This window comes from Acinetobacter qingfengensis (assembly GCF_008693185.1).
GTDB lineage: Bacteria > Pseudomonadota > Gammaproteobacteria > Pseudomonadales > Moraxellaceae > Acinetobacter > Acinetobacter qingfengensis.
On record NZ_VXKN01000007.1, the window covers coordinates 1 to 115,343 of the forward strand.

Annotated in this window: 104 protein-coding genes, 5 tRNA genes and 2 riboswitches (1 of these 111 running past the window's edge); of the genes, 58 read left to right on the top strand and 51 right to left on the bottom strand. The window is 38.7% G+C overall.

Features of this window, described 5'->3' with window-relative positions:
- The 16 genes from F4V57_RS09705 to F4V57_RS09780 form a co-directional block, all read right to left on the bottom strand.
- The coding region (locus F4V57_RS09705; RefSeq protein WP_228183273.1) for a GTP-binding protein at positions 1–121 on the bottom strand (121 nt) is incomplete at its 3' end.
- A 163-nt stretch (positions 122–284) separates the two neighbouring features.
- Positions 285–359 (bottom strand) — tRNA-Thr (locus tag F4V57_RS09710).
- 19 nt (positions 360–378) lie between these two features.
- A tRNA-Gly gene (locus F4V57_RS09715) sits at positions 379–454 on the bottom strand.
- 31 nt (positions 455–485) lie between these two features.
- Positions 486–569, bottom strand: a tRNA-Tyr gene (locus tag F4V57_RS09720).
- 39 nt (positions 570–608) lie between these two features.
- Positions 609–684, bottom strand: a tRNA-Thr gene (locus tag F4V57_RS09725).
- A gap of 105 nt (positions 685–789) precedes the next feature.
- Positions 790–2,283: an anthranilate synthase component I gene (gene trpE / locus F4V57_RS09730; protein ID WP_070069401.1), complete on the bottom strand. Its 1,494-nt coding sequence runs from the start codon at positions 2,281–2,283 to the stop codon at positions 790–792.
- Between the two features lie 88 nt (positions 2,284–2,371).
- The gene (locus tag F4V57_RS09735; protein ID WP_070069402.1) at positions 2,372–3,052 is read right to left on the bottom strand and encodes a phosphoglycolate phosphatase; all 681 of its coding nucleotides are present in this window, start codon (positions 3,050–3,052) and stop codon (positions 2,372–2,374) included.
- Between the two features lie 23 nt (positions 3,053–3,075).
- Complete coding sequence (locus F4V57_RS09740) at positions 3,076–3,714, bottom strand: FHA domain-containing protein (protein WP_070069403.1); 639 nt, start codon at positions 3,712–3,714, stop codon at positions 3,076–3,078.
- Positions 3,715–3,957: 243 nt separating this feature from the next.
- Positions 3,958–4,284 carry an H-NS histone family protein gene (locus F4V57_RS09745; RefSeq protein WP_070069404.1) on the bottom strand — a complete coding sequence of 109 codons (327 nt, stop codon included), beginning with the start codon at positions 4,282–4,284 and terminating at the stop codon, positions 3,958–3,960.
- 143 nt (positions 4,285–4,427) lie between these two features.
- A complete protein-coding gene (locus F4V57_RS09750; protein WP_070069435.1) occupies positions 4,428–4,877 on the bottom strand; it encodes an acyl-CoA thioesterase in 450 nt (149 codons plus the stop codon).
- A 20-nt stretch (positions 4,878–4,897) separates the two neighbouring features.
- Positions 4,898–6,094, bottom strand: a complete 1,197-nt coding sequence (locus tag F4V57_RS09755; RefSeq protein ID WP_070069405.1) for a heme biosynthesis HemY N-terminal domain-containing protein — start codon at positions 6,092–6,094, stop codon at positions 4,898–4,900.
- A gap of 1 nt (position 6,095) precedes the next feature.
- Positions 6,096–6,920, bottom strand: a complete 825-nt coding sequence (locus F4V57_RS09760) for a hypothetical protein (protein WP_070069406.1) — start codon at positions 6,918–6,920, stop codon at positions 6,096–6,098.
- A complete protein-coding gene (locus F4V57_RS09765; RefSeq protein ID WP_070069407.1) occupies positions 6,917–7,681 on the bottom strand; it encodes a uroporphyrinogen-III synthase in 765 nt (254 codons plus the stop codon). Before F4V57_RS09765 ends, F4V57_RS09760 begins: the two co-directional genes overlap by 4 nt.
- Before the next feature lie 7 nt (positions 7,682–7,688).
- On the bottom strand, positions 7,689–8,606 hold the full coding sequence (gene hemC, locus F4V57_RS09770; protein WP_070069408.1) for a hydroxymethylbilane synthase: 918 nt from the start codon (positions 8,604–8,606) through the stop codon (positions 7,689–7,691).
- A 106-nt stretch (positions 8,607–8,712) separates the two neighbouring features.
- A complete protein-coding gene (locus tag F4V57_RS09775; RefSeq protein WP_070069409.1) occupies positions 8,713–9,453 on the bottom strand; it encodes a LytR/AlgR family response regulator transcription factor in 741 nt (246 codons plus the stop codon).
- Between the two features lie 43 nt (positions 9,454–9,496).
- Positions 9,497–10,561 (bottom strand): sensor histidine kinase, encoded by a 1,065-nt coding sequence (locus tag F4V57_RS09780; protein ID WP_227515667.1) that lies wholly within the window; start codon positions 10,559–10,561, stop codon positions 9,497–9,499.
- 80 nt (positions 10,562–10,641) lie between these two features.
- Between F4V57_RS09780 and argH the strand changes: the two genes are divergently transcribed.
- The 11 genes from argH to F4V57_RS09835 all read left to right on the top strand — a co-directional run bounded on the left by argH (position 10,642) and on the right by F4V57_RS09835 (position 24,072).
- The gene (argH, locus tag F4V57_RS09785; RefSeq protein ID WP_070069410.1) at positions 10,642–12,066 is read left to right on the top strand and encodes an argininosuccinate lyase; all 1,425 of its coding nucleotides are present in this window, start codon (positions 10,642–10,644) and stop codon (positions 12,064–12,066) included.
- Positions 12,067–12,117: 51 nt separating this feature from the next.
- Entirely contained in the window at positions 12,118–12,402 is a 285-nt protein-coding gene (locus F4V57_RS09790) for an oxidative damage protection protein (RefSeq protein ID WP_070069411.1), read from the top strand.
- 140 nt (positions 12,403–12,542) lie between these two features.
- Positions 12,543–13,067, top strand: a complete 525-nt coding sequence (locus F4V57_RS09795; protein ID WP_070069412.1) for a sigma-70 family RNA polymerase sigma factor — start codon at positions 12,543–12,545, stop codon at positions 13,065–13,067.
- A complete protein-coding gene (locus tag F4V57_RS09800; protein ID WP_070069413.1) occupies positions 13,064–14,017 on the top strand; it encodes a FecR family protein in 954 nt (317 codons plus the stop codon). The genes F4V57_RS09795 and F4V57_RS09800 overlap by 4 nt, the downstream gene beginning before the upstream one ends.
- Positions 14,018–14,102: 85 nt before the next feature.
- Positions 14,103–16,592, top strand: coding sequence for a TonB-dependent siderophore receptor (locus F4V57_RS09805; protein ID WP_081409176.1), 2,490 nt, complete (start codon positions 14,103–14,105; stop codon positions 16,590–16,592).
- A 145-nt stretch (positions 16,593–16,737) separates the two neighbouring features.
- Complete coding sequence (locus tag F4V57_RS09810; protein WP_070069414.1) at positions 16,738–17,256, top strand: sigma-70 family RNA polymerase sigma factor; 519 nt, start codon at positions 16,738–16,740, stop codon at positions 17,254–17,256.
- Between the two features lie 3 nt (positions 17,257–17,259).
- Entirely contained in the window at positions 17,260–18,258 is a 999-nt protein-coding gene (locus F4V57_RS09815) for a FecR family protein (RefSeq protein ID WP_070069415.1), read from the top strand.
- Between the two features lie 80 nt (positions 18,259–18,338).
- Positions 18,339–20,774 carry a TonB-dependent siderophore receptor gene (locus tag F4V57_RS09820; RefSeq protein ID WP_227515668.1) on the top strand — a complete coding sequence of 812 codons (2,436 nt, stop codon included), beginning with the start codon at positions 18,339–18,341 and terminating at the stop codon, positions 20,772–20,774.
- Positions 20,775–21,102: 328 nt separating this feature from the next.
- Positions 21,103–22,242: a tyramine oxidase subunit B gene (locus F4V57_RS09825; protein WP_070069416.1), complete on the top strand. Its 1,140-nt coding sequence runs from the start codon at positions 21,103–21,105 to the stop codon at positions 22,240–22,242.
- A 60-nt stretch (positions 22,243–22,302) separates the two neighbouring features.
- A complete protein-coding gene (locus tag F4V57_RS09830; RefSeq protein WP_070069417.1) occupies positions 22,303–22,725 on the top strand; it encodes a Rid family hydrolase in 423 nt (140 codons plus the stop codon).
- Positions 22,726–22,773: 48 nt separating this feature from the next.
- A complete protein-coding gene (locus tag F4V57_RS09835; protein ID WP_070069418.1) occupies positions 22,774–24,072 on the top strand; it encodes an NAD(P)/FAD-dependent oxidoreductase in 1,299 nt (432 codons plus the stop codon).
- 45 nt (positions 24,073–24,117) lie between these two features.
- Here F4V57_RS09835 and F4V57_RS09840 read toward each other — a convergent pair whose 3' ends face one another.
- Together F4V57_RS09840 and F4V57_RS09845 are read right to left on the bottom strand one after the other, a co-directional pair.
- Positions 24,118–24,783 (bottom strand): LuxR family transcriptional regulator, encoded by a 666-nt coding sequence (locus tag F4V57_RS09840; protein ID WP_227515669.1) that lies wholly within the window; start codon positions 24,781–24,783, stop codon positions 24,118–24,120.
- 133 nt (positions 24,784–24,916) lie between these two features.
- Entirely contained in the window at positions 24,917–26,266 is a 1,350-nt protein-coding gene (locus F4V57_RS09845; protein WP_070069420.1) for an alginate export family protein, read from the bottom strand.
- 303 nt (positions 26,267–26,569) lie between these two features.
- Here F4V57_RS09845 and F4V57_RS09850 point away from each other — a divergent pair, with 303 nt between their 5' ends.
- Together F4V57_RS09850 and F4V57_RS09855 are read left to right on the top strand one after the other, a co-directional pair.
- On the top strand, positions 26,570–27,997 hold the full coding sequence (locus F4V57_RS09850; protein ID WP_070070168.1) for an APC family permease: 1,428 nt from the start codon (positions 26,570–26,572) through the stop codon (positions 27,995–27,997).
- Positions 27,998–28,169: 172 nt separating this feature from the next.
- Positions 28,170–29,135, top strand: coding sequence for a helix-turn-helix domain-containing protein (locus F4V57_RS09855; protein ID WP_070070169.1), 966 nt, complete (start codon positions 28,170–28,172; stop codon positions 29,133–29,135).
- Between the two features lie 329 nt (positions 29,136–29,464).
- Here the strand turns inward: F4V57_RS09855 and guaA are convergent, their stop codons facing one another.
- A complete protein-coding gene (gene guaA / locus F4V57_RS09860; protein WP_070070170.1) occupies positions 29,465–31,033 on the bottom strand; it encodes a glutamine-hydrolyzing GMP synthase in 1,569 nt (522 codons plus the stop codon).
- A 101-nt stretch (positions 31,034–31,134) separates the two neighbouring features.
- Positions 31,135–31,503: a NirD/YgiW/YdeI family stress tolerance protein gene (locus tag F4V57_RS09865; RefSeq protein ID WP_070070171.1), complete on the bottom strand. Its 369-nt coding sequence runs from the start codon at positions 31,501–31,503 to the stop codon at positions 31,135–31,137.
- Between the two features lie 533 nt (positions 31,504–32,036).
- Between F4V57_RS09865 and dapA the strand changes: the two genes are divergently transcribed.
- From dapA to F4V57_RS09885, 4 genes are all read left to right on the top strand, one after another.
- A complete protein-coding gene (dapA, locus tag F4V57_RS09870) occupies positions 32,037–32,933 on the top strand; it encodes a 4-hydroxy-tetrahydrodipicolinate synthase (RefSeq protein WP_070070172.1) in 897 nt (298 codons plus the stop codon).
- A 22-nt stretch (positions 32,934–32,955) separates the two neighbouring features.
- A complete protein-coding gene (locus F4V57_RS09875) occupies positions 32,956–33,552 on the top strand; it encodes a hypothetical protein (RefSeq protein ID WP_070070173.1) in 597 nt (198 codons plus the stop codon).
- A 36-nt stretch (positions 33,553–33,588) separates the two neighbouring features.
- Positions 33,589–34,308, top strand: coding sequence for a phosphoribosylaminoimidazolesuccinocarboxamide synthase (gene purC, locus F4V57_RS09880; protein WP_070070174.1), 720 nt, complete (start codon positions 33,589–33,591; stop codon positions 34,306–34,308).
- 218 nt (positions 34,309–34,526) lie between these two features.
- Entirely contained in the window at positions 34,527–36,938 is a 2,412-nt protein-coding gene (locus F4V57_RS09885; protein ID WP_070070175.1) for a TonB-dependent receptor plug domain-containing protein, read from the top strand.
- 78 nt (positions 36,939–37,016) lie between these two features.
- Here the strand turns inward: F4V57_RS09885 and F4V57_RS09890 are convergent, their stop codons facing one another.
- The 5 genes from F4V57_RS09890 to F4V57_RS09910 form a co-directional block, all read right to left on the bottom strand.
- The gene (locus F4V57_RS09890; RefSeq protein WP_070070176.1) at positions 37,017–39,113 is read right to left on the bottom strand and encodes a TonB-dependent siderophore receptor; all 2,097 of its coding nucleotides are present in this window, start codon (positions 39,111–39,113) and stop codon (positions 37,017–37,019) included.
- Positions 39,114–39,288: 175 nt separating this feature from the next.
- Positions 39,289–39,996 (bottom strand): cache domain-containing protein, encoded by a 708-nt coding sequence (locus F4V57_RS09895; protein ID WP_070070298.1) that lies wholly within the window; start codon positions 39,994–39,996, stop codon positions 39,289–39,291.
- A gap of 55 nt (positions 39,997–40,051) precedes the next feature.
- Positions 40,052–40,777 (bottom strand): FadR/GntR family transcriptional regulator, encoded by a 726-nt coding sequence (locus F4V57_RS09900; RefSeq protein WP_070070177.1) that lies wholly within the window; start codon positions 40,775–40,777, stop codon positions 40,052–40,054.
- A gap of 60 nt (positions 40,778–40,837) precedes the next feature.
- Positions 40,838–41,608, bottom strand: a complete 771-nt coding sequence (locus F4V57_RS09905; RefSeq protein ID WP_070070178.1) for a nuclear transport factor 2 family protein — start codon at positions 41,606–41,608, stop codon at positions 40,838–40,840.
- Between the two features lie 14 nt (positions 41,609–41,622).
- A complete protein-coding gene (locus F4V57_RS09910; RefSeq protein WP_406564525.1) occupies positions 41,623–43,053 on the bottom strand; it encodes a gamma-aminobutyraldehyde dehydrogenase in 1,431 nt (476 codons plus the stop codon).
- Positions 43,054–43,420: 367 nt separating this feature from the next.
- On the opposite strand from F4V57_RS09910, the gene F4V57_RS09915 reads away from it, so the two are divergent.
- Positions 43,421–44,878: a DASS family sodium-coupled anion symporter gene (locus F4V57_RS09915; protein ID WP_070070180.1), complete on the top strand. Its 1,458-nt coding sequence runs from the start codon at positions 43,421–43,423 to the stop codon at positions 44,876–44,878.
- Positions 44,879–44,933: 55 nt separating this feature from the next.
- On the opposite strand, the gene F4V57_RS09920 is transcribed toward F4V57_RS09915, so the two are convergent.
- Both F4V57_RS09920 and F4V57_RS09925 read right to left on the bottom strand, forming a co-directional pair.
- On the bottom strand, positions 44,934–46,208 hold the full coding sequence (locus F4V57_RS09920) for a replication-associated recombination protein A (protein ID WP_070070181.1): 1,275 nt from the start codon (positions 46,206–46,208) through the stop codon (positions 44,934–44,936).
- A gap of 75 nt (positions 46,209–46,283) precedes the next feature.
- On the bottom strand, positions 46,284–47,450 hold the full coding sequence (locus F4V57_RS09925) for a PQQ-dependent sugar dehydrogenase (protein ID WP_070070182.1): 1,167 nt from the start codon (positions 47,448–47,450) through the stop codon (positions 46,284–46,286).
- Between the two features lie 204 nt (positions 47,451–47,654).
- On the opposite strand from F4V57_RS09925, the gene F4V57_RS09930 reads away from it, so the two are divergent.
- Entirely contained in the window at positions 47,655–48,530 is an 876-nt protein-coding gene (locus tag F4V57_RS09930) for an alpha/beta hydrolase (RefSeq protein ID WP_081409235.1), read from the top strand.
- On the opposite strand, the gene F4V57_RS09935 is transcribed toward F4V57_RS09930, so the two are convergent.
- Positions 48,527–48,979, bottom strand: coding sequence for a YcgN family cysteine cluster protein (locus F4V57_RS09935; RefSeq protein WP_070070299.1), 453 nt, complete (start codon positions 48,977–48,979; stop codon positions 48,527–48,529). The genes F4V57_RS09930 and F4V57_RS09935 overlap by 4 nt on opposite strands.
- A gap of 198 nt (positions 48,980–49,177) precedes the next feature.
- On the opposite strand from F4V57_RS09935, the gene F4V57_RS09940 reads away from it, so the two are divergent.
- Both F4V57_RS09940 and F4V57_RS09945 read left to right on the top strand, forming a co-directional pair.
- Positions 49,178–49,333: a DUF1328 domain-containing protein gene (locus F4V57_RS09940; RefSeq protein WP_070070184.1), complete on the top strand. Its 156-nt coding sequence runs from the start codon at positions 49,178–49,180 to the stop codon at positions 49,331–49,333.
- A 155-nt stretch (positions 49,334–49,488) separates the two neighbouring features.
- Positions 49,489–50,226, top strand: a complete 738-nt coding sequence (locus F4V57_RS09945; RefSeq protein WP_070070185.1) for a dienelactone hydrolase family protein — start codon at positions 49,489–49,491, stop codon at positions 50,224–50,226.
- A gap of 46 nt (positions 50,227–50,272) precedes the next feature.
- Here F4V57_RS09945 and F4V57_RS09950 read toward each other — a convergent pair whose 3' ends face one another.
- Positions 50,273–50,812 (bottom strand): DUF924 family protein, encoded by a 540-nt coding sequence (locus F4V57_RS09950; protein WP_070070186.1) that lies wholly within the window; start codon positions 50,810–50,812, stop codon positions 50,273–50,275.
- Positions 50,813–50,991: 179 nt separating this feature from the next.
- On the opposite strand from F4V57_RS09950, the gene gshA reads away from it, so the two are divergent.
- The 8 genes from gshA (at position 50,992) to dtd (ending at position 58,962) form a co-directional block, all read left to right on the top strand.
- Entirely contained in the window at positions 50,992–52,581 is a 1,590-nt protein-coding gene (gshA, locus tag F4V57_RS09955) for a glutamate--cysteine ligase (RefSeq protein WP_070070187.1), read from the top strand.
- 3 nt (positions 52,582–52,584) lie between these two features.
- Positions 52,585–53,076 (top strand): disulfide bond formation protein B, encoded by a 492-nt coding sequence (locus F4V57_RS09960; protein ID WP_070070188.1) that lies wholly within the window; start codon positions 52,585–52,587, stop codon positions 53,074–53,076.
- Between the two features lie 65 nt (positions 53,077–53,141).
- The gene (locus F4V57_RS09965) at positions 53,142–53,801 is read left to right on the top strand and encodes a class I SAM-dependent methyltransferase (RefSeq protein ID WP_070070189.1); all 660 of its coding nucleotides are present in this window, start codon (positions 53,142–53,144) and stop codon (positions 53,799–53,801) included.
- Between the two features lie 126 nt (positions 53,802–53,927).
- Positions 53,928–54,488 carry a CC0125/CC1285 family lipoprotein gene (locus F4V57_RS09970; RefSeq protein ID WP_070070190.1) on the top strand — a complete coding sequence of 187 codons (561 nt, stop codon included), beginning with the start codon at positions 53,928–53,930 and terminating at the stop codon, positions 54,486–54,488.
- Between the two features lie 8 nt (positions 54,489–54,496).
- Positions 54,497–55,798: a DUF445 domain-containing protein gene (locus tag F4V57_RS09975; RefSeq protein WP_070070191.1), complete on the top strand. Its 1,302-nt coding sequence runs from the start codon at positions 54,497–54,499 to the stop codon at positions 55,796–55,798.
- Between the two features lie 104 nt (positions 55,799–55,902).
- Positions 55,903–57,054 carry a methionine aminotransferase gene (locus F4V57_RS09980; RefSeq protein ID WP_070070192.1) on the top strand — a complete coding sequence of 384 codons (1,152 nt, stop codon included), beginning with the start codon at positions 55,903–55,905 and terminating at the stop codon, positions 57,052–57,054.
- 67 nt (positions 57,055–57,121) lie between these two features.
- Positions 57,122–58,489, top strand: coding sequence for an MATE family efflux transporter (locus F4V57_RS09985; RefSeq protein WP_070070193.1), 1,368 nt, complete (start codon positions 57,122–57,124; stop codon positions 58,487–58,489).
- A gap of 32 nt (positions 58,490–58,521) precedes the next feature.
- The gene (dtd, locus tag F4V57_RS09990) at positions 58,522–58,962 is read left to right on the top strand and encodes a D-aminoacyl-tRNA deacylase (protein ID WP_070070194.1); all 441 of its coding nucleotides are present in this window, start codon (positions 58,522–58,524) and stop codon (positions 58,960–58,962) included.
- A 49-nt stretch (positions 58,963–59,011) separates the two neighbouring features.
- Here the strand turns inward: dtd and F4V57_RS09995 are convergent, their stop codons facing one another.
- The 3 genes from F4V57_RS09995 to serB form a co-directional block, all read right to left on the bottom strand.
- Positions 59,012–59,491 carry an SCP-2 sterol transfer family protein gene (locus F4V57_RS09995; protein ID WP_070070195.1) on the bottom strand — a complete coding sequence of 160 codons (480 nt, stop codon included), beginning with the start codon at positions 59,489–59,491 and terminating at the stop codon, positions 59,012–59,014.
- 185 nt (positions 59,492–59,676) lie between these two features.
- Positions 59,677–60,009: an AciT family ciprofloxacin tolerance protein gene (aciT, locus tag F4V57_RS10000; protein ID WP_070070196.1), complete on the bottom strand. Its 333-nt coding sequence runs from the start codon at positions 60,007–60,009 to the stop codon at positions 59,677–59,679.
- 452 nt (positions 60,010–60,461) lie between these two features.
- Positions 60,462–61,679, bottom strand: a complete 1,218-nt coding sequence (serB, locus tag F4V57_RS10005; RefSeq protein ID WP_070070197.1) for a phosphoserine phosphatase SerB — start codon at positions 61,677–61,679, stop codon at positions 60,462–60,464.
- Between the two features lie 87 nt (positions 61,680–61,766).
- Here serB and F4V57_RS10010 point away from each other — a divergent pair, with 87 nt between their 5' ends.
- The 8 genes from F4V57_RS10010 to glmS all read left to right on the top strand — a co-directional run bounded on the left by F4V57_RS10010 (position 61,767) and on the right by glmS (position 70,020).
- Positions 61,767–63,053 carry a hypothetical protein gene (locus F4V57_RS10010; protein ID WP_070070198.1) on the top strand — a complete coding sequence of 429 codons (1,287 nt, stop codon included), beginning with the start codon at positions 61,767–61,769 and terminating at the stop codon, positions 63,051–63,053.
- 170 nt (positions 63,054–63,223) lie between these two features.
- Positions 63,224–64,336 (top strand): bifunctional 3,4-dihydroxy-2-butanone-4-phosphate synthase/GTP cyclohydrolase II, encoded by a 1,113-nt coding sequence (gene ribBA, locus F4V57_RS10015; protein ID WP_070070199.1) that lies wholly within the window; start codon positions 63,224–63,226, stop codon positions 64,334–64,336.
- A 75-nt stretch (positions 64,337–64,411) separates the two neighbouring features.
- Entirely contained in the window at positions 64,412–64,882 is a 471-nt protein-coding gene (gene ribH / locus F4V57_RS10020; protein ID WP_070070200.1) for a 6,7-dimethyl-8-ribityllumazine synthase, read from the top strand.
- A gap of 21 nt (positions 64,883–64,903) precedes the next feature.
- Positions 64,904–65,344 carry a transcription antitermination factor NusB gene (gene nusB, locus F4V57_RS10025; protein ID WP_070070201.1) on the top strand — a complete coding sequence of 147 codons (441 nt, stop codon included), beginning with the start codon at positions 64,904–64,906 and terminating at the stop codon, positions 65,342–65,344.
- A 37-nt stretch (positions 65,345–65,381) separates the two neighbouring features.
- Complete coding sequence (gene thiL / locus F4V57_RS10030) at positions 65,382–66,308, top strand: thiamine-phosphate kinase (RefSeq protein WP_070070202.1); 927 nt, start codon at positions 65,382–65,384, stop codon at positions 66,306–66,308.
- Positions 66,289–66,789, top strand: a complete 501-nt coding sequence (locus F4V57_RS10035) for a phosphatidylglycerophosphatase A family protein (RefSeq protein WP_205634530.1) — start codon at positions 66,289–66,291, stop codon at positions 66,787–66,789. Before thiL ends, F4V57_RS10035 begins: the two co-directional genes overlap by 20 nt.
- A 12-nt stretch (positions 66,790–66,801) precedes the next feature.
- On the top strand, positions 66,802–68,166 hold the full coding sequence (glmU, locus tag F4V57_RS10040; RefSeq protein WP_070070204.1) for a bifunctional UDP-N-acetylglucosamine diphosphorylase/glucosamine-1-phosphate N-acetyltransferase GlmU: 1,365 nt from the start codon (positions 66,802–66,804) through the stop codon (positions 68,164–68,166).
- A gap of 15 nt (positions 68,167–68,181) precedes the next feature.
- Positions 68,182–70,020 carry a glutamine--fructose-6-phosphate transaminase (isomerizing) gene (glmS, locus tag F4V57_RS10045; protein ID WP_070070205.1) on the top strand — a complete coding sequence of 613 codons (1,839 nt, stop codon included), beginning with the start codon at positions 68,182–68,184 and terminating at the stop codon, positions 70,018–70,020.
- A 155-nt stretch (positions 70,021–70,175) separates the two neighbouring features.
- On the opposite strand, the gene F4V57_RS10050 is transcribed toward glmS, so the two are convergent.
- A complete protein-coding gene (locus F4V57_RS10050; RefSeq protein ID WP_070070206.1) occupies positions 70,176–71,567 on the bottom strand; it encodes an amino acid permease in 1,392 nt (463 codons plus the stop codon).
- A 358-nt stretch (positions 71,568–71,925) separates the two neighbouring features.
- A riboswitch (TPP riboswitch) is annotated at positions 71,926–72,061 on the top strand.
- Between the two features lie 85 nt (positions 72,062–72,146).
- Here F4V57_RS10050 and thiC point away from each other — a divergent pair.
- The 5 genes from thiC to gluQRS all read left to right on the top strand — a co-directional run bounded on the left by thiC (position 72,147) and on the right by gluQRS (position 77,260).
- Complete coding sequence (gene thiC / locus F4V57_RS10055; protein ID WP_070070207.1) at positions 72,147–74,030, top strand: phosphomethylpyrimidine synthase ThiC; 1,884 nt, start codon at positions 72,147–72,149, stop codon at positions 74,028–74,030.
- A gap of 73 nt (positions 74,031–74,103) precedes the next feature.
- The gene (locus tag F4V57_RS10060; protein ID WP_081409230.1) at positions 74,104–74,727 is read left to right on the top strand and encodes an NUDIX domain-containing protein; all 624 of its coding nucleotides are present in this window, start codon (positions 74,104–74,106) and stop codon (positions 74,725–74,727) included.
- Positions 74,728–74,736: 9 nt separating this feature from the next.
- Entirely contained in the window at positions 74,737–75,561 is an 825-nt protein-coding gene (cpdA, locus tag F4V57_RS10065; RefSeq protein WP_070070208.1) for a 3',5'-cyclic-AMP phosphodiesterase, read from the top strand.
- Positions 75,562–75,737: 176 nt separating this feature from the next.
- Positions 75,738–76,262, top strand: coding sequence for an RNA polymerase-binding protein DksA (gene dksA / locus F4V57_RS10070; protein WP_070070209.1), 525 nt, complete (start codon positions 75,738–75,740; stop codon positions 76,260–76,262).
- Between the two features lie 50 nt (positions 76,263–76,312).
- Positions 76,313–77,260 carry a tRNA glutamyl-Q(34) synthetase GluQRS gene (gene gluQRS / locus F4V57_RS10075; protein ID WP_081409231.1) on the top strand — a complete coding sequence of 316 codons (948 nt, stop codon included), beginning with the start codon at positions 76,313–76,315 and terminating at the stop codon, positions 77,258–77,260.
- Positions 77,261–77,282: 22 nt separating this feature from the next.
- On the opposite strand, the gene phoU is transcribed toward gluQRS, so the two are convergent.
- Both phoU and F4V57_RS10085 read right to left on the bottom strand, forming a co-directional pair.
- Positions 77,283–78,017, bottom strand: coding sequence for a phosphate signaling complex protein PhoU (phoU, locus tag F4V57_RS10080; RefSeq protein ID WP_141729251.1), 735 nt, complete (start codon positions 78,015–78,017; stop codon positions 77,283–77,285).
- 124 nt (positions 78,018–78,141) lie between these two features.
- Positions 78,142–79,473, bottom strand: a complete 1,332-nt coding sequence (locus F4V57_RS10085; RefSeq protein ID WP_070070211.1) for a TolC family protein — start codon at positions 79,471–79,473, stop codon at positions 78,142–78,144.
- A 160-nt stretch (positions 79,474–79,633) separates the two neighbouring features.
- Between F4V57_RS10085 and F4V57_RS10090 the strand changes: the two genes are divergently transcribed.
- Positions 79,634–80,734, top strand: a complete 1,101-nt coding sequence (locus F4V57_RS10090; protein WP_070070212.1) for a hypothetical protein — start codon at positions 79,634–79,636, stop codon at positions 80,732–80,734.
- 88 nt (positions 80,735–80,822) lie between these two features.
- On the opposite strand, the gene craA is transcribed toward F4V57_RS10090, so the two are convergent.
- From craA to F4V57_RS10120, 6 genes are all read right to left on the bottom strand, one after another.
- Complete coding sequence (gene craA, locus F4V57_RS10095) at positions 80,823–82,052, bottom strand: chloramphenicol efflux MFS transporter CraA (protein ID WP_070070213.1); 1,230 nt, start codon at positions 82,050–82,052, stop codon at positions 80,823–80,825.
- 398 nt (positions 82,053–82,450) lie between these two features.
- Positions 82,451–84,388 (bottom strand): molecular chaperone HtpG, encoded by a 1,938-nt coding sequence (gene htpG / locus F4V57_RS10100; RefSeq protein WP_070070214.1) that lies wholly within the window; start codon positions 84,386–84,388, stop codon positions 82,451–82,453.
- Positions 84,389–84,583: 195 nt separating this feature from the next.
- Positions 84,584–84,934: a lysozyme inhibitor LprI family protein gene (locus F4V57_RS10105; protein WP_070070215.1), complete on the bottom strand. Its 351-nt coding sequence runs from the start codon at positions 84,932–84,934 to the stop codon at positions 84,584–84,586.
- A gap of 137 nt (positions 84,935–85,071) precedes the next feature.
- Positions 85,072–85,668, bottom strand: coding sequence for an OmpW/AlkL family protein (locus tag F4V57_RS10110; RefSeq protein WP_070070216.1), 597 nt, complete (start codon positions 85,666–85,668; stop codon positions 85,072–85,074).
- Positions 85,669–85,918: 250 nt separating this feature from the next.
- Complete coding sequence (locus F4V57_RS10115; RefSeq protein WP_070070217.1) at positions 85,919–87,337, bottom strand: Na+/H+ antiporter family protein; 1,419 nt, start codon at positions 87,335–87,337, stop codon at positions 85,919–85,921.
- Positions 87,338–87,624: 287 nt separating this feature from the next.
- Entirely contained in the window at positions 87,625–87,954 is a 330-nt protein-coding gene (locus F4V57_RS10120) for a DNA transfer protein p32 (RefSeq protein ID WP_227515703.1), read from the bottom strand.
- A gap of 474 nt (positions 87,955–88,428) precedes the next feature.
- Here F4V57_RS10120 and F4V57_RS10125 point away from each other — a divergent pair, with 474 nt between their 5' ends.
- The 6 genes from F4V57_RS10125 to F4V57_RS10150 all read left to right on the top strand — a co-directional run bounded on the left by F4V57_RS10125 (position 88,429) and on the right by F4V57_RS10150 (position 94,225).
- Positions 88,429–88,767 (top strand): hypothetical protein, encoded by a 339-nt coding sequence (locus F4V57_RS10125; protein ID WP_141729252.1) that lies wholly within the window; start codon positions 88,429–88,431, stop codon positions 88,765–88,767.
- A gap of 132 nt (positions 88,768–88,899) precedes the next feature.
- Positions 88,900–90,411 (top strand): glutamate--tRNA ligase, encoded by a 1,512-nt coding sequence (gltX, locus tag F4V57_RS10130; protein WP_070070220.1) that lies wholly within the window; start codon positions 88,900–88,902, stop codon positions 90,409–90,411.
- 69 nt (positions 90,412–90,480) lie between these two features.
- Positions 90,481–90,556: transfer RNA gene (locus F4V57_RS10135), tRNA-Ala, on the top strand.
- Positions 90,557–90,919: 363 nt separating this feature from the next.
- The gene (locus F4V57_RS10140; protein WP_070070221.1) at positions 90,920–92,431 is read left to right on the top strand and encodes a purine-cytosine permease family protein; all 1,512 of its coding nucleotides are present in this window, start codon (positions 90,920–90,922) and stop codon (positions 92,429–92,431) included.
- A complete protein-coding gene (locus F4V57_RS10145) occupies positions 92,391–92,795 on the top strand; it encodes a nuclear transport factor 2 family protein (protein ID WP_070070222.1) in 405 nt (134 codons plus the stop codon). The genes F4V57_RS10140 and F4V57_RS10145 overlap by 41 nt, the downstream gene beginning before the upstream one ends.
- A gap of 2 nt (positions 92,796–92,797) precedes the next feature.
- The gene (locus tag F4V57_RS10150) at positions 92,798–94,225 is read left to right on the top strand and encodes an aldehyde dehydrogenase family protein (RefSeq protein WP_070070223.1); all 1,428 of its coding nucleotides are present in this window, start codon (positions 92,798–92,800) and stop codon (positions 94,223–94,225) included.
- A 448-nt stretch (positions 94,226–94,673) separates the two neighbouring features.
- Here F4V57_RS10150 and F4V57_RS10160 read toward each other — a convergent pair whose 3' ends face one another.
- Positions 94,674–95,372 carry a VIT1/CCC1 transporter family protein gene (locus tag F4V57_RS10160; RefSeq protein WP_070070225.1) on the bottom strand — a complete coding sequence of 233 codons (699 nt, stop codon included), beginning with the start codon at positions 95,370–95,372 and terminating at the stop codon, positions 94,674–94,676.
- 277 nt (positions 95,373–95,649) lie between these two features.
- On the opposite strand from F4V57_RS10160, the gene F4V57_RS10165 reads away from it, so the two are divergent.
- The 4 genes from F4V57_RS10165 to F4V57_RS10180 all read left to right on the top strand — a co-directional run bounded on the left by F4V57_RS10165 (position 95,650) and on the right by F4V57_RS10180 (position 99,526).
- Complete coding sequence (locus F4V57_RS10165; RefSeq protein ID WP_070070226.1) at positions 95,650–96,585, top strand: ABC transporter permease; 936 nt, start codon at positions 95,650–95,652, stop codon at positions 96,583–96,585.
- Positions 96,586–96,587: 2 nt separating this feature from the next.
- A complete protein-coding gene (locus tag F4V57_RS10170; protein WP_070070227.1) occupies positions 96,588–97,466 on the top strand; it encodes an ABC transporter ATP-binding protein in 879 nt (292 codons plus the stop codon).
- A gap of 77 nt (positions 97,467–97,543) precedes the next feature.
- Positions 97,544–98,605, top strand: coding sequence for an isopenicillin N synthase family dioxygenase (locus tag F4V57_RS10175; RefSeq protein ID WP_070070228.1), 1,062 nt, complete (start codon positions 97,544–97,546; stop codon positions 98,603–98,605).
- A gap of 12 nt (positions 98,606–98,617) precedes the next feature.
- Positions 98,618–99,526, top strand: a complete 909-nt coding sequence (locus F4V57_RS10180; protein WP_070070229.1) for an NHL repeat-containing protein — start codon at positions 98,618–98,620, stop codon at positions 99,524–99,526.
- A 131-nt stretch (positions 99,527–99,657) separates the two neighbouring features.
- Here F4V57_RS10180 and F4V57_RS10185 read toward each other — a convergent pair whose 3' ends face one another.
- The 4 genes from F4V57_RS10185 to F4V57_RS10200 are packed head-to-tail and all read right to left on the bottom strand — an operon-like array spanning position 99,658 to position 104,038.
- A complete protein-coding gene (locus F4V57_RS10185) occupies positions 99,658–100,686 on the bottom strand; it encodes an ABC transporter substrate-binding protein (protein ID WP_070070230.1) in 1,029 nt (342 codons plus the stop codon).
- A 58-nt stretch (positions 100,687–100,744) separates the two neighbouring features.
- Positions 100,745–101,776 carry an ABC transporter substrate-binding protein gene (locus tag F4V57_RS10190; protein ID WP_070070231.1) on the bottom strand — a complete coding sequence of 344 codons (1,032 nt, stop codon included), beginning with the start codon at positions 101,774–101,776 and terminating at the stop codon, positions 100,745–100,747.
- A gap of 24 nt (positions 101,777–101,800) precedes the next feature.
- Positions 101,801–103,594 (bottom strand): allophanate hydrolase, encoded by a 1,794-nt coding sequence (gene atzF / locus F4V57_RS10195; RefSeq protein WP_070070232.1) that lies wholly within the window; start codon positions 103,592–103,594, stop codon positions 101,801–101,803.
- A gap of 9 nt (positions 103,595–103,603) precedes the next feature.
- Positions 103,604–104,038 (bottom strand): CopG family ribbon-helix-helix protein, encoded by a 435-nt coding sequence (locus F4V57_RS10200; RefSeq protein WP_070070233.1) that lies wholly within the window; start codon positions 104,036–104,038, stop codon positions 103,604–103,606.
- 350 nt (positions 104,039–104,388) lie between these two features.
- Here F4V57_RS10200 and F4V57_RS10205 point away from each other — a divergent pair, with 350 nt between their 5' ends.
- Complete coding sequence (locus F4V57_RS10205) at positions 104,389–105,012, top strand: glutathione S-transferase family protein (protein WP_070070234.1); 624 nt, start codon at positions 104,389–104,391, stop codon at positions 105,010–105,012.
- Positions 105,013–105,077: 65 nt separating this feature from the next.
- Here F4V57_RS10205 and uca read toward each other — a convergent pair whose 3' ends face one another.
- The 3 genes from uca to F4V57_RS10220 are packed head-to-tail and all read right to left on the bottom strand — an operon-like array spanning position 105,078 to position 110,111.
- Complete coding sequence (gene uca / locus F4V57_RS10210) at positions 105,078–108,689, bottom strand: urea carboxylase (protein WP_070070235.1); 3,612 nt, start codon at positions 108,687–108,689, stop codon at positions 105,078–105,080.
- 11 nt (positions 108,690–108,700) lie between these two features.
- Entirely contained in the window at positions 108,701–109,354 is a 654-nt protein-coding gene (locus tag F4V57_RS10215; protein WP_070070236.1) for an urea amidolyase associated protein UAAP2, read from the bottom strand.
- A 16-nt stretch (positions 109,355–109,370) separates the two neighbouring features.
- Positions 109,371–110,111: an urea amidolyase associated protein UAAP1 gene (locus tag F4V57_RS10220; protein WP_070070237.1), complete on the bottom strand. Its 741-nt coding sequence runs from the start codon at positions 110,109–110,111 to the stop codon at positions 109,371–109,373.
- A 63-nt stretch (positions 110,112–110,174) separates the two neighbouring features.
- Positions 110,175–110,275, bottom strand: a riboswitch (guanidine-I (ykkC/yxkD leader).
- Positions 110,276–110,597: 322 nt separating this feature from the next.
- Between F4V57_RS10220 and F4V57_RS10225 the strand changes: the two genes are divergently transcribed.
- Entirely contained in the window at positions 110,598–110,978 is a 381-nt protein-coding gene (locus F4V57_RS10225) for an RcnB family protein (RefSeq protein WP_070070238.1), read from the top strand.
- Between the two features lie 11 nt (positions 110,979–110,989).
- Here F4V57_RS10225 and F4V57_RS10230 read toward each other — a convergent pair whose 3' ends face one another.
- Positions 110,990–112,135 (bottom strand): GGDEF domain-containing protein, encoded by a 1,146-nt coding sequence (locus F4V57_RS10230; RefSeq protein WP_070070239.1) that lies wholly within the window; start codon positions 112,133–112,135, stop codon positions 110,990–110,992.
- Positions 112,136–112,473: 338 nt separating this feature from the next.
- Here F4V57_RS10230 and F4V57_RS10235 point away from each other — a divergent pair, with 338 nt between their 5' ends.
- Positions 112,474–112,803, top strand: coding sequence for a DMT family transporter (locus F4V57_RS10235; RefSeq protein ID WP_070070240.1), 330 nt, complete (start codon positions 112,474–112,476; stop codon positions 112,801–112,803).
- A 2-nt stretch (positions 112,804–112,805) separates the two neighbouring features.
- On the opposite strand, the gene F4V57_RS10240 is transcribed toward F4V57_RS10235, so the two are convergent.
- Positions 112,806–113,729 (bottom strand): LysR family transcriptional regulator, encoded by a 924-nt coding sequence (locus F4V57_RS10240; protein WP_070070241.1) that lies wholly within the window; start codon positions 113,727–113,729, stop codon positions 112,806–112,808.
- Positions 113,730–113,836: 107 nt separating this feature from the next.
- On the opposite strand from F4V57_RS10240, the gene F4V57_RS10245 reads away from it, so the two are divergent.
- Positions 113,837–114,886 carry a Rieske 2Fe-2S domain-containing protein gene (locus tag F4V57_RS10245; protein WP_070070242.1) on the top strand — a complete coding sequence of 350 codons (1,050 nt, stop codon included), beginning with the start codon at positions 113,837–113,839 and terminating at the stop codon, positions 114,884–114,886.
- A 180-nt stretch (positions 114,887–115,066) separates the two neighbouring features.
- Positions 115,067–115,343, top strand: the 5' end (the start) of a protein-coding gene (locus F4V57_RS10250) for a PDR/VanB family oxidoreductase (protein WP_070070243.1). Its footprint extends 701 nt past the window's final position; 277 of the gene's 978 nt are visible here — the first part of the coding sequence; it begins with the start codon at positions 115,067–115,069; the stop codon falls past the right edge of the window.

Genomic DNA, 115,343 nt, shown 5'->3' on the forward strand with positions numbered 1-115,343 from the left:
CATAAGTTTTTGCACAAATGGTTGCAATAGCAGCTGTTAAAGTTGTTTTACCATGGTCAACGTGACCGATTGTGCCCACGTTAACGTGCGGCTTATTACGTTCAAACTTGGCTTTAGCCATGATGATTGTCCTCGTTTACGTCGAGACGACTCGATCTAAACTCGTCGATCCAAATACTTATCGACTCTTATTACCTGAATAAAATCAGGCGCCCAATACTTTAAAAGCAGACTAAAAAGCCTGCTTCTTTAAAAAATTCTTTCTCTACACTTCTAGCACAATCTGGAGCTCTTATCGAGATTTGAACTCGAGACCTCTCCCTTACCAAGGGAGTGCTCTACCACTGAGCTATAAGAGCGATAGACTACGCTTCGAGATGGAGCGGGAGACGAGGATCGAACTCGCGACATGCAGCTTGGAAGGCTGCCACTCTACCAACTGAGTTACTCCCGCACATGTTGGTACATTTATCGAAGACTTTAGATGGTGGTGAGGGAAGGATTCGAACCTTCGAAACTTTCGTGGCAGAGTTACAGTCTGCTCCCTTTGACCGCTCGGGAACCTCACCAAATCACACGCTCTTCAGTGCGCTCTTCTACTACATAAATGGTGCCGACACTCGGATTCGAACTGAGGACCTACTGATTACAAGTCAGTTGCTCTACCAACTGAGCTATGTCGGCGTTTCTTTATGCTTAACACTTAATGTGTTTCGTATCAGAACGGGGTGCAGTTTAACAAAACTCTCGCACGATGCAAGTACTTTTTATAAAAAAACTGCGAAAAACCTATAAAATCAATCCGTTTGATGATAATTCAACCGCCTTAATCACTGCACGAGCTTTTATCTGGGTTTCATTCCATTCAGATTCAGGATTTGAGTCTGCCACCAATCCGGCACCAGCCTGTACATAAACCTTATTACCACGAATAATGCCTGTACGAATGGCAATCGACATATCCATTTCTCCATGCCAACCCAAATATCCAACTGCCCCACCGAATACACCGCGTTTTACGGGTTCAACTTCATCAATAATTTCCATAGCACGAATTTTTGGTGCCCCAGATAAAGTCCCTGCTGGAAAAGTGGCCTTGAGCACATCCAGTGCATCCGTATTTTCTAATACCTCTCCCTGAACATTAGATACAATATGCATCACGTGAGAATAACGTTCAATGACCATTTGGTCTGTAACTTTTACTTTACCAATTTTCGATACACGCCCTACATCATTACGTCCCAAATCAATCAACATCAGATGTTCCGCAATTTCTTTTTCATCACTCAGCAAATCTTTCTCTAAGGCAAGGTCTTCTTCCGGCGTTTTACCCCTTGGGCGAGTACCCGCCAATGGCCGCACTGTAGCAATACCCTCCTCCAAACGACATAAAATTTCTGGAGAAGAGCCAATAATATGAAACGGTTGATGATCTGCCAACGTATAACCCTGAACCAAGAACAGATAAGGTGACGGATTCAAATGACGCAATGCTCGATAAACCGAAATTGGGTCACCATCAAAATCGGATACCATACGATGCCCCGGAACAACCTGCATGACATCACCAGCACGGATATACTCCTTAACCCGTTCAATCGATTGCAGATAGTTATCTTTGCCTGTTAAAGATTGAAATACAGGTGCCTTATGTTGCTTGGCATTTAATTGCACAGGTTGTTGCAATAAATTTTCCAAATCATCCAAACGTTGCTGTGCCTGTTGATAAGCATCATCTTGCTGGATGTTTGCATGCGTAATCAAAAACATGGTGTCTTTAAGATTATCAAAAACAATGACCGTTTTTGATAGCATCATCCAGATATCTGGAAGATTAACTGGATCTTGTTCTGGTGTATTGGTTAATCTAGGCTCAATATATCGAACAGCATCATAACCGAAATACCCAACCAATCCTCCAGTGAACTGCGGTAAATTCGGAATAAGTTCTCGAGGAGGAACTTTATATTTTGCTTGAGCATCTCGAATAAATTGAAACGGGTCAGAGCAGGCTTGTGTGCTAATTTCTCCCTGCTCATTTTGTAGCGTTAAAATTCCAGCATTACAGGAAAATACCTGACTTTCACCCAATCCAATAATGGAATACCGCGCCCAAGTTTCACCGCCCTCTACTGACTCAAATAAATATGCCAGTTGTTGTTCACGTAATCGCGCAAAAACAGTTAAAGGTGTTTCAGTATCAGCCAAACGCTGCCGGAATACTGGAATAGTGTCAAAGCCAGCTTGTTTTAATTGTTCAAATTGTGCAAAAGAAGTCATACGTATTCTCAATGTCAAAAAATGATTGTGATGGAAGTTGGATCGTTTTTAACGCCATCGAAAATGCATTGAGTAATTCATATTATCCTCAGTTCTGCTCAGGAATTAATTGTTGCAAATTATCTATAACCATTTGTGGATTACAGGCCTGTATCGCTTCTCCATGATTATAACCATAACCCAGCACAATACAATCTATTCCAGAAGCACGTGCTGCCTCAACATCATTTCTAGAATCCCCAATCATCAAAGTATTTTGTTTTTGTTGTGAAAAATATTCAATTGCATGCAAAAGTGGTTCAGGATGTGGTTTACGATTTTCCAAAGAGTCCCCACCTAATACCAAGGAAAAGTATTCCAGCAAATTAATTTGTCTTAGCAATTCCACTGCCGCCTGATAAGGCTTATTGGTAACACAAACCAGTGTTTTATTTTGAGCTTTGCAATATTGCAAAAATTCCAATACACCAGCATAGACGGTGGTATCAACACATAAGTTTTTCTGATAGATCTGCAAAAAATGCTGTAATAATTGCTGATGTGCTTCAGGGTCAAAATATTGATCCTGATGATGAATCACACAGGCACAAAGTTGACTGGCTCCCTTTCCAATCCAAACACGAACTTGAGATTCTGTTACCAGTGGCCGACCCAAATCGGTTAAAGTTAGATTCATGGCACGATATAAATCCCGTGCAGAATCGACTAAGGTGCCATCCAAATCAAATAAAATAAGTTGCCGATGAGTAGTGTCTAGCAATGAATGCATTATCTTATCCTTAGATCTACAATTTATTGTCCTAAAAATATTGCTGCTGCAATAACCGCAATAATAACCAATATAATCATGCTCATTAGACCAACTTTAGCATTTTTCTTTTCCTGTTCAACTTGTTCAATTCGACTTTCAGGTTCAGGAATGGCCATTGGTTTTGGTTCAGATGTGGCTTGCACATCAATATGATCTGGAATAGGTGCTGGTTTCGGCACACTAATATTTTTTGGCATACCATCACGATCCACAACAACGTCCATACCACGCTGTTCAATTGTTGGCATACCCTCATCGGAAGGAATGACTTTTTCAATGGTTATTGCAGCTTTTTGCTCAACATCTGGTGCATTATCTGACTGAGAATTTCCTAGTGTTTCAACAACCTGAAAACGGATATTCTCAAAATGAATCTCGTCATGATCTTGTAATTGTTGTTCGGTCACTCGTTGTCCATTCACAAATGTACCATTTGATGAGCCTAAATCCTGAATCCATAACTGATTTTCCTTGATAATTAAAGCAGCATGGCGGCGTGAAATATGTGCAGCCTGCAATACAATATCTGCCTGCTGATGCCGTCCGATCACCATGTCCCGATCAATATCGAGCGTTTGTCCTGCAATGGGTTCACTTTTTGCAATTAGCTGCCAGCTCATGCGTTATTCCTTATTTTGATCATTTGCCTGATCGTTTAGTTTAACATTAAGTCATTATTTTATTAAGGCTTCAGACAAATCATTATTTTTTTATTTTGCCATTAGAATGAATATCTCTCGTGATTTGCTCATTTATTCTAATATGTATATATTTTATTTGTTTTAGAAAAGTTTTTTAAGTCATAAAATTGAAATAAAAAAAACCAAGTATATTACTTGGTTTTTTTATTTGGCAATACAAAATTAAATTAATAAATCTTCTAATGTTTTACCTGAATTTAATGCTTCAACAACCCAACGAGGTTGTTTACCACGACCTGTCCATGTTTGATTTACATCTGCTGGGTTACGATAGCGTGGTGCAACACTGCGTTTAGTTGTAGGTTTATGGCTTTGTTGACCATATTCAATTAACTCTTGCAAAGACAAACCCACATCTTCCGCAATGGTTAATAATTGTTGATAAGCATCATCTACTTTTTCACGCTTTTTAAGTTCAATCAATTCTTGTGCTTTTTGGGTCAATTCCTGAAGCTGATTAATATCTAAATTTTCAATATTTGTTGACATATTTACTCCTAATTTTGCAAATTCTGTTATATCAATCCCTGAACATTTTATATTATCGATATAGAAAAGCAATCCTATTTGCAAGCAGATTACTTTTTATTTTCTGATATTTTTTTAATCAGGCTCAAAATTCAAGTCATTAACTAAGATTTATTGTTAACCAATATCACTTGATGATTAACTGTTTTTTCTAATTCTATGATGGCTTGTTTAAAATATTCTGGAATTGTAGTTTTTTGTTGTGTTTTAGCATCCATACAAACTACTACTACTTCACCTTGTGCAACTAAAGTTTGTTGTTTTTCACTATATAATTGATAAGTCATACGAAATGCAGATGAACGAATTTCTTCCACATTCACACCAATTGCTAATATATCTGGATAGGTAACTGGTCTTAAATATCGGCAACTACTACTGGAAACCACAGTATAAAATTCTGTTTGTATTTGATTTAAACGCTCAAAATATCCAATACGGGCATTTTCAATATAACGGTAATATTGCACATTATTAACATGATTGAATGCATCCATATCTCCCCAAGAAATATGCTGTTTAAATATAAATGGTACTGCTACGAATTGCTGTATGTTCACTTTGGTCTATTCCTTTATAAATCAAACTTAAAATCCTGTTTTGAGTAATGCAATAACAAATGAATATCCTGCTGTAATGATGTGGTATGTTGCAGCGCATCCTGTATTCTTAAATAAGCCATATAAGCATCATCAGGATATTGTGACAATAAATGTTTTGCCTGCTCATGTTTTGCTTGCCGCTGATAAATATGCCATTGTGCAAAGGTTAAACTGGCTTGTGCAGGATATTGCTGTTGCCAATTCTGTACTTGTTGTTCCAGCACTAAAATGTCTTCCTGACTATGATTTAATGCTTTATCTAACCAAATATATAATACTTGGGGAACAAAACGTTGCTGTAAGATATTTTGTGCCAGTAAATAACTGGATTGGTGTAATGCATCAAATTGATTAATCAATTTTAATAAAAGAATTTGCTGTTCGATATCATAGTTTTGATTAATATCGGATTCAATATGATCATACCAATCAAAGAAAAGTTGTTGCTCTATAGCATCAGCTTGCTCACGTTGTACTAATAATGCCTGAAACCAGATTTGAGTTTGTTGCACATCAAATCTAGGTTGATGTGAGGCTTTAAATAACCACCATGGACATACTCGAGAGAGTTGCAGCCAGTGCTCTTGTAATTCAGCCTGATATGCATCAGAAATCGGATGTAACCACGCAGATAGTGGCTGCACAGTCAAAAATTCCAAACGTTCCAAAGCGACTGCATAATCTCTTTCCAGTAATGCAATTTCGACTTTGAGCAATTCTGTTAATTCAAATAATGGGTTAGGAGTTTGTTGTAACCATATCTTGGCTTGTTCAGGTTGTTGTTGTTTTAATAAAAGTTTAGCGTGAATCAGGGGATTAAGCAAAACTGAGTTCTGATAAGTCTGGAAAATACGATTTTGCTCAACTCGTTCTGCTTTAAGTAACCACAGAACTCCGAGTTGCTCATAAGGGTGAAGCTGCTGAAAGGATTTTGGTATCTGGTATCGCTGCAAGTTGCGGCGTAAAGTATAACGAAGTAAACGCCATAAAAGATAAAAAATTCCTGAGGCAATAAATAGTAAAAATAGCAACAGAAATAAATTGCTTTGAATTTGCCAACCTAGCCACTGAATATAAACATAACCAAACCCCGAATTAAAGCTCAGCACCATAAACAATGCCGCCAACAACAAGCAGATACATAAATAGGTTAATAAGGTAAACCGCATGTTAGCCTCCTTGTAATAACGCCAAAGCTGTTAATTTAGGGGGTGCAATCAAACTGGTATTCGATAGTTTACTCAGACTAACAGCCATATTTTTGGATAAATCATCAGGATAATGGCGAAGGTCTATCACAATTTCCTTAAGCATTGTCTGATAAAATACTGTTTGGCCGGCACTTAATGCCTGCTGTGCCAATAGAAGCTGTAATTTTAAATACTGATAATGCAAGGCTCGACTTTTCAAATCTGGCGTATCGTCTACCTTACTGATACTAAACCAGGATGACCACAGCCATTTTTTCTGAGGCTGATCCAGTGGCTGCGGATGGATTTCACGTTCAATTGCATGTAATTGTTGTTGTAAAATCGTTTGCTGCTCTGTTCTTTGCTGTAAAAAATTCACTAAAGTCATCTGATCTTTTGCCAATGCATCCAGTAAAGCAACATTTAAACTTTCAGAAAGTGGTTGATCCTGACTAATTTTATGCCTTAATGTCTGAATTTGCTCTAAAGCTGCAACAAAATCCTGTTGTTGTAAGGTCAGTTGAATCAACTGTAAATGATCAACAATATAATTTTGTACAGTATAGCGATTATTCTGTAGGACAGATTGTGGTGCAACCTTACTGATACCATGATTCACCACTGGAACTTTCTGATTCTGCAAGGCAATAATTTGGTCATTTAAACGGTCAATACGCTGGGTTTGCTGATCAAAACGGCTGTCCAATACATTGAGCTGATTATTTTGCAGTTGATACATTTCCACACTGAGTTTGATTGTCCATACGGATAATATAATCAATAAAAACCAAAGCAATTTATTCATAAACTCATCTGCTGTATTTTTTGGTGAATCTCTTGTGCGACCAGATGTTCAACAATCGCAACGCTGGTGTTAATCGCCAACTGCTGTAAATCCTGACTCACTTGCTGTCCGACACGCTGACCAAGCACGACATAATGATAATTGTTGAAATTTTGCTGTAAAAATAACGTATTTTGTCGCAATTTCAACCAGTTTTTCCAACTTGCTTCACTACTGATTAATACAATAATTCGACTAAAAGCTTGCTGAAGTAAATTTTGCCACTGAATATCCGGCATGTTTCGAGTATAGAGCAGCATGTTGAGGACTTGACAGCCCTGTTGTTGTAATTGCGTCATCATCAGCGTCCGCCCGCCAATGCCACGCCAAAAGGCAATACGATGTTGTTGGCAATCTTGTAGTAGTTTGAGCTGTAACATTCCTTCTGAATTCTCAATCTCAGGACAAACACTTTCCAGACCAAGTTTTTGCAAGGTACTTTGGGTCGTTGTTCCTACAGCAATCCATTGTTTTTGCTTTAATTCTTCAATGGAAATATGGCATTGCCGAGCATATTGCATACCGATTTCTGCGGCAATTGAACTCACCACCACCACTTTCTCAAAAGAAATAAATTGCTGATATTGCTGCACTAAACTTTCATCCAGAGGTAAAGGTTTAAGCTCAAGTAATGGGCAGCTTATCACCTGATAACCCAGATTTTTTAAATCTTGGCTTAATGCTTGCGCGCGTTCAATAGGCCGTGTATTTAAAATCAGCATAATTTGCTTAATATAATGCTTTTAGCAATTCACCAGCACCTTGTGCAAGTAAATTTTGTGCCAATGCCACACCCAATGCTTCAGCTTGATCCATGTGACCTTGTTGTTGTGCAATCAACAATACTTGTCCATCTGCCTGACCTACACGTCCCTCAATACTCAGTTGTTGCCCTTTAAGTTGGGCAAAGGCTGCAATTGGTACCTGACAGCCACCTTCCAAATAGGCATTGAAGGCACGTTCCGCACGAACACAGGCTGTTGTTTCCTCGTGAACAAGAAAATTAATATGATTCAATATATTTTGGTCACCTGTACGACATTCTATTCCTAAAGCACCTTGTCCCACAGCAGGTAAACTAATATAAGGATCAATACTATGGCGAATACGATCTTGTAATTCCAAACGCTTTAACCCCGCGCTAGCCAAAATAATCGCATCATAAATTCCCTCATCCAGTTTGGATAAGCGTGTACCAACATTACCTCGTAAATCCAGAATATTCAGATCCGGACGTTGTGCCAATAATTGGCTACGGCGGCGTAGGCTTGACGTTCCAACTTTAGCACCTAATGGCAATTCATCAAAAGCATGATAATGATTGGAAACAAATGCATCAAATGGATCAGCACGTTCACAAATTACTGCCAATTCCAGACCGTCAGGTAATTGCATTGGCACATCTTTCATGGAATGCACAGCAATATCTGCACGGCCATCAAGTAATGCAGACTCCAATTCTTTGACAAATAACCCTTTTCCACCGATTTTTGCCAAAGGCGTGTCTAAAATTTTATCTCCCTGCGTCACAAAAGTAACCAGTTCTACGGTTAAATCTGAGTGTTGCTGTTGTAATCGTTGCTGAATATATTCTGCTTGCCAGAGTGCCAATGGGCTTTTTCTGGTCGCAATTTTTAATGTAGACATAGAACTCACAATGGAAGATAAAAAATTATTTTAACATTAATCGTCCACAGTCAAAATGCAAGCAAATACTACAACACTTTTTGTCTATGAATTTTCTGTTGGCGATTTAAAGTACATGCATCCTTTCTTTGATACTTGATAAATGGCGCCGACTGATCAACAATCTATCGTCAATTTCCTTGCATCGGATCTGATATTGTCCACCATCAATCAACTCGATACCGTCCAAATATTTTAAAGACAATAATGCATTACGATGAATACGAATAAATCGTTCGGAAAATTCCTGTTCTAACTCTTTTAACGTTTCGTCAATTAGCACTTGACCTTGTTTGTGTTTCACCATGACATATTTTTGATCGGCCAAAAAATAATAAATATCGTCCAGTGCAATAAGTTCCATGCCTCGATGAGTTCTAGCTGCAATATGTTGCCTACATGATGATGCCCCTGTCATAACCTCTGAATAAGCGATATGTTGTAGTTGTGCCTGATTAATACGCATACTGCGATCCAGTGCCTGCTTTAGATCATCCATCGACACAGGTTTAAGTAGATAATCACACGCAGCCGCTTTAAATGCATCCAGCGCATATTGATCAAATGCCGTACAAAAAATCATTGCCGGTGGCATATTCAATTGATTTAATAATGCAGCACATTCTAATCCGGACATTTCCGGCATACGCATATCCAGTAAAATCACATCAGGCTGATATTGCTTGACCAGATCAATTGCCTGCCGACCATTCGCAGCCTGTGCAAGCACATCATGTCCAAGTTGTGTGAGCATACGTAGCAATCTTTCTCGTGCCAGAGGCTCATCATCACAAATAATTATTTTCATGAACCACCCCATCATGATCAGCAAAAGTAAATAACAGTTTTGATTATTGTCGCCATTGATAACTTAACAGCGTAGTAAAATTACCATGTCGAGCTGACATTTTAAAGTGAACAGATCTGCCATAGTAAGCAAGTAAACGTTGCTTAACATTTTCCATTGCAATGCCATTGCCCTGATGTGTCTGCATATCTTTTTGATAGGGATTGGTCAAAACAATGTTGACACGCTGCTCAATCACTTCAATTAAAATCGTGATCAAACTCGACTGTGCCAGTGTTTCCACACCATGATGGATACAGTTTTCCAATAAAGGTTGTAAAGTTAATAATGGAATTTTGATATTATTTAGATCTTGATCGGCATCAATACGCCATTCAACCTCCAGACGTTCGCCCAGACGAATCATTTCAATTTTCAAATAGCGTCGACACAAATCAATTTCTTCCTTCAAGGACACTTCTTTGAGTTCAGTTAGGCTAGCCCGAAATAAACTGGACAAATCAATCAGCATTTGTTCTGCTTTTAAAGGATCAATACTAATTAAACTCACCACACTGTTTAAGCTATTGAATAAAAAATGTGGATGAATTCTTGACTGCAAGGCCTGCACTCTGGCCATTAACTCAGATTGTCGCCGCATCATCCATTGATCACGAATATAAATATACCTTAAACAAAGTACTGCAATACCGGTTCCAAGCAACATTCGATGCAAGCTATTGGAAAGAAGTATCGAAATGTCAAAAATTCCACCAGAATGAGTAAATTTGAACATCAATGCATTCATGCATATTGTTGTGAGCAAAATTAATGTTTGAAGCAGAATAAAACACAGAAACAAGATTCCAGCCAATGTGTGCAAACGGCTGAATATACGTTGCATTTTGGTCACTAAAACACAAAAACCGATCGCAATCCAACTGGTAAACAGCATATATTGCAACACAATAAGCCACGATAATTCTTCAAGTTGTGTCACGCTGCCAATCGCAATAATCAGCGCCAGCAGATTACAGGCAATCAGTAGTTCGGCAACATAATGCCACTCACCCAAATGTACAAACATGGATACAAAACGTTGTGATGAGGGTGTTCTAACATTTGGCATCATTTGACTCAATTTTTATCAAGCGGTTGATTCTCTGTTATACTTTGAGCAAATTATCCCTTTTATATTCTTGAATGACCATGACAAGCCAATCATCAAACTCTCAAGCAACAGCACCACAAACTTCAGGGATGTGGGGTGGACGTTTTTCTGAAGCAACAGATGCCTTTGTAGCAGAATTTACTGCCTCAGTGCAATTTGACCAACGTTTTTACAAACAGGATATTGCCGGTTCCATTGCTCATGCCACCATGTTGGCCAAAGTTGGCGTATTAACCGCACAGGAACGGGATGACATTATCAATGGCTTAAAAGCAATTCAAGCTGAAATTGAGGCCGGTCAATTTGAATGGCGCATTGATCTTGAAGATGTACACATGAATATTGAGGCACGTTTAACGGATCGTATCGGTATTACCGGGAAAAAATTACATACCGGACGTAGCCGTAATGATCAAGTTGCAACAGATATTCGTCTATATTTACGTGATGAAATTGATGCCATTTTAGCATTATTAAAGCGTTTGCAAACCGGTATCCTGACACTTGCTGCACAAAACACCCAAACCATTATGCCTGGGTTTACCCACCTACAAACAGCACAACCAGTCACTTTTGGTCATCATCTTATGGCATGGTTTGAAATGTTGCTTCGTGATAGCGAACGTTTGATTGATTGTCGTAAACGTGTCAATCGTATGCCCTTGGGCTCTGCCGCACTTGCCGGAACCACCTATCCAATCGAGCGTGCTTATACCGCAGAGTTACTGGGTTTTGAAGCTGTTTGTGAAAATTCGCTAGATGGTGTGTCCGATCGGGATTTTGCCATTGAATTCAATGCCGCAGCGGCATTAATTATGATGCATTTATCCCGTATGTCTGAAGAATTGGTTTTGTGGACATCAGCACAGTTTAAATTTGTACAAATTCCGGATCGCTTCTGTACAGGCTCATCCATCATGCCGCAGAAAAAGAATCCTGATGTCCCAGAATTGGTTCGGGGTAAAACCGGACGTGTTTATGGTGATCTTGTGAGTCTGTTAACTCTGATGAAAGGTCAACCACTTGCTTATAACAAGGATAACCAGGAAGACAAAGAACCTTTATTCGATGCAATCGATACGGTGCGTGGCAGCTTAATGTCTTTTGCAGACATGATTCCCGCATTAGTACCCAATATTGATCATATGCGTGACGCTGCATTACGTGGTTTTTCTACTGCAACCGATCTTGCAGACTATCTTGTCAAAAAAGGTGTGGCTTTCCGTGATGCACATGAAATTGTAGGTAAAGCGGTGGCTTTAGGTGTTCAGGAAGATAAAGATTTATCTGAATTAAGTTTACAACAATTGCAGCAATTTTCTGATTTAATCGAACTAGATGTCTTTGACAAGGCTTTAACACTAGAAGCTTCTGTTTCTGCACGAAATCATATTGGTGGAACTGCGCCAGCTCAGGTTGAAGCTGCCATTGCACGCGCTTATACACGTATCGAACAACTTTAATTTTCTATAAATTCCTCTATTTTTGGAGGAATTTTTTCAGGATGACAATATATGACTAGACAAGTATTTTGCCGTAAATATCAAAAAGACATGGATGGACTAGATTTTGCACCATTTCCTGGTCCCAAAGGTCAGGAATTTTTTGCAACTGTATCTAAACAGGCATGGCAGGAATGGTTACAACATCAAACTACATTGATTAATGAAAAACGCCTGAATGTTTTTGAAGCTGATGCCAAAAAATTTCTGGAAGAACAACGAGAAAAGTTCTTTAGTAATGATGAATCTATTGAAAAAGCTGAAGGCTGGAAAGCACAGGATCAATCAACTCAGTGATAAACAACTTGCTTTTAAAATCCATTTAGCTGTTCAACGAACAGGTATATGGATTTGAATAAAACATGATATTAAGAATTGTACTTTAGCAGATATTTATATGATAATAATTATCAACACTATTATAGATTATCATGAAGATGTCAGCGCCCCATCTTGATCAGCAATTTCTGAATTTATATCAACAACATCACTTGTGGATTTATCACTGGCTGTACAAAAAATTAGGTAATTCCTCTGATGCAGCAGATTTAGCACAAGATACTTTTATACGCGTATTTGCAAAAAAACAAATATTGGAGCTACAACAACCACGAGCTTATCTTACCAAAATTGCCAAGGGTTTGATGATTAACTGGATTCAGCGTAAACAAATTGAACGTGCTTATTTAGAGGTATTGGCAGAACAACCAGAATATCACCACCCATCCCCAGAACATAATCTTATGATTATTGAAGCGCTAACGGAAATTTTTTATCTATTGTCCGAATTACCGGATGTTGTACAACAAGCTTTTTTATTTGCGCAACTTGAAGGCAAAAAACATCAACAAATCGCTGAAGAATTAAATATTTCCGTCAGTACGGTAAAACGATATATTCAACAAGGCTATTTACAATGTTTAACCGTGATGCTTGATGATGAGGACGACATCCATTCATGAAGCGACAGAAGCGACAGAAACAACAGATTTTAGAACAGGCTAGTCAATGGTTAACACGCTTACAGGAAGGTAATTTATCCGATGAAGAAAAAAAACAATTACTAAACTGGCAGAATCAAAGTCCATATCACCAAAAAATATGGAAAACGGCCTTGGATCTGCACCATAAACTTTCTGAATTACCTCAAGACGTGACATTACCTGTTATTCATAAATTACGAAAAGAACAAACAACCTCCTATAAAAAATACGTATGGCTATTGGCTGCTCTGCCTGTATTGTCGGCCATTTACTACGGCAATGAACAGCAACAATGGTTGGCTGATTATCGTAGTCCTGTCGGTCAACAAACTACGGTACACCTGCCTGATGGTGGAAAAATTATTCTAAATGGCTTATCTGCAATTGATGTTGATTATTCACAACAACAACGAACGATCATATTACGCAAGGGTGAAATTTGGATCGAAACGCATCCGGATCAATTAAAACGTCCATTTATCGTACAAACCAAACAAGGTTCTGCACAAGCATTAGGTACTCAATATTTGGTTCGAATGGAAGCACAACAATCTTTTGTCGCAGTGAATAAAGGCGCTGTTAAAATCACCACATTAAATAGCAAACAATCCAAAATTTTACATAGCCATCAACAAACTTATTTTAGCCAGTACACCCTAAATACACCGCAAAATATAGATATGGCAGAAATTGCATGGACCAAAGGTTTTATCATGGTCAATGATTTACCTTTACAGCAGTTTATCCAGCGATTAAAACCATATCAAAAAGGCATTATTCATATTGATCCTGCGATTGCATCCATTAAAATTTCAGGAACATATCCAATTCACGATCTGGATGGTATCTATAGTATGCTGGCACATACCTATGCATTAGACATCCATGATTACGCCAATCATTATTTCATTCATATCAAGGCGAAATAAAAAACTTCGGAGTTGATGAGCTATTTTTGATTTTCAACTGGCATTAGATAGGAAAGCGTTTCATTCTTATTTAGTGAGGATTTTCATGAAAAATAAAATGCTTAAATCAACCTCAAGACCATTGGTTAAAGCACTTCGTGGCATTATGCTCTGTAGCATACTTGGGGCATCCATTCATGCTTTGGCAAACGATCAACAATCACAACATTACCAAATTGCAGCAGGACAACTGGGACAAACTTTATCAAATTTTGCCATGCAATCTGGAATTGCTCTTTCATTTGATCCGACATTAACACAAGGATTAAATTCAAAAGGGTTAAATGGTCAATATAATTTACAACAGGGCTTTAACGAACTACTCAAAGGCACACAATTGCATCTCGTGAAACGTTCAGATGGAAGTTGGACTATTGAGAAAAAAACTCAAATTAAAACCACGACATCAAGTCATCAATCAAATGATATTGCCGTTTTACCCACATTAACCGTAAATAGTCAACAATCTGCCACAACTGAAAATACACAGTCATTTGCAACGCAAAATGCCACTGTATTTCGAGGAATCAGCCGTCTAAAAGATATTCCACAACCTGTTACGGTCATTACTCGTGATTATATGGATACCCGTGGCTTACTTGATCTTCATGCTGTGATGCAAAATACTCCTGGCGTAAATGTCGATTATACAGACAGTGAACGGGTCAACTACTACTCTCGTGGACATCAAATTGATGTATTACAAATTGATGGCCTTACCATGAGTCAGGATGGCTCATTATTTATTCAGCCAGATACTGCTGTATTGGATCGTATTGAAATTTTACGTGGTGCTTCCGGTTCATTACGTGGCGCCGGAAATCCATCGGCTGCCGTCAATATGGTCCGTAAACGCCCCACCAAAGACTTTCAGTCAAATCTAGAATTCTCTGTCGGCTCATGGGATCGAAGACGTGTTAGTGCAGATGTATCCACACCACTAAACAGCTCTGGTTCTGTTCGGGCAAGGGTTATTGGGGTTATTGATGACAAAGAATTCTTCCAAAAAGCCAGAACAGAAAAAAAAGATGTTCTTTATGCTGTCATTGAAGCTGATCTAACAAATAAAACAACTGCGACTTTAAGTTTTCAACATACCGATATTGATGCAACCGGTGCATGGGGGAACTTACCAAGTAATTTTGATGGCTCTTCTTTAAATTTAGCTCGGAATACTTATCTTGGTACAGATTGGAATCAATGGAATAGATATAACCAGCAAACCTACTTTGCACTTGAGCATCACTTTGATAATGACTGGAAAATTAATTTAGATGCAAGTCATATCAAGCAAAGAATGAAACAAGACAATGACTATGGTTTCCTACAAAGCTATTTCACAAGAAGCAGCAGCACTAATCCATATTTGTTTACTGTGACAACATCTGCTTACGATGGTGGGAAACGTGATCAAGATAATATCAATTTATCTGCAAATGGCAGCTATTCATTATTCGGTCGCCAACATGAAGCATTGATTGGTGGTGAATGGCGGCGTATCAAAGAAGTTGGTTCTAAAGGCTATTACAATATTAACAAACTGACCAATGTTGACATTCGTACTTGGGATCCTTCAAATAGCTATCCTCAACCTACGTATGCCGATATTACCTCAGGAACTGCTTATCAAGCTGCCGATAGCCATACCACACAAAAAGCTATTTATGCTAGAACCAGAGTTTCAATCACAGATCCACTCAATCTATTACTAGGTGGTCGTTTAAACTGGTGGGAATATGATAGGCTGGGTTCAACAAACTCAGACTACAAAGTTTCTCAGGAATTTACGCCTTTTGTTGGCTTGACCTATGACATTACACCTGAAGTGACCGCATATACAAGTTACACCAGTATTTTTAGTCCACAACAGGCATATAACTCTTCAGGAGAATTATTAAAACCCGTCCGTGGTAAAGATTATGAACTTGGATTAAAAAGTAGCTGGCTCAATGATCAATTAAATGCATCATTATCATTATTTAATATTGAAAATGAGGGCAAAGCCATTGACGATCTATCCAGTAGTAACCCATGCACACCATATTATACATCGGGATATTGTAAAATTGCCGATGGATTAACCAAGAGCAAAGGTTGGGAAATTGAAGTTGCTGGGAAAATTACAGCAAACTGGCAAATCATGGCAAGTTATACCAACACCCATACCAAATATGTGAAAGATTCAAGTAGTGCAAATCAGGGACAACCGCTAAGAAGCATTGATCCACGTCATATTGGAAACCTGTTTAGCAGTTATAAATTCAGCTCAGGAATTTTCGATGGCTTAACTATTGGTGCAGGACTACAGGCCCGAAGTGATAGCTACGTTACTTCTGGTACAGTTACGGCACGTCAGGGAGGTTACACAGTTTATAATGCTATGCTTGGTTATGAATTTACACCAAATCTGTCTGCTCGCTTTAACTTTAACAATATCTTTGACAAAGTATATTATGCAAAATACGGTGCAACCGGGATCAATGATTATTATGGCGATCCAAGAAACTTAAACTTTACTGTTCAGGTAAAATTCTAGTCTTTTCGAAGATTGATGAATAAAACCAAAAGAAATGGCTAATTTTTATTAGCCATTTCAGTCAATTTGAATAAAGAATGATATACAAATAATTCTCATTACCATAATATATTCAAATTATCCATTCTGTATGTATTTGTCACATATGAATGCCACATTAAATTTTCATCAAAGTCAGTTTATCGCCGCTCTGTATCAGGAAAACTATACATGGCTTTACGCATGGCTAATTAAAAAACTAAAACAACAGGAATATGCTGAAGACATTCTTCAGGATACTTTTTATAGAATTATTAAATTACCACCTTCAACCATTATTCATCACCCCAGATCCTATCTGGCACAAACCGCAACCAGAATTATTATTGATCAGGCACGACGCAAACAAGTGGAACAAGCCTATCTAGACTACCTATCTGCACAAGATGCACAATATAACCTCGAAACACCTGAAAATATTTTATTAGCAGTTGAATTACTGGATCGTATTGCTACCATGCTCGATGGCATGGATGAAAAAATACGTCAGATTTTTCTGTTACGTTATCTGGAAGACTTAAATCAACTGGAAATTGCCGAGCAATTACAATTATCACGCCGCCAGGTGCAATTGGCATTAATTAAAGCCATTCAGCACTGTGATTATATTTTACAAACTGCCTAATATATGACTCATTTAACCTCTTCCACGGATGACGATATTTCTGCTCAAGCAGCAGAATGGCTGGTTTTGCTCGATGATGATCCCAATGAACAAACCCAACAACAATTTGCATTATGGTTAGCACAAGATCCACGTCACGTTGAAGCAATCGAACGGATGCAAAATTTATTGGGCGAGGTCGAACAATTTAAACGGCATTATCAACAACATCAAATCAGTAAAAAAATTCTCAATGACACCCTAAATAATACCCGACACTATCGTCTGCATTTTGCTTATAAAAGCGTTTTGGCATTGTTTATGGTCAGTGCCTTAATTGTTTTCTTCAGTTTGCAATATGCGCCTTTGGATTACTGGACAGCGGATAAACGCAATACCAGTCAGTCATGGCAACAACAACAATTACCGGATCACAGCCAAATTAAAATGAGTGGAAAAACTGCCTACAATATTGATTATGATCAACATCATCGTCAAATTGAATTATTGCAAGGCAACATTTTGGTCGATGTGGCCAAAGATCCATCCCGGCCATTTCTGGTTAAAACAACTCATGGAACAGTCCGTGCATTGGGAACACGTTTTATTGTCACACAGGATGGACAACACACCATTGTAACCATGCTGGAATCCAAAACACTGGTCTGGTCAACCACAGCACAGCAACAGCCTGTATCTCTAATTGCAGGCCAACGCATTGAAATTGGCGCTCAGGGTTTATTATCCCGTAAGCCTATACAAATTAATTCACAATTATTTGAAAATGCATGGCAATCCCAAATGCTGGTTGCCAATGGTGAATCCCTGACTGACGTACTAGATTATCTTGCCATGTATTATCCGGGCAAAATTTTATTTGATCGTCAGAAGTTGGCAAAGATTCAGGTGACTGCCACTTTACCACTTAATCATATTGATCAGGCATTACAGCAATTGGCAAAAGAACTACACTTAAACGTACAAAACGATCTACCCTATCGTATTCAGATCACCCGACAATAATTATTTTATTGAAAAAGGTGCAAAAACAAATTTGCTTCGTCTCTTTTAGGTACCACCAATCATGGATATAGGGTCCTTTTATGACAATTTTAGCAAAATCAAACCGGATGATCGTCAAACCTTTAAGTTTAGCCATTCAAATTAGTCTTTTTGCAGGCAGTACATTTTTGATCTGTCATCCGGCTTATGCACAAAGCAATGCCTCACAATTTTATAATATTCCAGCAGGCCAGCTTAGTGATGCTCTGGTAAGTTTCTCCTTACAATCAGGTACAACACTTACCGTAGATCATCAAAAGCTTAAAGGGTTTAGCAGTCAGGCATTAAAAGGCTCTTATACAATTGAAGATGGTTTCAATCAATTATTACAACAAACACCCTACCAAATTCAGAAGAATGCCGCAGGATACGGACTGGTTGAAAAACCGCGAAAAACCGCCTCACCCCAACATTATGTAGGACAGCTTAAACAACTTGATATCCAAGCCAAAGGCTCAAATCCTTCTGGTGAAGTTGCCCAACTTCCTGCCATTACTGTGAATGCCAGTGACAACACTCCATTAAATCGACAAACCACAATCGGTGTATTAGGCAATAAAAAAGTTCTGGACACACCATATTCAGTCAATGTTAAAACAGCCGAAGAAATCGAAGAACGTCAAACCAATTCTCTGGGAAAAATATTTGTAGGTGATCCAAGTATTGTTACTCAAGTCAACTCTTATAGCAGCGGCTGGAGTACACCGGTATCCATTCGTGGCTTACAACTGGATGTTTCCAATAGTTATAAGGTCAATGGCCATACTGTCAGCGCATGGGGTGGAGAATTTCCTGTTGAAGTCACAGAAAGTGTAACAGCCATAAAAGGTTTATCTGGATTAATGTATGGCTTTGCATCCCCCGGCGGAACGATTGATTATCAAACCAAACAACCAACAGAAAATGATCTTCTTACCACTACTGTGGGTTATCGTAGTGCTGGCATCTTTTCTGCTCACCTAGATGCTGGTGGACGCATTGGAGAAGACAAACAGTTTGGCTATCGCTTCAATATCGCTAAGGAAAAAGGCGAAACCTATAATGGCTCTGATGCTGATAATCTGGTCACTGGTCTGGCTCTGGATTACCGCATTACTCCTGATCTGGTCTGGAAAGGTGAAGTGATTTATCAGGATCGCCATCTGGATAATGAAGCAACCATGTTTATGTTCGGCTCATATACAGGCACGGCTTTGCCAAAAGCCATCAGTGGTAGTAAAAAACATATTGTTAATGGTGCATTTTATACCATACACACTGCCTTGGCAGATACAGGATTATATTGGCAAATTAATGATGACTGGAAAGCTCAATTAAGTTATGCCTATGCCAGACAACGCAATTATGTAAACAAAACCTTTGGCTATATTCTTAATCAGACGGGAGACTACAGCATCAATATGTATGAGTTGGGTGGTGTTGATATTCGTCAACAAACTCAGGCAATATTAACAGGGCAATTTGATACTGGTTTCTTAAAGCACGAACTGGTTACAGGTGCATCTTATCGCAAGAACTCAGGTAGTTACTCGAGTTATGATTGGTATGCAAATGTGGGTTCAGGCAATATCTATCAGGAAAATAGCACTTCCTATGCCAATAAGAACTCGTTTACTTTGACTGACTCAGGAAATCTATATCAAAAAGAACTTTTTGCCAGCGATACCATTCATTTTAATGAACACTGGCAAGCGCTACTTGGTGCAAGATTTACCCAATACAATGACCAAAGCTCAGATTACCGTAAAGATGTTACCACACCAACCTATGCATTAATTTACAAACCAGTAGAAAACCTTGCCATCTATGCCAGTTATGTCGAAGCATTACAAGCAGGTAAAGAAGTAAGTGCCAGTGCCAGTAAACCCTATGCCAATGCAGGACAAACGCTGGATCCAACCATCAGTGAACAGTACGAAATCGGGGCAAAATATGATCATTCCAAATGGAATGCCTCCATCGCTTTTTATCGTCTGGAAAAAGCCGCACAAATTGATGAATATCGTGGTTCATTACTGTACCTGACTCAAAATGGTATTACTCGCTATCAGGGAATTGAGTTAATCGGAGGTTATAAATTTAGTCCAGATCTCAATATTAATGCCGGATTATTACTGGCAGATCCAACACTGGAAAAATTAACTTCTGGGAATGAAGCTTTACAGGGTAATCGCCCAGCAGGTACCTCCAAAATACAGGCTGTTTTACAAACCAACTGGACTGTACCTTATTGGCAAGGGGTGAGCATACACAGTGACATCCGATATTTTGGCAATAATTATTATAATGATAAGAACAGCCTACTTCTTCCAAGTTACACACTGGTTAATCTCGGAGGTGCCTATAAAACCCGGATATCCAACACTCCTGTAACCTTCCGTGCCGATATTAACAACTTGTTCAATAAAAAATACTGGATGAACTCCGGTGTTGGTGAACCTCTAACCTTAGCACTCAGTGCAAAAATAGACTGGTAAAATTTGGGGGCAAATATAAGTATTATATTTGCCCTATTTATTGATAAAAAGTACATATCTAAGAAACCAGAAAAATCTTTAATTCACACATAACCATTAATCAAATAAAAAAATTACCTCGAAAAATAAAACAGCGCTTAATAATTTTCCCAAATCAACCGTTAGGATGATTTTTTTAAAAGATAAATTAAATATTCTAAATTCAGATCGATACTTATGCGTCAAGTGTCTTAAAAATTTTATGTATTCACAGAGATAGATCAATTGATCTATCTCTGTCTGAAGATAACAGCTTGACGTAAGCTCACACTGATTTGAGGTTTTGAACATGCAACACAATACAAAAATTGACTTTCTCTATCTTTCAGAACAAGACATGATTCAGGCTGGAGTCACTGATATGCCGAGCTGCGTTGATACAATGGAAGAAATGTTTGCACTGTTATATCAGGGTGATTATCGTATGGCTGGACCAAATAGCGATTCCCATGGTGCCATGGTTATTTTTCCAGAAAGCTCTCCATTTCCAACCATGCCAAAACCCACTGCCGATCGGCGATTCATGGCTATGCCAGCCTATCTTGGTGGGAGATTTCAGACAGCAGGTGTAAAATGGTATGGATCAAATATTGATAATCGTAATAAAGGCTTACCCCGGTCCATCTTAATGTTTACACTTAATGACGTAGATACTGGTGCACCCCTAGCCTATATGTCTGCAAACCTGTTATCTGCCTATCGTACTGGTGCAATTCCCGGCGTAGGTGCTCGTCATCTGGCACGCAAGGATTCACGTGTCATTGGTCTGGTTGGCCCTGGCGTAATGGGTAAAACTTCTATTTCCGCTTTCGTTGCCGTATGTCCAAAAATTAATACTATCAAAATCAAGGGACGTAGTGCAGCCAGTATTCAGGAATTTATAAACTGGTTAAAAGAAAACCATCCACAAATTAAATCTATTCAAGTTGTAGATTCGATTGAAGAAGTTGTTCGAGATTCGGACATTATCACTTACTGTAATTCAGGAGAAACAGGAAATCCAGACTTGTATCCTCTGGTGAAACATGAATGGATTAAACCAGGTGCCTACCTTGCCATGCCAGCCTATTGCAATATTGATGAGGCCATGCAGCAAAAATCAGTCCGCAAAGTACTGGATAATCCCGGAATGTATGAGGCTTGGTTTGAAGAAGTACCAAAACCAGCACATGTACATATTCCACTGATTGGAGTTAAATTCTTGGACATGATTGCAGAAGGAAAAATGACATATGATGATGTAGAAGATCTAGGAAAAATTGTCTCAGGAAATGCTCCTGGACGTCGAAATGATGAGGAAATCATCATCATGTCTGTAGGTGGTATGCCAGTTGAAGATGTGGCATGGGGAACAGTCATTTATCACAATGCACTTGCCAAAGGAATCGGTACGAAACTGAATCTATGGGAAACTCCGGCATTACGTTAATTATTAATCTAAAAAAATCAATATTTTTCATTACTCATTAGCATAGAAGGTAACGCAATCATGACCAAAATCATCAAGGTAAAAACTGGCTCAAAATTTGAAGAAAAAGGTAGTTATTCACGCATCGTTGCAGTAGATAACTGGATTTTTGTTTCCAATACCGCAGGTCGCCATCCTGAAACTAAAATTATCCCTGAAGATATTGCAGCACAAACACAACAGGTTTTTGCCAATATTGAAAGTGCCTTGCATGCTGTTGAATCAAATTTGGCAGATGTGGTGTTTTCTCGAGTCTTTATTCAGGATCCTACAGATACAGAAATCGTTATGGGAATTGTCGGAGAAAAATTTCGTGGCATTAATCCAGCAACCACAGTGACCTGCCCACCACTTGGCTCTACAGTTTATAAAGTTGAATTGGAAGTTACTGCATTTAGAGGTGCATCAAATGCAGATGTAGAAGAAATTACCCTTAACATTTAACCAATATTTTAAGCGATACAAAGTATTACTTTAAAAGAGGCTTGCACCATGAGACCCACGATTGCTCCCGTACAGACATCTTCATCATTTCCATCCTCTACAACAGTTATTATTATTGGTGGTGGAATTGTAGGTCTAACAGCAGCATTGACACTTGCCGAACGAAATATCCCTGTTGTAGTACTAGAAAAAGGTAAAATTGCCGCCGAACAGTCTTCCAGAAATTTGGGCTGGATTCGTAAAACCAGTCGTCTTGCAGAAGATCTCCCACTTGCCCAGGCATCTGATCGATTATGGGCAAACATGTCCTCACGGGTAGGTGCCGATGTTGGTTATCGGCAGGCAGGAATTCTGTTTGTTGCTCGTACAGAAGCACAAATGGCCATACATGAAAACTGGTTAAAATCTGTAGCGCAACACTCAGTTGATTCGCAATTATTATCGGCAAAAGGCATTCAACAGCGTGTTCCCGGAAGCCAGACTCAATGGCATGGAGGAATTTTTACACCATCTGACGGCCGTGCTGAACCCACTTTGGCATCCAGTGCTATTGCTAAAGCAGCTATGGCAAAAAACGCTATCATTCTTGAAAATTGTGCTGTACGTACACTTAATTTTACCGCTGGTAAAGTCAGCGGTGTTATCACCGAGCATGGCGAAATTCAATGTGACCAAGTGCTACTTGCTGGAGGTCTTTGGTCAAGACGGTTTCTAGGTAATCTTGGCATTAATTTACCCACTTTACCTCTTATTTGCTCAGTATTACGAACTAAACCTATGCAAGGGCCAACGGATATTGCTGTTGGTGCTCCAGATTTTTCTTTTCGCAAACACAAAGATGGTGGTTTTATCATTACTCAACGCGGTGCTTTGGATGCACCAATTACACTGGATCATCTATTGATTGGTACACGATATTTATCACAATTGAAAGGCCAGCGGGATTTTTTACGCATTTCGTTGTTTAGCCAATATGGATTAAATGACCTTAAACTCGCACGTCAATGGTCTGCGGATAAAGTCTCACCTTTTGAACAATGCAGAATTATGGATCCTGATAGTAACCCATTACTCAATCATGAAGCAGTACATCACTTAAAAACTGCATGGCCAGTTTTTTCACATGCTGAAATTGCCAACGCATGGGCAGGCGTGATTGATGTAACACCTGATTCCAATCCCGTTATTGATAACATGCAGAGTATTCCAGGACTTACGCTAGCCACAGGTTTTTCTGGACATGGTTTTGGCACGTCTCCTGCTGCGGGTCAACTGGCTGCAGATCTGATTTCTGGACATACACCAATCGTGGATCCATATCCGTACCGCTTTGCACGATTTCAATAAAAATGAATGAGCAATGTTCAATTATTAAGGAAAACTATTGTGAACCTAGCAGGACAATGTTTTTAAAATTAATTCCTGTTTACTGTTTACCATAGTTTTTTGAAAAATATGCTGAAGATGCGTTTTAACTGTAGCCAAACTAACAAACAATTCATCAGCAATATCTTGATTTTTCTTGCCTTGTAAAATCAAGGTCATCACTTTTTGTTCTCTAGCAGTTAAATGTTCTATATGATTATATACAGGCAATATTTCGGTATCCTGCTGTATCATTTGCATTTGAAATTTTGCCATAGAATAACAACTATCAATAATTGTAATTTCCTGATCAGAAAATACACCTTCATCTGAGGATCGAATCAAACTAATGCCACAAATGGAATTTTGGTCTTTCTTAAAAAATAATTCGATGTTATCGACGACAGAATTTTCATATAAAAAATCCTGATAAGGTTCAGGAATAGATCTATCCTGCAAACGGGCCATTTCCATCGTGTTATGTTTATTATTTTTTACATAAATTGGGTCATAATCACACATATTTTTCAGATAATAGTCGATGGCATTTTCACTGAGATTTTTGGCATGATAAGCGTGAATATTTGCCGTATCCAACGTCACATCATAGGAAAAAAAACGGGTAAAAGGGACAGCCTTGGTAATTGAAAAAATGAAATGATCTACAAAAGTTACCCAGCCTCTACATTCCATCACTATACCTTCAATATAAAAATATTCTGTATGAGATAAAGCAGAAAACATGCCACTATTATAAAAATCTAATAAAAAATAGAATCAAGCAAGCCCACAACCTGATTCTCTGATTAACATTAATTAAATAAATTTAAAAAGAGTAACTCAAAATAATTGAATAATAAAAATTTAATTTATGGTTACCATTTTGCAATCCATTATTAGTATCATCATCTTCAGGTTTATAAAAAGCCAAAACAGGAGATAACATGAGTTTTTCATTAATATTCCACACCCCATAAATATCCAACTCTTTTCCAGATAAATTAGGTGCATCCACCTTATTTAAGGTGTCAAATTTATAGAAAATTGCTCCAAAACTCAGATTTTCTTTAGGAGAAAAATTTAAACCTACTGTAGAAATCTGGGTATTATTATTAAAAGGTCCTGAATAATTATAAGCAACCTCACCTTGAAACCAAGTCCCATACTCTGCTGCGCCTACAAATAAATTATCCCAATTTTCAGAAAATCTTGAATATCTTACAAAAATGGAAGGCTCCCATTTTAGATTAGAAAATATATAACCTGTTTTTATATACCAGGCATTGGCAGTATCGCTATTTTTCTTATTCTGATATGCATATTCAAAAGAGAATAGTGCATTTTGAAGATTTAAATTACTTGTACCATGCAAGCTATAAACTTTCATTTTTTCACGAAATGCATTTGTACCTAAAGTTTCAGGAGTTGCCAGATAATGATCTAAAGAATTATTTTGTAAATAAGTAAATTCTAAATGATGCTTATTATACTGGTAATTAAGATTTGTACCTGTAAAACGTGCATACATTTGAATTGGATTATTAGATTTAAAAGTAAATAGACTCAGGGAGATAGGTTTGTTTTTAGCCAACTTAAGTATTGCAGTATCCTTAAAATTACGATGCCCTGCCAAATAGTATGTTCCACCACCATCATGATGATATTGTTTTGGAAAGGCAGGGGCATTTCCTAAATTAGGCGCGTCTGCACAAATGAGAAAACCATCTCCCAAACATAAATTTTGCCGACCATAAGAAATATCCAAACCATCTTCACCCAGTATAGGAAAAATATTTCCAGATTTCCATCCAATATAGGCATCCTCTATTTTTGTAGCAGATTCTGAACCATCAGTATATCCGCCAGCATCTCCATCACCCAAAGTTACTGCTGTCACTAAACTTGTTTTAGCATATACAGTTCCTTCATTAGCTATTTTTTTATTTATTCCCAAACCATATTGAACATAGCCTTCCTGCCAATTATATTTTTGATTTTCTGTTTCTGGAATATATCCTTTATTACTATGAAACATCCCCAAAGTTCCATTAACGGTTGCATAAATTTCTGTGTTTTTTTGCTGATACAATGAAATTTCTGCATATACAGCAGAAGCACTCAAGGCACTAAAATTAATTAAATTTCCATAAAAAAACCAATATAATTTGTTTTTCATTTACTTTTCCTTTTTAGTTAAAACAGTAATAGATTTTTGAGTAAAATTCACAGTCAAAGTTAAGCTTTTTATAAAATTATTAATTACTTCATTAAAAATAGAAATACATCAAATTTTTCAAGCTTTTCTCAAACCACTAAAATTTCAACAATGTCTATTTTTTATTCTTAATTTATTTTTTGCTATCAAAAAAAGGCAATTTTTTATTTTAAATTTTAATATTTAACGAAATTTGCCCAATTTTGATAACACTTCTCCTTGTGCAATTCCTAAACTGAAATTCAATTAACTATGGAGAACAACATGTCAAATGAAAATCAGCTTAAAAAAGGAAGCCTTGGTCTTCTTGCTATTGTATTTTTTGTAGTTGCAGCGGCTTCTCCATTAACTGGAGCTGTTGGTGGTTTACCGATTGCCTTTTTTATTGGCAATGGTGCTGGTGTACCAGGTGTGTATCTTCTTGCTGGTTTATTACTATTTTTATTTAGTTTTGGTTTTGTGGCCATGAGCCGTTACGTCATTAATTCCGGCGCTTTTTATGCATACATTATTCAGGGACTTGGGATTACCTGTGGTTTGTCTGGTTTAAATCTGGCATTGTTAGGTTATACCTGTATGCAACTCGCTGTCAGCTCAATGTTTGGTTTTTTTACCGATCAATTAATTCAATCATTTGATTTACATTCTCCATTGAGTTGGTGGATGTATGCCATTATTATGCAAGTGATCGTTGTGATCTTGGGCATTGCCAAAGTAGAAATTGGCGGAAAAATTCTAGGTATTTTATTGTTATGCGAAATCGGGATTATTTTTCTACTTGATCTGTTTATTTTAAAACAACCTTTGTCTTTTGAATTTAGTTCATTTACACCTTCAATTTTTTTTGCTGGAAATTTTGGAATTTCCATGGTCTTTGCAATTTGTTCATTTATTGGTTTTGAAGCAACCGCAATTTACGCTGAAGAATGCAAACATCCTCAAACAACCATTCCTCGTGCTACATTTATTGCTGTTACCATAATCACCTTATTTTTTGCGTTCAGCGCTTGGGCTTTAGTACAATTTATTGGTGCACAGAATATTGCTCAAATTGCAGCAGCCGACCCAAACTTATTTATATTTAATATTGCAGAACAACTATTAGGCAGTTGGTCTATTCAAGTCATGTCTATTTTATTGGTGACAAGCTTATTTGCAGCATCGCAAGCTTTTCATAATTCATTATCTCGTTATCTTTTTACAATGGGGAGAGATAAATTATTTTGGTCAAAAATTGCAAAAACACACCCAATACACCAGACACCTTATGTTGCAAGTATAATTCAGGGTGTTTTTATGATCATCATGCTTTTGGTCTTCGGTATTTCACAACTTGATCCAATGACCGATGTATTCGCATGGTCATCTTTACTGGGTAGCATGACCGTATTAATTTTACAAATTGGCGTATCTATTGCAGCAATTCGGTTCTTTCAACGTAATCATCATTTGCCTGTATCATTATGGAGCAGAATGATTGCACCATTTTTGGCAACACTGGGCATGCTCTTTGTTCTATTTAACGTCTTAGAAAATATTAAGGTATTAAGTGGCTCATCTTCTTCAATAATTTTAATTTTGCCATTTTTCATTATCTTATGCTTTGCTGTTGCAGTCCTAACTTCACAATATTTAAAAAGAAAAGATCCTAGCCTCTATGCAAAGTTAGGGCAATTAATTAAGCTCGTTTAATAAAATATGGGTCCACTTTCATAATTAGTGGACTTACTATTATCAAATCATAATAGATAAGGGAAATAAGCTATATAATTTATATATTGGAATTATTTTAAGAACTTTAATTAACCATATTGGTATATATTTTGCTTATACAACATTATTGATTTAATTGCGAAATAATAAAATGCCATGCAATGAATATGATAAATTTTATCGAGCATCTAATATTCAGGAAGCTTCTTATCACACTATGCTGCTTGATAGTTGGGATCTATCATATAATCAAACTACTTCAGGACGATTCCAAAGTTGCTTAAATGAAATTAATTTTGAAGGCATTCAATTATATGAAGAAAGTTTTATTCCTTCTATCTTTCAAAAAGGATCTGCCAAACCGTTATGTATTAGTTTAGGCATGTTCATGCATTTGGACGAACCTGCTGTATGGAAAGGGAAACAAATCAAAGATAAACACATTCTTTCCATAATTTCAGGTGAAGAAATTATGTTACATACTCCGCAAAATAGTACATTTTTTGCATTAAGTGCACCTTTAGAGTTATTTGAAACTCAATATGATGAAATATTACATCATTCTTCTAAAGTTCTGACTAATCTTGAAATTATTCAACAACTACATCCAAAGTTTTGCTCACTTTTTCATGCACTTTTGAATCAACCCATGTTGATTGCAACAAAAAAATCACGCTCTCAAATTAAACTGGAAATGATTGAGTTAATTAAAACTTATCTTGATCATTTAACTGATCATCCAAATAAATTCAAAGTTTCCACAAAAAAAGCGCATCAAATTGTTAAACAAGCCATCGAAGCTGTACAAAACACTGATGAGTACAATTTGTCTATTAATGATTTATGCTCATTGACCTATACATGCCGAAGAACTTTACAAAATTCTTTTGAGCAGGTGACTGGCCTGAGTCCAGCACTATTTTTTAAATATATGCGACTTAATGCTGTAAGAAAAGTTTTAGCTCAATCAGAAGAAATCATTTCAATTAGTGAAGTCGCCATGAATTTTGGATTTTGGCATTTATCTCAATTTTCGTCAGATTATAAACGGCTTTTTGCTGAATCTCCATCAGAAACCCTCAGAATTAACCGTAGAATTAAACATTTATTTCACTAAACATGATATAATACTCAGTCGGCGAACATAGTCACAGCTTCAATAGTTCAAAGTGCTATGTATTAAAAATTTAGATACTTATTTCAATAATTTTCGCTTGTACGAAAGATACTAAAGCAAGGACGAAATTTTGCTCTAGGAGTTCGATACCAGTTTTAATTATTAGAGCTATCAATAAGATATATATAGTGGAAGATGTACAAACTGAGTGCTAAGTGCAACATCTAAAATCGTTGTTGCACTTGACCTTCGAGACTACCCTTTACTAGTGAGAAAAAAATCCAGAAACATTTAATACCATCACGTTCCTATACATGCTAAACACAGGATCATTCCCACTCAATTGTTGCTGGCGGTTTAGACGATACATCATATACAACACGCGACACATCTTTAATCTCATTCATGATTCGAGTTGAGATTTTATCCACCAGCTCATAAGGTAAATGTGCAAAACGTGCTGTCATAAAATCTACAGTTTCAACTGCACGCAAGGCAATCACCCATGCGTAACGGCGACCATCCCCCACAACACCTACAGATTTAACTGGTTGAAAAACAGCAAATGCTTGTGCAGTTTTATTATACCAACCACTGGCATGAAGCTCCTGCATAAAGATATCATCTGCAAGGCGCAGGATATCTGCATATTCTTTTTTCACTTCACCCAAAATACGGACACCTAAACCTGGTCCCGGAAATGGATGACGATAAATCATGCCATGTGGCAAACCTAAGGTTGTGCCTAATTTACGCACCTCATCTTTAAATAAATCACGTAATGGTTCAACCAGATCAAATGCCAGATCCTCAGGTAAGCCACCTACATTATGATGCGACTTAATGACATGTGCCTTGCCTTGTTTACTTGCAGCAGATTCAATCACATCAGGATAAATTGTACCTTGCGCAAGAAAGCGTACACCATCAAGTTTACGGGCTTCTTCTGCAAAAACTTCGATAAATTCACGGCCGATAATTTTCCGTTTGGCTTCAGGATCAGCCACACCAGCAAGTGCAGACAAGAATCGTTGTTCGGCATCAGCACGAATCACACGAATCCCCATGTTTTCTGCAAACATTTGCATCACTTGATCACCTTCATGCAAGCGAAGCAATCCATTGTCTACGAATACACAGGTAAGTTGATCACCAATTGCTTTATGCAATAAGGCAGCAACGACAGAAGAATCAACGCCACCAGATAATCCAAGCAAGACTTTTTCATCACCAATCTGTTGACGCAGTTGTTCTACACGTAGATCAATAATGTTTTCTGATGTCCATAACCCGCCACATTCACAAATTTTATGAACAAAATTAGATAATAATTCTGCACCTTTTGCTGTATGTGTCACTTCCGGGTGGAATTGTACACCATAAAAACTACGAGCTTGGTCAGATGCCGCAGCAAATGGGCAGCTTGATGTGCTGGCAGTGGTACTAAAACCTTCTGGTAAACGACTTACTTTATCGCCATGACTCATCCAGACATGTAACTGGTTATCCTGATCCTGTAAATCAGCAATCAGTTGGTCACGTTGTTGAATGTCCACTTCTGCATAACCAAATTCATGGACATGGCCTGCTTCTACTTTGCCACCAAGCTGTTCTGCCATGGTTTGAAAACCATAACAAATACCCAGTACTGGTACGCCAAGTTCAAATACAATCTGTGGCGCACGTGGACTACCTTCTTCATGCACACTTTCTGGACCACCAGACAAAATAATACCCTTTGGATTAAAGGCGCGAATATCTTCCTCTGATAGATCAAAGGCATACATTTCAGAATATACGCCTGCTTCACGGACGCGGCGTGCAATGAGTTGGCTATATTGGGAACCGAAATCCAAAATCAGGATGCGATCTTCAGTAATTTGAGTATTGGTAGACATGAGCAATTACTATGCAAGGCTAATAAAGAATAAGCGCAGCATTCTAGCATTTTTATTATTCAGGCGCACTTATTCTTCATCAGCATTTTATTGATAAGAGATTATGGCAAAATTTCAACATGTAATACTTCGATATCCGTTGGTTTATAGCGATGTGTATCTACTTCACCCACAATTTTGACTTTGGTATTTGCTTTAAATTCATGTGGATTTAAAAGCTTATCATCAATTTCGACCTTAATACTGCCTGTCTGATCACGAAATTCATATTCTTCATGGTCATCGGCGTATTGGCGAACTAAGGTTCCGGTTAAAGTCACCCGCGTTTCATCCTGTAATTTTGCTACTTGTGCAGCAGTAACTGGATTTTTTTGACCTTGGGCAATTGCCTGTGCATCATTTCCTGCAAATGCAGCGGATGTAGAAAGAACCATAACGGTTGTCAAAAATGCTGGGATCAATTTTTTCATGTTTTACCTCATTTATGATTTTATGGAAAATTATTGGATCAAACGAACTTACAAAAATTTCGGCACTTTTTCTCCATACTAAGAATAAAAATGAAATACTTTATGTTTTCGTAAGATGTTTTTAGTCTAAACCAGTTGTTTCTGTATAAATATTAAGATTTGTTATGAATAGTCATTGTTTACATGAAAAAATGTAGAAGTCATCTTGAAATATAAAGTTTTTTTAATCCTATACCCTTGCAGAATATATGATTTTTGTGCTTATTGCATATTTAGAACAAAGTAAACAAAAATAAAATTGTTGTTGTATAAAATTAACTTTATCCACTTCTATCTGCTTATTTAGCACACTTTATGCAAAGATTAGTTGTTCTTATATCGAGCATAGTTCATAATTTGCTATTGTCATTATTGTATTTTTCTGCTGTGATGACATCTACGCATTTATTTATTCAAGATTAATTCCGTCTATGCCATTTACTATTGATTTGTAGTATCGGGGTTAGATGGCAAATAAAGGATTGTGTTTTAAAATGACTCAGCATGCAACGTCCATTCACGGTTCAATTGTCGCGATTATCACACCTATGTATGAAGATGGCAGCGTAGACTGGGATGGCCTAAAGAAGCTTGTGGAATGGCATATTGAACAAGGAACAAATAGTATTGTTGCCGTTGGTACTACAGGTGAAGCATCTACATTAAGCATGGATGAACATGCCAAAGTCATTGCAGAAATGGTACGCATTGCAGACAAACGTATCCCAATTATCGCTGGTACTGGCGCAAACTCCACAACCGAAGCCATTGAGTTAACACAGGAAGCCAAAGAAATTGGTGCAGATGCTGCCTTGTTGGTCACACCTTATTATAATAAACCGACACAAGAAGGCCTCTATCAACACTACAAAAAGATTGCTGGATCAGTTGATATTCCACAAATTCTTTACAATGTTCCTGGTCGCACGGGTGTAGACATGCTCAATGATACCGTGATTCGTCTGTCCCAGATCGATAACATTGTTGGAATTAAGGACGCAACTGGTAATGTTGCTCGTGGCACAGAATTAATCCAAAACCTTCGTTCACAGGATATGGTGGTGTTTTCTGGAGATGATGCAACCGCATGGAAATTGATCATGGCAGGCGCAAGAGGCAATATCTCTGTCACTGCCAATGTTGCACCAAATGCTATGAGCCAAATTTGTGCTGCAGCGCTTGCAGGTAATCAGTCACTGACTGAACAATTAAATACACAAGTTGCACAATTACATGAAATTTTGTTCTGTGAATCCAACCCAATCCCTGTAAAATGGGCGCTACATGAAATGGGTAAAACCACATCAGGTATCCGTTTACCATTAACGCCACTTGCAGAACAGTTCCGTGCTCCATTACGTGAAGCACTCAAAGCAACAGGCATTATTTAAAACTTAACAAGAGCTATAAAGTATGCAGTTACGTCTAAGTCTAACCCTTGGTATGATCGCATTCAGTTTGGTCGGTTGTGCGCGCTTTAGTATCAGTAATCATTCGTTAGATTATAAAAAGACGCAAGCTGTAGCCCCTCTTAATGTGCCTGCCGATGTACAAATGCGTCCACAACAGGCACTTTATCCTGCCCCGGTTATTAATCCTCAGGCATTGCAACAAGCACCAAACTTTAGTAATGCCAAAGGTAACCGCTTTGAAATGCCTCGCCCTGATGCTAATACTGCACCTGTTTCAAATGCTGCGACTGGCGTTGCAAACACACAACCTCAATTCGTCACTGATGGCAACAACGTACCGCTATTAAAAATTGATGGTAATGCAGAAACTGTTTGGAAATATGTTGTTGCTGCGGCAAGTACAGCAAATTTAAATGCGACAGACGGCAAAACACCTTATCAATTAAGCGTACAATATGAAGGTAAAACTTATATCTTGCGTTTATCACCAACAGGTACAAGTAACGTATTGGGCGTTTATCAAGGTAATAGCAATTTCGCACCTACCGAAACTGCACACGAATTGTTAAATCTGATTGCTCAGAATTGGCCAGCCTAACCGATTTAGGCATATCTCTTCATCGAAGGTTCTCTCATGTTAAAACAAGCCTTGCTCTATACTGGAAAAGCGAAATCTGTTTATGAAACAGATGATCCTGATCACCTAATTCTGGTGTTCCGTGATGATGCATCTGCATTCAACGGTGAAAAAATCGCTCAGCTTGACCGTAAAGGCAAAGTCAATAACCGTTTCAATGCATTTATTATGCAAAAACTTGCTGATGCAGGTATTGAAACGCATTTTGAAAAATTGCTTACACCAACAGAAGTTCTGGTGAAAAAGCTAAAAATGATCCCTGTAGAATGTGTGGTTCGCAATTATGCAGCAGGTTCTTTGTGTCGCCGTCTTGGGGTAGAAGAAGGTAAAGAACTTAATCCACCAACTTTTGAATTGTTCTTTAAAGATGATGCCCTTGGCGATCCAATGGTCAATGAATCCCAAGCAATTGCTTTGGACTGGGCGACTGCGGAACAATTGGCACAAATGAAAGAACTCACTTATAAAGTGAATGATGTTCTTTCTAAAATTTTTGCAGATGGCAATATGATGTTGGTCGACTTCAAACTTGAGTTTGGTGTATTCCATGATCGTATTGTACTTGGCGATGAATTTTCTCCAGATGGCTGCCGTCTATGGGATAAAGACACCAAGAAAAAATTGGATAAAGACCGTTTCCGTCAGGGCTTGGGCGGTGTAGTTGAAGCTTATGAAGAAGTCGCTGCACGCATTGGTGTAGATTTATCTGATATCTGATTATATTAATCAGTACAAAAAATCAGCCGATTTTCTTTAAACCTTTCAGATTTTCTTTTAAAGTCTGAAAGGTTTTTATTTTTTAGCTTAAAATCTTTTTAATTATTCATAAAATATTAAATCACTTTTTAATATAGTCATATCTCACAATATTATTTTTGATTTTCTCCACAAATCATTAACATGAATTAACAAAATTTTAAAACAATGGAGAAAATATGAAACCGGTTGTTAATCTTGCCACGGTTATTATTTTATCAGCACTCTATCAACATGCAAATGCCGACAATTCTAATATAAATGAAAATACACAAGCACCACAAAATACAGAAGTCAAAACACTAGCCCCTTTAATTGTGACCGGAACCAGAACTAAAAATCGCTCTCTCACCGATTCTTTACAACCTATTGATGTAATCAGTGCCGAAGATCTGGTACAGCGTACCGGTAGTCAGGAATTGGCAACCGCATTATCTCGTCTGGTACCCTCTATTAATTTTCCGCGCCCTACGGTGGTCGATGGTACAGAAATTGTCCGGCCTGCTCAGCTTAAAGGCTTATCTCCAGATCAAGTGCTGGTATTGGTGAATGGCAAACGCCGACATAACAGTGCTTTTATTAATCTTGGCGGAACAATTGGTCGTGGTTCTGCGCCAGCAGATCTTAATGCAATTCCTATTTCGGCGATCAATCGTATTGAAGTATTACGTGATGGTGCATCGGCACGTTACGGTTCTGATGCAATTGCCGGTGTTATCAATATCATTTTAAAATCTGACCCATCTCATGGTGAGGTTGGCGTGAAATATGGTCAATATAAAGAAGGAGATGGCGAGCAAAAACAATCTTTTGCTTCCGGTGGATTTGATCTTAATCATGGACAAGGTTTTTTAAATTTTGCTGCGGAATGGCAAGATAGTGCTGCAACCAATCGAGCCGGACAAGATTATCGTAATGCAGCCTCAACCACTTATGGTCAACAAACATTTCGTTTTGGCGATCCAGATTCACAAGACGTTAAACTGGCATTAAATAGCGGATACTATTTGACAGACAGTGCCGAATTATATGGCTTTGCCACATATAGCCATCGAAAAGCAGAAACCGGCGCATTCTATCGTTTAAGTAATGCCAGCAATAATATTCCGGCATTATTTCCAAATGGTTATTTACCTTTAATTAATGCAACTGTAGAAGATATTGCAGCTGTTGCCGGAATTAAAGGACAAATTGGTACTTGGGATTATGATGCCTCTATTAATTTTGGTCAAAATCAATATCAGGTTGATACTCGAACAGTTAACGTAGATTTATATAATGATACAGGTTCCACTCCTTTATATTTCCATAATGGGGAATTATCTTATCAACAGCAATTAGTTAATTTAGATTTTAACCGTGAATTTAATCTGTCTGCACTTCAGCATCCTTTAAATGTTGCTTTTGGCGCGCAATATTTTAACCAGGAATATGAAATCAAGGCTGGTGATCCCGAATCTTATTATAAAGGTGGATCTTCTGGATTAGCCGGTTTTCGGAATGCTGATGCAGGAAAATGGTCACGTGATAGTTATGCAGGTTATCTGGATCTTGAAACCAATTTAACCGATAAATTATCTACCTCTCTGGCTTATCGTTATGAACATTACGATGATTTTGGTGATAGTAATAACGGTTCTCTGGCCTTTCGTTACGCATTTACGCCAAGTGTCGCTTTCAGAGCAAATGCTTCCACAGGTTTTCGGGCGCCTGGACTGGCGCAACTGTATTATACTCAAACCAGTTCTCAATTGATCAATGGTAATCTTGTAGAGGCTGGGACTTTTCCTGCAAGTTCCCGGATCGCACACTTACTTGGTGCTGAAGATTTAAAACCGGAGAAGTCAAAGAGCTTTAGTGCAGGCATCGTCTTCACCCCGAACGATCAATTTTATTTAACGCTAGATGCCTATCAAATTGATATTAAGGATCGCATTAGTTTATCTTCCAGCATCAGCGCCAACAGTGCTGCTGTACAACAATATCTGGCCGAAAATGGGATTACTGATACAAGTTTTTCAACAGTGCGTTACTTTAATAATGCCAGTGATACTCAAACACGTGGTGTAGATCTGGTTGCCAGTTATAAATGGGATCAACTGCCACACGGCAAGCTAAACACCTCACTAGCATATAATTATAATCGCAATAAAGTTACTCATGTAGATGGTAACCCTGAAGTATTAAATGCGCTAGGTTTAACTCTAGCCCGTCTGGATCGCCGTGAACAGTTTGGTCTTTTAGCCGGTAGTATTCCTGAACATAAATTGAGTTTAAATACGGATTATCAACTGGGTAATTTTGGTATTAATACCACATTAACCCGTTATGGCAGTTTCAGAACCTATAGCAATTCAGGCCCAGAAAAAGATCAATACTTTTCTGCAAAATGGCTGCTAGATCTGTCATTATCATATCAATATAACAATTGGAATTTTATTGTCGGTGGTGACAATATTACTGATGTTTATCCTGATAAAGATGTCTATGACATTAATCAGCCAACCGGTGGTAGTTTACAATATAGTCAGTTTTCACCCTTTGGCTTTAATGGTGCATTTTATTATGCAAAAGCCAGTTATCGCTGGTAAACCTCTAATTATTTAAGGCCATAAAAAAGGTTGCTGCTTCTACGCATCGAAGCAGCAACCTTTGTAATAATAATTAAATTAGTATTTAAAGTTTAAAGTCAGACGGAAAGTCCGTGGTTCACCCCAACTGACAAGTTGTGCATTGGGTGTCGTACCAACCAAATATTCCTTATCAAACATATTTTTAATACTAAAGTTTGCTCCCCAATGTTTTGCTTCATATCCTGCTTTTACATCATATAAAGTATAACTAGACAGTGGAACATAATAAGTTGTACGTTGTGCTGTACGTGCGCCCTGATAAGTGATACCCGCACCAATATTCCAGCCTAACTGATCCGGACTAAAGAAATATTGCGTAGATAATGACGCTGCATTTTTAGGTACATGGTTAATACGCTTACCAATATCACTGGCTGTTGTACTTTCCGTTGTTTCTGCTGTAGGAATATAGCTATAGGTCGCAGTTACATTCCATTGCGGTGTTAATGCTGCTGCAAGTTCAGCCTCAAAACCTTTGGTTTTTTGCTCGCCAATCTGGACTGAATATCCTAAAGTAGAGTCGGATTCAGTCACATTTTTACGAGTTAAATCATAATAAGCGAGATAGCCTTGTAGTTTTTGGTTGAAAGCCTGAAATTTTACCCCTGCTTCAAATTGTTTACCTTCTTCAGGATCTAATAAAACCCCGCCTTCACCTGTATCACTTACCGGAAAGAATGATGTTGAATAACTCAAATAAGGTGCAAACATATCATTCATTTGATACATCAATGATGCACTACCGGTAAAGGCACTATCTGAATTTTTAAGCTTGCTATCATTAAACAAATCATCAACTTTGACCTGAGTCCAGTCATGACGACCTGATAATCCAATGATCCAGTGATCATCAATCTTGAAATTATTACGTAAATACAAACCCATATACTGTGTATCAGTAATTTGATGAGCAATTGTCGCTGTTGCAGCTTCAATCGCTGTATATACAGGATTATTCGCATTAAATGCAGTGAGTGTACGTCTACGACGTTCGTAATCACTACGTTCATGCGCCATATCCAAACCAATCATCAAATCATATTGTGTTTTCCCCCAATCAAAATGGCGAGAAACATTGTTATCCCATGTAAAATTTAAATCATCTTTAATTTGCCTTTCTACAGTTCGTTTGATTGTTGGTAGGGTATTATTACTACCAGCCAATACCGGATTATTATCAGCTTCTGTTTTTATGACTGCAAAATTTGATTTAAACGTCCAGTCATGATCAAAATAATGTGTGTAGTTTGCACCAAAACGATAACTATCCACGGTATTACTTAAGTTTGTTGCACCAAAATACAGGCTGTGTGGGTAATTTTTATATGCACCATCACTATATGGAATCCCTTGCTGACGAATAAATTCTCGATGTTGATAACTGGCGATTACCGATAATTCGTCTTTATCACCTAAATCAAAATTATAAGATGGTGCAATATAATAATTTTTAAAGTAAACATAATCAGTGGCATCATTCTGGTCAGAAACATGCCCCACAACTCGGAATGCACCTTTAGCACTGTGATTAGGTGCATAATTGATGTCAAATGTTCCATCTTTGAGCGCATAACTACCATAGCTTAGACTGCCACGATAAAAGGTTTCAGCTTGAGGGCGTTTAGTGGTTAAATTCACTAAACCGCCAGGTAAAGCAAAACCAAAACCTGTCGATGTCGGCCCTTTGACCACTTCAATAGATTGTAAGCCGCTAATATCTTCCGAACGCAATGCATTATCTGAAGTTTGCACTCGTAAACCATCAATATAGGTTTGTGAACTTGCTACCTGCCCACGAATGATAAAATCATCCCAGCCTCGGCGACCATACTGTCCTGATGTTACACCGGCAACCCCTTCAATTGCTTCAGATAAAGTTTTAGCTTGTTTTTGTTGTAATTGTTTTTCGGTAATGACGCTAATAGATTGTGCAGTTTCAAATAATGGTTGATCCGATCGCAAAACTGCGCTGGCTTTTGTTGCCGCATATTTATGCTGATCCGATTCGGCATCCACATTTAAGATTGGCAATACAGTAGGTGTTGTTGTATCTGTGTCAGTATTTGCAAAGACAGCACTGCTTAAAAGAGATAAAATTGAAAAAGAAAGTACTTTAAATTTAAAGTCAGCCATGTGATCAGTACTCATACAAAAAAGGTGAGGTATTTAATAAAACTTTATACCAATTTTCAACAATAATTTAAAATAATATTATAATTGTTTTCATTCTCAACTATATCTAAAGCATGACAAATAAAATTTACTCATCTAGAAATCACTAGATACCTGTAGCGATTAATTTTTTATTTTAAAATACAATAACCTGAAATGGTTGGTCTGGATAATGATAAAGAAGCTTGGAATGTTCAAGATTAATCAACGACCCTGTACGCACATTAAATGCATTCGAAGTCAAAACACGAGAATTATCATTAATAATGACGGCTGTTTCCTTAATTGCTTTTAGACAAGGCAAAAAAAGCTTTTCCAAAGAAGATACCAGTAAGTCTATAGCAATCACCCCAATAAATTGCCCCTGTACAATGACAGGATAAGCAGTAGTGATGGTGTATGCACCATTACAAATATAATCGACATACGGTCCTTGAATATATAATTTTTTATTGATTTCTGGTTGCTGAAACCAGTCAAAATATCGAAAATCCAGAAATCGTTGTGCGTTTTGATAATTTTCTAAATTTGCTTGTTGCAGGATATTATCTTTTTTAAACCACCATTCTAAAGTCCAATAATCCCCTTCCTCATCCATAGCAGGCCGATAACTGGCAAATCCCATACCATAACTGTAATGGCTTTTACAAAGTGACTGCTTAATTTCTAGTTGTAATTCATGTCGTTGTTGATCTGATAGCTTAATACCTGAATATTGTTCAGTACTTTGTTTAGATATAATATGACTTGCTTTCATCGCAAGACTTTGTGCAATCGAGATTGTTTCCTGAAATACCTGTTTGACTAAAAAATCTAATTTTTCGAGATTTAAGTTTTTTATCATCATTTTCTAAACTCCTCATATTGTTTATCTGTACTGGAGTTAACCAGAATCTAAACTATTCATCTTCCATGGACAATTTATATCTTAACATTTGGTCTATGCCAATCGAGATAAGATGTTTCATTTGTTGTTCTGACCGAATAATATCTCTGTGCTTTAAAATATCGATAAGAATATGATATTGTTCAACAATATTTATATGAAACAAAGAATCCTGATATAATCTCGAAATCAATGGTGCCCATTCTGCCTGTATTGCCAACTCCTGATTGGCTAACCGAGCGGACTGCGATAAAGAGCATAAAGACAACAGGCAACGCATATCCATCTGAACACGAAGTTCTGCCGTATCTGCCTGAGTAAATAGCCCAATCAAATCATTTAATTTCATCCAATCCTGTTCTGTTGCCCGTTGTACTGCCAAAACAGCACTATGTCCTAAAATTGCACAGTGAAACTCACCCAAATCTGCCAGATATTCATGACTTGCTTGGTGCAAAGGATGCTGCTTAAAAATGCGCTCAATGGATAATTCACATACAAAACTTCCACCATTACGTCCACGCCGGGTATCAATCAAACCTTTACCACGTAAAGTATTTAATGCATCCCTTACCGTAATGGGAGAAACACCCATCAAACGTGCCAAATCAGTTTCGTTTGGAAGTTGCTCATTATGTTTTAATAAACCTGAAATGATGGCATTTTCAAGCCGTTCCACAACTTGTTCCGAACGTGTTGACTGCTCAATAGGTGAGAAAATAATAGTATGTGCTGTCATTAAAAATCTGATCTCTATGCGGCTGAATCATAAAATATTCAGCCTTTTCCAGCAAACAGGTTAAAAAACACCATAAGCATGAACTGCATTCTGATCTTCTGGTACAGCAGGAATTGCATCCCAGAGCTCTACAATTTGCCCATTCTCTATACGCCATAATTCAAAATAGGCATGTCGGGAATTGGCAATACTGCCTTCAGAATGGGTTAGAACAAATTGCCCTTCTGCTATGATACGATGAATTTTCAAGTATACCAGACCTTCTCCCTGATCACGGATTTTGTTGAGAAAATCAATCACAGCCTGAGCGCCATCTCCAATATCAGGGCTATGTAAATGGAACTGTGCCCCGTTGGTATATTGTTTAAAACCTTCATAATCACCATCAATCAGTGTTTTAGTAAAAAACTCCGTGATGAAATGACGATTTTGAGCTTCCTGTCCTGTAACACCAATATCTGTTGGGCCATCAAGCTGAGTACGTCCACTGGAATTTGCGGATGCTTCTGCAACCAGACCATCCCAGTGTTCAACAATTTTACCCTCTTTGACCCGATAAATATCAAAGCCAACCAGTGGTTGTTCATCCAGCCCTTCAAAGCGTCCATGTATGGCAACCAGATCGCCATCAGCTAATACCCGAACAGCTTCATGTTTAATATCAGGATAATCCTTTACCAGTTGTTTTAAGCCTGCCAAGCCATCCTCAACCAGTGGTGAATGTTCAATGAAATCACTGGAAAAATATCGTTCCAGAGCACTCACATCATGCAAAGTAAATAATTCATGATGCGCCGTGACGACTAAATCTTTTATTTGCTGTTTATTCATCATCATTCTCCAGATCAGTCTTGATTAGAACTCATGACATGCTTGATTCTGGTATATTCTTCAAAACCATAAGCAGATAAATCTTTACCATAACCTGATTTTTTGAAACCACCATGAGGCATTTCTGCGGTTAATGGGATGTGTGTATTAATCCAGACTGTACCAAAATCCAGTTCTCTTGATAATCTCAGGGCACGAGCATGATTCCTTGTCCAGACACTGGAAGCCAGACCATATTCCACATCATTTGCCTTATCTATGGCATCGGCTTCATCTACAAATTTTTGTACTGTGACCACAGGGCCAAAAATTTCATTTTGAATGGCATCATCATGTTGCAACAAACCTGTAATCACGGTAGGTTCAAAATAAAACCCTTCTCTATCTGCCTGCTGTCCGCCTGTTTCAACTTTGGCATGTGCAGGTAAACCCTTAATAAAATTCTGTACATTTCTAAGCTGATTGGCATTATTTAATGGGCCGTATAATGCATCGGTATCATCTGGATCGCCAAAACGGGTATTTTTGGCAGCCTCAACCAGTTTTTCCACAAACTGATCATGAATGGACTCAGCAACTATGACTCGGGTTGCAGCCGTACAATCCTGACCTGCATTAAAATAACCAGTTACAGCAATCATTTCGACAGCTTTATCTAGATCTGCATCATCAAAAACGACAACAGGTGCTTTTCCACCCAATTCAAGGTGAGCTTTTGCCAGATTTGCTGCGGCTGATGCTGCAACCTGTAATCCTGCCCGTACCGAACCTGTAATCGAAACCAGTGCTGGTGTTTTATGGGAAACAACTTTGGCTCCTACATTTGCATTTCCTAATACCACGTTAAATGTCCCTTTTGGAAAGAAAGGGGCAGCCAGTTCTGCCAGTAACAAGGTACTTTCAGGCGTGGTATCACTTGGTTTTAAGACTACGGTATTGCCTGCTGCCAACGCAGGTGCAATTTTCCATACTGCCATCATCAATGGATAATTCCAGGGTGTTACCTGTCCAACCACGCCAAGAGGTTCACGGCGAATACTGGATGTCAGTCCTTCCAGATATTCGCCTGTTGCCTTGCCATCCAAAAATCTGGCAGCTCCTGCAAAAAATCGGATTTGATCTGCGGAAGTACCTATTTCTTCTGATGCAATTAGATGTTTTAGTTGTCCGGTATTACGACTTTGTGCTTCGATTAAACGTTCTGCATTTTCCTCAATAGCATCAGCCAGTTGTAATAATGCCTTCTGACGAACCGATGGTGTAGTTCGACCCCAGATTTTAAATGCTGCTTTGGCTGCTGCATAAGCGGCATCTACATCAGCATCCGTGGCATTCGGTGACTGGGCATAAATCTGTCCAGTAACAGGTGAAACCAGATCAAAAAACTCTGTTCCTGTACCATCAACATATTCACCATTAATAAAATGTTTTAACTTGTTCATCATGATCGTCCTGTGACTTTGAATAAATATAACCTATAACTTTATATGTATTGTTTTTATTTTCTAATGTCAATAATTTTTTAGCTTGAATATTAAAATTTAGCAGCTATTCTCTATCTGAAACTCACGCATAGTTTTGTGTTCTTACTTTCAATTCTTCAGATTAATGTATTAATATTTATACACTTTTTATTTCAAATTTTATTTTTTTATTCCAGCTAAAATTTAGCATCATTTAAATACAATTTTTTAAATTTAACAATAAACACTATACTTAAATATTGATTGTTTTTTTGTCATTAGATTTTCCCAAATTAAAGCTAAAATCGCTACACTGATATATACATAACGATTAAAACAGGGGTGATTTATGGGATTTAAACCAATACCGACCATTATTGCGATATTACTTGCCAGTTTAATCTGGTGGATTGTGCCTATTCCCCAAGGGGTTGAACCTGCTGCATGGCATTTACTGGCAATGTTTGTTGGTGTCATCGCTGCGATTATCGGTAAAGCCATGCCAATTGGAGCGATCGCCATTATTGCCATTATGCTGGTCGGAATTACAGGGGTCACCAATGATAACCCTGCAAAAGCCATGCAAGATGCTTTAAGTAGCTTTTCCAGCCCTTTAATCTGGTTGATCGGTATTTCTATCATGATTTCCAAAGGATTACAAAAAACCGGATTGGGTGCACGACTGGGTTATCTGTTTATTGCAGTATGGGGAAAACGTACCATTGGTATTGGTTACAGTATGGTGTTATCTGAATTATTGCTTGCTCCAGTAACACCAAGTAATACTGCTCGAGGTGGTGGAATCATTCACCCAATCGTCCGTGCGATTTCCAGTAGTTATGATTCCGATCCTGAAAAAGGCACACAAGCACGGATGGGTAAATATCTGTCTTTGGTAAATTATCATTCCAATCCCATTACTTCAGCCATGTTTATTACTGCCACTGCGCCTAATCCTCTCGTGGTGGATTTAATTGCCAAAGCAACAGGTGCAGAAATTTCTTTATCATGGACAACATGGGCGATTGCCATGCTGATTCCAGGGCTAATTGCACTGGTTGTCATGCCTATTATTCTGTACTGGATGTATCCTCCTGAGGTCAAACAAACCCCGAATGCTGCACAATTTGCCAAAGATAAATTAAAAGAAATGGGGAAAGTGTCCCTACACGAACTCATTATGCTGGGAACTTTCGGTGTGTTATTGTTGCTATGGGCAGGCATTCCCGCCATGTTATTAGGTGATGCTTATGCAGTAGATGCCACAACCACAGCGTTTTTGGGATTATGTATTTTGCTGGTGACTGGTGTACTGACATGGGAAGATATTCTTCAACAAAAAAATGCATGGGATACCATTACATGGTTTGCTGCATTGGTAATGATGGCTACTTTTTTAAATAAACTCGGTTTAATCGACTGGTTTTCTGGAGTACTCGAAACTCAAATTGGTCATTTGGGCTGGGGCTGGATTCCATCCTGTTTATTATTAATGTTAGCCTATTTATACACCCATTATATCTTTGCCAGTACCACTGCCCACATTACAGCCATGTTTGCCGCCTTCTACACTGCTGGTTTGGCACTAGGCGCACCACCAATGTTTTTTGCCCTGATCATGGCCGCAGCATCTAGCATCATGATGACACTTACCCATTATGCAACCGGAACCTCACCGATCATTTTTGGTTCAGGTTATACAACTTTAAGCGAATGGTGGAAAGCCGGTTTTATTATGAGTGTGGTTAATATTGTAATTTTTGTAGTCATCGGTGGATTGTGGTGGAAAATGCTAGGCTACTGGTAAAACAACATTTGAATATCATGGCAGTATCACTGACTGCCATGATTTTTCATATTATCTATTGTTGCTGGTTTTGTTGCTGCCAGCGCCGTTGCTGTAACTTTTCTGCCTCTACCTCTCGTTTATTTAAGGCACGTTCATATAAAGTTGTGCCTTTTAATTCAGATGGTAAATAATCCTGCGTTACAAAATGTTCTGGATAATCATGTGGATATAAATAATCTACCCCATAACCCTGTTGCTTCATGAGTTTGGTCGGTGCATTACGTAAATGTAACGGCACAGATAAGTGTGCTGTTTTTTCAGCCAGTGCCATGGCACGATTAATTGCAAGATAAGTACTATTACTTTTTGCGCTAGTGGCCAGATAAACAACACACTGCCCCAAAATAATTCGTGCTTCAGGCATACCGATCACCTGCACAGAACGGAAACATTCACCTGCCAATAACAAGGCATTAGGGTTAGAATTTCCAATATCTTCCGATGCAGCAATCAACATACGTCGTGCAATAAAAATTGGATCTTCTCCACCTTTAAGCATTCGTGCCATCCAGTATAATGCGGCATCAGGATCACTCCCTCGAATCGATTTGATAAAAGCGGACACCAGATCGTAATGCTGCTCGCCAGATTTGTCATAACGGGCAATATTTTGCTGGGCGACTTTGACTACCAATGCATCATTTAAAATATTTTCCTGTTCCGGTTCAAAGGTACTCGCCACCAGATCCAGCAAATTAAGTGCCTTGCGGGCATCACCCGCAGCAAATTGATACAGCGCATCAAATTCTTCCAGCTGAATGTGCCTAGCCTGTAAGAACTTATCACTTTTCACCGCTCTTTTTAACAGGATTTCAATCGCATTTTCATCTAATGCTTTTAAGGTATACACCTGACAACGTGACAACAAAGCACTGTTGACTTCAAAGGAAGGATTTTCCGTAGTTGCACCGATCAAGGTGATTTTACCCTTCTCAACTGCACCCAGTAATGCATCCTGCTGAGATTTATTAAATCGATGAATTTCATCAATAAATACCACAGGTGTTAGTAGATCACCACTTTCGGCAATAACTTCCCGTAATTCTTTTACCCCTGTATTCAATGCAGACAAACTGATAAATGGACGATCCACCGCCTGTGCCAATAATAAAGCAATGGTGGTTTTACCAACTCCCGGAGGTCCCCAAAAAATAATTGAAGGTAAATGCCCCTGATCAATCATTTGCCTTAATGGCGCATCTTCCCCCAGTAAATGATCCTGCCCGATAATTTCGGACAGACTTCTTGGACGTAGACGTTCGGGTAATGGGATTTGTGTTTCACTCATAAGTCTTGATCAGCAGCAGCACGGTTTTATCCTATAATGCCAATTCATATCGTAAAAGTAAAAAACAGAATGCTGTTATTTGGCATGAAGTCTGAGCAAATTGGCTTTTTCTCCATCTTCAAGTACCCAGATGGCACCATCTGGTGCTTCCAATAAGCCACGAATCCGTGCTTTCATATCAATTCTTTGTATTTCACGTGCGGGTTGCTGTTGAATATCTACGACAATAATGGCTTGTGAAGATAAGCCACCAATAATGGCTTTTCCTGTCCAGTACTCAAGCTGGTCTCCCCGATAAATCATCAGACTGGATGGTGAAATTACCGGTGTCCAACTTATTTTTGGTGCCTCAAATTCAGGTCGTGTTGCATGATCTGGAATCAATTGCCCATTGTAATGATCACCATTGGAAACCAACGGATAGCCATAATTTTGCCCTTTTTCAATCAAATTTAATTCATCCCCCCCCTGAGGCCCCATTTCCACCACCCAAAGTTGCCCCTGCTGATCAAAATCCATCCCTAAAGGATTACGATGCCCCAAAGACCAGATTTGTGCAGCAATGCCACCTTGAGAGGCAAAAGGATTACCATCTGCTGCTGTGCCATCATCGTTTAGACGTAAAATTTTTCCTAAATTAGATTGCATATCTTGTGCTGGATCAAATTTTTGTCGCTCGCCGGAACTGATCCACAATTTACCTTGCTGATCAAAACGCATTCGATGTGCGTAATGCCCCTGACCTGAAGTTTTAGGCACTTGTTGCCAGACAACTTTTTGATCCAGCAATTTGGGTTTTGCCGGTAAACTTAAATCCAGTCTGGCACGAATCACTTCTGCACCATAACCACCGTTTCCACGTGTCGCATAACTTAGATAAATCCAGCCATTATGGCTAAAATCAGGATGCAAGATCACATCACCTAAACCACCTTGTCCACCATAAGCAACACTTGGTACAGCAAAAACATCAATGCTTTGTTGGCTGAGTGGATCAAATATTTTCAATACTCCCTTACGCTCTGTAATCAATAATCGTCCATCTGGTAATTGTGTCAAAGCCCATGGCTCATCAAAACTAGCAATTTTATCTATCTGAAAATTTTGTTGAAATTTCGGGACATGGGCTTCTGTAGACGTTGCCATATCATGACTTGCTGCTTCTGGAGTCGATGTACCACAAGCTGTCAATCCAACCAAAATGCCCGATAAGGCTAAAAATAAACATAAATTTTTCAACATGATCCTTGCCTGTTTTTGCTGTTATTAAAATTTAGCCTACCCAATTCTGGTGACCAGATATAGCCAAGATCCATTTTGTTCTTTTCAAGATGTAAATGCTTTTGTTTTTTCTACTCGCCAAAAGATAAATGCTGCTGTATGGTATTTCCCATAATTTTTAAGCTCAAAATGTATAAAATGATCAAAAATCTTTTATTCAGTTGCATGATGTGTACTGTTACTTTTCAGGCTGCAACAACACAAGCCGAGGAAATCAAATTGCAACAGGGCGTGACCTTAGTTGGTGGACATCAAAATCAGCAATTTGAACTCAATTCAAAATTTCATGCTCAAAAATATGTTATTCAGGTATACCAACCTAAAACACCTGCGCCTAAATCTGGTTATCCAGTGATTTATCTGTTAGATGGCAATGCAACTTTTCCCTATGCCTCAATCATGGCTCAGGCGATCGACAACACTGCTTTTCGCTCACATAAAACACCGCCTTTGATTGTTGCCATTGCTTATCCTACTGATCAAAGTTTTGATTTAAAAGCACGTAGCTTCGACTATACGCCGCCTTATCAGGGTAAATTAAAACAACCTGCACACCGAGGCAGTTCAGATTATACTCAAGGTGGTGCAGAACAGTTTTTTCAATTTATTCAACAACAATTAAAACCAGCAATTGCAGCACATTATACAATTAATGCAAAACAACAAATTTTATTTGGGCATTCTTATGGGGGACTGTTTACGTTATATACTTTTTTAAATCATCCGGATTCTTTTCAATTTTATCTGGCTGCCAGTCCATCAATCTGGTGGAATGATTATGCACTTTTAAGACAATTATCAAGTATGCCACAGCAATTCAAGCAACCAACGACTTTATGGCTATCCGTTGGAGAAACAGAAAATAGGGAAAAGCGTCAAGCCCATCCTCTGGTACAGCAGGATTCTGATATTGCACAATTTTCCCATGATTTAATGCAACACAAAAATTTAAATGTAAAAACTTTTGAGCTTGCCAATGCCAGCCATATTGAAGCATTATTTGCTGCATTAAATCTGGTATTTAAAATTAATCAACCTTAACGAACCCAACGAATGATATATTCTTCAATATCATCCTCTTGCACTTGAGTTTCAGAAATACAGCGTTTTGCCGCTGATTTTTTTGCTTTGATGATGCTGTTGCGATCCCCTGTCAATAAATAATGCCAGTTGGGTAATGGCTTACCTTCTGCAACTCTGCGATAAGCACATGACGAAGGTAACCAATGAATTTGTTGTAGTAATTCCGGAGTAAGCTGGATACAGTCAGGGACATATTGGTGTCGATCAGGATAATCTGAACAAGCCGCACTTTGGCAATCCAGTAACTTACACGCCACTTTGGTATAGGCAACTTCCTGTGTTTCATCGTCTTCCAATTTAATGAGACAACATAAACCACAACCATCACATAATGCTTCCCACTCTGCATGTGTCAGGGCATCAATCGAGTAATGTTGCCAAAATTGCGGGCGTAAATCAGAATCCATAACGAATAGATAAAACCGAAGATAAGCTATTTTAACAGCATAAATAACAGGATCCGCAGCTTTTTCTGCATTGCAGTGATACACATTTGGCATAAACCCTACAAAAACTGTGCTTAAATTCACAAAATATTTACACTATAGGCTCAATTTTATGATTACCATGAGCAAATAATAAACAAATATATTGAGGAGAATATTATGTTTCGTTGGGCAATTATTTTTGCAGTGATTGCATTAATTGCAAGTTTTCTGGGTTTTGGTGGCGTTGCAGGGCTTTCAAAAGACTTTGCCGTGATCTTCCTTGTGGTTGCTGTCATTTTGTTTGTGATCGGCTTCCTATCTAGAGGTAAATAGTTGCTTGAAATAGTATTAGGTTGTGAAGCAGTTTTCTCAGCTTCCAGCCATAATATTTTGTGCAAAAAATTATACAAAAGGCAATCCTATGATTGCCTTTTGTCATATTTATTCGCTATAACCAATAGACTTAATGAAATAAAGGATATGATGATATGACTCAGCTCATTCAAACCAAGGAAATTCAATACAAGGACAGTACCGGTCAAACCTTGATTGGCTATCTGGCTTATCCTGAAAATACTTCTCAGGCACCCGGTATACTGGTATGTCCTGAATGGTGGGGGCGTAATGATTATATCGAACGTCGTGCTCGCGAACTTGCCGAACAAGGCTATGTGGCACTGGCGATTGATATGTATGGCGATAAAAAACTTGCGGTAGATGCAGATACTGCAGGCAAATATATGATGTCAACATTTGAAAATCCTGCCACGATCGTTGATCGTGCAACTGCAGCTTATCAAACATTAGTTGCTCAAAATAATGTAAATGCCGATAAGGTTGCTGCCATCGGTTTCTGTTACGGTGGGAAAGTAGCATTAGATTTGGCGCGGTCCGGTGCCAATTTAAAAGTTGTAGCAACTTTTCATGCCAATTTAAGTGCTCAACAACCGGCGCAGGCAGGGAAATTTACCGCAGAAGTTCTTGTCGCTCATGGTGCAGATGACAGTATGGTTTCTCTAAATGATGTCGAAAATTTTAAACAGGAAATGACTGCAGCCCAGGTTAAATATTCTGTAGATATTTATCCAAACACTAAACATGGTTTTACCAATCCTGTAGCGGATGAAAAAGCAGCAAAATACGGGACAGACCTTGCATATAATCCCGAATCAGAAAAACAAGCCATTGCAAAATTATACGACTTGCTTAAGCGTACGTTTGCCTGACTTAACCTCAACACATTTAGACCGGAAGCACTATTCCGGTCTTGTGCTAAAAATGGCTATTGGGCTGGGTTAAAAATTCCTGTTCTTCAGTCGTTGAAATTCGCCCTAAAATATCATTACGATGCGGATAACGTCCAAAACGATCAATAATTCGCTGATGTTTTTTTTCAAAATCTAGTGTGAGTTGATCTCCCAAACGCTGAAATAATTGCAAAGCAATATCATGAATGTAGCCTGACTCACTATGCATAAATGGCATATATAAAAATTTGCGCTGTACAGGATCAAGCTGCTGATCGAGTTTTAGGGAAATCGCTTCCTGCGCCAGTGCCAATGCCATCGAATCCTGTGCAAACGCTTGTGGCTGTTCACGAAATAAATTACGTGAGAACTGATCAAGAATAATAATCTCTGCCAGACGACCTTCCGGTGTCACACGCCATGACCATAATTCACCCTGCTTTGCACGATGATGAATCGTCATAAAATGTGTGACAATTTTCTGATCAAATTCACCAGATTTTTCAAACCAGAAGGGCTGATTCTCTGCTGCAAACCAAAAATTCAAAACAAATGCTGCATCCATAAATTTCTCTGCCTTATTTTTAATTAATTGTATAAAATCACATAATTCTAATGTGTGATCACATGGGTTTGTGTTAAAACACTGTCTGATTTATGCATGATCCAAGCAATACTTGTATCATATATAAATTATTGCTGTTGTTTATAACAGCAAATCAATAACGGATTGAGCAACTTTATATGACAGAATCTTTGAATGCCTCTTCTATTGTTCCTACCTGGTTAACACCAAACCACTTACAGGGAATGTTACGTGGGATAGAACGTGAAAGCCTCCGCATGCAATCCAACGGTTTTCTGTCACAACAGCCACATCCAAAAACTTTAGGTGCTGCACTGACCCATCCATTTATTACGACAGATTATTCTGAAGCATTAATGGAATTCATTACACCACCACAACCCGATATCGCTAAGGCACTGGAATTTCTGGAAAATATCCATGCTTACGCCGCAAAACATTTACCAGAAGGCGAATCACTGTGGCCTTTATCCATGCCGTGTATGCTAGATGAACAGGAAGAAAATATTCCTCTGGCACAATATGGCCATTCTAATATTGGTCGTTTTAAAACCTTATATCGCAGGGGTTTAGGTGTACGTTATGGTCGCAGAATGCAGACCATTTCAGGTGTACATTATAATCTTTCTTTTCCGGATCAACTGTTTGCCTCATTACAACAACAAGAACAAAATCCATTATTAAAAAAACTGAATTTACAGGATTATCGCAGCCACCGTTATTTTGGACTCATTCGTAATTTTCTCCGCTTAATCCCGATGGTCATGTATTTATTAGGTGCTAGTCCAACAGTTTGCCGTTGTTTTGTGACAGGCCGAAAACACCAATTACAACCTTTGGTTGGCGGTACACTTTATTTACCAGATGCGACTGCTTTGCGTATGGGACGTTTGGGTTATCAAAACTCGGCCCAACGCCAACTCGGGATTCATTACAATCATTTACCGGATTATCTGACTGGAATGCGTAAAGCCATTCGCACCCCTTATCCGGCTTTTCAGTCTTTGGGATTGAATGATGCTAATGGTGAACCTATTCAGATCAACGATCATGTTCTACAAATTGAAAATGAATATTACAGTTTGATTCGTCCAAAGCAGACACCGCAAGGGCAAGAAACACCTTCTCAGGCACTTGAAGCACGTGGTGTTGCCTATGTTGAATTACGTGCAGTCGATGTAAATCCATTTAGTCCAATTGGTATAAATACAGATAGTGCTGCATTTCTGGAAATTTTGGCATTATATTGTTTACTTGATGAAAGTCCGAAAATTACCGAAAATGAACAAGATTTACTGGATAAGAATCAGGCAATCACTGTCACCAATGGTCGTGATCCACAACTAGAGCTGCATACTCTTTCTGGTACGGTCAAATTACAACAATGGATGCGACAACACTTTGCACAAATGCAAGGTTTGGCAGAATTACTGGATCAGAATGAACATGATCAGATTTATCAAAATGCATTCAGGTGTATGCAACAACGTTGTGATGATGTGTCACAAACACTTTCATCACAAATACTGGACCAAACTAAAGCCAGCTCAGGTACATGGAGTTTTGGTGCCAATACTGCCAAACAACATCAGACCCATTACCAGCAATACGCCTTGTCTGACCAGCTAGAACAATACTTTAATGAGGTTGCGCTACAATCGATCACACAGCAACAACATCTCGAATCGCAACCACAACCAGACTTTTGCGACTACATCAAACCTTACCGTAATCTGCTGGAGAATTAACTTATGCGGCCAAGCTATCGTATCGTAAATACCTTACTCGTCCTGATCAGCTTTATTGGAATTGGTTTTGCACTTTATCTGGAGCATGTTAAAGGCTTAAATCCTTGTCCTTTATGTATCTTTCAGCGTGTAGGTCTATTGGCAATGGGCTTTTTTGCATTGATCGCACTAATTCATCATCCACGCCAACGCTGGTTACGCCGTTTTTATAGTTTACTCAGTACATTGGCAATTGGCTGGTCTGTTGCTGTTGCTGCCCGTCAAGTTTGGATTCAACATCTGCCACCAGATCAGGTACCTTCTTGTGGTCCGGGTCTAAACTATTTAATGGATGCTCTGCCATTTCAATCGGTTGTGAAAGAAGTATTATCAGGTTCTGGCGAATGTGCGGTGATTGACTGGACATTTCTCGGACAATCGTTAGCTGTCTGGTCACTGGTATTTTTTACCTTCCTGCTTATCCTGAATCTCTGGCAACTATTACGTCGATCATAATAATGTAATGATAGCTTTTTATCCAAACTGAATGCTCAGTAAAGTACTAGAGAGAAAATCATCAGATGGCAGACATTGAAACCCTACAACAGATTGCTGCACAATTAAGACAACCACAAGGGGAAAAAGGGTTGGAAATGGCTGCCATGATGCATCAAAGCAATTGGCCCATGACAAAACATTGCATTGATTTATTGCAACTTGATGCAAAACAGCACATCCTTGAATTAGGACATGGCAATGCTGCACATCTGGATTATTTACTGAAACAGCAAGCACATTTGTATTATGAAGGACTAGAAATTTCCGAATTAATGTATGAAGAAGCGCAGCATCTTAATCATACTGCCATCATGAAACAACAAGCGCATTTCCAATGCTATGACGGCTTCACACTACCTTTTACTAGCGCTACTTTTGATCGTATTTTTAGTGTCAATAGTATTTATTTCTGGCAGCAGCCTAAAGCTTTTTTGCAGGCATTGGGAGATCTGCTTAAACCACAAGGATTGATCAACCTGACCTTTGCCGATAAAACTTTTATGCAAACTCTGCCATTTACTCAGTTTAATTTTGAATTATACGATCTTGAGCAACTCCAGACCCTCGCGGAAAGTAGCAATTTATTTATACAACAACATACCGCGGCACAGGATCAGGTCAAAAGTAAAGCTGGCGATTGGGTAAACCGTCATTTTCTCACCGTGACACTCTACAAAAAATAAGCCGATCAATGCATGATCGATCTACAAAAACTACATACATTTTTCACGAATTGGCGTTATGCTGAAAGTCTGTGTTCATCCAACCAAGCAGACAATATAAAAATAGATCAAACGGGGAGAAATTCCATGAATAACATCGTAATAAGCCTTTTGCTTTGTAGTACGGTTGTATTCACTGGCTGTGCAACTACACAACAACCCAAAACTTTCGATCAACTGGGGCATTACCAGATTATTCCGCTTAATGATTCCACCGCACGAATCAGTTTTAAAGCAGATAACAATAGATCCTATGGTTCTGCCGAGGAAATTACGTTACTTAAATCGGCTCAGATTACAGTCCAACAAGGTTTTGATTTTTTTAAAGTTTTGAATGATCCAAGTAATCAATTAAATCAGCAACAACCTCGTCGTGTTGTGGTATATCCAAATCGACCACTGCATCCTTATGTCGGACCTTACGGTCGGTTTTATGGTCCATTCTGGGACGATCCATTTTATGATATGCCTTATAGCGTTGATGTCGATCCTGTAGAAGTTTCATATAGTATTCAAATGTTTAAAAAAGCCCAGGCACCTGCCGATGCTTTTGATGCGCATCGTATTCTACAAAGCTTAGGCACAAAATATGGACTTCGCCCTGATGGAAGTGTCATTATTCCTCAACCCATCAATAAAACGCCATAAACTGCTCTATGTCTACTGATACAGAAATTTCCAGTCTGCAACACTCCAAACGCCTTGCTGGGATTGCTCTTGCAATTGCCGCAGGTTGTTGGATTGCCTTAATGGTTCTGGCCAAAATTTTTCCACAATATAGCTGGCTTATTCATATTCTCATGCTTTCGGCTGAAGCGGGTGTGGTTGGCGGATTAGCCGATTGGTATGCCATTACTGTACTATTTCGCAACCCCTTTGGAAAATTTCCACTTCCCAAACTTCTACGGGATCACACCGAAATTATTCCACGTAACAAAGCACGTATTGCTGAGTCCATGGGTCGTTTTGTTCAGGAAAATTTTCTTTCACCAACTGTAGTACAAAACACTCTAGCCAAAACAGACATTAGTCTGGCTGCCGGAAACTGGCTAAGACAACCTGAAAATAGTCAGAAAATCGTTGAAGTGATTCAATTTGGTGTTCCCAAGTTTTTTGAATTTTTTGGTCAACAGCAGATCAGCCAATTTATTCAGGATAATAGTGTTCAATGGGTCAAAAATACTCGAATCAACCGTCTGGCCAGTGAAATGCTGCGTGCCATTCTGGACAATGATTTTCATCAGGATGTATTACAACGTGGATTGGATGCAGCACATCACTGGCTACAGACCCACCCTCACGAAACAGAACAATTAACCAAACGTTTATTTGAAGAAATGGGCGTAGCCAAGCTGGCCAAAGGCGTCAGTTTTTTGGGAATTGATGTACAGCAACGCAGTATTAAGGCCTTTATTAAAAAGATTGAACAAATGTTAGCGGATCCAGACCATCCATGGCGTCAACATATTGAAGATTATGGTCGTGAGCTTATGCACGACTTAATGCATGATGGCAGCAAGGCCAGTCTACGTCTTAATCAAACCAAAGATGCTTTTCTGGAAAGCCCACAACTTTTAAATTTTATTAGTAGTGCAGTGACGATTTTATGTCAGGCGATCACCAAGGATTTACAACGCAATGACTCGGGACTTGCCACCAATTTACGTGCAGTCATCATGCAGGTCGGTGAGAGTATTCGTGACAATATCGAAGTACGGGAAGTATTTAATCAGCGTTTTTCAGGGATTGCGACACAATTGAGTGCGCAATATAGCGATAAGGTAATTCGTTTTATCAGCCAGCAAATACATGCATGGGACTCCAGAGAAATGATTGCCAAAATTGAAAATGAGGTTGGTGGTGATCTGCACATGATTCGAGTCAATGGTGTTGTGGTCGGTGGATTTATCGGTTTATTGCTGGGAATTTTTCGTGCCGGATTCGATTATTTATTTTGAAAAATAGTGTAGAAACCAAATGGGTCTTTGCTTAAATCCTCACTTGTATTTTATGACAGTGCAGTCCATGATAATGCCTTTTTGATCAGCACAGATAAATTGCCATGATTCAGATTGACAGCAAATTTCCTCAGGCAGGCACAACCATTTTCACTGTCATGTCAGAACTTGCAGAACGCTTGCAAGCGCTCAATCTGTCACAAGGTTTTCCAGATTTTGCTCCACCCAAAGCCTTACTTGATGCATTTCATCAAGTGTCAGATTTTGCCCATCAATATCCTGCCGGTCATGGTATTCTGGCATTAAGACAACTGATCAGTGAACAATATCAGCAGCAACATCAAATTCATTTTGATCCAGTCAATGAAGTGACGATTACTGCCGGCGCTACTATTGCAATTTATTCTGCAATTCAAGCGTTAATTCATCCACAGGATGAGGTCATTGTTTTTGATCCGGCGTATGATAGTTACGCCCCGGCTATTCATCTGGCAGGTGGGAAAACTGTACATATTGCCTTACAGGCACCTGACTTTCAGGTGGACTGGAATCAAGTACACGCTGCGATTACTTCTCGTACACGCATGATTATTGTCAATACACCGCATAATCCAACAGGCAGTATCTGGTGCAAAGAAGACTGGCTAAATTTAATTCAATTAATCGAAAATAAAAATATTATTGTATTATCTGATGAAGTATATGAGCATCTGGTTTTTGATGGACAACGTCATTATTCAGTGATGGATTTTCCTGAATTACAAGATCGAGCGTTGGCAATTGGTTCATTTGGTAAAAGCTTTCATGTTACAGGCTGGCGGACAGGTTATTGCGTTGCCAAAGCAGCATTGATGCGTGAATTACGTCAGGTTTATCAATTTGCCAATTTCTGTGGTGTACAGCCTTGTCAAATTGCTCTTGCACAGTTTATGCAACAATCTCCGGAACATCTCAAAACACTTGCAAATTTTTATCAACAAAAACGTGACTTTTTTCTGGAAGGTATTCAGCACAGTCGTTTTTCTGCACAACCCAGTCAAGGTACGTATTTTCAGTTACTAGATTATTCCGCAATTCGGGATGATTTAAATGACGTTGAAATGTGCCAATGGCTTGCTGAGCAGCATCGTATTGTCAGTATTCCAATTTCTGTATTTTATCAGCAGCCACCTCAACATTTACCTTATTTACGTTTCTGTTTTGCCAAAAAAACTGAAACACTACAACAGGCACTGGATATTCTGTCAAATTGTTAAACAGTCAAGCAATTCATCAATACCCTTGCTAGAATAGCCGCTATTTTCACCAATTTTTGGATGATTTATGGCAGCACAGGCATCTTCGATACAACAACGTAAGTTATGGAAAGTTTTTCTGATTTTCCTGTTACCGTTGATTGCCACCAACATTCTGCAAAGCCTCTCCGGCACCATCAATACCATTTTTGTCGGGCAAATGATGGGAGTAGAAGCAATTGCTGCTGTTTCGGTTTTTTTTCCAATATTATTTTGCCTGATGGCTTTTATTATCGGGTTATCCGCAGGTTGTACCGTACTCATTGGCCAGGCATGGGGTGCACGTAATACCGAAAAGCTACATAGTATTGTTGGCTCAACTCTGTTTATGACATTGACTGGAGGCACAATTATTGCGGCTCTCGGAGCATTGTTTACACCCGCAATTTTACGATTACTTGGTACGGATCAATCGGTGATGCATCTGGCTGTGCCCTATACTCGCTGGATGCTTGCAGGCAGTCCATTGTTATTTATCTATATTATATATACTTCTATTTTACGTGGTGTCGGTGACAGTATAACGCCATTGGTTGCACTAGGCATGACCAGTGCAATTGGTATGATCATTACGCCAGTGTTAATTAAAGGCATGTTCGGCTTCCCTAGTTTGGGGATTATTTCTCCAGCTATTGCAACGTATATCAGTTATTGCTGTGTACTGGGCTTTTTATATCTTTACCTCAAATTCCGTAATCATCCACTTAAACTGGACCAGCAACTCAGACAACATATCCGCTTTGATCGTCAAATGTGTAAACTAATTCTCAAATTGGGGATACCAACCGGCATACAAATGGTCACGACTTCACTTGCAGGTCTGGTCATTATTGGCATGGTCAATCGCTTTGGTGCGCATGCAACTGCTGCTTACGGTGCAGTAAATCAAGTATTAAATTATGTACAATTTCCTGCGCTATCAATTGGTATTGCAGCATCTATTTTTGCTGCTCAGGCCATTGGCGCTGATCAAATAGGCTTAGTACGCAAAGTCACCCGCACCGCATTGTGGTTTAATCTGATTCTGACCGGTGGACTTATCAGTCTGGCATATTTAGGATCGAAAGCCTTGATGTCCCTCTTCATTACTGAACCCACAGTGGTAGAACTTGGTGAGAGCCTGTTACACATCGTTCTTTGGTCTTTACTCTTTTTTGGTGCAGCAGGAATCTTTGCGGGGATTATGCGTGCCAGTGGTACAGTAATTGCACCAATGGTCATTAATATTCTCTGTATTGTCAGTATTGAAATTCCACTGGCATGGTGGTTTAGTCATCTCTGGGGGTTACAGGGTATCTGGTATGGTTATGCAACTGCTTTTGTCGCCACGTTCTTTTTACAAATGGCTTATTATTTATTGGTCTGGAAAAAGAAATCTATTAGCCGTCTGGTTTAAACTCACTATTTTAATTTTTTTGGAGAACAATTTTGCGTGCCCTGATTCAGCGTAGTAAAGCAGCAAGCGTGACTGTCGATCAACAAATTGTGGGTCAAATTCAACATGGCTTGGTGGTATTTCTTGGATTGGGACAAGATGATAATTTAGAAAAAGGGCAAAAATTACTGGATAAAATTCTTAAATACCGAGTATTTGATGACGAAAAAGGCAAAATGGGTCTGAATATCCAACAAGCACAAGGTGAAATTCTTTTGGTTTCACAATTCACTCTTTATGCAAATACACAAAAAGGTCTACGCCCAGATTTTGCTCCAGCCATGCCTCCTCAACAGGCCAAAGCGTTATATGAGCAACTAGTCGCTTATATAAACTCGCAATATACTCATGTTGCTACCGGAATTTTTGCAGCGGATATGCAAGTGCAACTCATTAATGATGGTCCGGTAACATTTATGCTAGAAGTTGAGTAAAAATGGGCGTCCCTATTGTGTCCATTTTTACTCAATAAGTAAATGTCACTTATTTCCCTGTTTTTTGCTTAATTAATTGACGCACTTGCTGATATTTTTGTGTTAAAGGCTTAGGCAATTTAGGCACAATAAGTTTAGCCGCTTTATTAAACCAGACCAGTAAAGTAAAATCGCCTTCCATTTTGATGTCGCCACTTTGCATTCCACTCATAAATGCGCTTGGATTACCTTTTAAAATGGTTTTTACTGCATAATCACTGTCCACAAAATGGATACTAAAGTCGGCAGCCTGACCTTTTGCAGGTTCATTACTGACCTGACCATGATCAATCACCAAATGGCGGGCAACGCCATTTTCGGCAGCAATTTCTATACGAAACTTACGATCATAAATTAGCTCGATAAACTTTGGGCTGGTACGTGCCAACTGCTTCATACGTAGCGTTAAACCCGCCAGTAATAAATCCAAAGGATCAGTTGTAACATCCACGACCGGAAGTTTAATCACAGGCAAAATTGATAATTTCATGAGTTGTCCTAAAAGGTTATCCAGCATCAGGCGATATAAAATATTATCCTAACATATCCGCTTTTTAAAATTTAAATTCTGTTTTGTGTTGCAACAAATCTATATTTTTTATCTATGTAGAAACCGTTGACATTCTATTTATACTGGCCGTCCATACTGATTTAATCATGATTCTTCTTGTCAATCTAACGTAGATAATGATGCTGATCATCCTCATAAACTGGCGTATGTTCTATACATTTGACCTTTTTAATCACTTTCGAATGTTGCCGATCGTACCAGATAATCAGTCCAGTTATTCCCAGTAAACTGAGCATAAAAGCTGTGATATAACCGTACAATAAGGGCATATCAATGAGACTTTGAATAATCACACGCAGCAGTTCAAGTCCACCCCAGAACACCATACCTGCCCCCATGAACAATAACCAATGGCGATAGCGTGAAAATGCGATCAAACAAATTGCCAGAGCAACACAACTTAGCCCTAACACTGTTGCCATACTCATTGTAGTCATGCATTTCCTCCTTCACCATCTGGAATCTTTATTTATCACGACCTTGATCTACCCAACGCATTTCAAAATAAAGTACTTAAGCTTTAACCGACTAAAAAACAACCTTAAAAGCATTTCGGTAAAATCATTATGCAAGTTTTTAACGCTGAGAAAAGCCCCTACATGCGAATTAACGACACAGGATGTCGTTTAATATTACACTCGACTTTATTTAGCAAATAACAAGCTGTAACAAAGCCTGATAAATTAAGGATTCTTGCAAAAAAATAGAATTTTTATTTACGATCAAAAAATTTTTTTAAATATTTTTTTAAGCCATATTGATTTTAATAAGTCATTGTTTTTTATTAAATTTTAAACAAAATAACATTGTCATTACATCAACACTACATCCAACACGCAACTGCCAGATGTAGCATTTTTTGTGGATATCTTAGGCTTATAAATGAGGCCTATACTCGGTGAATATCTTTATCATGTACTCCTAAAAGATACAGAATACCATCCAGTCCTACGGTAGAAATTGCCTGACGTGCATTCTGGCGTACCAATGGTTTTGCTCTAAATGCGATGCCTAAACCAGCCAGTGATAACATAGGTAAGTCATTGGCTCCATCACCTACGGCAATTACTTGAGCAGTCGAAATCCCATATTTGGCTGCCAATTCCTGTAATAATTGTGCCTTGCGTGCACCATCAACAATCTGGCCTTTCACTTCACCTGTCACCAAACCATCCTGTATATCCAGAATATTGGCATGCACCTCGTCAATACCTAATTTTTGCTGTAAATATTCCGCAAAATACTGAAAACCACCAGATAAAATCGCTGTTTTATATCCCAATGATTTCAAAGTTGAAATTAGATTTTCTGCGCCTTGCGTAATGATCAATCGCTGTGCAACACTGGCTAAAACCTTACTATCCAAACCTTTTAATAAAGCAACACGTGCCCGAAAACTTTGCTGAAAATCTAGCTCGCCCAGCATGGCACGTTCAGTAATTTCTGCAACCTGTACACCAACACCTGCTTCACGTGCCAACTCATCAATCACTTCCTGTTCAATCAGGGTAGAATCCATATCAAAGCATACAAGACGATGATTACGGCGATATACATTGTCTTCCTGAACTGCAATATCAATATTATGATTGCTACTTAAACCCAGACATGCGTTACGCATGGCTTGTGCATCCAGCATTTTTCCACTTAATCCAAACTGAATACACGCAGGTGCCGATTGTTGGTGATGATCTAATACTAATCGATCTGAAAGACGTGTGATGCGATCAATATGAAACCCTTGACTAGACACCAACTGACTCACAGCTTCTAAATGGGTTGCGTTGAGTGCAGGTGCCAGAACCGTTACCAGATATTTAACCTGTCCACCATCTTTGACCCACTGTTGATATTCTGCTTCAGAAATAGTTTTAAAATGCACAGTCGCATTGGTTTCTTCAGCCAGACTTAAAATTTCTTTCATTGCAAGTGCTGTTGCTGTCTGATCTTCAGAGTGAATGATCATTCCCAGTGTGGATTGATGATGAATAACTGCCTGTCCAACATCCAGAATCTGCAAAGAATGTACAGACAATACTTGCATAAGTCGGGTAAACTGATTAGGTTGGTCTGGTCCCAGAAAGGAAATAAGAATGATTTCTCGCATGAGTATAACTCTGACCTGAGTAGTTGCTGTTTATAAAATTAATAGCATGATAATCGATCTTGAAACTATTTGCCTTGGAAGTTTAAGTTGAACGCACCTCGTCAAGGGCTTTTTGCAAGCCTGCTTATTGTTAGTTTTGCCTTGCACAGTGTTTTGATTGTGCTTGCTACTAATTATTATTTAAAAGATAACCGTATCATTCAGGGTGAATTACTCACTCGCCAACTGGTGGCAGATAGTCTAGCTGAGTTGAACCCACCCAATACCGTTTCTCTGGCATTATTAACTTCTCGTTACGCAACCAATCCAAGTATTGCATCATTACGTATCCTAGACCCAAATAATCAGGTTTTAGCTACCGCTGGTGCCAATAAAACCCGTGATGGGGATATTTTTGTAAGAGATGCCATTGCCAATGAACAAAAAGTAGGACGAGTAGAAGTTACCCTGATTAAACCAAGTCTAGGAGAAACACTACGCAATAACTGGCTTCCTCTTGTCGCCTCACTCATTATTCATATTTTATTATGGATTGGCTATCGTACAATTGCTCGCCCAACACGTTCTGAATTCTTGGCAAAAATGAAACGTGAAGCTCAACTTAAACATGAAATCCAGCGTTTAGCCGAAGCACTCGAACAAGAGAAACATCAAGCAACACTTACTCTTGCCAAAGCTCAGCAGCTTTATCAAAATCAACGTCCTAAAGCCAATCTTGATGTTGAGGATCTGCTTAACAAAACCGAACATTCAGATCATCTTTATCTCAGTATTCAGTTTTATGACCCAAAACAATTGTTAGGGTCAGTTAACCAGCGTACCGCACAGGCCTACTTTAATCTGGCACAATTATTTTTAAACAAAACCATTAAGTTATGTCTTGAACATTTTGAATTACATGAGAATCAACTTGAAGTGATTCAACCATTCTTTGACGATGGTGCACTAATTCGTATTGATAAAACTGCACCACAAGCGATTCCAACAATTATTCTGGTGGCCACAGTTTTTCAATCGCTGTCTGATGCTATGTATAAACGCTATCGTGAGGATAAACGTTTTGCATTACAAACTCGTAGTGCCATTGCAGAAGAACTGCCAAGCATGCAGCTTAATGCAGAAAAATCTGCAATTCGTTTGGCACAATATTTACACGCCAAAGAACTCGCAATTTATTTGAGTAAACCAAGTTTTAAACATGATCGTCATTGCTACGAATTAATAAATTTGCCAAATCCGTCTAACGCTTTGACACGTGAAGCATTACTCATTCAGGGTTTAAATACGGAATGTGCCCATGCCGCAGAACAAATGCGAGATGAGATTTTACTTGGGAAAAAACTACAAAACGACTCAGCACAGGATGATTCTTGAAGGATTTATTCTGGTTTAACAGGGTCATGAATATGATTGACCCTCATTTATTGATGTTTAAGTCGCAAATAAAATCAAGCAAATCACCACAAAAAACGCTAGACTATACGGCGTTGAATTCACAGGGCAACCCGAATGATTTGTCCTTAAATAGCAAAAGGTGAAAGCAGATGTCACTAAATAGCATCGAAGAATTGGTAGCCGATATCCGTGCAGGAAAAATGGTCATTCTCATGGATGACGAAGATCGTGAAAATGAAGGCGATCTCATTATTGCTGCCACACATGTTCGTCCAGAAGACATTAACTTTATGATCACTCATGCTCGTGGTTTGGTTTGTTTGACTTTAAGTAAAGAGCGTTGTCAACAATTAAACTTACCCTTAATGGTCGATCATAACGGCGCACAGCACGGCACCAATTTCACCTTGTCTATTGAAGCTGCTGATGGAATTTCGACCGGAATTTCTGCGGCTGAGCGGGCACATACCATTCGTACAGCAGTTGCTGCACATGCCAGACCAGACGATATCGTACAGCCTGGACATATTTTTCCGCTCATGGCACAACCCGGTGGCGTATTACACCGTGCCGGACATACCGAAGCAGGTTCTGATCTGGCTCGCCTTGCAGGTCTAGAGCCTGCCTCTGTTATCTGTGAAATTATCAAGGAAAATGGCGAAATGGCTCGCCGTCCTGATCTGGAAATTTTTGCAGAAAAACATGGTTTAAAAATTGGTACTATTGCCGACCTTATCCATTATCGAATGATGAATGAACAAACCGTAGAACGTATAGAAAACTCAACTATCGATACAGAATATGGTGAATTTCAACTCTATTATTATCATGAAGTTGGCAATCCTGCCGTTCATTTGGCATTGGTCAAAGGCAATCCAGCAGAAGGTGTCACCACAGTTCGTGTACATGGTTTTAATCCAGCCCGTGATCTTTTAAAATTAAATAAGGCCGATGGCGAACCTGCATGGAACATTGACAATGCCTTACAGGAAATTGCTGCCAGCGAACGCGGTGTTTTGGTATGGATTGGACAAAATCATCTGGAAGATCTGGGATCTGCATTAAAGAGCCTTAAACAGCCAAAAACCGGTAAATCAAATGCAGCCTTATCTCGTCAGTATCAAACTATTGGGGTTGGCGCACAGATTTTAAGAGATGTGGGAGTAGAACAGATGCGCCTGCTCAGTTCACCATTACGCTTTAACGCATTATCCGGATTTAATCTGGAAGTTGTAGAATACATTACACCAACTCAGGTTTAAGATTTTACCGCTTGAGTTGCAATAATTTTAAAAATACTATCGTATGATTTTTCAACGATATTTTGAGGACAAACAATGACTATCCAAAAAATTGAAGGTCAACTTCATCTCGCAGCACAAGACCATTACGCAATTGTTGTTGGTCGTTTTAACAGCTTTGTGGTTGAGCATTTGCTTGAAGGTGCCATTGATACGCTAAAACGTCATGGTGTTGCAGAAGAAAATATCACTGTAGCTTATGCCCCTGGTGCATGGGAACTTCCAATTGTGGCTAAAAAACTGGCTACAACACAGAAATTTGATGCCATTATCGCTTTAGGTGCAGTTATTCGTGGTAGCACACCTCATTTTGATTTTGTCGCTGGAGAATGTGCCAAAGGGTTAGGCGTTGTCGGACTAGAAAGTACTTTGCCAGTTATTAATGGTGTATTAACCACAGATAGTATTGAACAGGCCATTGAGCGTTCAGGTACCAAAGCTGGAAATAAAGGCTCTGAAGCAGCATTAACCGCCATTGAAATGGTTAATCTGTTAAAAGCGATTTAATTTGTAAGGCAAATAGAAAATATGAATCAAAGCTATCCAACCACATACGCAGCAAAACGCAAAGCACGCCGTTTTGCTGTTCAAGGGATTTATGAGTGGCAAATGACCCATAATCCTGTTCATGAGATTGAAGCACGTACCCGTGCCGAAAATGCCATGCACAAAGTCGATATTGGCTATTATCATGAATTATTAAGCCAGATCGTTGCTGAACATGAGGCAATTGATGCTGTATTAATTCCTGCTCTGGATCGTGAACTCAACGCACTGGATGGTGTGGAGCTTGCAACCTTGCGATTAGGCGTTTATGAGCTAAAATATCATCTGGAAATTCCCTATCGTGTGGTTCTGGACGAAGCCATTGAACTGGCCAAACACTTTGGTGGTGCAGATAGCCATAAATATATTAATGGTGTATTGGATCGTGTGGCGCAAAAACTTCGCCAAGCCGAAAAACAATAAACTGAATGACTAGGCCAAACGACATGATGTGGCTTATATGACTGAATTTTCGATCATTTCCCGCTACTTTCAATCTCTGACTACACAAGATATTAGTGTAGGCATTGGCGATGATTGTGCAGTGTTTAGCCCTCCAGAAAATCAACAATTGGTCAGTTGTATTGATACTTTGGTTGCCGGTCGGCATTTTTTACCAGATGCGCCTGCACATGCAATTGGCTGGAAAAGTGTTGCTGTTAATCTGTCAGATCTTGCTGCCATGGGTGCCACACCTCACAGTGTTTTACTGGCATTAAGCTTACCTACACTTAATGAAGATTGGTTAGCGGAATTTAGTCGTGGTATTGCCGATTGCTGCCAGCAATATGGTGTACAACTCATTGGTGGTGACACGACACAAAACCCAACACTTACCATTTCAATTACGGCACTTGGCTGGGTTGCACCACATCAGGCAATTTTACGCTCAGGCGCTCAAGTTGGTGATTTTATCGCTGTAACTGGTCAAATTGGTAGTGCAGCATACGCTTTACGCTATCCAGATTCTGCACTACAGAATACACTGGATTATCCCATTCCTCAGGTTGAATTTGGGCTGGCATTACGTGGTTATGCCTCCAGTATGTTAGATGTTTCCGATGGTCTGGCTCAGGATCTTGGACATATTCTGCACGCCAGTCAGGTTGGCGCACGAATTCAATTTGAACAGATTCCTATGGCTGATGAAATTAAAACATTAGCTTTAGATACACAAAAAGCATTGGTACTGGCAGGTGGAGATGATTATCAGCTTTGCTTCACAATTTCCGCAGAAAATTTAAATAAATTCACACAAAAATTTGACTTTAAACCTTATATTATTGGGCAAATTGAGTCAGGTTCTGTCTGTCATTTTTTTAATCAGCAACAGGCGTTTACGCTAAAGCAATCAGGATATCAACATTTTGCCACAACCTCCCATTGATTTAAGCCGTCATTCAGGCTTTGACAAGTTTATCTGGTTTCTGGGTGTTGGGCTCGGCTCAGGTTTATTGTCCAAAGCACCCGGTACCATGGGATCACTGGCAATTCTAGTTCTATATCCGCTCTGGATCGTATTAGGACTATTTTCATCAATTGTAATCATTATTCTGATGTCGATTGTCGGTATCTATATTTGTGGTCGCAGTGCAGAAATCATGCAGGTGCATGATGATGGTCGCATTGTCTGGGATGAGTTTGCTGGGCAATCTATCACCCTGCTCCCACTGATCTACTTTGCGCAATCTAGCTGGTGGCTCTGGTTAGGTTTTGCTCTTTTTCGTTTGTTTGATATCTGGAAACCGTTTCCAATTGGCTGGGCTGATCGGCATATTTCCGGAGGTTTAGGCATTATGCTTGATGATCTACTGGCAGGGATCATGGCAGCATGTGTTTTTGGCGCAATCTTATTTTTTGTTTCATGAGGAATGTCAATTATGGCAACTTCAGTCATTATTCTTGCGGCAGGCAAAGGCACCCGCATGAAATCAGCGTTACCCAAAGTATTACAACCATTAGCCAATACACCTTTATTGGGTCATGTTCTAAATACAGCCAGACAATTACAAGCTGAACGAATCATCACCATTTATGGTCATGGTGGCGAACTGGTCAAACAGACGTTTTCCAAACAAAACATCGACTGGGTAGAACAAGCCGAACAACTTGGCACAGGCCATGCTGTACAAATGACTTTACCTATTTTGCCACAAGAGGGTTTATCACTCATTTTATATGGTGATGTACCATTGGTGTCCAAAAATACCCTGCAACGTTTATTGGATGCATCAACTGCCTCAGGCATCGGCATGATCACGCTGAATGTGGAAAATCCAACGGGTTATGGACGTATTATTCGTAAGGATGGGAAAATTCAGGCCATCATTGAACACAAGGATGCTTCTGAGCAACAGCGTCAGATTACAGAAATCAATACTGGTATTTATTGCGTCAGTAATCAAAAATTACATGAATGGCTACCTAAACTTTCCAATAATAATGTACAGGGTGAATATTATTTGACGGATATTGTGGCTATGGCTGTCGCAGATGGATTAGAAATTGCATCCATTGCACCTGAATTTAACTTTGAAGTTGAAGGTATCAATGATCGCTTACAATTAGCAGCCCTTGAATGTCAGTGGCAAAATTATCAAGCTGAAACATTAATGCGTCAGGGCGTACACATCATTGATCCACATCGTTTTGATTTGCGGGGTACTTTAAATTGTGGTCAAGATGTGCAAATTGATATCAATGTGATTATTGAAGGTGAATGTGAACTGGGTGACAACGTAAAGATTGGTGCGGGTTGTATTTTAAAAAATACCAAAATTGCTGCTAATACCGTTGTACAACCTTATAGCGTGTTTGACTCGGCGATTGTCGGTGAAAATAATCAGATCGGACCATTCGCCCGTCTACGCCCAAATGCAGTTCTAGCCAATGATGTTCATATTGGTAATTTTGTGGAAGTGAAAAATTCCAGTGTGGGTTATGCCAGTAAAGCCAATCATTTTACCTATCTTGGTGATGCGCAGGTCGGTGCAGAAAGTAATATTGGTGCCGGTACAATCACCTGTAATTATGATGGTGCCAATAAACATAAAACAGTTATTGGTAATCAGGCCTTTATTGGTTCAAATAGCTCACTGGTTGCACCTGTTCAAATTGGTGATGGGGCGACTGTTGGCGCAGGCTCAGTGATTACCCGTGATGTTGCAGCACATAGTTTAGCTGTTGAACGTGCTGAAGTACGTCACAAAGCGAACTATCAACGTCCACAAAAACAGAAATCATGATTTGAGGAAAAATTTATGTGCGGTATTGTTGGTGGCATCGCTGAACGTAATATCTCAGAAATTTTAATTGAAGGGCTCAAACGCCTTGAATATCGGGGGTATGACTCCGCCGGACTGGCATTAATTGACCATCATCACGTGGTTCGTGAGCGTCAGGTAGGAAAAGTTGCAAACCTAGTGGAAGCTGTTACCAGTCGACATTTACATGGTAATCTAGGAATTGCCCATACACGCTGGGCCACACATGGTAAACCCACTCAAAATAATGCACACCCTCATGCTTCCGGTGAAGTTGCCGTGGTACATAACGGTATTATTGAAAATTATCAGGAATTAAAACAGGAACTACAACAACTGGGTTACGTTTTTAGTTCTGAAACAGACACCGAGGTTGTTGCACATTTAGTCAACCATGCTTTAAAAAGCACACCTGATTTATTAACAGCAGTGCAAACTATCGTACCACGTCTTAAAGGCGCTTATGCACTGGGCATCATCTGGGCACAACAACCAGATGAACTGATTGCAGTGCGTGAAGGTTCTCCATTAGTAGTCGGTGTTGGTATTGGTGAACACTTTATCAGTTCGGATCAACTGGCATTACTCCCTGTCACCAATCGTTTTATCTACCTGGAAGAAGGCGATATTGTGCGCCTGAAACGCAATAGTATTGAAATTTTTGTTAATACTGTCCTCACCCATCGTCCGGTGAAGGAACTTGATGCAACAGTAATGAGCAGCAGTAAAGGCGAATACAAGCACTTCATGCTTAAAGAAATTTTTGAGCAACCAGAAGCTGTGCAACAAACGATTGCCCAAGCACTGGATGCCGAGCATTTAAAAGCTGGTTTTCTGGAAAAAGCCGATGGTGCGTTTGATACCATACAGCAGATCCAAATCATTGCCTGTGGTACCAGCTACCATGCTGGAATGGTTGCAAAATACTGGTTTGAACAAATCATTGGCTTGCCTTGCCAAGTCGAAATTGCCAGTGAATACCGTTATCGTCACCCTGTAATTGTCGCCAATACCCTGTATCTGTGCATTTCACAATCTGGTGAAACCGCTGATAGTCTGGCAGCTCTACGTGATGTACAACGTCACGCCAAACAGCAGCACAAAACTATTTTTACTATGGCCATTTGTAATGTCGCTACCTCATCTATGGTACGTGAAACCGATTTTCATCTGCTTACTTTAGCCGGTCCGGAAATTGGTGTTGCTTCAACCAAAGCGTTTACCACACAATTAGCAGCCTTGATGCTTTTGGTCTTGAAAGTGGGGGAAATCAAAAACAGTATTGCTGCTGATTTAAAACAATCTGTGATTCAAGCCTTATGGCATACGCCAAAAGTCTTAAATGAAACCCTCAAAAATGATGCCGAAATTTTGCGTTTATCGGAATTATTTGTTGAAAAACAACATTGTTTATTCTTGGGTCGTGGTACACATTTCCCAATTGCACTAGAAGGTGCCTTAAAACTCAAAGAAATTTCCTATATCCATGCCGAAGGTTATGCGGCTGGTGAATTAAAACATGGGCCACTGGCACTGGTAGACAATGACATGCCTGTGGTAATTCTGGCACCAAAGGATGAAATGCTGGATAAACTTAAATCCAATATGGAAGAAGTTCAGGCGCGTGGTGGTGAATTATTTGTTTTTGCTGATGAGCATAGCGATATTCATGCTAAAGACCGCCAACATGTGGTTCACATTCCAGCAGTATCGGAATGGTTAGCGCCAATTATTTATAGTATTCCGGTACAATTGTTGTCTTATCATGTGGCAGTATTGCGTGGTACAGATGTCGATCAACCACGTAATTTGGCCAAATCGGTTACTGTAGAATAACTTTCTTGTTAAGTTTAGTTGTTTTTGTGTGAGAGTATTAATAATGATTAATAACTCTCATACATTAAATTTCAGTCCCAAAAATTATTCGTAATTTTTATATTACGTATAACTCTGAATTTTTTATTATACGAAAGATCAGCCACTTGTGTACATTATTCACTTTCATTACTCGCAATATGTTTCAGCTTCATTGACTTTAATTTTTTCGATTTAAAAATATATGCCAAACTCAACAAAATCAACCAAACAGGTAACAAAATAACTGCAAGGCGCATTTCCTCCGTTAAGCTCATAATCAATAAAATCCCCATAACAAAAGCAATAGTTAAATAATTACTCCACGGCGCAGCTAAACTTGGAAAACGCGTTGTTTGTTTTTGTTGCAACATAAATTTACGAAATTTCAAATGTGTAATTGAGATCATCAACCAGTTAATGACAAGCGCAGCAATCACCAACATCATTAAAATTTCAAAGGCATTTTTAGGAGCAACATAATTAATTACCACACAAAATGCTGTGACCACAGCAGACACCAATAATGCCGCAACAGGAATTCCGCGACCATTAACTTTTTTTAGGAACTTTGGTGCATTGCCCTGCTCTGCCAAACCCAATAACATACGACTATTACTATAAACACAACTGTTATATACCGAGACCGCAGCAACCAATACCACAACATTTAATACATTTGCCACGCCTGTACTATTTAATGATTGGAAAATCATCACAAATGGACTTCCCCCTTTTGCGACCTGATCCCAAGGATATAAACTCAGTAATACCCCAATTGCGCCAATATAAAAAATAAGAATACGATAAACAATCTGATTGGTGGCCTTAGGAATGGTATATCCCGGATTTTTTGTTTCTGCTGCGGCAATCCCCACCAATTCCAGTCCACCAAAAGCAAACATGATAAATGCCATTGCCTGAATTAGACCGGTCCAGCCATGTGGTAAAAATCCGCCATGTTGCCATAAATTACTAACTCCGGCTGATGGTCCCGCTCCGCCTGTGACCAAAAGATATATTCCAAAGCCAATCATACTGATAATTGCCAAAATTTTAATACATGAAAATGCAAATTCCAGCTCACCAAAAAACCTTACATTAATCAGGTTAATAAGGTTAATTGCAATAAAGAATACCAGTGCAGTAATCCATGTTGGCATGTCAGGCCACCAGAACTGCACAAAAACACCAATTGCACTTAGTTCTGCCATGCTCACCAAAACATACAATACCCAATAGTTCCAGCCAGACATAAAGCCTGCCATTTGCCCCCAATATTTGTAGGCAAAATGACTAAATGATCCACTTACTGGCTCTTCTACCACCATTTCTCCCAACTGACGCATGATTAAAAATGCCACAAATCCTGCAATTGCATAGCCTAATAATACAGCAGGTCCTGCCAGTTGAATGGTATGAGATAATCCCAAAAATAGTCCCGTACCAATTGCACCACCCAGTGCAATTAATTGAACATGCCGATTCGAGAGACCTTGTTTAAGATTTTTAGAGCGTTGATCCGACATCACAATGACTCATTTTAAATAATAGAATAAATTTGCAATTGTTATGCCATATTAGGGATATTGATGTGAAAATTTAATTTAAATGAATTTTTATTGCATTTGTTATCATTTCAGTCTTTAAGTTGCACCAAATATAAGCTTATATTAATCAAAAAGAACTTTTTTAGCGCATAGACTATAAATTTGAGAAAGCTTTTAAAATTGTAAAATATGAGGAGATAAAAAATTAAATTTAATGAATCGAATAGTAATAAATATCTAATATTTAAATAAAATCTTATAAATTAAAGCAAAATAAGCTGATAATTTTTTCTGTAAAAATCTATCTACATTTTGGCTTTGCCTATGTTAAGCTAAATCCAGCTTGACGGAGCGCAGTTAACAAACTGCTGAGATCATTTTAATCACAGGTGTTTTTACGGCCTGATTTAAGAATGAGTACCGTTGAACCTGATCAGGTTAAAACCTGCGTAGGAATCAAGCCAGCTAAAAACGTCTTATTCATCCTGTAATAAGGATAAATCTATTCATGTTTTTGGTCATGCTTGATTCGTAATTGTTCAGCCAAAGGATTAAGCCATGAACCAATTCACGAATCTCAATTCATCCCAAAATCCAGCCGATATTGCGGCACAACACGAGCAAGATGCTCAAGACCTAACCCGAATTTTACCGGCATCACAAAAAACTTATGTTCAGGGTTCACGTCCTGATATTCAGGTGCCTTTTCGTGAAATTACCCTCAGCGATACACCAACCGGATTAGGTGGTGAAAAGAACTTACCACTACGTGTCTATGATACTTCCGGTGCCTATACTGATCCGAACGTAACTATTGATCTAAATAAAGGTTTACCTTTTGTCCGCCAAAACTGGATTGAGGAGCGGCAGGATACCGAAAAACTTGCCGGACTAACATCAAGTTTTGGACAAGAACGGTTAAGAGATATTCGCACTGCCGAGATTCGTTTTGCTCATATTCAAAATCCAAGACGAGCTAAGACCGGGAAAAACGTCACCCAAATGCATTATGCCAAACAAGGCATCATTACACCTGAAATGGAATATATTGCTATTCGGGAAAATCAACGCCAGCGTGAAGGGGTAGATATGCGCCAACATGCAGGACAAAATTTTGGTGCAAAAAACTTAACCGAAATTACGCCGGAATTTGTACGACAGGAAATTGCTTCTGGTCGAGCTATTATTCCTGCAAACATCAACCATCCTGAATGTGAGCCAATGATTATCGGGCGGAATTTCCTGGTCAAAATCAATGCCAATATCGGGAATTCAGCACTTGGTTCATCGATTGATGAAGAAGTAGCAAAAATGACTTGGGCCACCCGTTGGGGTGCCGATACTATTATGGATTTATCCACCGGTAAAAATATTCACGAAACTCGTGAATGGATTATCCGAAACTCGCCTGTGCCGATTGGTACTGTACCGATTTATCAGGCTCTGGAAAAAGTGAATGGTGTTGCCGAAGATTTAAACTGGGAAATTTTTAAAGACACCTTAATTGAACAAGCCGAGCAAGGTGTAGATTATTTTACCATTCATGCCGGAGTCTTGTTACGCTATGTACCATTAACTGCCGGTCGCTTAACAGGAATTGTATCACGTGGTGGTTCAATTATGGCACAGTGGTGTCTGGCACATCATCAAGAAAATTTTCTCTACACGCATTTTGATGAAATCTGCGAGATCATGAAAGCCTATGACGTGTCATTTAGTCTGGGAGATGGATTACGTCCCGGCTGTATTCAGGATGCCAATGATGAAGCACAATTTTCCGAGCTTAAAACACTAGGCGAACTCACCCATAAAGCGTGGCAACATGATGTACAAGTCATGATTGAAGGTCCAGGGCATGTGCCAATGCACATGATCAAAGAAAATATGGATTTACAACTTGAAGTCTGTAAGGAAGCACCATTTTATACCTTAGGGCCGCTCACAACAGATATTTCACCGGGCTATGATCATATTACCTCTGCCATTGGTGCTGCAATGATTGGCTGGTATGGTACAGCCATGCTGTGTTACGTCACCCCGAAAGAACATTTGGGTCTGCCAAATAAAAAAGACGTGAAAGATGGCATTATTACCTACAAAATTGCTGCCCATGCCGCAGATCTTGCCAAAGGACATCCCGGCGCACAGGCACGTGATAATGCCCTTTCTAAAGCACGTTTTGAATTCCGTTGGGAAGACCAGTTCAATCTCGCATTGGATCCGGATACCGCACGCAGCATGCATGATGAAACCATGCCAAAGGAAGCACATAAATCTGCACATTTTTGTTCAATGTGTGGGCCAAAATTTTGCTCCATGAAAATCACCCAAAATGTACGGGACTATGCGCAAAATCAAGCAGCGCAGCAACAACTTGAAGGAATGAAACACATGCAGGAAGAATATCAAAAACACGGCAATACACTTTATCAAAAGGTTTAATCTTTACAGTACTTCCTGTATCCATGTAGACTGCTAGCCTATATAGAAAGATGAATTCTTAAGGTGATCATATATGATGCAGGAATTAGGCTTTAAGCTACAATTCAAGCAAGAAGATGTTGAGATTATCCGGACGCAAACACGTTACAAAGGCTTTGTCCAAGTAGAAGTTTTGAACTTAAAACATCGCTTATTTGCTTCAAAACAATTTGGTCCAGAAATTTCACGGGAAATCGTCCGCCGCCGACAAGCTGCGGGCGTTTTTGTTTATGATCCCTATTTAGAAAAATTCCTGCTTATTGAGCAATTTCGTGCAGGAGCACTCAATGCTGGAGATACACCATGGCAACTGGAAATTATTGCTGGCTTGATTGATGAAGGCGAAGATGGCATACAATGTGTGACGCGAGAAGCACTGGAAGAAGCAAACTGCCAGCTTCAGAATGTTCATTTTATTCAGCGTTACCATACTTCCACAGGAGCCAGTAATGAAATCTTTTATTTTTATGCTGCAACAGCTGATCTAAGTCAAGCTGGCGGTATTCATGGTGAAGCTTCTGAAGGGGAAGATATTCGTGTACACCTTTTCCGTTACACTGATATTGATGCATTACTTCAACATGACCTTATTCGTAATGCGGAACTTCTTGTTGCCATACAATGGTTCCAGTTATTTTTAGCAAAAAACAAAAAATAGGATAAGAAGATGGCAAAACATCTTTCAAAATCTCATACATCTCTTGCGCAACAACCAATTCGTATATTACAAATCAGTGATGCGCATTTACTCAATGACAAACAGGGGATATTTATTGGTGTCAATCCGTATTTATCATTGCAACATGTCCTTCGAGATGCACAGCAATATGCACCTTATGACTGCATTTTATCTACAGGTGATCTAACACAGGAACCTAGTCCGAGAAGTTATCAAATCTATCTGGACGAAGTTGCTCAATTCAATACACCACATATCTTTATTCGGGGTAATCATGATGATAATCAGGCATTCCCGGAAACTTATGATACAGAAAATCCGGATATCCAAACCATCATTATTGATCACTGGTGTCTAATCCTGCTCAATAGTCAAACACTAGAAGGCAGTCATGGTTATTTAAAAGCCGAAACATTACATCAATTACAGGAAGTACTGACGCAATATCATGAATACCACACCCTGATAGCAATGCATCATCATAGTCTTCCTGTAGGCTGCGCATGGCTGGATCAGCAAAATCTGCGTAATGCAGCAGAATTTTTACAATGTATTCATGCCAATCCACAGATTAAAGCCGTGATTAATGGTCATGTACATCAGGCAACAGAGCAAACAATTTCAGGAGTTGCATTTATGTCCTGTCCCTCAACCTGTGTACAGTTTAGCCCTCACAGTCAGGACTTTAGTCTAGATATTCAACCTCCTGGTTATCGCATTCTGGAGCTGTATTCTGACGGTAAAATTATTACGAAAATCAATCGAATAAATAAAATTTTGGGGGAAATTGATCATCAATTGACGCATTACTAAATCGAGATCAAAAATGCTTGCCACAATTGTTCACGATTTAACACTATCTTATTCAACCAAAAATATATATGATGTGCGACCCTAGGGGAAAACAGCATTGATTTTGACTTTAGATGTCTGTTTTTATCCTGAGTATTGCGTATAGATAAATACTTGTACGATGAGGAATGCCCTATATGGCGAATGACAATCAAACACAACTGGATGATGTAAAAGACGTTGCTGCCGACAAGCCAGTAAAACGCACACGCAAGCCTAAGGCAACCACGACAGAAATGGGAACCACCGCAAGCTTATTCGGTTTTGCACCTTATCTAGAAAAGAAAAATGAAGAATATATGTCCGAAGGACAATTAGAACATTTTCGTAAAATTCTGGAAGCTTGGAAAACCGAACTAATGTCAGAAGTGGATCGTACATTAACGTCCATGCAGGATGAATCCTCAGCCTTGCCTGATGTCAACGACCGTGCAACACAGGAAGAAGAATTTGCCATTGAACTCCGTACACGAGATCGTGAACGTAAACTCATTCGCAAAATCGAACAATCACTACAAGCCATTAAAGATGAAGACTATGGCTACTGTGAAACCTGTGGTATCGAAATTGGTTTGCGCCGTCTGGAAGCCCGTCCAACTGCGACACTTTGTATTGACTGCAAGACGCTTGCAGAAATCAAAGAGAAACAAAATAACGGTTGATCATGAGCTGTTCACCTGATAGATATCAACAAAGCTCTTAGTCGATGCTCATGTCAGAGATACAGCAAAAAACCGTTTTGGATACATCGTTACGAGAGAAGTCAGACTTCTCACCTGTGCGATGGCCAAATCATGCATACATTGGTCGGTTTGCGCCCTCGCCAACCGGCCCTTTGCATTTTGGTTCATTGATTACCGCAGTAGCCAGTTATTGCGAAGCCAAATCACAACATGGTAAGTGGCTGGTGCGTATTGAAGATACTGATATTCCGCGAATTTATCCAGGAAGTGAATCACATATTTTACGCTGTCTGGATACTTTTGCTTTTGAACCAGATGCACCTATTATTTTTCAAAAAGATCATCTCGCTCGCTATGAAGCCGTCATTGATCAACTCAAACACTGCAATTTAGTCTATGCCTGCCAATGTACAAGAAAAATATTAGGTAGTAATGCGATTTATGCAGGAACTTGTCGTAATTTAAAGCTTGATTTTAAGCATCAAGCTATTCGTTTAAAAGTCACAGATCAACAAATTTGCTTTGAAGATGCATTACAAGGCCAGCAATGCAGTAATTTACAGCAGGATTTGGGGGATTTTGTTTTAAAACGCCGTGATGGGATTATTAATTATCAACTGGCTGTAGTTGTTGATGATCATTTACAAGGAGTCACGCACGTAGTTCGTGGAGCAGATTTACTGGATAATACTGTACGCCAGATCTGGCTTGGCCATTGTCTGGGCTATTCTCAAATACAATATATGCATTTACCTCTCGCCATGAATGCACAGGGACAAAAACTTTCCAAACAAAATCTGGCACAAGCACTGGATCTCTCTCAGGCACCGCAATTACTGGCACAAGCAGTCCTTGCACTGCACCAAGAGCCTATAGAGATTGATCAACCTGCAATCATGCTAAAACAGGCTGTTACACAGTGGGATCGCTCTCGTATCCCACAACATCAAATCCACTTATCAGGAATTTATCAATAAACTCAGAACATCTGCTTCTGACTTATTCGTCCTGAATCTTACCTTGAACTTGTTCTTGTACTTTATCCACGCTGGTATGACGCACATCCATACCCTTAACCATGTAAATGATTTGCTCACTAATATTACGCGCATGATCGCCGATACGCTCCAGTGATCGCAACACCCACATTACATTCATAACACGGCTGATATGACGTGGATCTTCAATCATATAAGTCATCAAGGTTCGCATGGCTGAAGAATATTCACGATCGATATCGGCATCCGCACGCATCACATGCACTGCCTGTTCAGCATCAAGACGTGCAAAAGCATCCAACGCCTCACGCATCATAATACGCACCTGACTACCAATATGACGCGTTTCCATATAACCACGTGGAGATTCACCTTCTTCACATAAATTTTGTGCAATTCTGGCAATCTTGGCAGCTTCATCACCAATACGCTCTAAATCGGTATTGGCTTTACTCATGGCGATCACCATTCGCAAATCGCTGGCTGCCGGCTGCCGGCGAGCCAAAATTAGTGTCAAAGCTTCATCAATCTCACGTTCCAGTTGATTGACAGCATCATCTTCCATTTGCACTTTTAATGCCATATCCAGATCAGTGTCCAGTAAAGCATGAATTGCATTTGCCACTTGCTGCTCAACCAATCCACCCATCAACATAAATTTATTATTGACGTCCTGAAGATTTTCATTAAATTGAGAAGAGATATGATGGTTAAACACGGGGGTATTCGACTCCAAGATCGGCGCTCCTAAAAAGTGAAACTTTTTAGAACACATTACAAATGATTTTAATGAAACTTAAATGACGGTTTAATGACAAAATGATGTCAATAGCAGAGAAGTTTTCATTCAAGAATCACGTCTATTCTAACCATGCATTAAATGCTTTAAGGTCGGCTTCTGTTAGTTGACCACTGCTTGCACGTAATTGTAATACATTTAGCAAATAATCGTATTGTGCATTGACGTAATCCTGAGTTGCTGAAAAAGCATTACGCTGTGCCAGTAAAACATCCACCATAGTTTTTAGCCCTTCTTGATAACTTGCCTGCGATGCATCTGCTACCAATTGTGCCGATTCCTGAGCAGCCTTATAGGCATTTAATTGCCGAGAGGCGGTAACCACCTGTAAAAAATTTCGTTTTACTTCAGTTTGAATTTGGTTTTGACTCTGAGCAATATCAACTCGTGCAGCTTCTGCGCTGATTTGAGATTTTTTTAGTGTTGCTTGTCGTGTACCCAAAAAAGGCGTCCAATTTAATTCTACACCGACTTTATCCACACGACCATTCTGGCTCAAAATGTTTTCAGGAGATTGTTTGTTCCAGCCACTGCTGGCAACCATTTCAACCTGAGGGTATGCATCCGCTTGATCAACTTTGACCTGCTGTAATGCAACCTGATACGCAAGACGTGTTTGATTTAATTCCAAATTATTACGTAAAGCCATATTCTGCCAGTCCTCTATTTGATTAGGAATAGGCAACTGATACTGAAAGCTCGAACTCAACTGTGACAAATCATCATATATTTTCCCTGTATAATGTTGTAACTGTTCAAGTGCCAGTTGTGATTGAACTTCACCTGAAGTCCGTTTTGCCACAGCACTTTGATACTGAGCATTAGCTTCACTCACATCGATTCGGGCAATCAGACCTTCTTTATATTTGGCCTGCATCATTTGTAATTGTTTAAATAATGCCTGTTCCTCTTGTCGATATACAGCTAACAATTGTTGCTGACGTAAAACATCAAAATAAGCTGTGGCAACATTAAGCATCAATTGTTGTTGTTGATACTGTAATTTTAACTCTGCCAAATCGGTAGAAATTTTGACCTGTTTATACTTTTGCCACACATCGAGACGGAAAATGGGCTGCCGAATACTGGCAGAAACTTGACGGGTTGTCACATCAGAATTCACCAAATGGTAGCGTTGTCCGTTAATTTCAAAACTTTGTGCACTATTTTCGTTTTGATATTGCTTATCTATAGACGCATTTACACTCACAGTAGGTAATACTGCTGCCTGAGCAATACCCAGATTTTGTTGCTCCACACGATACCTTAATTGATTAGCCTGCCATGATGCATCATAGGCCAGAGCACGTTGATACGCCTCTATTAAATCCATGGCCTGTAAATGACCCAAAGGTAAATAACAAATTAAGCCAAGCCAGCAAAATTTCCGCATTGTTCTATTCAATTTTCGTGATTTCGCTCAAGCCTAACAATTTTTAAGTGAAATACAAGTATCTTTTTAATGTTAATAACTGAAAGCCAATATAAATTTCCATCAAAACCATTTTCGTATATGCTGTCATAAATAGCTAAAAAATGGATAAACAAACTCAATGAAAATATTTTATAAAATTAGCCAGCTAATGTTATGCATGGGATTAGCCAGCACAAATACATTTGCTCAGGATGATGCAACTGTTCATCAAGTAGATGCAACACAACCAACCGGAACTTTACTGGATGTAATTCCCGAAACCATTGATCGCTTGCCAACCGTATTACCCGAACAATCAGATCAACGTATTGTGCCACAAACCCAACAAACCAAGGACAATAGTTGGGTTGATCAAAAACAATATAAATTTACCAATAAATTACAGCAATATGCTCATAAAATTGATAACTGGTTTGGTGAAACAGATCCGAATGATCCAGCTTCTGCCAATTTACGAATCATGATGGACACACGCTGGAACCGTTATGATGATTTTTCAGTAAAACCTCGTATTCGTGGGCGTATCAAACTACCAACATTAGAAAATCGTTTTAGTGTGGTCTTTGGTGATGACTCACTAGACAACGAAATTCGAGGTAATGTCGGAATTGATAATGAAAATCCGCAAGGTAATCCCGATAAAACTCTGGATCGTCGCCAGACACGAGATGATAATGCTTCGATTGCCTTACGCTGGTCACGACTTTCAAAATCATTGGGAATTGATACTGATGCCGATCTGGGGGTTCGTTCAGGAGATGATGTTTACCTTCGCTTAAAAGCACAAAAAGACTGGGAATTGAACAATCACTTTAGCACACATGCCGAACAAATTTATCGTTATGGACTAGACAGTAAACACTATCTCAGAACAAATCTGGAATTACGTCATGCTCGTCCAAATGAAGCCTTTTTATCAGATCAACTGAGTTTTACTTATACTGATGATAGCGATGAATCAAACTTCATTTGGGAAAACCGAATCTTCCGGCAACATCAATTTTTTCATAATAACTGGTTTAACTACGGTATTTATACTACTGGTAATCTGGATGATGGCGGCTCTAAATTTAACAGTTATGGTCCATTTGTATCATGGCGCCAACCGGTCTGGCGAGAATGGTTTTTTGTGCAAAGCGAATTAAATTATTACAATAATAAAGATCTTGACCGCAGTCATTATCTCAGTGCGTTATTACGCCTGGAAGCGTGGTTTTAATATATTATTCTAAATAAGAATTTGGGCATTTCAGTAATGCTGAAATGCCCAGTTGATGCTGAAATTCAATAACAACTAAGCCCAACAATTAAAATTTTCCTAATGTAAGACGTTGCTGCATGGTATGTTTCAATACTATGCGTGGATACACAAACCATAGACCAATCAAAATCATACAGGTCCATACAAATGTTGAGATGTGAAAATAGATATAAAGAAACCTGACCAACTCTATAATAAAGAAAAAACTAAACATGAGTAACATAGAGACTGCTGAAGCTACTGTTCCTTTACCGATACTCGAAGACATCAGCGCAAAACGATAAAGTACAGAAAAACTAATTCCTTCACCAAAGCTAATCAAAGTCATGCCGATTAACAAACACGGGACCAGATAACTGCTCCAGATTATTCCTAGCAGTAAAATGAATGTGCCCAAAAGCATAATTGGTAATCCAACTAAGGCGGTTTTTCCCAAAGCAAACCGATCAATAATCTTGATTAAAACAAGGTTACCAGCAATCAAAGCAAAAAATATCGGTAGTTGTGCTAATCCATATTGAACACTCGTAAAACCCAGCTTTTCTACCAACATAACTGGTGATAACGCAATCCATAGCATCAATGGCATAGTAACCATTGGTAAAGCAAGACTCAAACCAAGAAATTTGGCATTAGTGTATATCGTCTTAAAATCTCTAAACAAATAAATAAAGGGTTGCTGAATCGGTTTTTGCAATGGCTCAGGCATTTTTCTTTTTAATGCAAACCAACTTAAAAAAGATAATCCAGCAATTGCAACAAAACCCCAATGCCAAGATACAGCATCAATTAAAAACGCTCCAAGTAGTGGTCCAAGTAACGGTGCCAAAAGAGAAATGTTCGCCATCAATGCCATTACCTTGATCGCATCACGTTCTGCAAAACTTTCCTGAATGGCGGCATAACCTACTGCACTAATAACTGATAAACCAAATCCTTGTAAGAAACGCAAAACCAAAAACTGGTATATGTTGTGCGTCAACAAAATCAATAAACAGCACAAAGTAAAAAACATTACTCCAGCCAGCAAGATTTTTTTACGTCCCAAACGATCAGATAAAGGTCCCAATAACCATGCAATACAGGCACCGCCTAATAAATAGAAAGACATGGAGGAAGGTGCCCAATTGGCACTTACACCAAAATCCTGAGTAATGGATAACATGGCAGGCTGAATTAAATCGTTACCAATATAGACAGCAAACTCAAAAACCACCAATGCCAGTGGAAATAATAATGTTGAACGAGTTAATCGTTGCGTATGAATCGGTTGCATGAATTCTCAAACTGTAAAATAAATGCTACGCCAGCAGCATAGTCATATTTTTTGCAACAAATATGACTATTCCCAGCATAACACTGTGTCATCAATTAATAAGCTTTGAAAATTTACCCGGAAATGGGTAGAACAAACACCGTATTCACAAGATGCTTTAATAGAATCATCATAAAAGAGATAATGAGATCAAAATTAGATACGCCAAAAGCGTTTCAAAAATGTTAGCAGCTTTATTTGGAAATGCAAGATTTTGTGCTAAAAAAACATACCATCACAGCATCAACTTCTGATTCAATTCATTGCGCTACCGTTATTTCCCATTTTTCAGGGAAAATAACGGATTTCGCAAAAATTTTAAATATGCTGTATTGATGAGTAATTCAACGAACAAGCTTTTATTTTAATAGTAAGCTATTAATCCGTTTTACATAAGCAGCTGGATCATCTGGTAAGCCGCCTTCAGCAATAACCGCCTGATCAAAAATCACATTGGCAAGATCATCAAACTGACCACTTGCTTCAAGCTTTTTCACCAGTGGATGCTCAGGATTAATTTCCAGAATTGGTTTACTTTCTGGTACAGGTTGTCCAGCTTGTTTTAACATACGAATCAATTGCGGTGATAATTCGCCTTCACTAGTCACTAGACAAGCCGGAGAATCAACCAGACGAGTTGTTACACGCACTTCTTTAGTTTTATCTTTAAGTGAATCAGAAAGTTTTTCCACTACCGGTTTAAAAGCTTCTGCCGCTTGCTCCAGCGCTTTTTTCTCTTCTGCATCCTGAAGGTCGCCTAAATCCACTGCACCTTTAGCAATGCTTTGCATTGGTGTGCCATCAAATTCATTCACAAAATTCATGGCCCATTCATCTACACGATCAGCCATCAATAAGACTTCAATACCTTTTTTCCTAAAGACTTCAAGTTGTGGCGAATTTTTAGCAGCATTTAAACTGTCAGCGGTCACATAATAAATGGCTTTTTGTCCTTCTTTCATGCGGGCTTTATAATCCGTTAAAGAAGTATTCACCTCATCATGAGTTGATGTGGCAAAACGCAATAATTTTAAAATTCGCTCACGATTACCAAAATCTTCACCTAAACCTTCTTTTAATACTGAACCAAATTCAGCATAGAATTTTTTGAATTTTTCCTGATCAGCTTGATCTTCAGATTTTGCCAAACCGTCTAGTAAAGTGAGGATACGGCGAGTATTCCCTTCACGAATAATTTTGACATCACGACTTTCTTGCAATAATTCCCGGCTAACGTTCAGTGGCAAATCAGCACTGTCTACAACACCTTGCACAAAACGCAAATAATTTGGCATTAAATTATCTGCATCATCCATGATGAATACACGTTTCACATAAAGTTTAATGCCTGCTTTTGCTTCACGAGTAAATAAATCATGTGGTGCTTTGCTTGGAATGTAAAGTAATTGGGTATATTCGGTATTGCCTTCCACACGATTATGTGACCATGCCAATGGCGGTTCAAAATCATGGCTTAAATTCTTATAAAACTCGATGTATTGCTCATCACTAATTTCATTTTTGTTACGCGTCCATAATGCACTGGCGGAATTAATCGTTTCCCATTCATCCGTTTTTACATATTGACCACCTTTAGGTTCTTCACCTTCAGCAACTTCTTCTTCCTGCCAAACTTCTTTTTGAATTTGGATTGGCAAGCTAATGTGATCAGAGTATTTATTGACAATTTGCTTAACTTTATAGCTTTCCAGATAATCCAGCGCATCATCACGTAAATGTAAAATAATGTCCGTACCACGACTGACTTTATTGATTTGTTCGACTTCAAAGTCGCCTGTACCACCACTGATCCAACGCACACCTTCTACAGCATCCAAGCCTGCACGGCGAGATTCTACGGTAATTTTATCTGCAACAATAAAGCCGGAATAAAAACCTACCCCAAATTGACCAATTAATTGTGCATCTGATTTTTGATCACCTGTTAATTTAGACATAAAATCTTTGGTACCAGATTTGGCAATGGTTCCCAAATTATCTATGGCTTCCTGCTGACTTAATCCAATACCATTATCAGAAATAGTAAGCGTTTTTTGGTCTTTATCCAAAATGATTCGCACATGTAAATCCGGATCATTTTCATAATATTCAGGATGATTAATCCCTTCAAAACGTAGTTTGTCACAGGCATCTGATGCGTTAGAAATCAATTCCCGCAAGAAAATTTCTGGATTCGAATATAAAGAGTGGGTAACTAAATGCAAGAGCTGGGCAACTTCTGCCTGAAAGCTATGTTTTTGCAATTCAGGGGTTTGCGTAGTATTTTGTTCGCTCATTGAGGACTCCTTATTTTATGTATACAACAATATTTTCAAGACTATTCATCAATGGCGATTCGTGATTATTTTTCAATATCAAATCATAAAATTTTTCTACTCACTTGTTGCGAAAATATGAAACATCATCATCTATGCCACGCCTACACATTCGTGTTCACAATTCAGAAAATAAAGTTTAAAGCGCATTTATCTTCAAAATGGTCCTTGGCTTAAAATACGTTGCTCAATCACTGTATCCAATTCATGTTGCCTATTTTGATATTGAGCTTGCAAACATTGAATGGTTTTACCACAACGATTCCTCTGTTTTAACCACTGCCATTGTCGATCTTTTTGTGCATCTCGACTGCCCATCGGTACGGCTTTTAAAATCAGTTGATAGGTAGTTGCCAACTTAACATCAGCATCATTTAAACTACGTACAGCACAAATCTGTTTTTCTGTAATACTTTGGGCCTGATTACAATTAAAACTTGCTGCAAAAACACTTGTTCCCGGAGTTACCATCATCAATGCAAATAAAGTTAAAAGACATTTTTTCATAAGATTACGTTTTCTTCTTAAAATGATTTAAATGGTATAAATTATAAGCAAAATAATCTGTTATTTTTTTCAGTAATGTTTGTAATAAAAATACCTCACAGATGGTGAGGCATTTCGGGTATGAATATCACTTCAGCTTAGAAGTTATAGCTGTAGCCTAATGTATAAACCATTGGGTTCACTACAACATGACCAGCATCTACACCATTCACTTTCACTTTACTGTCTACATAAGCGTAACGAGCATCAAAGTATACGCCCCAGTTTTTGGCATCGGCAGGTTTAAAGTTAAAACCAACCTGAGCAGCACCGCCAACATTACCTTTAAGATCTACATCAGCACCTTTGTTTTCTTCGTCAAATGGAATAAAACCAATGATACCTGCACCTACATAAGGAGTGAAACCTTTGTATTCATTAAAGTTGTATTTTAAAGTTAAAGTTGGTGGAAGTTCTTTAACTGTTGCAACCGTACCTAAACCTTTTACATTTACATCATGTTCAATTGGGTTAGCCAATAACAATTCAGCAGAAAAAGGCGTTTGACCAAAACGGTATTCAATCGATGGTGTAAATGCTGCTTCAGTTGAAGCTTTTGCTTCAAGACCACCTGCCAATTGGCTAGTTTTAGTTGATTGAACAACACTACCACCGACTTTAACAGTCCAAGGACCAGCCAAAGCAACGGAAGACACACCAGCAATAAGAGATGCAATCGCAATTTGTTTTAACATTTTAATCACCTTGCGTTAAACAATTTTAAATATGATTTCTAACCTTGTATTAATGATAAACCCTGATATTTATGTTATGCAAGCAGATTAATTAATATTTTTTTACATTTAATTTAAGTTATTGTTTTTAATTAATTTAAATATTAATCCGATTAATTTAGTCAATATTAAAACCTAGTAAATTAATCGGATTTTAGATTAACAAAAATATAAAAAATGTCCTAATTAATATTAAGATACATTTACATTTTTATAAAATCATGGCTGCAATCCAGCCAAAGATCAGTAAAGGAATATTGAAATGAATAAAAGTCGGAACCACGGTATCCCAAATATGATCATGTTGTCCGTCAACGCCTAAACCTGCGGTTGGCCCCAGTGTTGAATCAGATGCCGGAGAACCTGCATCACCCAGTGCCGCTGCTGTACCAATTAATGCAACAGTTGCCAAGGGAGAGAAACCAAACTGTACACATAAAGGCACATAAATCACTGCAAGAACCGGAACACTGGAAAAAGACGAACCAATACCAATGGTGACAAATAGCCCAATAAACAACATTAAAAAAGCAGCAAGTGCATGATTATCGCCAATAATTGAAACGACACTATTCACCAGATGATTAATATCTCCTGTATGTGTCATTACCGATGCAAAACCTGCTGCTGAAATCATGATAAAGCCAACCAATGCCATCATACGCATTCCCTGAACAAACACATCATCCGCATCTTGCCATTTAAAGATTCCTGATGCAGACAAAACAGCAAAACCAACCAGCCCACCTAAAATCATGGATCCTGAATACAACTGTGCTGCAAGTGTTAGTATCACTGCCAACACCGACATCAATAAAGTTTTTTTGGAAATTTGTGGAACATTTTTTGCTTCTGTGCGTAACAACTGCGCATCATTTTCAATGATTTCTTCCTGACTGGTTGCACGCAACGGTTTATCCAGATCAATTGTGGTCACTGCTTTAACTTCTCGATCCTGATACATTCGTGGTTTACGATAACTTATAAAAACTGCAACCAGTGTACCAATGACCATTCCCAAAACTGGAATAGCCATACCTGCTGGCATCATCCAGCGATCTACATGTAAGCCATAAGGCGCACCAATTTTGTTAATATTTCCCATCAAAATTTGTTCAAGAAAAATGGCACCAAAACCAACAGGTAGAAAAATATAAGTTCCAACCAAACCTAAAGTTAATACGCAGGCTGCGGCTCGGCGGTCAAGTTGTAAATGATTCATAACCTTTAACAAAGGCGGTACTAACACAGGAATAAAGGCAATATGAACAGGAATAAGGTTTTGAGAAAAAATTGCAGAAATCAATAAGATACTAAGCAACACATATTTTACTTTGCGTGTCTGACTGTGAGAGGCCTCCATTCCCAGAATACCGATTAATTTATGTGCCAGTAAATCCGGTAATCCTGATTTGGACAGTGCTAGAGCAAATGCACCCAATACTGCATAAGCCAATGCAACTTCTGCACCATCACCCAATCCGGCATTAAATGCAGTAACAGTATCCGACAAAGTCAATCCGGCAACCAAGCCACCCACAATTGCCGAAATAACCAACGTTAAAACGACGGAAACTCTTGCCAGTGATAGGGCGAACATCACGGCAATCGCAATTACAACTGCATTCATATTTGTTAAGGTTCAGTATAAAAAAGCGCTATTTTAACAGCACATTGATTTTCCAGCTTCATTATTTATGCACTTCAGATTATTAAGCAATCATCAGCTCAAAGTGATTTTTATATTAATTTCAAAATAAAACTTTTTCTTTTTAACAATTCAACAAATTTAATGTCCATGATACGGACACAAAACGACAAGCTATTTTTTATTATAACTCATTTAATTCATTAATTTTTTAAAAATACACAGATAAATAAAGATAAGCCATAAGACTTATCTTTACAAATAATTATTTAACGATTACGTTCTTCAATTGCAGCACCTGCACCCCCACCAATTGCTCCACCAATCGCAGCCCCAGAATCTCCACCTAAAATACTCTCACCAACAATTGCACCTATGCCAGCACCAACAGCACTTTTAGTGGTACTGGATCGAGAACTTCCCTGACTATTGGAACCCACACCTGCACCGGCGGCTGCACCTGCTACTGCACCAACCCGGCCACCAGCATGATTACCCACACCTCCACCCAAGGCACCACCTAATGCTGCTGCACCAATTCGGTTTTGACCAGGAGTGGCACTTGCACAGCCTACCAATAAGCTTGTACTACAGACCATGACACTTATTAATGCCAATATTTTTGTGTTCATTTTATCTTCTCTCCCTACACTGTCTTCTTCCAAGTATGCGCATTTACCCATACATCAAAGGTGCAAATTTTGTTATCAATTTGTTGGTATATTTACTTTTATTCCGATCTTTTAAATTGCTTTCTGTAACAATGTTACATATTTTTTTGTAAAAATTTCTCAAATAGCTACGATTCTTATTATATACTTATGCCGATTTATCAATTTTATTAGGTAATAAAAAGAGATATTTTATCTATTAAATATTGATTTTTATCATGTTTAAAAGGATTACATCACTTGAGCCAAAATTTCAGATACAATGACAATATACCATTTAATCTGAAGATAAAATTTGTGATCTTCTTTAAAGTATAGTAATTTAGTAAGGTATTTTTAGTGTTTTGATTCTTAATGTTTAAAAGCATTAAAAAACACACAAAACAAAAACTGGAGGGTCAAATGCAAGTAAAATACTTTCTACTCGTGTTAAGCCTAGCTTTAGGCTCAACGTCAATCGTAAACGCTGCGCAGTTAAGCAATTCTAAAACTACAATGCAAAAAGAAACATCGATTGTTAAAAATGTTGCAGCATCACTGAAACCTATTGATAAAAAAACGGTCTTATCAAAACAGACAAATCTGGATCAGTTATTGCGTAATCCTCAACAACTGAAAATACAGCCCAGTTCCAGTGAAGAAGTTCGTGCTCTAGCAAGTATTAATAATAAATTTCAAAGTTATTTTCCTACTCCGAATAAGCACTTTGGAAGTTTTTTACAAAGTCTATTTGGTGGATAATCAACCTCTTGAAACAAAAACAGGATAACTTGCGTTATCCTGTTTTTGTTTATGCATTCTTCAATTGCAGACTTGCTTTGCAAGCTTTTTTGCTATAATGCTTATTATTTTTAAATCTTCAGATAATTTAACATGACTGTACGTACCCGTATTGCACCTTCTCCTACAGGTTTTCCGCATGTAGGAACAGCGTATATTGCCCTATTTAATATGTGTTTTGCCAAACAACATGGCGGTGAGTTTATTCTACGAATTGAAGATACCGACCAATTACGCTCAACACCCGAATCTGAACAAATGATTCTCGATTCATTACGCTGGTTAGGTCTAAACTGGGTTGAAGGACCAGATATTGGTGGACCACATGCACCTTATCGTCAATCAGAACGGATGCATATTTACAAACAATACGCACTGGAACTGGTTGAAAAAGGTCATGCCTTTTATTGTTTTGCTACCCCCCAAGAATTGGATCAAATGCGGGCTGAACAGCAGGCACGTGGTGAAACACCCAAATATGATGGACGGGGTTTAAAACTTTCTCAAGAAGAAGTAGAACGCCGCCTTGCTGCTGGTGAACCACACGTCATTCGCATGAAAATTCCTGAGGAAGGAATCTGTAAAGTCAATGACTTACTACGTGGTGAAGTCGATATCCCATGGGCACAAGTCGATATGCAGGTTTTATTAAAAACTGATGGCTTACCCACTTATCATCTGGCCAATGTAGTTGATGATCATTTAATGCAAATTACCCATGTGTTCCGTGGGGAAGAATGGCTACCTTCTGCCCCTAAACATCAATTGCTGTATCAATATTTTGGTTGGGAAATGCCGGTTTTGGGGCACATGCCGTTATTAAGAAATCCTGATAAATCGAAATTATCCAAACGCAAAAATCCGACTTCCATTAACTATTATCGGGATATTGGCGTACTTCCTGAAGCATTACTAAATTATTTGGGACGTATGGGCTGGTCAATGCCTGATGAGCGTGAAATTTTTAGCTTACAAGACATGATTTCGCATTTTGATATTCAACGTGTATCTCTAGGTGGACCAATTTTTGATGTTGAAAAATTGCACTGGTTAAATGGACAATACCTCAAAGCCATGACACCGGCACAATTGCTGGAAACCTTACTTGCTTGGCAAGGCAATCGCCAGAAACTTGAAGACATTGCCGCTGCAATTCAACCACGTATCCATTTACTTTCTGAAGCAGTAGACTGGGCGGGTTTTTATTTCAACCACATGCCTAAAATTACCGCTGAACAATTTGAAAGTAAAAAATTGTCACCAGAACAAGTCCGTCAAAGCCTACAATTTGCCATCTGGCGCCTCGAAGGGATGTTTAGCTGGAATAATGACAGTGTAAGCCAAACGCTGATGGATCTTGCCAACCAAATGGAAATTAAATTACGTGATTTTATGCCAGCATTTTTTGTGGCAATTGCAGGTTCCACCAGCTCAACGCCAGTAATGCAATCCATGGTTACTATCGGCCCTGATCTGACTTTTGCACGTTTACGCCATGCATTAAAAATTATCGGTGAACCTAGCAAAAAAGAAGAAAAAATATGGCAAAAGTTGAATGAACAACTAAAATTGCCTAAAAATAACACAGTTGAGTCATCAGAATAATTCTATTGAATTGACACAGACTCGCCATCTGCATAAGATGGCGAGGCAATTCAAATAGATTGCTAAAATGGGGTCATAGCTCAGTTGGTAGAGCGCTACAATGGCATTGTAGAGGTCAGCGGTTCGATCCCGCTTGACTCCACCAGATTTGAAAAGGCTTAAATTTTTTTGTTTAAGCCTTTTTTATTTTTCAGTAATTTATCTTCAATACATTATAAATACCAATACTTATATCCACATCTATTGTTTTAAAACAAATTAAGCAATTAGTCCTTAAGTCATATTAATGGCTCTAAGCCTATCCAATATACTGCGTTTAATATCAAAACACCTTAATTTACTGAAATAGAAAGTTTAGAAAACTCTAAACTAATTTTTTTATTTTTATGATTTTTATTTGAATAAAGTCTTGGCATTCTGAATTTAGCCTATTTTTATCATTGATGTAGGCATCATGCATGGAAGCATGCTGCATCAGATGTTTTAAGCCAAAACAAGGATTGAACCTATGAAAATTTCTGAAATATCCAGTATAGAACGTAATGGAATTGATATTATTCCAGAACAGGATCGTACATCTTCTCCTAAAGATTTATTTCGCTTAATTTTTGGCGGTGCCAATACTTTTGCAACAGTGGTTTTAGGAAGTTTTCCGATTTTATTTGGCTTATCGTTATCAGCAGGAATGTGTGCCATTCTTTTAGGTGTGTTTATTGGCTCAATAATTCTGGCACCTATGGGATTATTTGGGCCCATTAATGGCACCAATAATGCTGTATCTTCTGGTGCACATTTTGGCATTCATGGTCGTATTGTTGGTTCATTTTTATCCTTACTGACTGCGATTACTTTTTTTGCACTTTCTGTATGGAGTTCAGGAGATGCTTTAATCGGTGGATTACGCCGTACTATTGGTTTAGAAAATAGTCATGTTAATTTAAGTATTGCGTATGCATGTTTTGCTTTTGTGGTTTTATTAATTTCTATTTATGGCTATAAATGGTTACTACTGGTTAGTAAATTTGCAGTATTTACTGCAACTGCCATGTTTGTTTTAGGTTTTTTCGCATTTTTTCCTGAAATTGATTTTGCTTATCAAGGTCATACCACCTTAGGGCAACCGGGATTCTGGGCAGTATTTATTGGTGCCACACTTATTGCCATGAGTAATCCAATTTCTTTTGGAGCTTTTTTAGGAGATTGGGCACGTTATATTCCAACAAAAACGTCAAAAATCAGCATTATGATGGCAGTTATTTTTGCTCAAATGGCAACATTACTACCTTTCTTTTTTGGTTTATTTACCGCAGCAATTATTGCAATTAAAGCGCCTTTTTATCTGGAGGAAAATAATTACATTGGTGGATTACTGGCGTTGGCACCTGACTGGTATTATATACCATTATGTATTATCGCTATTATTGGTGGTTTATCTACAGGAACCACTGCACTATATGGCACTGGGTTAGATATCTCTAGTATTTTTCCAAAACTTTTAAATCGTATTCAAGCAACAATATTGACTGGAATTTTGTCTGTACTCCTGATTTTTATTGGCCGTTTTGTTTTTAATCTCACATTGGCTGTTTCAACGTTTGCCTGCCTGATTATTGTTTGTACAACACCGTGGATCATGATTATGGTGATCGGCTTTATTCAGCGTAAAGGTTATTACAACGCACAAGATTTACAGGTATTTAATCGCGGAGAACACGGTGGTGTGTATTGGTTTCATCATGGTTGGAACTGGCGTGGCATGATCGCATGGATTCCAAGTGCCATAATTGGTGTCATGTTTGTGAATATCCCCGGACAATTTGTCGGTGTACTTGGCAATATTTTTAGCGGTATTGATATGAGTCTTATCATCACAATTGCCCTATCTACTGCAATTTATCTATTTTTATTGAAATTATTTCCTGAGCCAGCAGAAGTCTATGCTCCAGCTTTCCCTACAATAATGACGGAGAATAACCCAGATGACACATGGACAACATCCAGCCTTGATGGTCGCAAATGAGATTATTACAGCTTTTGGTCAACATCAAACTGCTCAATATTTTGCTCTGTTTGAGCCAGAAGCCCAGTTTATATTTTATACCCATCACGAGAAATTAAACTCACGTATGGCGTATGAAATGCTTTGGACACAATGGGAAGAGCAACATCGTTTTAAAATCTTAAATTGTGAAAGTTTACATCAAGCGATTACTTTACATGAAAATATTGCTGTATTTACACATGAAGTACGTACAACTGTTCAATGGGAAAATGCCATTAACAGCATAAATGAAGCCGAAACTATTATCTTAAAACGTAATGCACAAGGTTTATGGCGAGCTATACACGAGCATCTATCTCCCAAAGCAACATCAGGTCTATAAAAATGAGTCATAATTATATTAATGGCCACTGGCAACCAGTAACAGGTCAACAAACTATTGATATTCATAATCCGGCAACCACACATCTTCTCGCAAAATTTACCTTGGCATCCACTGATGATGTGGATCAAGCTGTACATGCTGCGAAATTTGCTTTAAACAACTGGAAAGATACAGCAATACAACAACGTGCTGATTATCTGAATAAAATTGCTGAACTAATTACGGCAAAACAACAGCAGCTCATTGAACTTTCACACCAGAATAATGGCAAACCTTATTATGAAGCAGAAATAGATGTTGTGGACTGTATCGCATGTTTTCGATACTACGCCAAACTGATTCAGGACTATTCTTTTTCCGAATTAAAACAACATGATGACAATATCAATACCTATCTGGAAAAACGCCCGATTGGTGTAGTCGCTTTAATCACGCCATGGAATTTTCCCTTGGTCACCAGTGCATGGAAAATTGCACCCGCTTTGGCAGCAGGCTGCACCATTGTCTTTAAGCCTTCTGAAATTGTGCCTTTACCTGAACTTGAACTGGCTAAAATTATTGATGAAGCACAACTCCCCAATGGTGTATTTAACCTGATTTTGGGCCAGGCTGATACTGCACAATATCTGGTAAAACATCCCGACGTACAAAAAATTTCTTTTACAGGAAGTACACAAGTAGGAATTCAGGTAATGCAACAAGCTGCCATCACAATGAAAAGAACCACATTGGAACTGGGCGGAAAATCTCCTATTTTGATTTTTGCAGATGCCAATATTGATGATGCCGTAGATAAAATTATTGGTGGTGTATTTTTTAATGCTGGGCAAATGTGTTCTGCAACAACACGACTTCTAGTGGATAAAAGTATTGCTGATCAATTATTTAATAAATTAAAAACGGCGGCCGAAACCTTACAATTAGGTGAGTCTCCAGATCACACCTACCCAATGGGACCAATTACGACGCAAAAACAATATCAAAAAATTCACGACTATCTTACGATTGCAAAGCAAGAAGGTTTACAAGCACTACTTGATCAATCTGTGTTCCAAAAACCAGCTCAAGGCTATTTCATCACACCACATATTTTTATTAATGTTCCATCCACCAGTCGATTATGGAACGAGGAGATTTTTGGTCCGGTATTATGCTGTCAAACATTTGAAGATGAAGCACATGCCATTCAAATTGCCAATGATAATGCCTATGGTTTAGCTGCAACAATTATGATTGGTGACATTGAACATGGACATCAGATTGCAAAATATTTAAATGCAGGTCATATCTGGATCAATTCCATGCAAATTATTTTGCCTGCGTCATCATGGGGTGGTTTTAAAATGAGTGGTATTGGACGTGAACTGGGTGAATCAGGTTTAGAAAATTATCTGGAAAATACCATAACCAGCTATCTGCGTAATTAGTTTATGATGTGTTGCAGAAATCATGAAAATAAAAAAAGAAGGTAAAACTACCCTGTTTACCTTCTTTTATTGAAGTTTTACTTATTATGATCATCAAAAAAAGTAATCTTAAATTGATATTTAAATAGCACAGCACATCCTAAAAAGCATAATCCAATCACAATAAAAATCACTGAAAATGTAAAGAAATAACACACCATACTTGCAACCGCAAATAGAATAAACAGAATAAATATTAACTTTAAACCCCAGTCTATCCATGGGTCGTCATGATCTCTGTACATTGTCATCCTGCATATTGTGAAAAATACGTTCGTGTACTATAACGACATCACTTATACACAAAATACCTACAGAAAAGCAATGATATTCATCTAATTAATGATAATTATTTTCAATATAAGTGATGAATTTGGCTTTTTTAATCGTATTGTGTAATTACAACAAATTAAATATTTAAATCAAAAAACGTACCAATCCAACTGGTAAATAGCATTGCTGCAGCACCCCATAAACTAATGCGTAATGCTCCTTTTAGTATTGATGTTCCTGCCAGATAACTAGAAATGATACCAAGTATTGCCAAAGCAATAATTCCAACCACAATCATTGCCTGATGCAGAATATGTTCTGGCAATAATAAAATTGAAAGCACAGGTAAAATTGCACCTAATGAAAATGCCGTCGCAGAAGATAAAGCTGCCTGTACCGGTTTAGCCAGAGTATGTTCATTAATACCAATTTCATCGCGGGCATGTGCAGCCAGAGCATTATGTTCTGTCAACTGTACAGCAACTTGATGTGCTAATTCAGCATCCAATCCTCTGTGAATATAAATCTGGGTTAACTCTTTTAATTCTGCTTCTGGATTATGGTGTAACTCTCTTTGTTCAAGTGCCAGATCTGTTTTTTCAATATCTTCTTGAGATTTAACTGACACGTACTCCCCTGCTGCCATGGATACTGCTCCAGAAATCCAGCCGGCCAGACAGGCAACCAGTAAAACTTCTTGATCAGCCCCACTTGCAGCAATTCCAGCAACAAGACTAGTCACCGAAATGATGCCATCATTTGCACCCAATACAGCAGCTCTGAGCCATCCTAGTCTTTCAATGTAATGTTTTTCGTGGTGATGTGAAATTGTCATGTGATGCTGTACCTATTCTCATTTATCTAAAAATGCAAAATAACGATCTAATATTTATTCTGTATTATGATCAATTACTCATAGAAATCTAAGCGATTATCTGATTTTTAGCTGATTAGCAGTACTCAAATTACCAGTACTTTGCATTTACGTCTATAACATTGATGTTTCAACATGATTTCATAAGATTAAGATATTTTTTGAGCAAAATGGCATTAATATTGCTTTAATTAGTAATACTATTTTTTAAAAAAGTAATACTAAAGCGGTAGTGCCTATGTCAAATACTCACCTATCCAAAAATTGTACGCTGCTCCTCAGTATGGCATCTTTTTTGATTCCTCTTTTGATCTGGTGTGCAGTTAGCTATTTACCTTTTATCTGGCATCCACAGGTGCAAATCACCAACTCAGGCAGTGTCACATATTTTCAGGTCAATAGTCGTGTAGAAAAAACTATGTTCTATCAGGAAGCTCAAAATGCTATTAATCATCATCAAACCCTACCTGAAGGTAAATTGGTCAATCCGATTTATCTTCCCGCTCCGCATGAAGTTGCCAAAGCACTGGTAACAGCATTTACCACACCACCTGCTCAGGCTGATGCACCGTGGTTACATCAAAGTTTATGGCATAGTATCAAAATCGTATTTACTGCATTTTTGTTTTCTACGCTGATTGGTGTGCCACTTGGCATTTTATGTGGATTTTCCAGCATTATTTCCCATTTAACCGAACCCTTTGTTGAGTTTTTCCGATATCTACCAGCTCCTGCATTTGGCGCACTAGCTGTTGCCATATTGGGAATTAATGATGCACCGAAAATTGCCATTATTGTTATTGGTGCCTTATTTCAGCAAATTTTGATTATTGCCAATACTACCCGCATGGTGGATCGTGGTCTGATTGAAGCCGGCTACACACTTGGTACAAATCGTTTAAAAAGTCTATTTCATGTTGTCATTCCGGCAGCATTACCGGATATTTACCGTGATCAACGAGTATTGTTAGGCTGGGCATGGACTTATTTGATTGTTTCCGAGTTGATCGGTGCGACTTCTGGTATTACCTGGTTCATTACGCAACAAGCACGCTATCAACATTTTGACAATGTTTATGCCGCTATTTTGATTATTGGCATGATTGGTCTGGTTTGCGATTTTCTTCTCATGAAATTAGGTGAGCATTTATTTAAATGGAAAAAAGGAGCATAAACATGAATGAAATTTTTGATGCAACCGCATATTTCGATAATATTTATGCTCGCCCTGTGATGCTGGAAACCAGATCACTTACTCAGATTTTTCGGCATGGTAAATTACAACGCACAGTTTTGAATCAAATTGATTTACAAGTACACAAACGCGAATTTATTTGTGTCATTGGACCATCAGGTTGTGGTAAATCAACACTAAGTCGTATTGTAGCCGGATTGGATAGTTTTCATAGTGGTGAAGTTCTGGTTGATGGACAGCCTATTCAAGGTACCAGTGCCGAACGGGGCATGGTATTTCAAGGTTATACATTATTTCCATGGAAAACCGTCAAGCAAAATGTCATGTTCGGTCCATTGATGAAAGGTTTGAGTCAGACCCGTGCCGAAGAAATGGCGAGGGAGTGGATCAATATTATTGGTTTGGAAAAATATGAAAATCAATATCCACATGAGCTTTCGGGTGGAATGAAACAACGGGTTGCTATTGCTCGAGCATTGGTCAACGAACCTAAATTATTACTCATGGATGAACCTTTTGGTGCGCTTGATCCACACACCCGTCAAAAAATGCAAAAGCATTTGATGGATTTATGGCAAAACATTGACCTGACCATTTTATTTGTCACACATGACATGGATGAAGCAATTCTATTGGCAGACCGAATAGTTGTTTTAAAAAGTAATCCTGGGGAAATTAAAGAAATTATTGAAGTTAATTTACCTCGTCCCCGTTACAGCGATTTAATCCATAGTACCGAGTTCAAACAACTCCGGGCACATATCGATGTATTGGTACATGCACAAGAAGATTCTCTTGATCCTGCTTTACAGAATTTACCTAAAATCCCCCGTATGCGTCATATAGACACATCTGAATAAGATTTAAATATCACCTTTGGGACGACCTAAAGTGTGTCTTTATCATGCTGGACGACCAGCATTCTGGAGTGAAATTCATGACTTCAAAAAACCCTAAAGCGTTTGATCATATTCCTGTCATTGATATTTGTGGACTTTACAGCAATGATCTGGAACAACAAAAACTTGTTGCAACACAACTCGGCCATGCAGCAGAAAATGTGGGATTTTTTTATATTACTGGGCACAAAATACCCCCTCAAATTTTTGAAAAACTACTTAATCAGGCGAAAGCTTTTTTTGCCTTACCACTTGATGAAAAAATGAAATATTATGCCGAGCTGCACGGCATTAAACATCGTGGTTATGTTCCTGTTGGTGAAGAAGGTTATGGAAGTGCTGACGAAGACAGTCCAGATGATAACAAAGAGGCTTTCGATTTAAGTTGGGATTTACCAGAAAATGATCCTGATGTCCTTGCAAACAAACCAATGCATGGTTCAAATGTCTGGGCAGATCTACCCGAATTTCAGCAAGATGTCAGTGATTATTATCAGGAAGTAATTGCATTAGGTCGGGTATTATTACGTGGTTTTGAACTAGCATTAGGTTTAAAATTAAATGATTTAAATCAATTGGTGAATAAGCCAACCTCTCAACTGCGATTGTTACATTATGCTTATAACCCAAATATAGAAGACAAACTCGGTTTTGGTGCGCACACGGATATGGAATTATTTACCATATTAAAACCAACAACTTCGGGTCTGGAGGTGATGAATTCTGAAGGTGTTTGGATTGATGCACCACCCATTGAAAATGCTTATGTGATCAATATCGGTGATATGACAGAGGCATTAAGTGGCGGACGTTTTATCGCAACTTCTCATCGTGTACGGAAAGTCAAAGAAGAACGTTACTCGTTTCCACTTTTCTTTGCGTGTGACTATGACGTTATTATTGAGCCTTTACCCCAGTTTTCCACAATCGAAAGTCGCCAAAAATATCCGCCATTAAAAGCAGGCCAACATCTTTTTGAGGTTAGTGCAAAAGGATTTCGTTATATGAAACGCATGGTCAGAAATGGAGAAATTATATTGAGTGGCAATGATGTAACCTTTGGAAAACATCGTACCGACATATCATCAGAAACAGAATAATTCAGGCATACTATGAATTTTAATCCAATAACAGTCAATATAGAGCAAATTGCAGTTTGCTCTTATTCCATTCCGGGATTTGTTGACTTTATGACTTCAAATGAAAATTATATCTGGATCACTAATCCTAGCCAAAACACAGTTCAATGTTTTAATCGATCTCAGCCTACGCCATTCTATGAAACTCACGTTCCACAGGCTGTAGGCGTTCCTGTTTATGCTTTTTCTGCGGTATGGGTGGCCAGTTTACAACAACGGGCAATTTATAAAATAGCACCAGAAACGGGAGCAGTTCTAGCCATCATCGCTACAGGTTTGGGAGATTTAAGTGGAGAGTTTAGTTTGGCTGCATCACCTGAAGGAATTTGGGTTGTGTGTGGCGAAGGTCAGCTCTGCATGATTGAACCTGCTAGCTGTGAAATCACTCATACATTACAAATTGCACCTCATTCGTACAATTTAAGTTATGGTGATGATGCATTATGGCTAAGTAATCAGTACCATGATTCTGTGCAACGTATCAATCCTCTGACTTTGCGTATCACACATCAAATTCAAGTTGATAAAAAACCAGTATTTCTGGCTTTTGGTGAACATGCAATTTGGACACTAAATCAGACCCACGGAACAGTCAGTAAAATTGATCCTGTTTTAAAATGCGTTGTTGCCACGATCCAATTGCCAGAACAGGCAAAAGGCGATGGTGGAGATATTTGTGTGAGTCATGGAAAAGTTTGGATTAGAACCACTCATATGTTACTGATTCAGGTCGATTGCCAAACGTTGAAAATAGAAAAAGTGTATCAGCATGATATACCGGCTGGCAGTGGTGCGGTTTGTCCGCAGCATAATTTGTTGTGGATTTCGGCACATGACATTGATAAATTATGGGCAGTCCCGTTATCCCACGATGTAAACTAAAAAACTCAGAGCAAATTAAATCAAATCACATTCCAAAAACAGTGTGCCCAACTGTTTTTGGACGTATATCTTATCTGTCTGTTTTTAAATGCCTTAAATGAACTTAATATCAAATTAAGGCAGCTATGAATTTAGGGTAATTCATTTACTATATCTGGGTAAATTGCCCCATCCACATTTACAGATTTACTATAAATACCATTTTTTAAATTGAATTCATTGACATTATAAGAAGATCCATACAAGGAACTTAATTCTTTATTTTTTTGCATAACTTTTTTATTTTCTTGCAAGCTCAATATATGTACACCATCTATCATTTCGCTAAATTCTGTGGTGGAAATCCCCGCTTTCTTTGCCATAATATTGATGGCATCATCTCTGGTCTTTGGATCATTTAAATAATTAACTGCTTTATCCCAAGCAATAATCAGTTTCTTCCAGTCTTCTCTTCTTGTTTCAAGACTTTGTGCATTAACTGATAAGGTGTCGTAAATTAAACCAGGTTTATCTTTTGATGAATAAATCACCTTAGAACCGGGAACAGCTTTTAATGCCTGATTTGCCATAGGTTGCCATAATACAACCGCAGAAACATCAGGGCTGGTAAACACCTGTGATAATTGTGAGGTAGAGGCATTAAGCACTTTAAAATCTTTTGGATCGAGATGATGATCTGCAAGTGCAGTATTAAAAAGTAAATCACTGACCAAACCTTTTTCAAAGGCAACGGTTTTACCTTTTAAATCTTGTAATGAATGAATATCCGGTTTTGCAAGAATAACATCTGTTCCATTGGAATAATCAACGGCCAAAATAATTACACCTTTGGTACCGCCTGAGGAAAGCATAAAATTATCCCCATTCGTCACTATGTTCGCATCAAGTTTCCTTGCTAAAAATGCATCAATTGAAGATGCATAATCAGCAAAATATTCAAATTTTACATTAACGCCACTTTCTTTGATCCAGCCTTTTTCAAGGGCAAGTTGCCAAACCATCGAACTTGGAAATTCATTATAAGGAATAACTAAAGGGGTTGATGTCGCTGCTGTTGTGGTTGAGTCAGTTTTTGCTTGAGGTACTTTCGCTGTATTATCGCAGGCAACAAGCATCAAACTTAATGTAATTGAAGCAGATAAAGTCAAAACACGCATCATATTTATTTCCATCCAAAAATAGATAAAAGCATTACCACGATAAAATCTTTTTAATGACTTAATTTGATCCTTGTACTATTGTTGGATCAATCAAGCTATCTACATCAACAAGAGTTTGATAAATTCCATTCTTCACATTAAATTCATTGACGTGATAGCTTGAACCATAAATGGAGTCCAGCGCTGCTCCTTTGGCAAAGACTTTTTTGTTTTCCTGCAAACTTAAAAAATGTGTACCATCAATCATTTTTGCATATTGGCTAGGATCCACACCTACTCGATTGGCCATAATTTTTACCGCATCATCATGTGTTTTAGGATCTTGAATATAATTCACTACCTTATCCCACACCTGAACAAATTTCGTCCATTGTTCCTTATTCTGCGTCAAACTATTCATATTGACGGATACCGTGTCGTAAATTAACCCCGGTTTATCTTTGGAAGTATAAATAATTTTTGAACCAGCAACAGATTTCAGTGCCTGACTTGCAACAGGTTGCCATACTGCAATTGCCGAAATATCTTTACTGGCAAAAACCTGTGGTAATTCATTGGTCACAGAATTCACCAATTTAATATCAGACAAAGGAATTTTGGCATCATCCAGTGCAGTGGATAACAGTAAATGATCGACCAGACCTTTTTCTGTTGCAATCCACTTACCTTTTAGATCAGCAATATTATTAATGCCATCTTTAGCAATAATCACATCATTACCAGCAGAATAATCGGTTGCCATGATGATGATACCTTTGGTACCACCACTAGAAGTGATTAAATTATCACCATTGGTCACCATCACAGCATCTAGTTGATTGGCAGAAAAAGCATTTAGTGAAGAAGAATAATCAAACCATTTAAAATCAACATTTAGACCGGCTTCTTTGAGCCAACCTTTATCGATGGCAATTTGCCATGCTACCCAACCCGGCCAGTCACTATAGCCAATGGTGATGGGTTTACTATTTGTCGTGCTTGATTGTTCAGATTTTGTTTGAGTATCTGGGGTCTTGGCAGTATTGTCACAAGCTGTGAGCAACATACCCAAAATTACTGATAAAGTAAGTGTTGCTGTACGATTAATCATGTCATTTCTCCCAAAAATGGAAATTCAGCGACTTGCTTGAGAAGAAGATTGGCTTGCAGCGATATAATTTCGCCACCCACCGAAATGGCTGATATTGATAGCATCCTGAAGTGCATAAGCCTCACAAATAAAGCCTTTTACCCATGAGCCATCTTGTAATTGCACATTGCCGATGCCTAATGGTGCTGGCACTTCGGCAACAATTGCACCAAATAGTGCATTTGGAATTTCCCATACTTCTACCGCAATACAATCTCCTTGCTCGACATATTGCAAACCGGGTTTGGGTGGTGTGGTATTATTTAAGGCATACAATTGATAATGTGCCGAGGTCTGTGTTTTTTGCAGTAATACCCCTTGTCGTGTGGTCAGTTGAAAATTAAGTGGCATACCACTTAAATGTGCGCCTACCACTGCCAAACGAACATAATGTGAAGACTCAATCGGCAAACTTGGCTGATAAAATTTAGCATTTGTTTGTACTGAACAACCGACTGCTAAATTACTTAGTTCCTGCCACTGTTGTCCCAAACGAGCCAATGCCTGATCTTGCCAAGCTGGTGCAATAAAGGTAACACCAGAGGGTAAACCATCCGCACGAATAACATTAGGTAAAGCCAAAGCACTTAAATCTGCCAAATTGACAAAATTGGTATAAGCCCCCATCTGACTATTCTTATTGATTGGATCAGCTTCAACCGCCTCAATGGTATAAATAGTCGGTGCAGTTGGCACCATTAAAGCATCATAATTTGCCAATACAGTTTGTATCTGGCGTTGTAAATGAGCACGATCATATTCTGCCTGCATCACATCAGTGGCTTTAAACTGGTCTGCCTGTGCAATGATTTGTGCAATTACTGGATGACATTGTTCACGTGTCACCAATCGCTCTACCGCAACTGTACGTTCTGCTACCCAAGCCTTGTTATATAATGATGCTGCTAATTCATTAAAAATTGAAAAATCAATCGCCTCTACTTTATAACCCAGTTGCTTAATTTTCAGAATTGCCTGTTGGAAAGCATAATGACTTTCTACATCATCATAAAACTGTAACTGCTTTGGAATGGCAATTTTATATTTAGAAAAAGAGGCTGCTACATTTTCCGGGTGATGACGAGAATAATCATCTCCTGCATCATAACCCTGCATGATTTGTGCAACTTCCCAAGCATCATCTACATTAAGGGCAAAAATTGAAATCACATCAATTAAACGACAAGCCGGAATCAAACCTTGACTGGAAAACCACCCTTTAGTCGGTTTCAATCCCACAATATTATTATGTCCAGCCGGCACACGACCCGAGCCTGCGGTATCGGTACCCAAAGCAAAAGGCACCTGCCCTTTCGCCACTGCAACCGATGAACCGGAACTGGAACCACCACTGATATACTCTGGATTAAAACTATTTTGCACTGCACCGTAAGGAGAACGTATGCCAACCAATCCTGTGGCAAACTGATCCAAATTAGTTTTGCCAATTACAATTGCACCAGCCTGCTTTAATTTCGCCACCACCGTTGCATCTTGCTCAGCCATGTAAGCAGCATCAGGACAGGCCGCAGTAGTATAGAATCCTGCAACATCAATATTGTCCTTCACCGCAAATGGTATGCCGTATAAAGGTAATACTTTAGAATCTTGATGATTTAAGACGTCAATCTGCTGTTGTAACTGCTCCCGACTTGCCAGAGAAATCCATGCATGGTTATGATTATCGATACTTGTGACATAAGCATATAAATCATCAAGTTCGAAGTATTTCTCCTGATAGGCAGTACGCCAATCCTGTAGTGTCCAAAATTCTTGCACGGTTTAATCCTACTGGTTTTGTTGTAATGGCGGCATAACGGCCTCCATTAATTCAAGATGCCCTTTTACCACACCCTTTATTGCAATAAATTGCTGGCTTATTTGTTGTAAATCACTACTTACGCCTTGTAACAGCATGACTTCCAAAATTTTATTTTGATCTAGTTGCACCGTGAGGGAACTAATCACTTGTTCCAGATATTCATGTTGTAGATCTGCAACCTGCAAACGAATATTGGTAAAGTTACGATCGTATAATAAGGTTAATGTTCCAGCCATGACCGCATTGGTGACAGCCTGTTGCTCCACTAAACGATGATTAATCATATCGACCAATGCCTGAGAACGACTATCAAAACCCTGCTGAATAATCATCTGATCCAGTGCCTCTAAAGTATCTTCTGGAACAGTAATACTAATTCGGGTAAGTTTTTGTTTTGCCATTGATTTGTACCTTAACGTCTATTTAAATCATCATAGTATGTCTGATAAAAACGGGCGCGTGCAGTAAAAATCCGAGCTAATCGCTGTAAAAGCCATATTACAAACCGACGATTGTGACTGAGGAAACGGCTCATATTCTCTCCTTAATATTACTTTTTGTAGATTTCGTAATACTTATCTTATTAAGCATGATTTATGCCAGTTTTAGAAAAGCAAATCATTTAAAAATTAAAGAAAATTGCACTATATTTGATCAGAACAAAGGTTATGATGAGATAGATGCTTTTAAAAAGCTCTATTTTTTATGATTGATACCATAAGCATCATCAAATTTAAGGAATACCCTCTGTATGCAACAGGAAAAAATTATTTTATATTCGACACCATTGTCTGGACACTGTCATAAAGTTGAACAATTCCTGTTATTTCTCGATTTGCCTTATGAAATTATTCATGCACCAAGTGAAATACGAACAACAGAAACGTTTAGGCATTTAAATCCCTTGCAACAAATTCCACTGTTAATTGATGACCAAAAAATTATTACTGACAGTAATGCAATTTTAATTTATCTAGCAAAACAGTATGCACCCAACAGCCACTGGTTACCTGACAATCCAGTAGATGCCGCAGAAGTTCAACGATGGCTGTCCATTGCCGCAGGTGAAATAAAGTATGGTTGTGCAATTGCGCGAGCAGTGAAGCAATGGGATTATCAGGAAAATTTAGAACATGCGCAAACAATTGCAAAAAGAATATTGGTATTTATTGAACAGCACTTACAACAACGAAAATGGTTAGCAACTGCAAACATAACCATTGCCGATCTATCTTGTTATGCTTATATTGCACATATCCCTGAAGGGGGAATTTCTTTGGTACCTTACCCTACGATTTGCCACTGGCTTAAACGAATTGAACTATTACCGAAATTTAAGACAATGCCAAAACTACAGCATTATAGCAATGACTAGGCTTTGTTAAAATTTTATCTTTAAAATGAAAAATGAGTCATATTAAAATATGACTCATCGCATGCTCAATCCATTAAGGATAAAGTAAACAACACCTGTCCGGTCTTCACAGTATGACCTTTTTCTGCCAGCACTTCATGTACTTTCATTTTTTCTGGTGCAACAATTGGAATTTCAATTTTCATAGCTTCAATCACCGCCAAGATCTGCCCTTCCTCAACAATATCACCGACTGCACATTCAACTTTCCAGATTGAACCCGGCATGTGTGACTCTACCGCCAAACCATTTTCCGGAATAATCACTGCGCTATCATCTTCGACTTCATCCAGCGAATCCGACACATATTCTGCCAAACCTGCTTCATGCCAGCGACGACGTTCCGCTTCAAAATTTTGCTGTTGCACCTGTTTAAAGGCATGAATACTGTCTTGATGCTCGGTCAAAAAGTCATTGTATTGTTTTAGGTTGAGTACACCTTCTTCAATGCGAATGCTTAAGCGTCCAGCCTTGAAGTCTTCGCGCATACTGAGTAATTCTGCTTCACTGACTTCATAAAATTTAATCTGATCAAAGAAACGTAATAACCACGGCTTATCGGCTGCAAAGTTGGCGTTTTTACGGTAACGGCTCCACATTTGCGTGGTACGTCCAACAAACTGATAGCCACCCGGTCCTTCCATACCATAAACACACATATAAGCACCCCCGATACCGACTGCATTTTCAGGTGTCCATGTGCGTGCCGGATTATATTTGGTGGTCACCAGACGATGCCGTGGATCAAGTGGTGTCGCCACTGGCGCACCAAGATATACGTCACCCAAGCCCATCACCAGATAATTGGTGTTATAGACAATATCCTTAACTTCCTGTTTCGATACCAACCCATTAATACGACGAATAAATTCGACATTATCGGGGCACCACGGCGCATCAGCTCGAACCAGTTGGGTATATTTTTCGGTGGCAAGCTGAGTTTGTGAATCTTCCCACGCTAATGGTAAATAAACAGTTCGTGACGGCACCTGCATATTTTTTACATCAGGTAATTGCGTTTCTGCCTGCTGCAATAAATCCAGCAACTGTTTTTGATCTAAAATAGTTGAATCAAAATGAATTTGCAGCGAACGAATCCCCGGCGTGAGATCAATAATGCCTTCAATCTGTTGATCCTTAACCCATTGCATCAGAGCATGAATTCTAAATCTAAGATTAAGATCCAGTACCAAATCACCATATTCAACCAAGAGATAATGGTTGCCTGCCGGACGATACACCACTTGAGGGGCATCACCCTGTCCGTCCAAAGTAGCCAGTACCGCATCTTTTAAGGTAGCTGTTTCAATCTCAATCTTCGGTAATTGGGCTATATCAGCGACATCTTTGCTTTGTATCAGATCACGATAAGCAAAGTTTAATGTTTGCGCCTGTGCATAACTAATCGGAATAAATTTGACTTTATCACCGGCTTTGAGTTGTCCAAGTTTCCATAATTCAGAATGCACCACTACAGCAGGACAGACAAAACCACCCAGACTTGGACCATCAGGCCCCAGAATAATCGGCATATCACCGGTAAAATCTATCGCACCAATCGCATAGGCATTGTCATGAATATTTGATGGGTGCAAACCAGCTTCCCCACCATCGGTTCTTGCCCATTGCGGTTTTGGACCGATTAAACGAATTCCGGTACGACTGGAGTTGTAATGAATTTCAAATTCATGCGCAAAGAAAGTATCAATATCCTCAGGGGTAAAGAAATCCGGTGCTCCATGTGGGCCATACATCACTGCAATTTGCCAATGCTGAGCAAATTGCGGTATCTGTTGTGCAGGCAGACCGTTTTGTTGTTGCTGTACTACAGGCATTTCCGTGATCGGTAACATATCACCGATCAATACATTACGCCCGGCATGACCACCAAATTGCCCCAGTGTAAACGTCGCCTGACTGCCTAGGTATTCAGGTAATTTCAAACCACCTTTAATTCCGATATAACTACGGCAGCCTGTAATAACTTTGCCACATTTCAGCACTTGCCCTTTTTTCACGGCAATCGTGCTATACATGGCAAGTTTTTCACCATCCAGCGTGGCCTGCATCTCACCACCAGTCAGGACAATCTGGCTATCACAATGAAATTTTAAGGTCGGCCCTTGCAAGGTACATTCCAGACCAGCAGTATTAAACGGATTGCCAAGTAACTGATTGGCCATATTTAGACTTAAAGGGTCCATCGCACCTGATGGTGGTACGCCTACATCCCAATACCCCAGACGTCCTGTAACATCCTGCACCGCAGTTTGAATCCCGGCCTGTAACACTTCGATTTTTTGGGTTTTCCAAACAAAGTCATTTAAAAAGCGTGTGGTTTGTCTGCCACTTTTAAACACCTCACCAGCCACGATTTCCTGTAAATATTCCAGATTGGTTTCAATCCCAGCAATGCTGGTATTTGCCAGTGTATCGGACATTGCCTGAATTGCTTGCTCACGATCAGCAGTCGTGACAATGATTTTGGCAATCATTGGATCGTAAAAAGACGACACAGAAGAACCAGTTTCAACCCAAGTTTCGATCCGTGCATTCGGGTCAAACTCTACTTCTGTCAATAAACCTGCGCTAGGCTGAAAATTTTTAATCGGGTCTTCGGCATATAAGCGTACCTGAATCGAATGTCCTTGTGGTGAATCCAATTGCTCAGGTAACACTAAATCACCACTGGCTAAATTCACCATCCATTCAACCAGATCAACCCCAAACACCTGTTCGGTCACACCATGTTCAACCTGCAAACGTGTATTCACCTCTAAAAAGTAAAATTCCTGTGTCTGTGTATCCATCACAAATTCAACTGTACCAGCCGAACGATAATTTACCGATTGCATTAGTTGAATGGCAATTTTTTGCAGCACATGACGCTGTGTATCGCTTAAATGCGGTGCCGGTGTTTCTTCAATTACTTTTTGATTACGGCGTTGAACTGAACAATCCCGTTCGCCGAGTGCCAGCACATTGCCCTGACCATCACCAAAAATTTGCACCTCGATATGACGGGCATGCTGAACAAATTTTTCCAGATAAAGTCCAGCATCCTTAAAGTTGGCTTGTGCCAGATAGGACACGGTGGCATAAGCTTCTTTTAATTCAGCCTCACTCCAGACCAGACGCATACCAATGCCACCACCACCTGCAGTACTTTTCAGCATCACTGGATAACCAATTCTTGCAGCTTCGGTTAAGGCTTCGGCTTCATCTGCCAATAAAGCACTACCCGGTAATAATGGTACCTGACTTTGGATTGCCAGTTCACGGGCAGTATGTTTTAAACCAAACTCTCGCATTTGCTGAGAAGTTGGCCCGATAAAGGCAATGCCACGCTGTTCACACAAATCACAAAATTCGGCATTTTCCGATAAAAAACCATAGCCGGGGTGAATGGCATTGGCACCACTATCCAGTGCCACTTGCAGAATTTTTTCTACATTCAGATAACTTTGGCTGGCTGGTGCTGCACCAATACAAAATGCTTCATCAGCCAGACTAACATGCAGCGAATCCCGATCTGCTTCAGAATATACCGCAACCGACTGAATCCCAAGATGTTTTAGAGTACGAATAATTCGGCAGGCAATCGCCCCACGATTGGAAATCAGAACTTTATTAAACATGGATTTACCCCTTATTCTGCATCACGCACGATCAGTTGAATCCGTGTCGGGTTATAGGCATTACAGGGATTGTTCAATTGTGGACAATTTGAAATTAAAACGATCAAATCCATCTCAGCCTGAATTTCTACATATTTACCCGGTGCAGAAATCCCGTCATCAAATTTCAGATGACCATCGGCAGTCACAGGAACATTCATAAAAAAGTTAATATTGGGTCCAATATGGCGCACATTTAAAGCATATTTTTTGGCGACTGGGTGCGTTGCCAAAGCAAACATAAAATTATTGCGGCAACTGTGCATCGGATATTTATCATGTGAATAACGCACGGTATTACTTTCACAGGAACAGGCACCACCCAGCGTATCGTGCCGCCCACAATTATCATCGACAATGGTGGCAATCGGATTGGCAAAGTTAGTATAGAGCGTGGTGTCCTTTTCCAGATAAATTTGCTGGTTTTGTGCAATAGTATCAGTTGCGCTATATCGCTCTTGCGGATTGGTTGCACTGATAAACAAGGTGTCCACTGCCTGATTGCCTTCCAGATCAACAATACGGAAATATTGTCCTTTTTTGACTTCACACATCCATGCTTCGCCAGCCGGACAGATTTCACTCAATTGTGCATGGTCAAAATGTTGTAATGCCAAATTTGTCATTGTTATTCTCCTGATATTAATAATTGTCTAATGCAAAATAACGCTGATTATTGGCAAAACCATTCTGATTTTGCCGGCATGAATCCCGACAAATATCCTGTTGTTGTAATGGCCAGGCTTTAAATAAACGCAGTTGAATATCGGCAGGCTGATAACTACCCGAAACGTCCAAAGCATGTGGTGCAGCAGATAAAAACAGCAGACAATCCATTTCAAAACGCAATTCGATGATTTGCCCTGAATTATCCGAATCACAATAAGACAATGCACCTGAATCATTGGGTGCAACTTTGGAGAATAAATTCAGCGTAGCGGTCAAATCCTGAATGCCTAAAGAAAATTTCGTCATCTCGACCAGCAAACTGTCCAAGCCATTTTGATACATGGCATTACGTGCATCCTGAAAAGTCTGCTTGCCATAATGTGCTGCAATCTGTCCGGCGGTACTTGGTCCACACATCGCATCATTCCAGCCATGATCATCACGGACAATTGATGCCATCACATGACCAAGATCGGAATACAACACATTGCCCGTGCTTAAATATGCCGTATGCTGTGCCTTTAAACTGTCCGGCATATTAAACCGTTCCAGTTTTTCCTGTGCATTGACACAATATAAAGACACATTGGCATTGGCACCCAATGCTTCAAATTGTAAAACCGTGCCTTTTGGTATTCGTCCTGACCAGTGATGACCACCGGGTAATACTTCTTGCCAGATTGCCTTTTGCTCATGATAGCTTGATGTGTTCATAACAACTCCTTGCGGATAAATCGTTTCAGTTTTAGAGATAAATCAATCAACATTTATCTCCTGACCTCCCGGGCTTTTATCCCTCCGTGTAGTTCTTACGAACCGTCATCTCTCGGTCCAGTCATGCTACTTGTGGCAACATCGGAACCCTAGATCACTTTTTGCTGTTAAATAATGAAAAGCAAAGCTTATGCCAATTTAGTATTACTATTTCTTTAAAAAGTAATACTAAATTGGTGCAGAAAGCTTTTATCCCTTGTTTTTATGCACTACTATTTGGCAAATAAGGTATTTTTATCTCAAAAAGTATTATTTCTTTTTTACGCATATCAGTTTTAAATAAATTAACGAGTCATCATTTCGCTATTCACGATTTCTTCATACTATTCACATAGCGATAAACTTATATTCATTACGCATTCTTGTGTGTTTTTTAGTATGATTCACACGCAATGAAATTTTATTAGGTTTCAAATGATCAAATTTATGGCTTATACAATTGTTACAGGTTTATCCATTTTAGTGATACAACCGACCTTTGCTAGGCCTGAAGATTTTGGACCCAATGTATCTCCCCATCCTCATGCCGAACGATTTAGAGATACAAGACCACAGCGTCCAATGGATCGTGATTATCGTCATTCGAATAACTTTCGTGATCATCCAAACCCGCAACAAGGATCAAATGCATGGCGAGTGGGTAAAACGCTACCGGATCAATATAAATTTAACGCTGCTCAGGTAGATTACACACAGAATAACAGACTATCTCAGCCCACACGTTATCAACAATGGATTAAGGTCAATGATCGTTATATGTTGATTAACGTCATGACCAATACCATTTTAAAAATTGTTCATGAATAATTTATTAATTTTTAGGCATTCTGACTTTGCTGATTAAGTGTCTGCAATGTCACAGGATCAACGACCGGAATATCATCTGCAATCATGTATTGTGAACCACCATTTTTTTTGGCCTGATACATGGCAACATCGGCTAATCCCAGCAGTTTTTCTGGCGATTCAGGCCATTTATTTTTACCCGCAGTTGCAATACCAATACTCATGGAGATGCCATAATGATCGTGGTCAATCCAATTCAACATTCTTTGTGCTATTTCTACTGTTTGTTCTGTTTGTAATCCGGGCAATAAGATCACAAATTCATCTCCACCCATGCGGGCTACAGTATCTTCTTCACGACAAATGCTCATCAGCATTTTGCCAAAAATAATCAGTAATTCATCACCAGCCGAATGACCTTTGGAATCATTTAATTTTTTAAAGCCATCCAGATCAATATAAATGACGCTAAGATATTTTTCATCTCGTTTGGATTTAACAATTTCACAAAATAATTCTTCAATGAAATGGCGTCGATTCCATAATCCAGTCAATGCATCTTTGCGAACCAGATCTTCAAGTTCACGGGTACGATCTGCGACAATAGTTTCTAGTTCCATTTCATGTTTTTCTGCACGATCCCGAGCCACTTCAACTTCCAGTAACATGCTCCGAAAATAAGCATCAAAAACCAGTTGGCAGTCATACATCAAGACTTTATCCAGTGAGTATTTTGTCTGCTGACAGGTATGAGGATCTGTAACACATTCATCCAGCATGCTAAATAAATGCTGTTTGAGGGAAAGTAATGAGGAAAGATAATACTTGGGAGAAACACCAATCCGTTTGTGAATTAATCCAATTCTTAATCGGTTATTGGTATATTCTGTTTCATATTTTCCAAGAAAAACTTCCTGAACATAGCGATTCATGGCTGTTGTCAAACGAGCCAATGTATCAGCATCACCAATAATTACAGCAATATCATCTATTTCTATTTGTTTTTCATAAAAATGTGCAACAGTTTTGGCAATGGCATGTTCTACATTGGGATAAACACTAAATAATATTTTTTCATCCATAGAGTTTAAGCCCAGTAACATTTTACGTTGCCGGATCTCACTTTCATTAATATTAAGTTGTTCACCTAATGTTTGGTATACAGAGTTAATTTTCATTTGATTTGAAACAGGCTCAAAACCGTATCTGTTAAAAATATGACAAAATTATACCTGATTTCGCTTAAATCTTTAGCACTAACCAAGGATAAATCTTTTGTCAGTCAAGAAACTTGTTTGGCCTGAATAACTTGTGAGTAAATTTAAATTGAAGAATTTTTATCGTGAGACAAAATTGATATGATTACCACATCGATACTGATCCTTTGATCATATTTTATATTTATTTTTCACTTTACAATACAAATGCTTGATTAATAATTTACCCCTTTTGGGTTAACGCCAAAAACTTAATATTTGTTTTACAATCATTATATTCCTGTACTTGGTCGATTTTTATGTCTTATTTATATTTGGTCATTGCAATTATTGCTGAAGTGATTGCAACTTCTGCACTCAAAGCATCCAATGGCTTTAGCATTCTGATACCTTCATTAGTGACAATTATTGGCTATAGTATTGCATTGTTTTGCTTATCCTTAACTTTAAAAACTATTCCAGTTGGTATTGCTTATGCGATTTGGTCTGGTGCAGGCATTATTTTAATTTCCACCATTGGTTGGATTTTCTTTAAACAGCACCTTGATTTACCTGCATTTATTGGACTGGGATTAATGATTACTGGCATTATTGTGATTAATGTATTTTCAAAAAGTACGCATTTATAAAATTAATAATGCTCATCATCATTGACCAGATGATTCATTGCTGTGGTGATATATTTGAGCATGACTTGTGCCGCACGTGAAAGCTGTCGTTTGGAAGCCGTACACAATGCCAATGTGATGGGTTGTAAATTTTTATTTTTTATCGGAATAAAGATTAATTGATTGGCTTTAACCGTATTAATCACATCCAGATAACTGACAATAGAAATACCCAATCCACGCTTTAACAATGATCGAATCATCTCGATATCATTACACACCAGAGTATGTAATGGACTGAGCTGATGATGTCGATAGATGGCATCCACACGATCCTGAATGACCAGCGGTGCATCAGCAATAATATGTTTATAGTCCAGTGTGTCAGATAGTTTGGGATTTTTTTTACTTGCCAATTCGTGTGTCGGCGCAAATGCAATCCCAATTGGAATTTCTACAAAAGCCAATACATCCAGATGGGCATGCTGTTTCGGATCCAGCACCAGACCAAAATCCACCTCTGTATTGGCAATAGACTGTGCTACTCGCTCACTGGTATTGACATTAATCTGAAAATTAATCCATGGAAATTCTTCAGACATGGCTGCAATACAATCTACCAGTATGCCTTCTGCCAAAGCCTCCACCGTACCAATTTCTATGGTGCCACGCTTTAAGCCCTGAATTTCATCAAAGCGAATACAGGTTTGCCGAAAATCTTTTTGCCATTTGCGTAAATCTGAATATAACAACTCACCTGCCAGGGTCAGTTTCATACCATTTGGAAAACGTTCAAACAATTCCACACCCAGTTCTTCTTCTGCCAGTACAATTTGCCGATGCACAGCAGAAACCGAGATATACAAACTATCTGCGGCTTTACGCAAACTGCCCGTTCGTGCAACTGCTAGAAAATATTCAGAAAATCTGGAAAAAGGTGCATGCATAACTGTTCTAAAAAACCGAATGAGAACTTCAAATCATTATAATAGACGAAACTCTTATATTTACATAATAATATTTTTAGCCAAATTCGCCATTGAGATATTAAGCCATGAATGCTCCCACAGCCGCCATTCCACATCATTCTTTAACACTTCCAAGTCATTGTACATTTTCTGCCGATGACTGGTTTAAACTGGCCAAATACTGGTATCCGATCGCAAGAATTCAGGATATTGATGCTCAACCCGTCAAAGCCACTTTACTGGATGAAAATCTGGTGATTTATAAAATTAACCACGAAATTGTTGTAGCAAAAGATGTCTGCCCGCATCGTGGTGTGCCACTGACGTTAGGTCATCATGATGGTGAAGGCATTGTCTGTCCCTATCATGGTTTACGCTTTGGTGAAGCAGGACATTGTAACCGCATACCCTCCAGCCCGGATCAGGCAATTCCTGCCAAACTGAATTTAATCACTTATCCGACCCAGCTTAAATATGGTCTGGTCTGGACCTGCCTGACTCCAGAAAATCAGGTCATACCGTTTATGCCGCTCTGGGATGAAACAGGTGTCCAGCAAGTGGTGTGTCCTCCTGTCGATATTGAAGCCTTTGCTGGTCGTCAGGTCGAAGGCTTTCTGGATGTGGCACATTTTGCCTGGGTACATTCAGGCACATTCGCTGATCCAGACAATCAGGTGGTACCGGATTATTCACCCAAGGAAACCGAGTTTGGCTTTATGGCAGATTACTGGAGTACTGTAGGTGATTATCCAGCCAGTGATGATTTCAAAAAGACTGAAGATTTTCGGGTTCTACGTCATTTTGAACTACACGTACCATTTACTGCCACACTGACCATTCATTTAAGACAAGATGCCAAACAGGTCATCATGAATGCTGCCTGTCCTGTGTCTGCCAGAAAAACCCGCTTATTTGCACCCATCGCCAAAAATTATGATCTGGATGATTATGTTAATGACATCATTGAGTACAACCTAAAAATTTTTGAAGAAGACCGTTTAATGGTTGAAACCCAAAAACCTGAACGCCTGCCTCTTGATCTGGCACTTGAAGCCCACATTCCTGCTGATCGAAGCTCGATTTTGTTACGACGCTGCCTTAAAAAAGCCGGTTTTGGTGATTTTTTCATTGTTTAATAGATATTGATGAACAGATAAAAATTTATATTTTTTATTGGCTTAGATTATATCATTCTTTTATTTAGAACATTATATTCAAATCATTCCAATAGACTGTATTCATAAATGTTCACATAATTAAATTCAATCAAATGTCGTATGTATCTATGCGAAGCAGCAAGATCAAGGGTGAAGTCAATGAATAAAATCAGGGTTATTGTAGACAGCATGTCATTACAGGGGGATGGCAATATTGCTGTGTCACTGACTGCAACCAACAATCAGCCTTTACCAGCCTGGGAAGCTGGTGCGCATATTGATGTTTATCTTCCCAATCACATCATTCGTCAATATTCTCTGGTTGGTGATTGTCATGATCTTTTCACGTATACCGTTTGCATTAAAAAAGATCTGCAATCCCGTGGTGGTTCCAGATTTATTCACGAACAACTTAGAGTCGGACATGAACTTGATA

What these genes read in the sequence shown, in the direction of transcription:
- serB (WP_070070197.1), bottom strand. Translation starts at nt 61,679, where the DNA reads ATGCGAGAAATCATTCTTATTTCCTTTCTGGGACCAGACCAACCTAAT.
- F4V57_RS09765 (WP_070069407.1), bottom strand. Translation starts at nt 7,681, where the DNA reads ATGCTGATTTTAAATACACGGCCTATTGAACGCGCGCAAGCATTAAGC.
- F4V57_RS10120 (WP_227515703.1), bottom strand. Translation starts at nt 87,954, where the DNA reads ATGGTCTGTAGTACAAGCTTATTGGTAGGCTGTGCAAGTGCCACTCCT.
- ribBA (WP_070070199.1), top strand. Translation starts at nt 63,224, where the DNA reads ATGTCACTAAATAGCATCGAAGAATTGGTAGCCGATATCCGTGCAGGA.
- F4V57_RS09795 (WP_070069412.1), top strand. Translation starts at nt 12,543, where the DNA reads ATGTCAGCGCCCCATCTTGATCAGCAATTTCTGAATTTATATCAACAA.
- aciT (WP_070070196.1), bottom strand. Translation starts at nt 60,009, where the DNA reads ATGACTACAATGAGTATGGCAACAGTGTTAGGGCTAAGTTGTGTTGCT.
- F4V57_RS10240 (WP_070070241.1), bottom strand. Translation starts at nt 113,729, where the DNA reads ATGCATGCACCTTTTTCCAGATTTTCTGAATATTTTCTAGCAGTTGCA.
- argH (WP_070069410.1), top strand. Translation starts at nt 10,642, where the DNA reads ATGACAAGCCAATCATCAAACTCTCAAGCAACAGCACCACAAACTTCA.
- F4V57_RS09840 (WP_227515669.1), bottom strand. Translation starts at nt 24,783, where the DNA reads ATGGAATGTAGAGGCTGGGTAACTTTTGTAGATCATTTCATTTTTTCA.
- F4V57_RS09885 (WP_070070175.1), top strand. Translation starts at nt 34,527, where the DNA reads ATGAAACCGGTTGTTAATCTTGCCACGGTTATTATTTTATCAGCACTC.
- F4V57_RS09790 (WP_070069411.1), top strand. Translation starts at nt 12,118, where the DNA reads ATGACTAGACAAGTATTTTGCCGTAAATATCAAAAAGACATGGATGGA.
- ribH (WP_070070200.1), top strand. Translation starts at nt 64,412, where the DNA reads ATGACTATCCAAAAAATTGAAGGTCAACTTCATCTCGCAGCACAAGAC.
- glmS (WP_070070205.1), top strand. Translation starts at nt 68,182, where the DNA reads ATGTGCGGTATTGTTGGTGGCATCGCTGAACGTAATATCTCAGAAATT.
- F4V57_RS09950 (WP_070070186.1), bottom strand. Translation starts at nt 50,812, where the DNA reads ATGGATGCAGCATTTGTTTTGAATTTTTGGTTTGCAGCAGAGAATCAG.
- F4V57_RS09985 (WP_070070193.1), top strand. Translation starts at nt 57,122, where the DNA reads ATGGCAGCACAGGCATCTTCGATACAACAACGTAAGTTATGGAAAGTT.
- F4V57_RS10105 (WP_070070215.1), bottom strand. Translation starts at nt 84,934, where the DNA reads ATGAAAAAATGTCTTTTAACTTTATTTGCATTGATGATGGTAACTCCG.
- F4V57_RS10085 (WP_070070211.1), bottom strand. Translation starts at nt 79,473, where the DNA reads ATGCGGAAATTTTGCTGGCTTGGCTTAATTTGTTATTTACCTTTGGGT.
- F4V57_RS10245 (WP_070070242.1), top strand. Translation starts at nt 113,837, where the DNA reads ATGAATGCTCCCACAGCCGCCATTCCACATCATTCTTTAACACTTCCA.
- F4V57_RS09940 (WP_070070184.1), top strand. Translation starts at nt 49,178, where the DNA reads ATGTTTCGTTGGGCAATTATTTTTGCAGTGATTGCATTAATTGCAAGT.
- thiL (WP_070070202.1), top strand. Translation starts at nt 65,382, where the DNA reads ATGACTGAATTTTCGATCATTTCCCGCTACTTTCAATCTCTGACTACA.
- F4V57_RS10050 (WP_070070206.1), bottom strand. Translation starts at nt 71,567, where the DNA reads ATGTCGGATCAACGCTCTAAAAATCTTAAACAAGGTCTCTCGAATCGG.
- F4V57_RS10160 (WP_070070225.1), bottom strand. Translation starts at nt 95,372, where the DNA reads ATGACAATTTCACATCACCACGAAAAACATTACATTGAAAGACTAGGA.
- F4V57_RS09820 (WP_227515668.1), top strand. Translation starts at nt 18,339, where the DNA reads ATGACAATTTTAGCAAAATCAAACCGGATGATCGTCAAACCTTTAAGT.
- cpdA (WP_070070208.1), top strand. Translation starts at nt 74,737, where the DNA reads ATGGCAAAACATCTTTCAAAATCTCATACATCTCTTGCGCAACAACCA.
- F4V57_RS09900 (WP_070070177.1), bottom strand. Translation starts at nt 40,777, where the DNA reads ATGACAGCACATACTATTATTTTCTCACCTATTGAGCAGTCAACACGT.
- F4V57_RS10225 (WP_070070238.1), top strand. Translation starts at nt 110,598, where the DNA reads ATGGCTTATACAATTGTTACAGGTTTATCCATTTTAGTGATACAACCG.
- F4V57_RS10205 (WP_070070234.1), top strand. Translation starts at nt 104,389, where the DNA reads ATGCAACAGGAAAAAATTATTTTATATTCGACACCATTGTCTGGACAC.
- nusB (WP_070070201.1), top strand. Translation starts at nt 64,904, where the DNA reads ATGAATCAAAGCTATCCAACCACATACGCAGCAAAACGCAAAGCACGC.
- F4V57_RS09825 (WP_070069416.1), top strand. Translation starts at nt 21,103, where the DNA reads ATGCAACACAATACAAAAATTGACTTTCTCTATCTTTCAGAACAAGAC.
- F4V57_RS10060 (WP_081409230.1), top strand. Translation starts at nt 74,104, where the DNA reads ATGATGCAGGAATTAGGCTTTAAGCTACAATTCAAGCAAGAAGATGTT.
- dksA (WP_070070209.1), top strand. Translation starts at nt 75,738, where the DNA reads ATGGCGAATGACAATCAAACACAACTGGATGATGTAAAAGACGTTGCT.
- F4V57_RS09755 (WP_070069405.1), bottom strand. Translation starts at nt 6,094, where the DNA reads ATGCGGTTTACCTTATTAACCTATTTATGTATCTGCTTGTTGTTGGCG.
- gltX (WP_070070220.1), top strand. Translation starts at nt 88,900, where the DNA reads ATGACTGTACGTACCCGTATTGCACCTTCTCCTACAGGTTTTCCGCAT.
- F4V57_RS10170 (WP_070070227.1), top strand. Translation starts at nt 96,588, where the DNA reads ATGAATGAAATTTTTGATGCAACCGCATATTTCGATAATATTTATGCT.
- F4V57_RS09920 (WP_070070181.1), bottom strand. Translation starts at nt 46,208, where the DNA reads ATGAGTGAAACACAAATCCCATTACCCGAACGTCTACGTCCAAGAAGT.
- F4V57_RS09845 (WP_070069420.1), bottom strand. Translation starts at nt 26,266, where the DNA reads ATGAAAAACAAATTATATTGGTTTTTTTATGGAAATTTAATTAATTTT.
- F4V57_RS09740 (WP_070069403.1), bottom strand. Translation starts at nt 3,714, where the DNA reads ATGAGCTGGCAGCTAATTGCAAAAAGTGAACCCATTGCAGGACAAACG.
- hemC (WP_070069408.1), bottom strand. Translation starts at nt 8,606, where the DNA reads ATGTCTACATTAAAAATTGCGACCAGAAAAAGCCCATTGGCACTCTGG.
- F4V57_RS10180 (WP_070070229.1), top strand. Translation starts at nt 98,618, where the DNA reads ATGAATTTTAATCCAATAACAGTCAATATAGAGCAAATTGCAGTTTGC.
- F4V57_RS09775 (WP_070069409.1), bottom strand. Translation starts at nt 9,453, where the DNA reads ATGAAAATAATTATTTGTGATGATGAGCCTCTGGCACGAGAAAGATTG.
- F4V57_RS09890 (WP_070070176.1), bottom strand. Translation starts at nt 39,113, where the DNA reads ATGGCTGACTTTAAATTTAAAGTACTTTCTTTTTCAATTTTATCTCTT.
- F4V57_RS09875 (WP_070070173.1), top strand. Translation starts at nt 32,956, where the DNA reads ATGCAGTTACGTCTAAGTCTAACCCTTGGTATGATCGCATTCAGTTTG.
- F4V57_RS09735 (WP_070069402.1), bottom strand. Translation starts at nt 3,052, where the DNA reads ATGCATTCATTGCTAGACACTACTCATCGGCAACTTATTTTATTTGAT.
- trpE (WP_070069401.1), bottom strand. Translation starts at nt 2,283, where the DNA reads ATGACTTCTTTTGCACAATTTGAACAATTAAAACAAGCTGGCTTTGAC.
- F4V57_RS10235 (WP_070070240.1), top strand. Translation starts at nt 112,474, where the DNA reads ATGTCTTATTTATATTTGGTCATTGCAATTATTGCTGAAGTGATTGCA.
- F4V57_RS10110 (WP_070070216.1), bottom strand. Translation starts at nt 85,668, where the DNA reads ATGTTAAAACAAATTGCGATTGCATCTCTTATTGCTGGTGTGTCTTCC.
- F4V57_RS09815 (WP_070069415.1), top strand. Translation starts at nt 17,260, where the DNA reads ATGACTCATTTAACCTCTTCCACGGATGACGATATTTCTGCTCAAGCA.
- dapA (WP_070070172.1), top strand. Translation starts at nt 32,037, where the DNA reads ATGACTCAGCATGCAACGTCCATTCACGGTTCAATTGTCGCGATTATC.
- F4V57_RS09780 (WP_227515667.1), bottom strand. Translation starts at nt 10,561, where the DNA reads ATGCCAAATGTTAGAACACCCTCATCACAACGTTTTGTATCCATGTTT.
- F4V57_RS10165 (WP_070070226.1), top strand. Translation starts at nt 95,650, where the DNA reads ATGTCAAATACTCACCTATCCAAAAATTGTACGCTGCTCCTCAGTATG.
- F4V57_RS09800 (WP_070069413.1), top strand. Translation starts at nt 13,064, where the DNA reads ATGAAGCGACAGAAGCGACAGAAACAACAGATTTTAGAACAGGCTAGT.
- F4V57_RS09835 (WP_070069418.1), top strand. Translation starts at nt 22,774, where the DNA reads ATGAGACCCACGATTGCTCCCGTACAGACATCTTCATCATTTCCATCC.
- F4V57_RS10185 (WP_070070230.1), bottom strand. Translation starts at nt 100,686, where the DNA reads ATGATGCGTGTTTTGACTTTATCTGCTTCAATTACATTAAGTTTGATG.
- F4V57_RS10090 (WP_070070212.1), top strand. Translation starts at nt 79,634, where the DNA reads ATGAAAATATTTTATAAAATTAGCCAGCTAATGTTATGCATGGGATTA.
- F4V57_RS09935 (WP_070070299.1), bottom strand. Translation starts at nt 48,979, where the DNA reads ATGGATTCTGATTTACGCCCGCAATTTTGGCAACATTACTCGATTGAT.
- guaA (WP_070070170.1), bottom strand. Translation starts at nt 31,033, where the DNA reads ATGTCTACCAATACTCAAATTACTGAAGATCGCATCCTGATTTTGGAT.
- F4V57_RS09975 (WP_070070191.1), top strand. Translation starts at nt 54,497, where the DNA reads ATGTCTACTGATACAGAAATTTCCAGTCTGCAACACTCCAAACGCCTT.
- F4V57_RS10230 (WP_070070239.1), bottom strand. Translation starts at nt 112,135, where the DNA reads ATGAAAATTAACTCTGTATACCAAACATTAGGTGAACAACTTAATATT.
- F4V57_RS09970 (WP_070070190.1), top strand. Translation starts at nt 53,928, where the DNA reads ATGAATAACATCGTAATAAGCCTTTTGCTTTGTAGTACGGTTGTATTC.
- F4V57_RS09945 (WP_070070185.1), top strand. Translation starts at nt 49,489, where the DNA reads ATGACTCAGCTCATTCAAACCAAGGAAATTCAATACAAGGACAGTACC.
- glmU (WP_070070204.1), top strand. Translation starts at nt 66,802, where the DNA reads ATGGCAACTTCAGTCATTATTCTTGCGGCAGGCAAAGGCACCCGCATG.
- F4V57_RS10145 (WP_070070222.1), top strand. Translation starts at nt 92,391, where the DNA reads ATGACACATGGACAACATCCAGCCTTGATGGTCGCAAATGAGATTATT.
- F4V57_RS10115 (WP_070070217.1), bottom strand. Translation starts at nt 87,337, where the DNA reads ATGAATGCAGTTGTAATTGCGATTGCCGTGATGTTCGCCCTATCACTG.
- F4V57_RS09760 (WP_070069406.1), bottom strand. Translation starts at nt 6,920, where the DNA reads ATGAATAAATTGCTTTGGTTTTTATTGATTATATTATCCGTATGGACA.
- F4V57_RS10220 (WP_070070237.1), bottom strand. Translation starts at nt 110,111, where the DNA reads ATGAACACATCAAGCTATCATGAGCAAAAGGCAATCTGGCAAGAAGTA.
- F4V57_RS10150 (WP_070070223.1), top strand. Translation starts at nt 92,798, where the DNA reads ATGAGTCATAATTATATTAATGGCCACTGGCAACCAGTAACAGGTCAA.
- gshA (WP_070070187.1), top strand. Translation starts at nt 50,992, where the DNA reads ATGACAGAATCTTTGAATGCCTCTTCTATTGTTCCTACCTGGTTAACA.
- craA (WP_070070213.1), bottom strand. Translation starts at nt 82,052, where the DNA reads ATGCAACCGATTCATACGCAACGATTAACTCGTTCAACATTATTATTT.
- F4V57_RS09855 (WP_070070169.1), top strand. Translation starts at nt 28,170, where the DNA reads ATGCCATGCAATGAATATGATAAATTTTATCGAGCATCTAATATTCAG.
- F4V57_RS10125 (WP_141729252.1), top strand. Translation starts at nt 88,429, where the DNA reads ATGCAAGTAAAATACTTTCTACTCGTGTTAAGCCTAGCTTTAGGCTCA.
- htpG (WP_070070214.1), bottom strand. Translation starts at nt 84,388, where the DNA reads ATGAGCGAACAAAATACTACGCAAACCCCTGAATTGCAAAAACATAGC.
- F4V57_RS09930 (WP_081409235.1), top strand. Translation starts at nt 47,655, where the DNA reads ATGATGTGTACTGTTACTTTTCAGGCTGCAACAACACAAGCCGAGGAA.
- F4V57_RS10190 (WP_070070231.1), bottom strand. Translation starts at nt 101,776, where the DNA reads ATGATTAATCGTACAGCAACACTTACTTTATCAGTAATTTTGGGTATG.
- F4V57_RS09965 (WP_070070189.1), top strand. Translation starts at nt 53,142, where the DNA reads ATGGCAGACATTGAAACCCTACAACAGATTGCTGCACAATTAAGACAA.
- F4V57_RS09915 (WP_070070180.1), top strand. Translation starts at nt 43,421, where the DNA reads ATGGGATTTAAACCAATACCGACCATTATTGCGATATTACTTGCCAGT.
- F4V57_RS10175 (WP_070070228.1), top strand. Translation starts at nt 97,544, where the DNA reads ATGACTTCAAAAAACCCTAAAGCGTTTGATCATATTCCTGTCATTGAT.
- F4V57_RS09980 (WP_070070192.1), top strand. Translation starts at nt 55,903, where the DNA reads ATGATTCAGATTGACAGCAAATTTCCTCAGGCAGGCACAACCATTTTC.
- F4V57_RS10200 (WP_070070233.1), bottom strand. Translation starts at nt 104,038, where the DNA reads ATGGCAAAACAAAAACTTACCCGAATTAGTATTACTGTTCCAGAAGAT.
- uca (WP_070070235.1), bottom strand. Translation starts at nt 108,689, where the DNA reads ATGTTTAATAAAGTTCTGATTTCCAATCGTGGGGCGATTGCCTGCCGA.
- gluQRS (WP_081409231.1), top strand. Translation starts at nt 76,313, where the DNA reads ATGTCAGAGATACAGCAAAAAACCGTTTTGGATACATCGTTACGAGAG.
- thiC (WP_070070207.1), top strand. Translation starts at nt 72,147, where the DNA reads ATGAACCAATTCACGAATCTCAATTCATCCCAAAATCCAGCCGATATT.
- F4V57_RS09810 (WP_070069414.1), top strand. Translation starts at nt 16,738, where the DNA reads ATGAATGCCACATTAAATTTTCATCAAAGTCAGTTTATCGCCGCTCTG.
- purC (WP_070070174.1), top strand. Translation starts at nt 33,589, where the DNA reads ATGTTAAAACAAGCCTTGCTCTATACTGGAAAAGCGAAATCTGTTTAT.
- F4V57_RS09995 (WP_070070195.1), bottom strand. Translation starts at nt 59,491, where the DNA reads ATGAAATTATCAATTTTGCCTGTGATTAAACTTCCGGTCGTGGATGTT.
- F4V57_RS10140 (WP_070070221.1), top strand. Translation starts at nt 90,920, where the DNA reads ATGAAAATTTCTGAAATATCCAGTATAGAACGTAATGGAATTGATATT.
- F4V57_RS09850 (WP_070070168.1), top strand. Translation starts at nt 26,570, where the DNA reads ATGTCAAATGAAAATCAGCTTAAAAAAGGAAGCCTTGGTCTTCTTGCT.
- F4V57_RS09905 (WP_070070178.1), bottom strand. Translation starts at nt 41,608, where the DNA reads ATGAATAAACAGCAAATAAAAGATTTAGTCGTCACGGCGCATCATGAA.
- F4V57_RS09865 (WP_070070171.1), bottom strand. Translation starts at nt 31,503, where the DNA reads ATGAAAAAATTGATCCCAGCATTTTTGACAACCGTTATGGTTCTTTCT.
- F4V57_RS09960 (WP_070070188.1), top strand. Translation starts at nt 52,585, where the DNA reads ATGCGGCCAAGCTATCGTATCGTAAATACCTTACTCGTCCTGATCAGC.
- F4V57_RS09805 (WP_081409176.1), top strand. Translation starts at nt 14,103, where the DNA reads ATGAAAAATAAAATGCTTAAATCAACCTCAAGACCATTGGTTAAAGCA.
- F4V57_RS09895 (WP_070070298.1), bottom strand. Translation starts at nt 39,996, where the DNA reads ATGATAAAAAACTTAAATCTCGAAAAATTAGATTTTTTAGTCAAACAG.
- F4V57_RS09830 (WP_070069417.1), top strand. Translation starts at nt 22,303, where the DNA reads ATGACCAAAATCATCAAGGTAAAAACTGGCTCAAAATTTGAAGAAAAA.
- F4V57_RS09745 (WP_070069404.1), bottom strand. Translation starts at nt 4,284, where the DNA reads ATGTCAACAAATATTGAAAATTTAGATATTAATCAGCTTCAGGAATTG.
- F4V57_RS09925 (WP_070070182.1), bottom strand. Translation starts at nt 47,450, where the DNA reads ATGTTGAAAAATTTATGTTTATTTTTAGCCTTATCGGGCATTTTGGTT.
- F4V57_RS09910 (WP_406564525.1), bottom strand. Translation starts at nt 43,053, where the DNA reads ATGATGAACAAGTTAAAACATTTTATTAATGGTGAATATGTTGATGGT.
- F4V57_RS10215 (WP_070070236.1), bottom strand. Translation starts at nt 109,354, where the DNA reads ATGACAAATTTGGCATTACAACATTTTGACCATGCACAATTGAGTGAA.